Annotated in this window: 97 protein-coding genes, 10 tRNA genes and 1 pseudogene (1 of these 108 running past the window's edge); 42 read left to right on the top strand and 66 right to left on the bottom strand. The window is 70.5% G+C overall.

Going from position 1 to position 115,343, the window contains the following annotated elements:
• On the top strand, window positions 1–3,070 hold the 3' portion of the coding sequence (locus tag Phou_RS25145; RefSeq protein WP_173059605.1) for a caspase, EACC1-associated type. Its footprint begins 1,052 nt before the window's first position; 3,070 of the gene's 4,122 nt are visible here — the last part of the coding sequence; the start codon falls outside the window, past its left edge; its stop codon occupies window positions 3,068–3,070.
• Between the two features lie 97 nt (window positions 3,071–3,167).
• Window positions 3,168–3,548, top strand: coding sequence for a hypothetical protein (locus Phou_RS25140; RefSeq protein ID WP_173059602.1), 381 nt, complete (start codon window positions 3,168–3,170; stop codon window positions 3,546–3,548).
• A gap of 123 nt (window positions 3,549–3,671) precedes the next feature.
• Here the strand turns inward: Phou_RS25140 and Phou_RS25135 are convergent, their stop codons facing one another.
• The 5 genes from Phou_RS25135 to Phou_RS25115 form a co-directional block, all read right to left on the bottom strand.
• Complete coding sequence (locus Phou_RS25135) at window positions 3,672–5,015, bottom strand: glycosyltransferase (protein WP_173059599.1); 1,344 nt, start codon at window positions 5,013–5,015, stop codon at window positions 3,672–3,674.
• Between the two features lie 246 nt (window positions 5,016–5,261).
• Window positions 5,262–6,119, bottom strand: a complete 858-nt coding sequence (locus tag Phou_RS25130; RefSeq protein ID WP_173059597.1) for a hypothetical protein — start codon at window positions 6,117–6,119, stop codon at window positions 5,262–5,264.
• Window positions 6,065–9,364, bottom strand: a complete 3,300-nt coding sequence (locus Phou_RS25125; protein ID WP_173059594.1) for an LGFP repeat-containing protein — start codon at window positions 9,362–9,364, stop codon at window positions 6,065–6,067. Before Phou_RS25125 ends, Phou_RS25130 begins: the two co-directional genes overlap by 55 nt.
• 13 nt (window positions 9,365–9,377) lie before the next feature.
• On the bottom strand, window positions 9,378–10,223 hold the full coding sequence (locus tag Phou_RS25120; protein ID WP_173059591.1) for a hypothetical protein: 846 nt from the start codon (window positions 10,221–10,223) through the stop codon (window positions 9,378–9,380).
• Entirely contained in the window at window positions 10,220–11,485 is a 1,266-nt protein-coding gene (locus Phou_RS25115) for a hypothetical protein (RefSeq protein ID WP_173059590.1), read from the bottom strand. The genes Phou_RS25120 and Phou_RS25115 overlap by 4 nt, the downstream gene beginning before the upstream one ends.
• 131 nt (window positions 11,486–11,616) lie before the next feature.
• Between Phou_RS25115 and Phou_RS25110 the strand changes: the two genes are divergently transcribed.
• Window positions 11,617–11,955, top strand: a complete 339-nt coding sequence (locus Phou_RS25110) for a response regulator transcription factor (RefSeq protein WP_218579193.1) — start codon at window positions 11,617–11,619, stop codon at window positions 11,953–11,955.
• Here Phou_RS25110 and Phou_RS25105 read toward each other — a convergent pair.
• The 4 genes from Phou_RS25105 to Phou_RS25090 form a co-directional block, all read right to left on the bottom strand.
• Window positions 11,930–12,610 (bottom strand): response regulator transcription factor, encoded by a 681-nt coding sequence (locus tag Phou_RS25105; protein ID WP_173059587.1) that lies wholly within the window; start codon window positions 12,608–12,610, stop codon window positions 11,930–11,932. The two genes, Phou_RS25110 and Phou_RS25105, sit on opposite strands and share 26 nt — an antisense overlap.
• A 10-nt stretch (window positions 12,611–12,620) precedes the next feature.
• Window positions 12,621–14,354 carry a sensor histidine kinase gene (locus Phou_RS25100; RefSeq protein ID WP_218579192.1) on the bottom strand — a complete coding sequence of 578 codons (1,734 nt, stop codon included), beginning with the start codon at window positions 14,352–14,354 and terminating at the stop codon, window positions 12,621–12,623.
• A gap of 77 nt (window positions 14,355–14,431) precedes the next feature.
• Entirely contained in the window at window positions 14,432–15,088 is a 657-nt protein-coding gene (locus Phou_RS25095; protein WP_173059584.1) for a response regulator, read from the bottom strand.
• Window positions 15,089–15,101: 13 nt separating this feature from the next.
• Window positions 15,102–16,712 (bottom strand): histidine kinase dimerization/phosphoacceptor domain-containing protein, encoded by a 1,611-nt coding sequence (locus tag Phou_RS25090; protein WP_173059581.1) that lies wholly within the window; start codon window positions 16,710–16,712, stop codon window positions 15,102–15,104.
• A gap of 215 nt (window positions 16,713–16,927) precedes the next feature.
• Between Phou_RS25090 and Phou_RS25085 the strand changes: the two genes are divergently transcribed.
• Window positions 16,928–17,881 carry a peptidoglycan-binding domain-containing protein gene (locus Phou_RS25085; RefSeq protein WP_173059578.1) on the top strand — a complete coding sequence of 318 codons (954 nt, stop codon included), beginning with the start codon at window positions 16,928–16,930 and terminating at the stop codon, window positions 17,879–17,881.
• Here the strand turns inward: Phou_RS25085 and Phou_RS25080 are convergent.
• The 4 genes from Phou_RS25080 to Phou_RS25065 form a co-directional block, all read right to left on the bottom strand.
• Window positions 17,870–19,087 (bottom strand): aminotransferase class I/II-fold pyridoxal phosphate-dependent enzyme, encoded by a 1,218-nt coding sequence (locus tag Phou_RS25080; protein ID WP_173059575.1) that lies wholly within the window; start codon window positions 19,085–19,087, stop codon window positions 17,870–17,872. The genes Phou_RS25085 and Phou_RS25080 overlap by 12 nt on opposite strands.
• 80 nt (window positions 19,088–19,167) lie before the next feature.
• A complete protein-coding gene (locus tag Phou_RS25075; RefSeq protein WP_173059572.1) occupies window positions 19,168–19,779 on the bottom strand; it encodes a DUF6073 family protein in 612 nt (203 codons plus the stop codon).
• A 61-nt stretch (window positions 19,780–19,840) separates the two neighbouring features.
• On the bottom strand, window positions 19,841–20,947 hold the full coding sequence (locus Phou_RS25070; RefSeq protein ID WP_173059569.1) for an aminopeptidase: 1,107 nt from the start codon (window positions 20,945–20,947) through the stop codon (window positions 19,841–19,843).
• A 152-nt stretch (window positions 20,948–21,099) separates the two neighbouring features.
• Window positions 21,100–21,885, bottom strand: coding sequence for an SDR family NAD(P)-dependent oxidoreductase (locus Phou_RS25065; RefSeq protein WP_173059566.1), 786 nt, complete (start codon window positions 21,883–21,885; stop codon window positions 21,100–21,102).
• A gap of 87 nt (window positions 21,886–21,972) precedes the next feature.
• Between Phou_RS25065 and Phou_RS25060 the strand changes: the two genes are divergently transcribed.
• On the top strand, window positions 21,973–22,809 hold the full coding sequence (locus tag Phou_RS25060; RefSeq protein WP_173059563.1) for a helix-turn-helix transcriptional regulator: 837 nt from the start codon (window positions 21,973–21,975) through the stop codon (window positions 22,807–22,809).
• Here the strand turns inward: Phou_RS25060 and Phou_RS25055 are convergent.
• Window positions 22,804–26,265 carry a PQQ-dependent sugar dehydrogenase gene (locus Phou_RS25055; RefSeq protein WP_173059560.1) on the bottom strand — a complete coding sequence of 1,154 codons (3,462 nt, stop codon included), beginning with the start codon at window positions 26,263–26,265 and terminating at the stop codon, window positions 22,804–22,806. The two genes, Phou_RS25060 and Phou_RS25055, sit on opposite strands and share 6 nt — an antisense overlap.
• Before the next feature lie 238 nt (window positions 26,266–26,503).
• Between Phou_RS25055 and Phou_RS25050 the strand changes: the two genes are divergently transcribed.
• On the top strand, window positions 26,504–28,744 hold the full coding sequence (locus Phou_RS25050) for an MMPL family transporter (protein ID WP_246273856.1): 2,241 nt from the start codon (window positions 26,504–26,506) through the stop codon (window positions 28,742–28,744).
• On the opposite strand, the gene Phou_RS25045 is transcribed toward Phou_RS25050, so the two are convergent.
• The 7 genes from Phou_RS25045 to Phou_RS51265 all read right to left on the bottom strand — a co-directional run bounded on the left by Phou_RS25045 (window position 28,741) and on the right by Phou_RS51265 (window position 34,262).
• Complete coding sequence (locus tag Phou_RS25045; protein WP_173059554.1) at window positions 28,741–29,169, bottom strand: hypothetical protein; 429 nt, start codon at window positions 29,167–29,169, stop codon at window positions 28,741–28,743. The two genes, Phou_RS25050 and Phou_RS25045, sit on opposite strands and share 4 nt — an antisense overlap.
• A 43-nt stretch (window positions 29,170–29,212) precedes the next feature.
• A complete protein-coding gene (locus tag Phou_RS25040; protein ID WP_173059551.1) occupies window positions 29,213–29,932 on the bottom strand; it encodes a hypothetical protein in 720 nt (239 codons plus the stop codon).
• Between the two features lie 46 nt (window positions 29,933–29,978).
• A complete protein-coding gene (locus Phou_RS25035; protein ID WP_246273855.1) occupies window positions 29,979–31,232 on the bottom strand; it encodes an epoxide hydrolase family protein in 1,254 nt (417 codons plus the stop codon).
• Window positions 31,233–31,396: 164 nt separating this feature from the next.
• Complete coding sequence (locus Phou_RS25030) at window positions 31,397–32,377, bottom strand: ArsR/SmtB family transcription factor (RefSeq protein ID WP_173059545.1); 981 nt, start codon at window positions 32,375–32,377, stop codon at window positions 31,397–31,399.
• A 9-nt stretch (window positions 32,378–32,386) separates the two neighbouring features.
• Window positions 32,387–32,983 (bottom strand): response regulator, encoded by a 597-nt coding sequence (locus Phou_RS25025; RefSeq protein WP_246274069.1) that lies wholly within the window; start codon window positions 32,981–32,983, stop codon window positions 32,387–32,389.
• 59 nt (window positions 32,984–33,042) lie between these two features.
• Window positions 33,043–33,999 carry a sensor histidine kinase gene (locus Phou_RS25020; RefSeq protein ID WP_218579357.1) on the bottom strand — a complete coding sequence of 319 codons (957 nt, stop codon included), beginning with the start codon at window positions 33,997–33,999 and terminating at the stop codon, window positions 33,043–33,045.
• A complete protein-coding gene (locus Phou_RS51265; RefSeq protein ID WP_218579191.1) occupies window positions 33,990–34,262 on the bottom strand; it encodes a hypothetical protein in 273 nt (90 codons plus the stop codon). Before Phou_RS51265 ends, Phou_RS25020 begins: the two co-directional genes overlap by 10 nt.
• 309 nt (window positions 34,263–34,571) lie before the next feature.
• Between Phou_RS51265 and Phou_RS25015 the strand changes: the two genes are divergently transcribed.
• Both Phou_RS25015 and Phou_RS25010 read left to right on the top strand, forming a co-directional pair.
• Complete coding sequence (locus Phou_RS25015; RefSeq protein ID WP_173059539.1) at window positions 34,572–35,264, top strand: ABC transporter ATP-binding protein; 693 nt, start codon at window positions 34,572–34,574, stop codon at window positions 35,262–35,264.
• Window positions 35,261–37,639, top strand: coding sequence for an ABC transporter permease (locus tag Phou_RS25010; protein ID WP_173059536.1), 2,379 nt, complete (start codon window positions 35,261–35,263; stop codon window positions 37,637–37,639). Before Phou_RS25015 ends, Phou_RS25010 begins: the two co-directional genes overlap by 4 nt.
• Before the next feature lie 54 nt (window positions 37,640–37,693).
• Here the strand turns inward: Phou_RS25010 and Phou_RS25005 are convergent, their stop codons facing one another.
• From Phou_RS25005 to Phou_RS24945, 13 genes are all read right to left on the bottom strand, one after another.
• Window positions 37,694–39,286, bottom strand: coding sequence for a TROVE domain-containing protein (locus Phou_RS25005; protein ID WP_173059533.1), 1,593 nt, complete (start codon window positions 39,284–39,286; stop codon window positions 37,694–37,696).
• A 273-nt stretch (window positions 39,287–39,559) separates the two neighbouring features.
• Window positions 39,560–39,643 (bottom strand) — tRNA-Tyr (locus Phou_RS25000).
• Window positions 39,644–39,656: 13 nt separating this feature from the next.
• Window positions 39,657–40,214: a dihydrofolate reductase family protein gene (locus Phou_RS24995; protein ID WP_173059530.1), complete on the bottom strand. Its 558-nt coding sequence runs from the start codon at window positions 40,212–40,214 to the stop codon at window positions 39,657–39,659.
• 799 nt (window positions 40,215–41,013) lie between these two features.
• Window positions 41,014–41,085 (bottom strand) — tRNA-Val (locus Phou_RS24990).
• A 48-nt stretch (window positions 41,086–41,133) separates the two neighbouring features.
• Window positions 41,134–41,217: transfer RNA gene (locus Phou_RS24985), tRNA-Asn, on the bottom strand.
• A gap of 26 nt (window positions 41,218–41,243) precedes the next feature.
• Window positions 41,244–41,315 (bottom strand) — tRNA-Arg (locus Phou_RS24980).
• Window positions 41,316–41,327: 12 nt separating this feature from the next.
• Window positions 41,328–41,399 (bottom strand) — tRNA-Lys (locus Phou_RS24975).
• Between the two features lies 1 nt (window position 41,400).
• Window positions 41,401–41,487: transfer RNA gene (locus Phou_RS24970), tRNA-OTHER, on the bottom strand.
• Window positions 41,488–41,491: 4 nt separating this feature from the next.
• Window positions 41,492–41,565, bottom strand: a tRNA-Pro gene (locus Phou_RS24965).
• A gap of 5 nt (window positions 41,566–41,570) precedes the next feature.
• Window positions 41,571–41,645 (bottom strand) — tRNA-Arg (locus Phou_RS24960).
• A 1-nt stretch (window position 41,646) separates the two neighbouring features.
• Window positions 41,647–41,724 (bottom strand) — tRNA-Glu (locus tag Phou_RS24955).
• An 8-nt stretch (window positions 41,725–41,732) separates the two neighbouring features.
• Window positions 41,733–41,805 (bottom strand) — tRNA-Pro (locus Phou_RS24950).
• Between the two features lie 424 nt (window positions 41,806–42,229).
• A complete protein-coding gene (locus Phou_RS24945; protein WP_173059527.1) occupies window positions 42,230–45,205 on the bottom strand; it encodes a BTAD domain-containing putative transcriptional regulator in 2,976 nt (991 codons plus the stop codon).
• 151 nt (window positions 45,206–45,356) lie between these two features.
• Here Phou_RS24945 and Phou_RS24940 point away from each other — a divergent pair, with 151 nt between their 5' ends.
• The gene (locus Phou_RS24940; protein ID WP_173059524.1) at window positions 45,357–46,016 is read left to right on the top strand and encodes a hypothetical protein; all 660 of its coding nucleotides are present in this window, start codon (window positions 45,357–45,359) and stop codon (window positions 46,014–46,016) included.
• 159 nt (window positions 46,017–46,175) lie between these two features.
• Entirely contained in the window at window positions 46,176–46,754 is a 579-nt protein-coding gene (locus Phou_RS24935; RefSeq protein ID WP_173059521.1) for a TIGR03086 family metal-binding protein, read from the top strand.
• On the opposite strand, the gene Phou_RS55620 is transcribed toward Phou_RS24935, so the two are convergent.
• Window positions 46,755–47,084, bottom strand: coding sequence for a WD40 repeat domain-containing protein (locus Phou_RS55620; RefSeq protein WP_173059519.1), 330 nt, complete (start codon window positions 47,082–47,084; stop codon window positions 46,755–46,757).
• Here Phou_RS55620 and Phou_RS24925 point away from each other — a divergent pair.
• On the top strand, window positions 47,017–48,498 hold the full coding sequence (locus Phou_RS24925; protein WP_173059516.1) for a gluconokinase: 1,482 nt from the start codon (window positions 47,017–47,019) through the stop codon (window positions 48,496–48,498). The two genes, Phou_RS55620 and Phou_RS24925, sit on opposite strands and share 68 nt — an antisense overlap.
• A 175-nt stretch (window positions 48,499–48,673) precedes the next feature.
• A complete protein-coding gene (locus Phou_RS24920) occupies window positions 48,674–48,976 on the top strand; it encodes a hypothetical protein (RefSeq protein ID WP_173059512.1) in 303 nt (100 codons plus the stop codon).
• Between the two features lie 76 nt (window positions 48,977–49,052).
• Here the strand turns inward: Phou_RS24920 and Phou_RS24915 are convergent, their stop codons facing one another.
• From Phou_RS24915 to Phou_RS24900, 4 genes are all read right to left on the bottom strand, one after another.
• Window positions 49,053–49,367: an antibiotic biosynthesis monooxygenase family protein gene (locus Phou_RS24915; protein WP_173059509.1), complete on the bottom strand. Its 315-nt coding sequence runs from the start codon at window positions 49,365–49,367 to the stop codon at window positions 49,053–49,055.
• Between the two features lie 166 nt (window positions 49,368–49,533).
• On the bottom strand, window positions 49,534–50,187 hold the full coding sequence (locus Phou_RS24910; RefSeq protein ID WP_173059506.1) for a hypothetical protein: 654 nt from the start codon (window positions 50,185–50,187) through the stop codon (window positions 49,534–49,536).
• Between the two features lie 13 nt (window positions 50,188–50,200).
• Window positions 50,201–52,105 carry a M64 family metallopeptidase gene (locus Phou_RS24905; protein ID WP_173059503.1) on the bottom strand — a complete coding sequence of 635 codons (1,905 nt, stop codon included), beginning with the start codon at window positions 52,103–52,105 and terminating at the stop codon, window positions 50,201–50,203.
• On the bottom strand, window positions 52,102–52,323 hold the full coding sequence (locus Phou_RS24900) for a M64 family metallopeptidase (RefSeq protein WP_173059500.1): 222 nt from the start codon (window positions 52,321–52,323) through the stop codon (window positions 52,102–52,104). The genes Phou_RS24905 and Phou_RS24900 overlap by 4 nt, the downstream gene beginning before the upstream one ends.
• Window positions 52,324–53,645: 1,322 nt before the next feature.
• Between Phou_RS24900 and Phou_RS24895 the strand changes: the two genes are divergently transcribed.
• The gene (locus tag Phou_RS24895) at window positions 53,646–58,103 is read left to right on the top strand and encodes a multicopper oxidase domain-containing protein (RefSeq protein ID WP_218579189.1); all 4,458 of its coding nucleotides are present in this window, start codon (window positions 53,646–53,648) and stop codon (window positions 58,101–58,103) included.
• Window positions 58,104–58,289: 186 nt separating this feature from the next.
• Here Phou_RS24895 and Phou_RS24890 read toward each other — a convergent pair whose 3' ends face one another.
• Window positions 58,290–59,159 (bottom strand): universal stress protein, encoded by an 870-nt coding sequence (locus Phou_RS24890; RefSeq protein WP_173059497.1) that lies wholly within the window; start codon window positions 59,157–59,159, stop codon window positions 58,290–58,292.
• Between the two features lie 448 nt (window positions 59,160–59,607).
• On the opposite strand from Phou_RS24890, the gene Phou_RS24885 reads away from it, so the two are divergent.
• Both Phou_RS24885 and Phou_RS24880 read left to right on the top strand, forming a co-directional pair.
• The gene (locus Phou_RS24885; protein ID WP_218579188.1) at window positions 59,608–59,931 is read left to right on the top strand and encodes a YidH family protein; all 324 of its coding nucleotides are present in this window, start codon (window positions 59,608–59,610) and stop codon (window positions 59,929–59,931) included.
• Entirely contained in the window at window positions 59,928–60,263 is a 336-nt protein-coding gene (locus Phou_RS24880) for a DUF202 domain-containing protein (RefSeq protein ID WP_173059491.1), read from the top strand. The genes Phou_RS24885 and Phou_RS24880 overlap by 4 nt, the downstream gene beginning before the upstream one ends.
• 117 nt (window positions 60,264–60,380) lie before the next feature.
• Here the strand turns inward: Phou_RS24880 and Phou_RS24875 are convergent, their stop codons facing one another.
• Entirely contained in the window at window positions 60,381–62,783 is a 2,403-nt protein-coding gene (locus Phou_RS24875) for a glycoside hydrolase family 65 protein (protein WP_218579187.1), read from the bottom strand.
• Between the two features lie 90 nt (window positions 62,784–62,873).
• On the opposite strand from Phou_RS24875, the gene Phou_RS24870 reads away from it, so the two are divergent.
• Window positions 62,874–63,881, top strand: a complete 1,008-nt coding sequence (locus Phou_RS24870; RefSeq protein ID WP_218579186.1) for an Acg family FMN-binding oxidoreductase — start codon at window positions 62,874–62,876, stop codon at window positions 63,879–63,881.
• Window positions 63,882–64,012: 131 nt separating this feature from the next.
• Here the strand turns inward: Phou_RS24870 and Phou_RS24865 are convergent, their stop codons facing one another.
• A complete protein-coding gene (locus tag Phou_RS24865; protein WP_173059485.1) occupies window positions 64,013–64,693 on the bottom strand; it encodes a CBS domain-containing protein in 681 nt (226 codons plus the stop codon).
• A 556-nt stretch (window positions 64,694–65,249) separates the two neighbouring features.
• On the opposite strand from Phou_RS24865, the gene Phou_RS24860 reads away from it, so the two are divergent.
• Both Phou_RS24860 and Phou_RS24855 read left to right on the top strand, forming a co-directional pair.
• Window positions 65,250–66,437, top strand: coding sequence for an ABC transporter ATP-binding protein (locus Phou_RS24860; RefSeq protein ID WP_173059482.1), 1,188 nt, complete (start codon window positions 65,250–65,252; stop codon window positions 66,435–66,437).
• A 376-nt stretch (window positions 66,438–66,813) separates the two neighbouring features.
• On the top strand, window positions 66,814–67,206 hold the full coding sequence (locus Phou_RS24855) for a hypothetical protein (protein ID WP_173059479.1): 393 nt from the start codon (window positions 66,814–66,816) through the stop codon (window positions 67,204–67,206).
• 300 nt (window positions 67,207–67,506) lie between these two features.
• On the opposite strand, the gene Phou_RS24850 is transcribed toward Phou_RS24855, so the two are convergent.
• The 4 genes from Phou_RS24850 to Phou_RS54525 all read right to left on the bottom strand — a co-directional run bounded on the left by Phou_RS24850 (window position 67,507) and on the right by Phou_RS54525 (window position 72,150).
• Window positions 67,507–69,879 carry a phosphoketolase family protein gene (locus tag Phou_RS24850; protein WP_173064466.1) on the bottom strand — a complete coding sequence of 791 codons (2,373 nt, stop codon included), beginning with the start codon at window positions 69,877–69,879 and terminating at the stop codon, window positions 67,507–67,509.
• Between the two features lie 312 nt (window positions 69,880–70,191).
• Complete coding sequence (locus Phou_RS24845) at window positions 70,192–70,716, bottom strand: hypothetical protein (RefSeq protein WP_246274068.1); 525 nt, start codon at window positions 70,714–70,716, stop codon at window positions 70,192–70,194.
• A gap of 314 nt (window positions 70,717–71,030) precedes the next feature.
• Complete coding sequence (locus tag Phou_RS24840) at window positions 71,031–71,384, bottom strand: universal stress protein (RefSeq protein ID WP_371872229.1); 354 nt, start codon at window positions 71,382–71,384, stop codon at window positions 71,031–71,033.
• 76 nt (window positions 71,385–71,460) lie between these two features.
• Window positions 71,461–72,150: a ferritin-like domain-containing protein gene (locus Phou_RS54525; RefSeq protein ID WP_173059470.1), complete on the bottom strand. Its 690-nt coding sequence runs from the start codon at window positions 72,148–72,150 to the stop codon at window positions 71,461–71,463.
• Between the two features lie 264 nt (window positions 72,151–72,414).
• Between Phou_RS54525 and Phou_RS24830 the strand changes: the two genes are divergently transcribed.
• The 7 genes from Phou_RS24830 (at window position 72,415) to Phou_RS24800 (ending at window position 79,551) form a co-directional block, all read left to right on the top strand.
• Window positions 72,415–73,170: a GntR family transcriptional regulator gene (locus tag Phou_RS24830; protein ID WP_218579185.1), complete on the top strand. Its 756-nt coding sequence runs from the start codon at window positions 72,415–72,417 to the stop codon at window positions 73,168–73,170.
• Window positions 73,171–73,197: 27 nt separating this feature from the next.
• Window positions 73,198–73,467 carry a metal-sensitive transcriptional regulator gene (locus Phou_RS24825; protein ID WP_173059467.1) on the top strand — a complete coding sequence of 90 codons (270 nt, stop codon included), beginning with the start codon at window positions 73,198–73,200 and terminating at the stop codon, window positions 73,465–73,467.
• 64 nt (window positions 73,468–73,531) lie between these two features.
• On the top strand, window positions 73,532–74,266 hold the full coding sequence (locus Phou_RS24820) for a response regulator transcription factor (protein ID WP_173059464.1): 735 nt from the start codon (window positions 73,532–73,534) through the stop codon (window positions 74,264–74,266).
• Window positions 74,263–75,639 carry a HAMP domain-containing sensor histidine kinase gene (locus Phou_RS24815; protein WP_173059461.1) on the top strand — a complete coding sequence of 459 codons (1,377 nt, stop codon included), beginning with the start codon at window positions 74,263–74,265 and terminating at the stop codon, window positions 75,637–75,639. The genes Phou_RS24820 and Phou_RS24815 overlap by 4 nt, the downstream gene beginning before the upstream one ends.
• 175 nt (window positions 75,640–75,814) lie before the next feature.
• On the top strand, window positions 75,815–77,146 hold the full coding sequence (locus tag Phou_RS24810; protein ID WP_173059458.1) for a rhodanese-like domain-containing protein: 1,332 nt from the start codon (window positions 75,815–75,817) through the stop codon (window positions 77,144–77,146).
• Window positions 77,147–77,218: 72 nt separating this feature from the next.
• Window positions 77,219–77,806, top strand: coding sequence for a rhodanese-like domain-containing protein (locus Phou_RS24805; RefSeq protein WP_218579184.1), 588 nt, complete (start codon window positions 77,219–77,221; stop codon window positions 77,804–77,806).
• A complete protein-coding gene (locus Phou_RS24800) occupies window positions 77,803–79,551 on the top strand; it encodes a SulP family inorganic anion transporter (protein ID WP_173059455.1) in 1,749 nt (582 codons plus the stop codon). Before Phou_RS24805 ends, Phou_RS24800 begins: the two co-directional genes overlap by 4 nt.
• Window positions 79,552–79,658: 107 nt before the next feature.
• On the opposite strand, the gene Phou_RS24795 is transcribed toward Phou_RS24800, so the two are convergent.
• On the bottom strand, window positions 79,659–80,045 hold the full coding sequence (locus Phou_RS24795; protein WP_173059452.1) for an OsmC family protein: 387 nt from the start codon (window positions 80,043–80,045) through the stop codon (window positions 79,659–79,661).
• 129 nt (window positions 80,046–80,174) lie between these two features.
• On the opposite strand from Phou_RS24795, the gene Phou_RS24790 reads away from it, so the two are divergent.
• The 9 genes from Phou_RS24790 (at window position 80,175) to Phou_RS24750 (ending at window position 88,097) form a co-directional block, all read left to right on the top strand.
• On the top strand, window positions 80,175–80,405 hold the full coding sequence (locus Phou_RS24790) for a phosphate signaling complex PhoU family protein (RefSeq protein ID WP_173059449.1): 231 nt from the start codon (window positions 80,175–80,177) through the stop codon (window positions 80,403–80,405).
• A gap of 283 nt (window positions 80,406–80,688) precedes the next feature.
• Complete coding sequence (locus Phou_RS24785) at window positions 80,689–81,807, top strand: NAD(P) transhydrogenase subunit alpha (RefSeq protein WP_173059446.1); 1,119 nt, start codon at window positions 80,689–80,691, stop codon at window positions 81,805–81,807.
• A complete protein-coding gene (locus tag Phou_RS24780) occupies window positions 81,804–82,097 on the top strand; it encodes an NAD(P) transhydrogenase subunit alpha part 2 (RefSeq protein WP_173059443.1) in 294 nt (97 codons plus the stop codon). The genes Phou_RS24785 and Phou_RS24780 overlap by 4 nt, the downstream gene beginning before the upstream one ends.
• On the top strand, window positions 82,094–83,494 hold the full coding sequence (locus tag Phou_RS24775; protein ID WP_173059440.1) for an NAD(P)(+) transhydrogenase (Re/Si-specific) subunit beta: 1,401 nt from the start codon (window positions 82,094–82,096) through the stop codon (window positions 83,492–83,494). The genes Phou_RS24780 and Phou_RS24775 overlap by 4 nt, the downstream gene beginning before the upstream one ends.
• Window positions 83,495–83,506: 12 nt before the next feature.
• On the top strand, window positions 83,507–84,073 hold the full coding sequence (locus Phou_RS24770) for a 2-oxoacid:acceptor oxidoreductase family protein (protein WP_173059437.1): 567 nt from the start codon (window positions 83,507–83,509) through the stop codon (window positions 84,071–84,073).
• Window positions 84,066–85,244 (top strand): pyruvate ferredoxin oxidoreductase, encoded by a 1,179-nt coding sequence (locus tag Phou_RS24765; RefSeq protein ID WP_173059434.1) that lies wholly within the window; start codon window positions 84,066–84,068, stop codon window positions 85,242–85,244. The genes Phou_RS24770 and Phou_RS24765 overlap by 8 nt, the downstream gene beginning before the upstream one ends.
• A complete protein-coding gene (locus tag Phou_RS24760) occupies window positions 85,241–86,344 on the top strand; it encodes a thiamine pyrophosphate-dependent enzyme (protein WP_218579183.1) in 1,104 nt (367 codons plus the stop codon). The genes Phou_RS24765 and Phou_RS24760 overlap by 4 nt, the downstream gene beginning before the upstream one ends.
• Window positions 86,235–87,860, top strand: a complete 1,626-nt coding sequence (locus tag Phou_RS24755) for an NAD(P)-binding protein (protein WP_173059431.1) — start codon at window positions 86,235–86,237, stop codon at window positions 87,858–87,860. Before Phou_RS24760 ends, Phou_RS24755 begins: the two co-directional genes overlap by 110 nt.
• Window positions 87,861–87,875: 15 nt before the next feature.
• On the top strand, window positions 87,876–88,097 hold the full coding sequence (locus Phou_RS24750; RefSeq protein ID WP_173059428.1) for a three-helix bundle dimerization domain-containing protein: 222 nt from the start codon (window positions 87,876–87,878) through the stop codon (window positions 88,095–88,097).
• Between the two features lie 16 nt (window positions 88,098–88,113).
• Here the strand turns inward: Phou_RS24750 and Phou_RS24745 are convergent, their stop codons facing one another.
• The 8 genes and pseudogenes from Phou_RS24745 to Phou_RS24705 form a co-directional block, all read right to left on the bottom strand.
• Window positions 88,114–88,371 (bottom strand): STAS domain-containing protein, encoded by a 258-nt coding sequence (locus Phou_RS24745; protein ID WP_173059425.1) that lies wholly within the window; start codon window positions 88,369–88,371, stop codon window positions 88,114–88,116.
• 488 nt (window positions 88,372–88,859) lie between these two features.
• Window positions 88,860–89,503 (bottom strand): annotated as a pseudogene (locus Phou_RS24740) (response regulator).
• Window positions 89,504–89,642: 139 nt separating this feature from the next.
• The gene (locus Phou_RS24735) at window positions 89,643–90,158 is read right to left on the bottom strand and encodes a universal stress protein (protein WP_173059422.1); all 516 of its coding nucleotides are present in this window, start codon (window positions 90,156–90,158) and stop codon (window positions 89,643–89,645) included.
• A 208-nt stretch (window positions 90,159–90,366) separates the two neighbouring features.
• Entirely contained in the window at window positions 90,367–90,957 is a 591-nt protein-coding gene (locus Phou_RS24730) for a CueP family metal-binding protein (protein WP_218579182.1), read from the bottom strand.
• Window positions 90,957–91,211 carry an SHOCT domain-containing protein gene (locus tag Phou_RS24725; protein WP_246274067.1) on the bottom strand — a complete coding sequence of 85 codons (255 nt, stop codon included), beginning with the start codon at window positions 91,209–91,211 and terminating at the stop codon, window positions 90,957–90,959. Before Phou_RS24725 ends, Phou_RS24730 begins: the two co-directional genes overlap by 1 nt.
• 5 nt (window positions 91,212–91,216) lie before the next feature.
• On the bottom strand, window positions 91,217–92,473 hold the full coding sequence (locus tag Phou_RS51260; RefSeq protein WP_218579180.1) for an NAD-binding protein: 1,257 nt from the start codon (window positions 92,471–92,473) through the stop codon (window positions 91,217–91,219).
• Window positions 92,470–93,129: a potassium channel family protein gene (locus Phou_RS24710; RefSeq protein WP_173059419.1), complete on the bottom strand. Its 660-nt coding sequence runs from the start codon at window positions 93,127–93,129 to the stop codon at window positions 92,470–92,472. Before Phou_RS24710 ends, Phou_RS51260 begins: the two co-directional genes overlap by 4 nt.
• A complete protein-coding gene (locus tag Phou_RS24705) occupies window positions 93,126–95,921 on the bottom strand; it encodes a cation-translocating P-type ATPase (protein WP_173059416.1) in 2,796 nt (931 codons plus the stop codon). The genes Phou_RS24710 and Phou_RS24705 overlap by 4 nt, the downstream gene beginning before the upstream one ends.
• Window positions 95,922–96,114: 193 nt before the next feature.
• On the opposite strand from Phou_RS24705, the gene Phou_RS24700 reads away from it, so the two are divergent.
• The 5 genes from Phou_RS24700 (at window position 96,115) to Phou_RS24680 (ending at window position 100,364) form a co-directional block, all read left to right on the top strand.
• Window positions 96,115–96,930: a universal stress protein gene (locus tag Phou_RS24700; protein ID WP_173059413.1), complete on the top strand. Its 816-nt coding sequence runs from the start codon at window positions 96,115–96,117 to the stop codon at window positions 96,928–96,930.
• Between the two features lie 98 nt (window positions 96,931–97,028).
• Entirely contained in the window at window positions 97,029–97,502 is a 474-nt protein-coding gene (locus Phou_RS24695) for a hypothetical protein (protein WP_173059410.1), read from the top strand.
• Window positions 97,503–97,727: 225 nt separating this feature from the next.
• Complete coding sequence (locus Phou_RS24690; protein WP_173059407.1) at window positions 97,728–97,940, top strand: hypothetical protein; 213 nt, start codon at window positions 97,728–97,730, stop codon at window positions 97,938–97,940.
• 134 nt (window positions 97,941–98,074) lie between these two features.
• Entirely contained in the window at window positions 98,075–98,683 is a 609-nt protein-coding gene (locus Phou_RS24685; protein ID WP_173059404.1) for a V-type ATP synthase subunit D, read from the top strand.
• Window positions 98,684–99,050: 367 nt separating this feature from the next.
• A complete protein-coding gene (locus Phou_RS24680) occupies window positions 99,051–100,364 on the top strand; it encodes a GerMN domain-containing protein (protein WP_173059401.1) in 1,314 nt (437 codons plus the stop codon).
• 171 nt (window positions 100,365–100,535) lie between these two features.
• On the opposite strand, the gene Phou_RS24675 is transcribed toward Phou_RS24680, so the two are convergent.
• The 8 genes from Phou_RS24675 to Phou_RS24640 form a co-directional block, all read right to left on the bottom strand.
• Window positions 100,536–101,447 (bottom strand): class I fructose-bisphosphate aldolase, encoded by a 912-nt coding sequence (locus Phou_RS24675; RefSeq protein ID WP_246273853.1) that lies wholly within the window; start codon window positions 101,445–101,447, stop codon window positions 100,536–100,538.
• 104 nt (window positions 101,448–101,551) lie between these two features.
• Window positions 101,552–101,752 (bottom strand): hypothetical protein, encoded by a 201-nt coding sequence (locus tag Phou_RS24670; RefSeq protein ID WP_173059398.1) that lies wholly within the window; start codon window positions 101,750–101,752, stop codon window positions 101,552–101,554.
• Window positions 101,753–101,757: 5 nt separating this feature from the next.
• Window positions 101,758–102,270, bottom strand: coding sequence for a pyridoxamine 5'-phosphate oxidase family protein (locus Phou_RS24665; RefSeq protein ID WP_173059396.1), 513 nt, complete (start codon window positions 102,268–102,270; stop codon window positions 101,758–101,760).
• Complete coding sequence (locus tag Phou_RS24660; RefSeq protein ID WP_173059393.1) at window positions 102,270–103,235, bottom strand: hypothetical protein; 966 nt, start codon at window positions 103,233–103,235, stop codon at window positions 102,270–102,272. The genes Phou_RS24665 and Phou_RS24660 overlap by 1 nt, the downstream gene beginning before the upstream one ends.
• A gap of 155 nt (window positions 103,236–103,390) precedes the next feature.
• Window positions 103,391–105,694 carry a heavy metal translocating P-type ATPase gene (locus tag Phou_RS24655; protein WP_246273852.1) on the bottom strand — a complete coding sequence of 768 codons (2,304 nt, stop codon included), beginning with the start codon at window positions 105,692–105,694 and terminating at the stop codon, window positions 103,391–103,393.
• A gap of 107 nt (window positions 105,695–105,801) precedes the next feature.
• Window positions 105,802–106,260, bottom strand: a complete 459-nt coding sequence (locus tag Phou_RS24650) for a hypothetical protein (protein WP_173059390.1) — start codon at window positions 106,258–106,260, stop codon at window positions 105,802–105,804.
• A gap of 108 nt (window positions 106,261–106,368) precedes the next feature.
• On the bottom strand, window positions 106,369–107,523 hold the full coding sequence (locus tag Phou_RS24645; RefSeq protein ID WP_173059387.1) for a lycopene cyclase family protein: 1,155 nt from the start codon (window positions 107,521–107,523) through the stop codon (window positions 106,369–106,371).
• 4 nt (window positions 107,524–107,527) lie between these two features.
• Window positions 107,528–108,415: a phytoene/squalene synthase family protein gene (locus Phou_RS24640; protein WP_173059384.1), complete on the bottom strand. Its 888-nt coding sequence runs from the start codon at window positions 108,413–108,415 to the stop codon at window positions 107,528–107,530.
• A gap of 137 nt (window positions 108,416–108,552) precedes the next feature.
• On the opposite strand from Phou_RS24640, the gene Phou_RS24635 reads away from it, so the two are divergent.
• Window positions 108,553–109,935: an MBL fold metallo-hydrolase RNA specificity domain-containing protein gene (locus Phou_RS24635; protein WP_173059381.1), complete on the top strand. Its 1,383-nt coding sequence runs from the start codon at window positions 108,553–108,555 to the stop codon at window positions 109,933–109,935.
• Between the two features lie 56 nt (window positions 109,936–109,991).
• On the opposite strand, the gene Phou_RS24630 is transcribed toward Phou_RS24635, so the two are convergent.
• Window positions 109,992–111,131, bottom strand: a complete 1,140-nt coding sequence (locus Phou_RS24630; RefSeq protein WP_173059378.1) for a site-2 protease family protein — start codon at window positions 111,129–111,131, stop codon at window positions 109,992–109,994.
• A 354-nt stretch (window positions 111,132–111,485) separates the two neighbouring features.
• Complete coding sequence (locus Phou_RS24625) at window positions 111,486–112,316, bottom strand: phosphatase PAP2 family protein (RefSeq protein WP_218579179.1); 831 nt, start codon at window positions 112,314–112,316, stop codon at window positions 111,486–111,488.
• 438 nt (window positions 112,317–112,754) lie between these two features.
• Here Phou_RS24625 and Phou_RS24620 point away from each other — a divergent pair, with 438 nt between their 5' ends.
• Window positions 112,755–113,036: a hypothetical protein gene (locus tag Phou_RS24620; protein WP_173058951.1), complete on the top strand. Its 282-nt coding sequence runs from the start codon at window positions 112,755–112,757 to the stop codon at window positions 113,034–113,036.
• 185 nt (window positions 113,037–113,221) lie between these two features.
• On the top strand, window positions 113,222–113,629 hold the full coding sequence (locus Phou_RS24615; RefSeq protein WP_173059375.1) for an STAS domain-containing protein: 408 nt from the start codon (window positions 113,222–113,224) through the stop codon (window positions 113,627–113,629).
• 44 nt (window positions 113,630–113,673) lie between these two features.
• Here the strand turns inward: Phou_RS24615 and Phou_RS24610 are convergent, their stop codons facing one another.
• Entirely contained in the window at window positions 113,674–115,233 is a 1,560-nt protein-coding gene (locus tag Phou_RS24610) for a B12-binding domain-containing radical SAM protein (protein WP_281365118.1), read from the bottom strand.
• Window positions 115,234–115,343 lie beyond the last annotated feature (110 nt).

Genomic DNA, 115,343 nt, shown 5'->3' with positions numbered 1-115,343 from the left:
GCCCACCGCCGATCCGATCGGTCAGCTCGCTCAGCAGCTGGCCGGGATCGCCCAGTCCGGCCCAGATCGTGACCGCTTGCGGGCGACATTGCTTGACCGCCCGTCGGAAGCGACCGCGGTGGCCCACGCGGCGTTGCGCGAGACGCTCGGCCCCTCCGGCGACAGTGGGCGGGTCGTTCTGGTCGTCGACCAGTTCGAGGAGACGTTCACGCAGTGCACGGACCCGATGGCGCAGCAGGCGTTCATCGCGGCACTCGGCGCGCTCGCCGGTGATGGCGACGACGTTCCGGCCGCGCTCGTCGTGCTCGGTGTCCGGGCGGACTTTCTGGGCCGGTGCGCCGGCTACCCGGGATTGGCGCGGGCTCTTGAGAACAGCCCGGCGCTGGTCGGCGCGATGAACGGACGGGAGCTGACCGACGCCGTCGAACGCCCGGCCGCCGCGGTCGGGCTGGCGGTGGAGACCGGTCTTGCCGACCTCATGCTGGCGGACCTGGGGGTTCCGCGCGACGGTGGCCCGAACGACCACGCGGGCCGGCTGCCGTTACTGTCACACGCGCTCCTGGCCACCTGGCACAACCGTGAAGACGGCGTCCTGACAATCCCGGCGTACCGGGCGACCGGGGGCATCCACGGAGCACTGGCCAGTACCGCCGACAAGGTTTTGGCGGACCTCGACGAGGCCGAGCGGGCCGCGGCTCGGCAGGTGCTGTGCCGGCTGGTGCGCGTCGGCGACGGCACCGACGACACCCGGCGGCGGGTCGGCTGGACCCAGTTGCTGTCCGAACTCGCCGATCCCGCTTCCGCCGAGACCGCGCTGCGGGCATTCAGCGCCGACCAGGCGCGGTTGGTCACCATCGACGAGGAGACGGTGGAGATCACCCACGAGGCGCTGCTGTCTGCCTGGCCGACCCTGCGCGCTTGGCTCGACAGCGACCGCGAGGGCTTGATCATCCACCAGCGGCTCCTCGACGCGGCCCTTGCCTGGGATCGCGAAGGCCGTGAACCCGCGGCGCTGTACGGAGACAGCCGGCTCGAGGTGGCCCGTGGCTGGGCCGAGAGCCAGGGCCAGCCGGACCGGCTCGGAGAGCTCCCGGCCGCGTTTCTGGCCGAGAGCATCGCCGCGGAGACCGCCCGGCAGAGCGCCGCCAAACGCCGCACCCGCCGACTCGCCGTCCTCTCGCTGGTCCTCACCATCCTGCTCGTAGCCTCCGTCACCGCCGCGGTCGCCGCGGTCACCGCGTTTCGATCGGCCGACGAGCAGCGGCGGATCGCCGCCATCCGGGCGCTTACGGTCCAGGCCGACGCGGTGCAGGCGACGCAGCCAGGCACAGCGACCCAACTCGCCGTCGCCGCCTACCGCCTCGATCCGAGCAGGGACAACCGGGCCAACCTCATCAAGCACATCCAGGCCAGCCGCTACGCGGGGACGGTCGGCGAGTTCGGCAGCCACGTGCGGAGCCTGGCGGTCTCGCCCAAGCTGGACCTCGCCGTGTTGGGCGGCTTCGACAACCTCTTCGCGGAGGACCTGCCGAAGAGCACCGTCTGGGACATCAGGGACCGCCACCGGCCACGGCGGGTGGCCGAGCTGCCGCACGAGGAGGGGTGGAACACCGGGCCAACGTACGAGGCCGCGTTCAGCCCGGACGGCCGGTACCTGATCGAGGGCAACGTCATGTGGGACCTGAAGGATCCGGCGAACCCGCAGGCGCTGTCGGTGCTCACCACCCCCGGCTTGCGGGAGGCAGGCTGGCCGCGGGTGTGGGCCGTCGCCTACAGCCCCGACGGTGACAAGGTCGTCATCAGTTGGGGAAACGATCCGCGCCAGGTCGCGATCTGGGACGTGACAGACCCCGCGAACCCGCGCATCGAGACCGAGCTGCCGCAGCAGCCAGCTCCAGTGTGGTCGGTCGCCTTCAGCCCCGACGGCGAGACGCTGCTGACCGGCTCCGACAACGGCCAGGCCCTGCTGTGGGACATCCGTTACCCCGGTTACACGCCGTCCCTGCGCTCGCGGATCGGCAGCGGGTCCGAGCCGATCTGGACCGTCGGCTTCAGCCGATCCCGCGACCTCGCCGTCGTGGGCACGGGCAGCGGCCGAGCCGAGCTGTGGAACGTGAGCGATCCCATCTACCCCACCTTCTACGCCACGCTCACCGGCATGCAGGGCGCCGTGTGGACCTCGTCGTTCAACACGGAGGGCACGACGGTGACCCTGGCGGGCCGCGACGACACGGGCGCGAGCGTCTGGGACATCACCTCCGCCTACCCGCGGCGGGTGGCCACATTGGAGGGTCACAGCGGTCCCGTGTCGGAGATCCTCGTCGGCGACGACAGGACCATGCTCACCGCCGCGCTCGACGGATCCGCGCGGATCTGGAGCACCGTCGACCCGCTGCGACCAGACCCACACCGCGTCCTGTCACCCTTGTCCCGCCTGACCCTCGGCGACGACGGCGGCACCGTCCTCGTGCACGGCGACGCCGTCCCCGGCCGTCTCGTCACGATGCCCGAGCGCCCCGCCGGCTCCCCGAGCGAGAGCAGCTTCCAGACCGGCAGCGGCGAAACCGTGCAGCAGCTCACCGCTGGCGGCCGCACCGCGCTGATCAGCGCCGGCGACGACTTCCTGCTCCGCGACCTGTCCTCCGGCGCGGAGCTGGCCCGATTCCCGAACGCGCGAGCGGTCCAGCTGGCCGAAGCCGCCCCGCTTGCCGCCGTCATAGGCGGCGAGACCAGCGGAGCTGTCCTCTGGGACCTCGGCGACCCCGCCGATCCCGAGCAGCTGGCCACCCTCCCCGACGCTGATACGGTCGCCCTCAGCCGCGACGGACGGGTGGCCATGGCCTGGTCCGAGGCTCAACAGCGGACCACCGTGTGGAACCTCGACGACCGCCACCACCCCCGGCAGATCTTCACCGCGGACGGGACCGCGCGCACCCTGAGCCCCGACGGCACGGTCGCGATGATCACTGATCCCCCACCGCTTCCGACAGCGACGAGGAGAGCAAACCCACGACCGTCTCCGTCTGGCGGATCGACGGCGCCAGCACCGCCCGGCGCGAACGCCAGCTGACGGCTCCCCGCGGAGGCGAACAACTGGCGGCCGACGCCCGAAGCAAGATCATCGCCGACCGCAGGCTGACGCTCATCAACCTGACCTCGTCCACCCCGTGGGTCCCCTCGGTGCGGGCAGCGTCGCCACCTACAGTGCGGACGGCCGACTGATCTTCACCGGGGACGGCCACCGGGTCGCGATGTGGGACCTGACACACCCGAGCGAGCCGATCCGCGTCGCGACCCTCATCGGCGCCTCGGCCGAGATCGACCAGATCACCGTCAGCGCCGACAGCGGCCTGCTCGTGGCCACGTCCAGCAGGTCCGGCGCCGACAACCCCGAAATCTCGTACGCCATGTGGGACCTGCGGGCACTGACCACAATGGTCACTGACCCGCTCGGATACGCCTGCGGCATCGTCGGTCACGGACTCACCCGGGAGGAATGGGACAACCATGCTCCCGACCTGGCCTTCACCCAGACCTGCGACGCGTAGCCTTCACCGCTCGCGCGCAGCCGTGGGCACCGCGTGGTGCGGGGCTCCGGCGGGCGACCCCTCACCGACCAGGGCGTGCAAGCCCTGCGTCGACGTCGCCCGCCGGCAATCTCGTCGTGCGTCCTACACCGTGACGTCTCCCCGCACGCCGCTGGCCGCGGCGGGTTCCTTTCCGGTGTGCGGCTGGTCGACCACCCGGCGGTAGTCCGCCACGAGTCGTGAGAGGTGGAAGAGGCGCGCCGCCTCGGCCGCCGCCTGCGAGCCGAGCCGGCGGCTCAGCTCGGGATCCTCGAGCAGGCGGCGGATGGCGCCGGCCACGCCGGTGTAGTCGGTCGGGTCGACGAGCAAACCGGTCTTGCCGTCGACGACCTGCAGGGCCAGGCCGCCGACCGCCGACGCCACGATGGGACGGGACTTGTGCATGGCTTCGGTGACGGTCAGGCCGAAGCCCTCCTCAAGGCTCTTCTGCAGCACCACGTCGGCGCGCCGCTGCAGGGCGTTGATCAGCAGGGCGTTCCGGTGGGGATCGCGCATCGACAGGGTCACCAGGTGCGTGCGCCGCCGTTCGCTTTCGGGCAGATCGCGGTACGCGGCGCGGACCTCCTCCAGGATCGCGACTCCCTCCGGATCGTCGGTCACCTCGTGCGGATCCGGTCCGGCCAGGACCAGGTGGGCGTCCTGCGGTATCCCGGGCAGGCAGCGCAGCACTCCGGCCATGTCCTTGAGCGGGTCCCACCGCGACACCTGCAGGACCATCGGCGCGTCCGGGGGCACCGGCCCGACCTGGTCGATCGTGGCGGACGAGTCGCCGCCGGCCGCCGTCCCGAACAGCCCGATCGCGGTGAGCAGCGCGTCGACCTCGGCGGTGGTGAGCGGCTGGTTCTTCGGCGAGTCCGGGTCGATCGCCGGGGGCACGACGTACCTCGTCCGGGTGAAGCCGGGCGGGCCGAACTCGGGCCGCGTGGCCAGCACGACATCCACGTCGTCGAACTCGGGCGCGAGAAAACGCCATACGTGCTCCGGCGTGGTGGCTGACCCGTCGGTCGTTCCGATGTGGCAGTGCCACGCGACGCGGATCCCGCGCGCGGCCAGCATGGGGGCCAGGCCGAGCGTCTGCGGGTCGTGCAGGGCGACGGTGTCACCCTCTCGAAGCTGCGCGGCGAGCCAGTGTCCCTGCGGCTGCAGCACCGAGCGGTACAGCACTCCGGCGTCCGCGCCGTGCAGCGGGGCGGGGTTGCCCTTGCCGTGCAGCAGGTGGTGGATCGTCTTGGTCAGGGCGAAGAACTCCGGCGTGCCGGAGACGACAGCCCACCCGACCGCGAGGCCGCCGTCGCGCTGTGCCGGGATCAGCCGGTGGAGCAGCTCGGCCACCCCGCCGCCGGTCGAGGTGGTGTTGACGTGGACAAGCAGCGGACGGCCGTCCGGCACAGCCTGCCGCACCCAGCGCGGGTTCGGTACGTCGGTCACCGCATACGCCCCTTGCTCATAGCGACTTTTCCTTTCGTCGTTGAATCGGGGTCGCACCCGCGGCCTGCACGAAGGCATGCGGCATCGGTCGCAAAAGCGGAAGGCTTTCGAGCTGACCGTCGACGCGTTCGCGGCTGCTCGGGGCGGGTAGTCCGCGCATCGCTGAACCACCCATCGAGATCAATCGAGGGATCTCAATATGGCGGTAGCATACGCCGCACGGTGACTCACCGCAACGGGCAGCTGTCACGCAGTCAAGCTACGGATCCGGTCCCTGAGCGCGGTGGCGGTGTTGGCGAGGCGCTGCAGCTCCAACGTCTCCGGGTCCGGCGGCGGGGGCGCGCCGAAGACCAGCAAGCTGGCCGTCCGGTCGAGCAGGTCGGCGACGCGCACCATGTCCGCGGCGCTGATCGCCGGGTCCGGCAGCCGCTCGCCCAGCGGCACCAGCACCCGCGCGGCCTCCCGCGCGGCCATGCGTTGGCGGCGCTGCTCGTCGGCCGGGTCGGGGCAGCCGGGCACGAACGACGTCTCGTGGTGGCGCATCGACAGGATCGCCCAACTCTCGGCGACGTCGATGCGGTGGTCGCGGTCGGCGATGTTGGCGTAGACCGACCGGATCGCCTCCGCGGCCCGCTCGCTCGGGGCGGAGTCCGGTGAGCCGAAGGTGAGCAGCCCGATGAGCCCGCGTAGGATCGCGGCGGCCCGCTCCAGGTCCGCGGCCGTCAGCGCCGGGTCCGGCAGGGCCTGGACGATCGGGTCGACGATCGCGAACGCCTCGGCCGCGGCGGTGCGCTGCCGGAGCAGCTCGGCCGGCGGGTCCGGGTTGCGCGGGTTGAATGCCACCTCGTGGTGGAACAGTGCCTGGCCGGACCACGAGCTGGCGATGTCCAGGCGGTGATCGCCGGGCAGCCCCGCGTAGACATGGCGGCCGAGGGCGGCGGCGTTGGACGCCTGCGCCGTGTCCGGTGAGCCGAAGGCGAGGTAGCCGGCCAGGTTCACCAGGGTGGGCGCGAGAAAGCCCCGCCGCTGCTCGGTCGGGTCGTCGTCGGTCAGAAACCGGTACAGCAGCCACGCGTTCTGGGCCGCGCCGAGTTGCACGGGCACGTCGTGCGGGTGGGCCGCCTGCGCGGTCGCGTGCCACTGGCCGGCGATCTCGTACAGCTTGGCGTTGCTGAGGTCGGGTGTGACGGCCCGGATCCGGCCGAACTCCTCCAGGGTCCGGGCGGTGAGCTCCAGCGCGGCCGCGGCGTCGCCGTTGCGGAGGCGGTCCAACGCGCGGGCGAAGTAGGCCGCCCACAGCTCGTCGTACCAGGAGGTGCACGCGAGCGGGCCGGAGCGCGACGGGTGCTCGACATCGGTGAAGTCCAGGACCCGTGGAGTGTCCAGGCAGCCCGGGTAGATGAACTCGAAGCGGCCGGTGTGCCCGACGGACCACAGGAACTCCCCGCCGCCAGCGGCAGCTGCTGCAGGTCCGCCGGCGCGGTCGCGTTGCCGACGCGTCGAATGCGCATCGAGTACCGGTCGCCCTTGGCGAACCGCTCGCCGAACTGGCGGTCCGAGGACGGGGCGATGACGAACTCGATCCGCTTGCCGTCGGGGGCGTTGAAGACGTAGTCGACGCCGGCGCGCAGGCTCGAGGAGTCGCCCGGGATCAGGTCGCGGTTGTCCTCGATCGTGCGCCGCTCGAACTCCTCGAAGGAAGGCATGCTCGTGGCCTCTACGGCGTAGAAGAACGCCCAGTTGGTCGGCCACGCGCTGGACGGCTGGCCTTCGTCGTAGATCTCGGCGGGCGCGGTGACGAGTGCGGCGACGTACAGGCCGAGGTTGCCGTGCTCGGGCCGGTCGGCGTCCAGGTTGAACGTGTACCAGCCCTGCAACGGCGTGGCCGGGTCCTTGAGCCACGCGGGGATGTGCAGGTTGGCGCCGCACGCGAACCCGTGAAACGCCGCGGTGTTGACGCCGCTGCGCACGTCCGGCCACACGTCGAGGCGGATGAGCTGGTCGAAGGTCAGGGCGCCACCGGTGGGCAGCAGCGTGATCGGCTGTGGCATGGCCGCGTTCTTGTACTTGGCGATCCCGTCGTTGGCGTAGCCGCTGTTGAGGAAGATCCCGCCGGAGGTCAGCAGGAACGACGGCGAGCGGTAGTAGCTCTCGACACCGGCGTCGGCCTGTTCGCCGGCCGGGATCGGGGGGCGCAGCCCGAGGTGGAAGGAGTGGGTGCCGGTCCACGTCTCGTCCAGTGCGAGGACGTAGGCGGCTACCGGCGGCCGGTACGGTGCCAGCCCGGCGAGCAGGCACTCGATGAACCACCAGTGCGGGATGTGCTTGCCGGGGCTGCCATCGGCCAGCGGCGGCGGTCCGGTGTAGTGGTGGAAGAAGGCGGTCATCTCGTCGGCGTCCCTGCCGTAGAGATCGTTGAGACCGACCGGGTCCTCGGCGTAGGACTGATCCCGCAGCCTGCGGAACGGCCCGAGCCGCCGCAGCCTGCTGCTGGACACCGCGAACTTCACCGTCAGGTAGTCCAGCAGGAGCTGCGCCGCGGTCGACACCTCGTCGTCGGCGAACTCGGCCAGGTTCAGCAGCGCGTTGAACGTGTACCGCAGGTACGGCCGCGCGTTGAACTCCAGGAAGTCGTGTCGCGCCGCGACCTGCAGGTAGTTGAGCATCCACTGCCGAAAGCCGTTGGCGCCGTTGTCGAAGTCCACGGCCGGGTCCCGCCGGTGCAGGAGCTGGTTGGTGAGGTAGCGACTGCTCTCGATGAGCAGCACATGGTTTTCCGACTCGGGGATCGGGATGCACGGCGGCCCACCCAGGCCCGGCAGCACGATCGGGCCGAGGAAGATCCCGGCAGCCGCGACCGCCGCGGCGCCGAGCTCGGACCAGTTGCAGCACAGCTGCTTGGTCATCACAGCCTCGTCGTGCCGGCCGCGCACCGACAGCAGCCAGTCCAGCAGGTGCGCGCGGACCCGCGGCTGGAGCAGGTCGTCGTAGCGGTAGGCGATCGCGACGAGGTGCTTGAGCAGGGTGTCGTACTCGCCATTGATCTTCCGGCAGTACACCCACTGCAGGTCGCTGAGATCCTTGTCGCTGTCGGTGCCGACCGAGGTCGGCCGCAGGTTGAGGAGCGCCTCGTTGACCATCGTCGCGGTGGGCAGCCAGCCGCCGGGCACCGTGTAGCGGCCGTCGCCGTGGTCGCGCACCGCCTGCAGGTGGGCCACGAGCAGCGCGCCGAGGTCCTCGTTGTGGTACAGCTGCTTCGACGGCAGCACGGTGCCGCTGGCCGCGAAGGCGTCCACCACCGCCCGGATGCGTGCCGCGTCGGTGGCCACGGCCGCCGCCGGTGTGCCACCGAGCGCGGCCGGACCCAGATCCACCCCGCCCGGCCTCGGCTGGAACAGTACCGACGGCACCGGCTGGGCCGGTCCCACCTCGCCGTACGGCGAGTCGGGCAGGCCGGGAAACAGCCGCAGCTCCTGACGGCCGGCCGGCAGGCCGTCCCGCAGCTGGTAGCCGCCGCAGCTGAACTCGACCCACGCGTCGTCGGGCTCCAGGTACGCGACGACGGGCTCGCCCTGCTCCCGGTGCCAGTCGACCCGGTAGTGGGTCGGGCGCATGCCGCCCGCTTCCGGGTAGGAGGCCGGTCCCCAGGTGAAGAAGACGGCCTCCCGGTCGGTGTAGAGGACCGTGGCCAGGTCGCCGAACCGCGGGTCGACGCTGATCTGCCCATTCGTGAACGTCTGCTGCCGCGCGCCTTCCGCGGTCGTGACCGCGGGACCGGTGGGCCGGCCGAGCGGGCCGTCCCAGGCGTCGTAGAGGTGCCATCGGTCCGCGATCAGACCGTCGACGGGCGCGTCGTCGGGAAACGGGTTGCCGTCGCGGTGGCCGACGGTGAACCCGATCCGCTTCGTCCAGCCCTGTTCGCAGCGGTCGCCGTCGGGGTCGTCGCAGCCGCGGATCTCGAACTCGTAGCGGCCCGCGCTCTGGATCCGCATGGGCATGCGACCGCGCCGCTGCCGGTGCGGCACGTCGCCGTCGTACGTGAACAGCGAAGCCGACCGGCCCAGCCGGCGACCGTCGATGAACGCCTCGAACTGCCACCACTCGTAGTGGTAGTGCTCGCTGGCGAGCTGCCACTCGAAGCAGGCGTAGTCGCGCAGCCGGTAACACGTGACGACCATGTCCTGCCTGGGGCACCAGGCGATCTCGCCGCGTTCGAACACCTGGACCCGGTTGCCGGCACCGTCGTCGGCCTCCGGGCCGAGCGGGCAGCCCAGCGGCCCGAGCTCCGCACCGGTCTCCCGCCAGCGGTCGCCGATCAGGCCGACGGCGTCGTGTACGCAGGTGGTCATGGACCTCAACTCCTCATTGCGTCGGATCGGCGGGGCCGGGCTGAACGCGGAGGGTGGCCTCTGCCAGCAGCGTGCCGGAGGTGTCGCGCCATTCCAGGCTCGCGCGGTCGTCGTCCGTGCGGCGCAGCGAGAGCAGGCCGTCGGCCAGGCAGGCCTCCCCCGCCGTGCGGCTGGCGGCGGCCCGGATGCCATCGCCGGCCGGCTGTGCGAGGACGAGCCGATATGTGCAGGCGGCGGCACGCGCCGTGCCGATCGGGGTGCCCGCCGGGACGGGACACCCTGGGCCGCACGTGACGGTGACCGCGAATGTCTCCGCCTGCCAGGTGCCGTTCAGGTCGTCGTCCGGCGGGTCGCCGCGTACCACGGCAAAGACGGCGACCAGGACGGCGGCGAGCAGGCCCGCGGCGGCGAACCCGGCGGCGATCCGGGCCCGGCCCGGCGGCCGCACCGCGGTCGTCGCCGCAAGGGGCGCGACCGGCAGCGCGAACGGCGCCGAGACCTCGGTCTCGAAGCCCGTCTCGTCGGCGAGCAGGCGCCGGTACGTATCGAGCGCCTGGGCGTACGCGGTGGCGAGGCCGGCCTCCTCGGCGGCCGGATGCGGGGCGCCGAGGTGCACGAACCCGTAGCTGATCTCGAGGGGGCGGCCGTGCTCGTCCAGCACGCTCGCGCTACCGATGTCCTGTGGCCGGATCCGGTGGGTACGCGTGACGAGCGTGACCCGGCCGATGGGGGTGTCGGCGGAGCGGTTCTCCTCCAGCAGGCCGGCGAGGCCGTGCTCGGCGAGCACCGCGGGCACGAGGCGGGCCCGGAAACCCTGCCGGCGGCCCCGCGCCACCAGGAAGGCCCAGCCGCTGCTCATCGGGACAGCACCGATGCCGGCAGGTCGTGCTCGAGCCGGTGCAGCATCCGCTGGAAGTCGTCGAGGACGACGGTGCGCGCTTCGAGCAGCGTGTACGCCTGGCGGTGCGACTCGGCGCGGAACGCGGCAAGCTCGGCGGCCTTGTGCTGGCTGGGCCGGGCGATCCAGTCGAGCATCATGCCCACGAGCTCGTTGCTGTACGGGCGGCTCATGACGCTGTCGAGCGTGGCGCGCATGGCGACGCCGGCGGGCCGGAGCAGGAACGCCCCGATCTCGCTGACCAGCTCGTCGGGCGTGTGCCGCCGCCGCACCCGGTACTCGCTCTCGATGGCCCCGACGAGCTGGCTGTCGATGCTCTGCCGCACGCGGGTGAAGAGGTCCGGGATGATCGCGGCAACCGGAATGTCCACATTGTACGGCGCGAACGTGCCGTCGGGACGCTTGGTGACCACGCCGGTCGACTCGTCGAGGCGGGCGAATCCGGAGCCGACCGCGCTGACCGGGATCAGCCGGACGGTGGTGCGCGAGCGGACCAGGTCACTGATGTGCTCGACGGTCATCAGCGCCTTGACCACGGCGTCCAGCCGGGCCCGGTCGTCCGACCCGGCTGGTTCGCCGAAGTCGCGCACCAGGTCCCACTTGGAGATGACGAGGTAGACGGCGCACCGGGCCCTGGCCATCAGCTGGACCATCACCGCGATCTTCGCGATGAGGTAGGCCCGGCCCTGCGCCTGGCCGCGCAGGAACTGCAGCACGCGGCGGCCGTCAAGCACGCCGATCAGGGCGTCCGCCGCCATGACCTTGCCGACCAGGTCGTCCAGGGCGGTGTCGCCGGCGCCGAGCAGCTCGAAGATCTCGCCGGCGTAGTCCAGGTACTCGATCGTGAACGCCGTCGTCGGCTTCTCCTCGACCTGCGTGACGCAGTCGAAGCGGTAGGTGCGGGTGCCGTCGCGCCGGGTGGCGCTCGGCCAGGGCTCGGTCGGGTCGACCACTGTGGACAGCAGGTTGCCGAGCATGACCCGGGTGGAGGCGTCGGTGTCGAGGTAGTACGGGCGGCCGGGGCGCGCCCGGAACTGGTAGAAGAGGCTGGCCAGCAGGACCGTCTTGCCGGAGCCGCTGTTGCCCAGCGCCACCACCTTGAACGTCGGTGTCGGCAGCTCGGGAAAGGCGCGCACCTGCCGGCGCCGGCGCATGTGGCGGCCGGTGAGCGTGACCATGAGGCCGGCCAGGGCCAGCAGCGACAGGACGAGCAGGAAGGCCATGCGTACGATGCTCGGCAGTGGACGGCCGCGATACATCAGGGCGGGCCCTGATGTGTGCGGCCGGCGGATGTGACCAGGCTGGTGTCATCGGACAAGGAGCGCGAGCCGGCGAACCGACCACCGTGGTGGTCGTGGACGACCACGCCGGTTTCCGGACGATGGCCGCGGTGCTCCTGGCCGCCGGCGGGTTCCGCGTCCTGGGCGAGGCGGCCACCGGCGCCGACGCGCTCATCGTGATCGCCGCGCTGGCGCCGGACGTGGTGCTGCTCGACGTGGAGCTTCCGGACACGGACGGGTTCGCGGTGCTCCGGTCGGTACGGGCGGCGGGCCTGACGACCCGGGTGGTGCTCTGCTCGGTACGCGCGGCGGCGGACTACGGCACGAAGCTCGACGGCTGCGGGGCCGCCGGGTTTCTCACCAAGTCGGCGCTGACCGCGCAGGCGCTCAGGAGCCTGCTGCGGGCCGGGTAGGCGCGGCGGGTCGCAGGTAGGCGAGCACCGCGCGCACGCGCCGGTGGCTTTCCGGCTCGGGCGGGAGGTCCAGGCGCAGGAAGATGCTGCGCACGTGCGACTCCACCGTCTTGGGGGTCAGGAAGAGCCGGTCGCCGATCGCCTGGTTGGAGCGTCCCTCCGCCATCAGGGCCAGCACCTCCCGCTCGCGCGCGGTGAGCCGCTGCAGCGGGTCGTCGCTGCGCCGGCCGGCCAGCATCAGCGAGACCACTTCGGGGTCGACCGCGCAGCCGCCGGCCGCCACCCGCCGGACCGCGTCGACGAAGTCGGCCGCGCCGCCGACCCGCTCCTTCAGCAGGTATCCGACGCCGCGGGCGCTGTCGCCGAGCAGCGTGGTCAGGTACCGCGACTCCAGGTACTGCGAGAGCACCAGTACCCCGACCGCGGGATAGGTGGCCCGGATGTCGATAGCCGCCTCGAGCCCTTCGAGGCGGTTCGTGGGCGGCATCCGCACGTCGACCACGGCCACGTCGGGCCGCGCCGAGGCCACCGCGTCCCACAGCGCCGGCCGGTCCCCCACCTCCGCGACCACGTCGAACCCGTGCTGCCGCAGCAGGACGCCGATCGCCGTGCGGACGAGTGCCGCGTCGTCGGCGAGCACGACCCTGGTCGTCACGCGCGCTCCCTCATGCTCCGGCGGGCAGGATCGCGGTAACCGTAGTGCCTTGCCCCGGCAGGCTCCGCACGGACAGGTCGCCGTCGAGCGCGCGTACCCGGTCGGCAAGCCCCAGCAGGCCCGAGCCCGCGGTGACGGCCGCACCACCGATGCCGTCGTCGTCCACCGTCACGCGGATAGCGCCCCGCGCGGGCTCGACGGTGATCCGGATCCGGTCGGCGTGGGCGTGCTTCATCGCGTTGGTCACCGCCTCGGCCACGACGAAGTAGGCGGTGGCCTCGACCGCCAGCGGCAGCCGGGGGATCTCGGCCGCCGCCAGCTCGACCGGCGCGTGCATCCGCTCGACAAGGGACTGGAGGGCGGCGACCAGGCCGTCTTCGCTCAGGATCGCCGGGTGTATGCCTCGGGCCAGCGACCGCAGGTCGGACAGCGCGGTGTCCAGCCCTTCGCCACAGGCCCGCAGCAGCACGCGTGCGCCGTCGCCGGTCTCCGAGCCCAGCTGGCTCTCGACGGCGCGGATGCCGATCGCGGCCGCCACCACGTGCTGCTGCACGCCGTCGTGCAGGTCGCGCTCCATGCGGCGGCGCTCCTCGGTGACCGCGGTGACGATCCGCGCCCTTGACGCCCGGACCTCGCCGAGCTGCGCCCGCACCTCGGCGGTCAGCCGCTGGTTTTCCAGCGTCAGGCCGGCAGCCGCGGTCACCGCCCGCAGCACGTGGCCGTCTTCGCACAGCGCCGCGTCGTGCAGCAGCGCGGCGACCCGCTGGCCCGCGCGGTCCACATAGGTCACTGTCCGGCCGCTGCCCGGTGGCGGCAGCGGCAGCGGCGCGCCCGCCGCGTCGACAAGCTCGGTGGCGTCCGGCCGCCAGTATCCAACCTGGAGGGTGGGGTCGCCGAGGGCAGCGGCGAGGCGGTCGCGCAGCTCCGCCGGCGACAGCGGCCGCTGCAGGTCGACGAGCAGCTCGGCGACCGCGGTCCGGCCCAGCCGCACGCGCAGGACGCCGGCGAGAAAGACCAAAGGCAAGACACAAAAGGCCACTTTGTACACCGTGAGCGCGCCGATGCGCACCGCGTCGAACTGGCTCAACGCGTTGCCGGTCGCGGATGCCGCACCGCCGAGGAGGAACGTGAGCAGCACCGGCCCGACCAGGCGGCGCTGCGGTGGCGTGGCCCGCACCCACCGCCAGACGAGCACTCCAGCCACGGCGCCGGCCACCGACGCACCGATCGCGGCCACCACCGCTGCCACCGCGGCCAGCATCGCCGGCGAGTCGATGAACAGCAGGTTGCGCTGGTAGTCCGGGCCGATGTGGGACACGTCCTGGAAGAGCGCGCCCAGCGGGGTCAGCCCGAAGACCGCCACGTAGGCGGCGGCCACGAGCCACTGCAGCGGCCGCGAGCCCAGCCGGCCGGTCGGAAACGCGAGCACGAGGTGAGCCAGGAACCCGCTCGACGCGGTGCTGAGCATCAGGCCGAGCGTGTGGGTCAGCGCGAACGGAATGAAGCGCACGTCTTCGGCGAACCAGCCGACGCCGACGAGCACCATCAACAGCCCGACCCGGTTGTCCGGCCGGCGGTGGTGCGCCACCGCGCCCGCTCCGAGGAAGAGCAGGCCGCTGAACCCGGTGAAGACGCTCTCCCATACCGAGTGCTCGACGTCGACCGCCTTGCACGGGAGCACGACCGCTGCGAGCAGCACACCCGCAGCGACAAGCGTGTGCACCACGCCCCGCCCGGCCCTCACCCTCACAGGCTGCCCGATCTGCCCCGCGAAGTCCGCGTTGAGTCACATAGAAGACTGTGTGCGCGGGACGGCTTTCCTCAGGAACGGCGGGTCCGGGGTGCGCGGAGGTAGGTGAGGACCGCGAGGACCCGGCGGTGGCCGTCGTCGGACTCGGCCAGGCCGAGCTTGAGGAGGACGTGGCGGACGTGCCCTTCGACAGTTCGCTCGCTGACCACCAGGCGCCGCGCGATCGCCGGGTTGTTGAGCCCTTGGGCCATCAGCTCCAGCACCTCCCGCTCCCGGTCCGACAGTGCGAAGAGCGGGTCGTCGCTGGGACGCGGCCGCACGAGGGCGCCGACGACGTTCGGGTCCAGCGCCGAGCCGCCGTCCGCGACGCGCTGGGCCGCGGCGAGGAAGTCGTGCACGTCGAGGACGCGGTCCTTGAGCAGGTACCCGAAACCGGTTCGGCTCATGAGGACCATCGCGTGCGTGGTGTCGATGTGTTGGGACAGCACAAGCACGCCGATCTCCGGATGTGCCTGCTTGATGTCGCGTGCGGCGCGGGTGCCTTCGTCGGTGAACGTGGGTGGCATCCGCACGTCCACCACGACCAGGTCGGGCCGGTGGCTCTCGACGGTGGGCAGCAGGTTTTCGGCGTCGCCGACGGTGGCCACGACCTGGTGGCCGCGGTCGGCGAACAGCCGCGCCAGACCCTCGCGGAGCAGGACCTGGTCCTCGGCGATCAGCACGCGCACGGCAACTCCGCGATCAATGTGGTGCCCAGGCAGGGTTGGGGATCGCCTCGATGTCGGTCGGGAACCGTTCGCAACCGGCGTACACGTCCACCGGCAGCGGTGTCCGGCCGGCCAGCTCGCGAAGCGACGCGGGCCGCACACCGTTGGCGAGTTCGCGCAGGTCGGCGATGGCGACGGTGATCTGTTCGATGGCGGCGTCGATTGTCCGGACGACCGGGGACTCCCCGAGCTCGAACTGGGCGTGCCGTAGCGCCAGACCCACGCTGACCAACCGCTGCTGCGCACCGTCGTGCAGGTCCCGCTCGATGCGGCGGCGCTCCTGGTAGCTCGCGGCGACGATGCGGGCTCGCGAGGCCTGCACCTCGATGAGCTGGTGGCGTACCTCGGCGCGGAGCCTGGCGATCTCGATCGCCAGTCGCGCGCGTGCCACCACCTCGTGCAGCCGGGGTTCGGCGGCGGCCGCGGTGTGCACGACGACCGCGAGGGGCACGCCGGCCCGCTCGACCAGCAGCTCGACGCGGCCGTCAGGCACGTCCGTCCTGACATCGCGCCCCTGGGCGTCGATCCGCAGCGCCGCCCCGGGAAGGAGGTAGCGCAGTTCGAGGTCCGGCTGCGACATGACCTCCCGCAGCACCTGCTGGAGCGCCTCGGGGTCCGCTCGCCCCACGCGCAGGTCATCGAGAAACGCGTCGACGCGGGCCAGGGCGTCGTAGCGGGCGCGACGGAACCGCCGGTCGACGGCGTCCTGGATCCGCGCCCGCAGTGGGCGGAACGCCGCCGCGACGGCGAGCGTCGCGCCAGCGATCACCCACGGCGAGCGGCCACCGAGGGCGGCGCCCAGCACGAGCGTCGCCGCGAGGTATCCGGCGGCGAGCAGGACCGTCAACGTCGCGTAGACGAGCGTGCCGGTGACGATGACGTCGACGTCGTAGAGCCGGTACCGCAGGATCGCGATACAGATCGCCGACGGCAGCGCGGCCGCGACGACCGCGATCGCGATACGCACCAGGGCGCTGTCGTCGAAGGCCACGATGGCCAGCGGGCCCACGACGGCCAGCACGCCGACCACGTATGCGACCCACTTGAGCTGCTGACGCTCGACTCCGGTCGCACCGCGGAACCGGGCGATGAGCGATCCGATCGCCGCCAGCAGCGCGACGATGAACAGCACCTGCCCGGCGAGGTGGACCGGCTCCAGCCCCGCAACCGCGTACGGGTTTGAACCGGAGTCGAACCTGGGATCCGTGGAATGCCCGAACGCCGCTCCCACCGTCATCAACACGATCGCGACGACGCCGGTCCACACCAACGCACGCCGCCGCGGACCCAGCCCTCGGCCGCCGGGAAACAGCGTCAGGATGACGGCGAGCGTCCCGATGCCCAGCGTGTTTGCCCAGTTCGAAAACCACTCGATCGGTACCACCCACGGCCAGCTCGCGTGGTGCGCATACCCCTCGGCGAAATCCACCAAGGACCCCTCGAAACCCAGTCCTCCGAGCAGCCAGCCGATCGGATTCGAGCGTTGGTTCGAGATGATCAGGGCGCCTGCCAGGCCGAACGCCACCGTGTGCAGCGGGTAGAGGACGACCTCGTAAACCGGTTCGAGGCCCAGGGTGATCACCACTGTGGCCACTGAAACGAGGCAGGTGAGGCCGAAAAACGCCGCAGGCAGTGGCCGCACGCCGATCCTTGGCATCGTGAAATCGTCGCAGTGCTGCTTTGGCCGGTGCAACAGTGCTGGCACCTGCTCGATATCGAGTACTCGCTCGGATGACCCGCGGCCCTGACAGGCGGCAACGTGATGGCGGCTGAACCCACCGACGTCACGAGGAGGGTGTCGTGCGCGCGATCTGGACGGTTGTGGTCGCCGTCGTGCTGCTCGGGTTGTTCGGCGCCGTCGCCGACACCGACGCCGGCGACGTCGGTGACAGCTTCGCCGGCGAGCTGGACGGTCTGCGTGACTGCGGCCCCATGCGGTGGGGCGAGGCCCGCCCGGAATGTGTGCGGCACCTGCAACAGGTGCTTCGGGCTCGCGGGGCACCGATGGACGTGACCGGCAACTACCTGCGCGAGACCACCAGGTACATCAAGGAGTTTCAAGCCGGCCGCGGCCTGCACCAGGACGGCGTGCTGGACAAGCCGACGCTCGACGCCCTCGCCCACCTGCCGGATGGACCGGACCGGTGGGACCTGCGCCGCGACTGCGTCTCGCTTCGGCAACCCACCGGCGAGGCCGCCGGTTCACAGGGCAGCTGCGTGACCACCCTGCGGGCCCGCCTCGCCGTGCACGGCATCGCCGCCGGCCGCGGCGCCACCTTCGACGGCGATGCCGCCGCAGCGGTCCGGACGTTTCAGCAACGCGCCGGGCTTCCGCAGATCGGGATCGTCGGCCCGCAGACCCGGCTCGCCCTCTACCTGCAGCTGCCCAGGCCCAGCCCCGGCCAGGCCGGCTGCACCGTCCGCGGCTGCCTGATCATCATTGGCCGCGCGGACACCCGCGGCATCGCCTCCGCGTTTCCGGACAACGCGTTCGTCCGTGCGCTGCTGGCCGAGGTGATCAGCGCCGCCGTGTGCGCCCGGATCCGGGCAATGCCCGCGGTCCACGTCGCCTGCCAGGCGGTCGGCAGCTACATCATCGACACTGTCGCCGGCGCGCTGAACACCGCCGCCCGGCGTAACGCCTGCCTACGGGTGGCGGTCGGCTACCCACCCGGGCAGCGCGCCTGGTTTCCGCTGCAGGTCACGCCCGACAACGGTCCGAAGTGTGCGGCCGCGTCCGGGTCATCGGGGTGAACCGACGGGGCGTGCGCGCTCTCCCGCCGCCGCGATGGCAGCGGCGAAGGCGGGGATGGAACGCTCGACCATCGCGTCGCTCGCGGTCAGCGAGATGCGGAAGTACCCGGGCAGCTCGACGACGCTGCCCGGCAGGACGAAGACGTCGCGGGCGGCCAGGGCTTCCACGAACGCGTTGTCGTCGGCGATCGGGGCGCGCGGCAGCAGGTAGAAGGCGCCCTCGGGGGCGTGTACTTCGTATCCTTGCGCGCGCAGCGCGTCGACCAGCAGGTCGCGGCGGCGCTGCAGCTGGTCCAGGTCGATGCAGAGGTGTTCGAGCTCGGGCAGCGCGTGCTGCAGTACCGCGTCGGGCATGCCGAACCCGTTGTACTGGGCCGCCAGGACGGCGCCACGCATACGTTCCCGATCGGGCATCGATGGCGCCAGGGCCAGATAGCCCAGGCGCTGGCCGGGTGTCAGCAGCGCCTTGGCGTAGCTGTAGACCAGGAAGGAGTACGGGTAGTAGGCGGTAGGGCTCGGGAAGCGGCGGCCGTCGAACAGGATCCGGTTGTACGCCTCGTCGGAGATCAGGTAGATCGCGCGACCGTACTCTTCGGAGGCCGCGGTGAGCACCTGGGCCAGCCGGCGCAGCGTCTGCGGCGGATAGATGCGGCCGGTCGGGTTGTTGGGCGAGTTGACGATCACCGCGCGGGTGCGTGGTGTGATCACCGCGGCGATCGCGTCGACATCGAGGTCGAACGTCGCCCGGTCGACCGGCGCGCGCACCGGGACACCGCGGGCGAAGGCGATCATGGACTCGTAGAAGAACCACGGCGGGCTCTGGAAGACGACCTCGTCGCCGGGCTCCAGCACCGTGCTGAACGCGAGCACCAGCGCGCTCGAGGCGCCTTTGGTCAGGAAGATGTCCTCGGCCTCGTACGCCACGCCGAGCCGCTCCCGCAGCGAAGCCGCGGCCGCCTCACACGGGACGGTCTCGTTCAGCTTGTACGCGAACCAGCTGGCATCCTGCGGAACGCTCGCCCGCCGGATCGCATCCACATAGGCCGGCAGCGGCATCTCCTGCGGGTTGCCCACGACGAAGTCGCAGCCGTCGCCTTCGGCCCTGCGCGCGGCCCACGTCGAGGTCATCAGGAACCGCACGAAAGGCGCCGACGCGGCACTGACAGCGTTCAGATGCGAGGAGATCGGGGCATCCACCATGGCCATCGCTCCAGTCCTCAAGCTCACCATGGTGCGCGGCCCCCGCCGTCACCGGACGCAGAGGGCCACGCACCACGGGTCGGCTACTACTGCTTCCACGCACCGATGTGGGTCTTGACCTGACGAAGCACCGCCACGGGCGGGCCGTCCGGGTTGTCCCGGGTGAACAGCTCGACACCCACCCGGCCTTCGGTGCCGCCGCCCTGCCCGACCGGCGGGATGTGGGTGATCTTGTGCCTGAGCACCACCGGCTCCTTGTTGAAGACCACCATCGACAGCGCGGACAGCTCGAACTGCATGTACCCCTCCATCGTGCACATCTTCGGAGAGTCCGGCAGCCCCGGATACACGGTGCCCGGGCTGACCCGCCCGCGCGACCGCTTGCCGATCTGGTAGTTCACGCTCGCGTGCACCGGACCGAACTTCTCACTCACGCCGGTCAGGTCCATCTCCAACATCGTGATCTCCACCGAGGCGCTGACCCAGTCAGCCGCCGTCGGATCGGCCCGCTGGATCTGGTAGTGGCCCCGCAGCTCGATGGTGTCCTCACCGAAGCCCGGCACCTCGATCGTGTCCCACGTGACGAAGTTGAGCTTGTCGATGCCGCCCTTCGGCGGGGTGAACAGGCGCAGGTCCGCCAAACTCGTGGGACACGGCGCCAGTGTCTCGGTGCCCTCTGTCTCGAATGCCAATGTCATTGCGGTCTCCCCTCGCTAAGGTCCCCGATTTGTGTATTTGCTTGACGATGCCCCCGCTTGCTCACATCACCGTCGCGAGGAACCGCCCTTTCTCGTAGCACAGCCGCCCGTCGACGTACACCTCGCCGTCACGCAGATCGGTCACCATGTCCCAATGGATTTCCGACCGGTTCGTGCCGCCGGTGTGCGGATAGGACTGGCCGACCGCCAAATGCATGGTCCCGCCGATTTTCTCGTCGAACAGCGTGTTCGCGGTGAACCTGTCGACAGCCTCGTTGAGCCCGAACGCGACCTCTCCGACGTAGCGCGCACCGTCGTCGGTATCGAGCATCGTCTGGAGAAACTCCATGCCGGCACCGGCCGAGGCTTCGACGACACGGCCGTTTTCGAAGCGCAGGGTCACATCGTCCACCCGCGCGCCGCGGTAAACGGCGGGATAGCTGAACCGGATGGTGCCGCGCACCGAATCCTCGATCGGGCCGGTGAACACTTCGCCGTCGGGGAAGTTGTACTGGCCGCTGCCGTTGATCCACGTCCGGCCCGCCACCCGGTACTCCAGGTCGACACCCGGCGCCACGATGTGGACGGTGTCGTGCTTGCCGAGGAAGTCGACGATCCGCTGCTGGGCGTCGTGCAGGTCCTTCCAGGCCGCGATCGGGTCCTCCCTGTCGAGCAGGCCCGCCCGGAAGACGAAGTCCTGGTACTCGTCCAGGGGCATGCCGGCCCGTGCCGCACCTGACTCGGTCGGCACCACCGTACGGCACCAGCGAAGCTCACCTTTCGCGATCCGCGCGATGCACTGTCTCATCAGCGATGCCTGCGCGGCGCGAAGAATTGCCGCCCGCGCCGTCGCGGTGGCGCCGGTTGGCACGTCGGCGTCGGCCGATATCACCAGCCACACGTCAACGCCCTCGATTTCGCGCTGGTCCAGCGCGGTGAGCCGGCGAACCTGCTCGTCGGTGCCTTCCTCGACCGCGATCCGCTCGATACCGTCCAGACCGGCTCGCACCGTCGGATGCGCTCCCGCCCGGATCACCTCGCGATAGACCTCACGCACCAGCGGCGCCGCCGATGCCGGTGCGTGAATCAGGACCCGGTCCCCGTTTTGCGTCGTGAGCGAGTGATGGACCAACACCCTCGCGAGTCGACGCAGACGCGGGTCAGCCATGCTGTTCCGCCTTCCGATCACGACGGGCTTTACCACCCACTCGCCACATTAGCCAGAGACCACGCCCTGACCCTTCTTCCGCCTTGCGCATTTCCATCTTGCGCATTTCCGCGTCGACCGCGACCGATCCCGCCGCGCGGGAAGGTGACGACTCAGGCGCCGGCGCCGCCGTCGACGGGCACGATCGCGCCGGTCACCATCGACGACCTGTCGCTGAGCAGCCAGGCGGCCGCCTCGGCGACCTCGCGCGGCTCGGCCATCCGGCCCATCGGGATCGCGGCCGTCAGTTGCTTGACGATGCCGGGGGTCGCGGCCTCCCAGGCGTCCATCATCTCGGTGGCGGTGCCGCCGGCGGTGATGCCGTTGACCCGCACGCCGTGCGGGGCCCAGGTCACCGCGGCGGTCTCGGTGATGCTGTTGAGCGCGCGCTTCATGGCGCCGTACGCGGGCAGGGCGGTGTTCGCGCGGCGGCTGCCGATGCTGGAGGTGTTGACGATCGCCCCGCCGCCGGTGCGGCGCATGAGCGCGGCCTCGGCCGTCATGGCGGTCCAGTGGGCGCGGAAGTTCACGGCGAACTGCTCGTCGATGTCCTCGTCGCTGGTGGCATCGAGCGGGCCGGGCTGGCTCTGGCCCGTCGCGCCGTTGTTGAAGGCGCCGTCGAGCCGGCCGTGCAGCTGCTCGACCCGGTCGACGGCGGCGCGGATGCTCGCGCTGTCGGCGAGGTCCATCGTGACCGCGTCGGCGACGCCGCCTTCGGCGCGGACCTCGGCCACGACGCGGTTCAAGGCGTCGGTACCGCGGGCGGCGAGCACGACGGCGGCGCCTTCGCGGGCGAAGAGCCGTGCTGCCGCGGCGCCGATGCCGCGGCTGGCGCCGGTGATGAATACGACCTTGCCGGCCAGCAGGCCGGCGGGGGTGGCGTCGAAACGGTTTGTCATGCCGAAAAGCGTCGCCGGGCCCGGGATGCGGATGCAGGCACAGTCGGTACCAGGATCCGCCGTCGTGGAAGGCGCAGACTGGGGCGTATGGACAAGCAAGAGCTCGGGAGGTTTCTGCGCAGCCGGCGCGAGCGGCTCCGCCCGCAGGACGTCGGCCTCCCGTCGGGTCCGCGGCGGCGGACGCCGGGCCTTCGGCGTGAAGAGATCGCGGTCCTCGCGCACATCTCGACCGAGTACTACGTCCGCCTCGAACAGGGCAGGGCGCCGCGCCCGTCCGGTGAGGTGCTCGCCGGCATCGCCACCGCGCTGCGACTGACCGACGCGGAGAGCGACCACCTGCACGTGCTGGCCGGCACCGCGCCCATCCGGACCGGCCTGCACCGGCGCGACGTGCGCCCGAGCATCCTCGCGCTGCTGGAGCGCCTCCCTTTGACCGCCGCGTTCGTCACGTCGGCGGCCTTCGAGGTGCTGGCGTGGAACGACCTCGCGGCGGCGCTCATGGAAGACTTCGGCCGGCTCGCCCCGGCCGACCGCAACCTCGCCCGCCGCGCGTTCCTCGGGCCGCCGCCGTTGTTCGCGATCTCCGACACCGCCCAGTTCCGCCACCACGTCGTCATGGAGCTGCGCGCGACCCTCGCCCGGTACCCGTCGGACCCCGCCGTGACCGGCCTCGTCCAGGAGCTGCGCGACGGCAGCGCCGAGTTCGCCCGGCTCTGGGAGCGGCACGACGTGCAGCCGCTCCCGGTGCTCACAAAGACGTTCCACCATCCAGCCGTCGGACCGATCACCGTCGACTGCGACGGCCTCGCCCTCGTCGACCGCGACCAGCACCTCGTGCTCTACACCGCGCCGCCCGGATCACGTGACGCCGAGGCGCTCGCGCTGCTGAACGTGCTGGGAACCGAAAGCATCGACGCGCTATGAGGCGTAGATCGAGTACTTCGCGGTCCAGCGGGTGGACGTACCGAACGACGACGGCCACGTGCCGAACGGGCGCGGCTGGCTCCAGGCGCCCTGGTTGGCGCTGCCGGCGTCGAAGCTCATGTTGTTGTCGCCGTTGGTGTTGTACATGAGCCAGTACGCCGTGTTCGGCGCCAGCGTCGCGGTGACCGGCCGGCTGTTCCACGAGTTCGCCGTGAGCGTGCCCGACGTGCTCGACGCCACGAGCGTGCCCGGCGAGCCGTTCACGTCGGTGTAGATCGCCACCTGGTACTGGTTGGCCGGCGCGGCCTGCACGCCCCTGAGGTAGACGGAGATCTGGCTGACGGTGAGCGCGGTGGCGCCGTTGACGAACCGCGAGCCGTTCATGTAGTTCATGTCGCCGGAGTCCAGCGAGGCACCCACCTGGTCGTACCCGAACCGCGGTGCGGTGGTCGCGGCCGTGGTGAACGAGAACTGGTGGTTGGCCGCGAGCGCGTTGCCCGCCGCGTCGGTCACGCCCGTCCGGACGGTCACCGTGTACTGGGTCGAGGCGGCCAGCGCCGCGGACGGCGTGATCGTCGCGGCCTCGCTGGCCGCGTCATAGGTGACGGTCCGGTTGACCAGGGTGCCGCCCGGGCCGCGCAGCTCCAGGTTCGCGGGCGTGATGGTGCCCGCCGCCATGCCCTCGCTGAACCGCACGGTGATCGGCGCGTTCACCGCCACTCCGGTGGCGCCGCCGGCCGGGGTCGTGGAGCTCACCGTCGGCGCGCCGGTGTCCGCGCCGGCCGTCGCGTAGATGGAGAACTTCGCGTTCCACCGGCTGGACGCGCCGAACGTCGCCGGCCAGGTGCCGAACAGCGTGGATCCGCTCCACGCGCCCTGGTTGGCGCTGCCGGCGTCGAAGCTCATGTTGTTGTCGCCGTTGGTGTTGTACATGAGCCAGTACGGCGTGTTGGCGGCCAGCGTCGCGGTGACCGGCCGGGTGTTCCACGAGTTGGCCACAAGCGTGCCCGACGTGCTGGTGGCCACCCGCGCGCCGGGCGAGCCGTTCGAGTCGGCGTAGATGGCGAGCTGGTACTGGTTGTTCGGCGCCGCCTGCACGGTCTTCAGGTACACCGACATGGACGTGACCGCCGCCGGTTCGGAGCCGGTGACGAACCGCGAGCCGTTCATGTGGTTCATGTCGCCGCTGTCGAGCGACGCGCCGACCTGGGTGTAGCCGATCCGCTGGGAAGTCGGAGCCGCCGTGTAGGTCGCGGTGTAGGTCGCCGCCGCGGCGGGCGCGGTGATGACGTGGGTCTGCGCCCCGCCGTCGGACCACGACGCGAACACCGAGGAGCCCTGCGGCGACGGCGCGGACACCGAGTTGGTCGAGCCCTGGATCACGGTACGGGAGAACGGTGTGGTGCCCGACGACGAGCCGACGGTGAGCTGGAGTCCGGACGGCACGGTGGCGAACGTCAGGTTGACCGTCTTCGGGTCCAGCCGCCGCGTCACGGCGTGCGAGAGGCCGTCCTGGTCGGTGGCGCGGAGCTTGAGCTCCAAATAGGACGGATACTCGTGGTCCGGTGCCTCGAACGACCCGGACGCCACGCCGGTCCAGCTGCGCACGTTGTGCTCGTGGCAGTTGTCCGGCGTGGAGCAGTGGTGCATCACCAGGTCCCAGTCGAGGCGGGACGCGGGAATCGTGCCCTGCTGCGGGTCGGTGGCGTGTCCGGAGAAGGCGATCGTGTCGCCGACGGCCCAGGTCGTGCTCGCGGCCGGCGTGTCGATCACCGCCGTCGGCGCCTCGTTGCCCGGCGTGATGGTGATCGTGCTGGTGCCCGTCGCGTTCAACGTGTCGGTCACCGTCAGCCGCGCCGTGTACGAGCCCGCCGTGTTGTAGGTGAACGTCGCCGTCGGCGAGGTGGAGTCGGTCACCCCGTCGTTTGTGAAGTCCCACGCGTACCGCAGGCGTCCCTCGTCGGCCGGGTCGGGGTCGGTGGAGCCGGTGCCGTTGAACGTCACCGTCAGCGGCGCCGGACCCTGCGTCGACGACGCCTCGACGACCGCGCTCGGCGGCTGGTTGCCCGGGAAGTAGCGCACCCGGCGGACCGTGCCGCCGCCGAGGTCGGCGTAGTACAGCTCGCCGCCGGGGCCGACCTCCAGGTCGACCGGGCTGGCGGCGTCGGACACGAACGTCTGCAGGTTGGCCGCGTCGGGCAGGCCGCCCGGCGTGGACGGCAGCGACGCCCAGATGCACCGGCGCGAGTAGTCGGCGAAGAAGACCGCGCCGTTGTACGCGGCCGGGTAGGGGCCGCCGGCGGTCGGGTAGAACGCCACGCCGGTCGACGAGGAGCCACCGGTCGGGCAGGCCTCGCCCGCGACGAGCCTGCTGGCGTGGTTCCAGGCCACGAACGGCGGGGCGTGCGTGCCCGCCGGCGCGGTGTAGAGGGTCTCGCAGATCGGCAGGTTGGCGCTGTCGTACCCGGACTGCCGGGCATTGCCCTCCCAGCACGGCCAGCCGAAGTTGGTCACGCCGGCGGTCGGGTTGACCACCCGGTTGACCTCCTCCCAGGTGTTCCATCCGGTGTCGGAGATCCACGCCTCGTTGGTGCCCGGCCGCATGGTGATCCGGAAGGGGTTGCGCAGGCCGTTGGCGACGATCCGCCGGGTGTCCAGGTCGGCCGAGCCGATGTTCGGGTTGCCGGCCGCGGCCGCGCCGGTGGCTGGGTCGAGCCGCAGCAGCGTACCGTCCAGCTGGGTCTCGTCGCCCGCGGTGCGGATGTCCTGCGATCGCAGCGCCCCGCCCTCGTTGGCCGGGTCCGTGCACGGGTTGGTCGGCGCCCCGGCGGGCAGCTGGCCGTAGTCGACCGCGCTGAAGCTCGCGCCGTCGCCGGCGGCCACGTAGAGCATCCCGTCCGCGCCGAAGGCGATGTCACCGATGGAGTGGCTCGGAAACTGCTGGCACCAGTCGTGCAGCAGCACCTGCTCGCTGCCGGTCATCGTGTTGCCGCTGGCCTGCAGGCGGGAGAGCCGGCCGGTGACCACGCAGCGCCCGTCGTTGGCGTTGGCGCACACGTCGTTCCAGACCGGGGCGGTCTGACCGGGCGGCGCGTCGTAGGTGTACAGCACGTACACGTACGGGCTGGCCGGGAAGTTGGGCGCCAGCGCCAGTCCGAGCAGGCCCCGGTCCCACTGGTTGTGCACGTTCGCGGACAGGTCGGCGAACACCGTCGCGGTGGTGTCGGCGAGGTCGTCGAAGACCTTGATCCGGCCGCCCTTCTCGGCGACGAAGACCCGCCCGTCCGGCGCGAACTCCAGATCGGTCGGCGAGCTGAGGCCGCTGAAGACGACCTGCTCCTGGAACCCGCTCGGCAGCGCGACCGCGGACGCGGACTGCGGACCGACGAACGACGAAGCCGCGAACACCGTCGCCAACGCGACGAACCCACCCAGCGCACGCCGAATCACGGGCATTCCCCTCCCCAATCGCGGAACCCCAAGTCATGCGTTTCGAGCGGGACGGACGCCCCTCACGGCAGCAAGATCGGCGAATCGTAACGGGACGCGGAATCGCCAAGTGTCGGCTGTCCGACTCCACCGCCGGCCGATCGGCCAAACCTGTCCGTCGGTCCGGACGATGCACGTCGATCGGCGGCCTCGGCCGCCCGTACGCGGGGTGGCGCCCTCAACGCGAAGGTGTTTGCATGCCCCGGTGAGGTGCGCTGCGCTCGGCCGTTCGTGTGCTCGCTGGCGGTGGCCGGTGCTCGGCGCGTGGCTCGTCCTGATCGCCGCCGGGCTGGTCCTGGGAGGCCAGGTCTTCGACCGGCTCACCACGAGCGGCAGCCTGCGGCCGGACGCCGAGTCGCAGCTCGCGGAGCGGCGGGTCGACCAGTTGCTGCCCGAGGGCCCGCTGGTCCTCGCCGTCGTCGGCGGGCGGGACGTGTTCGACAAGGCGCTGGTCGACGACATCACGGCGGTCACAAGCGAGATCCGCGAGATGGATGGTGTCGCTGAGGTCGACGACCTGTACGGCGCAGCGGGCGGGCGGATCGGCGCCGACAACCGCAGTTCGCTGATCCGGGTCGAGCTGGAGCGGGGCCTGCCGGACGAGCGCCGGGAGCAGGTGGAGGACGCGGTCGCCGGCGCGCTGCATCGCATCGACGCGCCCGAAGTGTTGGTCGGCGGCGAAAAGCTCGCGGAGCGCGCGTTCGCCGAACAGGCCATCGCGGACGCGGCCTTCGGCGAGTCGGTCGCGATCGCCGTCCTGCTTGTCGTGCTGGTGCTGACCCTCGGCGGCTTCGTGGCCGGCGCGATCCCGCTCGCGGCCGCGCTCGCCACGGTGTCGGTGACGCTGCTCGGCCTGTTCGGGCTGACCACGCTCACCGGCGTCAGCGAGTTCACCGTCAACGTGGTCACCCTGCTCGGCATCGGGCTCGCCGTCGACTACGCGCTGCTGGTGATCGCCCGCTTCCGGGACGAGCGCGAGGCCGACCCCGACGCCCCGATCGCGGAGCTGGTCGCCCGCACCGCCGCGACCGCCGGCCGTACCGTGCTGATCTGCGGCCTCGCCGTCGCCACCGCGATGCTCGGCCTGTACGCGTTCGCCGAACCGCTGCTCGGCGCGATGGCGCTGGGCGGCGCGGTCGCGGTGCTGCTGGCCACCCTGGCCGGCCTGACCGCCGTGCCCGCGCTCATCGCCGTGACGCACCGCCGCATCCCCGGCCCCCACGACGCCACCCGGGTGATCGCGCTGCGCCGCGCGGTCGCGGCCAGGCTGCGCCGCCACGGTGGGCCCGGGCCTGGGTTCCGACCCGGCCTGCTCGCGCGGCTCGCGGCGTTCGCGCAGGGCCGGCCGGGGCCCGTCGCGCTCGCCGTCGCGGCCGGCCTTCTCGCGCTGTCGCTGCCGTTCGTCTTCGCGGTCAACCTGGAAAACTCCGACGCCCGCGCGCTGCCCGCCTCGGCCGAGGCCCGCAGGCTGCACGAGGTGGTACAGCGCGACTTCAGCGGCGGCCAGGCAGATCCGATCGTCGTGGTGGTCGACGCCGACCCGGCCGGTGCCCCGGTCCGCGACTTCATGAACGCGCTCCTCACGCTCGACGGCGTGCTGCGGATCGAGCCGCGCCCCGACATCACCGCGCCGGCCGCCGTCATCGACGTGACGCCGGAGGGCGAGACCGCCGGCCCGACCTCCCGCGACGTCGTACGCGCGGTCCGGGCGATGAACCCGCCGTTTCCGGTGCTCGTCGGCGGCGGCGCCGCGGAGCTTGTCGACTACCGCGACTCGGTGGCCGACCGGTTTCCCATCGCGCTGCTGGTCATCCTGCTGTCCACGACGGTGCTGCTGTTCGTGCTGACCGGCTCGCTGGTGCTGCCGCTCAAGGCGCTGCTGATGAACGCGCTCACCCTGCTCGCCACGCTCGGCGTGCTGGTGGTCGTGTTCCAGTGGGGCGTCGGCGACGCGTTGCTCGGCTTCGACTCGTGGGGCGCGATCGACCTCACCACACCCGTCCTGCTGTTCGTGTTCGTGTTCGGGCTCTCGATGGACTACGAGGTGTTCCTGCTCGCCCGGATCAAAGAGGAGTGGGACGGGCGCACCCGCCGCCGCACGCCACGGCGCACGCCGGCCAACGACCACGCCGTCCGCGCCGGCATCGAAAAGTCAGGGCCGGTGGTCACCGCCGCCGCGCTGTGCATCGGCGTGGTGTTCCTCGGCTTCCTGCTCGGCGACCTCGTCGCGGTCAAGGAGATCGGCTTCGCGATGGCGGTCGCGCTGCTGCTGGACGTCACGGTCGTCCGCGGCCTGCTCCTGCCGGCGCTGATGAACCTGCTCGGCGAGTGGAACTGGTGGGCGCCCGCGCCGCTGCGCCGGCTGCACGAGCGCTGGTTTGCCCCGCCAGCCCGCAGCCCGGAGCCGGTGGCCGCGCCGATCCCGGCCGCCCGGGCGCCGGTCTAGTCGAACACCTCGAACCGCTCCACGAGTACTCCCGACTCGCCGGACAGGACAGCGGCCTGCAGCTCGAGCAGCGGTATCGCGTCGTTTCCGTCGCCGTCCTGTTGGACGAACGGCCGGCCCACGTACGGGTTTTTGCTCCGGCCGGTGAGGTCGGGGTGGTAACGCCACTGTGCGTAGCGATGGCGGCAGGCGACCTCGCCGAGGTACCAGATCGCACCCTGCACGAAGTCTGCGTGGGCCGGATCGTGCAGGGCCTGCTTGGTGGGAGTCCGGTGCCGGACGACCTGCTCGAGTGCCAGCAACGACTCCGGGCTGAAGTCGAGGTCGGCGGCGCGGCCGGTGGCGGCGGACCACTCGGGAAACCCTTGCTCACGCGCCGTCAGCCAGTGTGTGAGCCACGCATCGATCGGTGCGGCGTCCTGCATGGCGGTCACCGTAGCAGCGGCGATGAGGGGCGCCCACTGTGGACTACCAGTCCATCCACCCGTCCAGCGGCGGCTTGCGCATGTACGGCGGCTCGTCGAAGTCGATAGCGGTCAGCCACTGCGCGCCCGGCATCACCCGGTAGCGCTGGCTGGTCAGCTCCTGGACGACCGTCGGCATGTGCGCCGCCCCGAAGACGACGGCCACCTCCATGTCCTCGGCGGCGAACTCGCCGTCGATCTCCCGCATCACGTCCAGCAGCAGGCCTTCCCGCTTGCGGTCGTCCTCGCCCTTGCGAAACTCGGTGTTGTCGTAGATGTCGAGCGGGATGCTGCCGAGCCAGTCGCCGTCGCCCGTCAGCGCCATGTGCAGCGCGAGGATCGGCGTCATCACGGTCGCCGTCAGCCGCTCCTCGCGCGACATCCGGCGGTCCGGGTCGGCTTCCGGCGCCAGGTACTCGTCGGGAAAGATGATTGGCACGCCGAGGGCGCCGTAGTCGATGTCCTGCGGCACCAGGTCACGACTGGCTCGCTGGCGGGCAAGGCGCATCGCGTTGGCGTACGCCATCCCGGTCGAGCTGGGCCCGTCCCAGATCTCGGCGATGACGGCCTGGCAGGAGCGCAGCCGCTGCCAGATCGCCCAGTAGTAGTCGGCGTGCCCCATGTGGATGGTCGGGATGATCACCCAGCGCAGCCCACCGGCGGGCCGCCGAAACACCGTGACCGAGGTCCGAAACCCCATGACGCTCATCTCGGTCAGCTGCATGCCCACAGCGTAGGAAGCCGCCACCATCCCCCGCGGCGGCCGCGATTCAGCGCAGCAGGCGGGCGAAGGCGCGCAGCTCGTCGGTGAAGATGGCGGGTTGCTCGAATGCGGCGAAGTGCCCGCCACGGTCCGCTTTGTTGTAGTAGATCAGCTGGGACTTGTAGACGCGTTCGGCCCAGACGCGCGGCGTGGGGATGATTTCGCCAGGGAAGGTGGTGAACCCGACCGGTACCCGGAAGTCGTTGGGCGTGGCGGCGGTGCGCGCGTCCTCCCAGTAGATGCGGGCGGAGGAGGCGCCGGTGCCGGGCAGCCAGTACAGCATGATGTCGTCGAGGATCCGGTCGACGCCGAGCAGCTGCTCGGGGTCGCCGTCGCTGTCTGTCCACTCCAGAAACTTCTCGAAGATCCAGGCGGCCTGCCCGGCCGGCGAGTCCGCGAGCGCGTACCCGATGGTCTGGGGTCGGGTCGACTGCTGGTAGATGAACCCGGCGCCGTCGTCGAAGAACCGCCGCAGCTGGTCCAGCGACGCCTGTTCCTCCGGGGTTGGCGGGTCGCCGGCCGGCGGTTGGAATATCGGGAAGAAGTTGAGGTGGACCCCGGCGAGGCCGGCAGGCCCGAGCTTGGCCAGCTCGTGCGTCACCACGCTGCCGAAGTCGCCGCCCTGTGCCAGCCACCGGCGGTAGCCGAGGCGGGCCATCAGCTGGCCCCACGCGTTGGCGATGCGGGGCACGTTCCAGCCGGTCGCGGCCGGCCGGTCGGAGAAGCCGAAGCCCGGCAGCGACGGCACCACGACGTGGAAGGCGTCCGCCGCACTGCCACCGGACGCGGTGGGATCGGTCAACGCCCCGATCACGTCGAGAAACTCCACCACCGAGCCGGGCCAGCCGTGGGTGAGGACCACCGGCATCGCGTTCGGGTGCCGCGACCGCACGTGCAGGAAGTGGATACCCAACCCGTCGATCCGGGTACGGAACTGGCCGAACCCGTTGAGCCGAGCCTCGACCCGGCGCCAGTCGTACCGGGAGCGCCAGTGCTCGACCAGCGCGCGTACCCGCTGCAGCGGCGCGCCCTGCGACCCGTCCGCGACGGTCTCCCGCTCCGGAAAGCGGGTCGCGGCCAGGCGGCGCCGCAGGTCGCGGAGGGCGTCGTCGGAGACCGCGAGCCGCAGCGGGGTTACCTCCGTCGTGGCCGGCGGCAGCGCCACGCCGGGTTCGGCGGAGGCGGGCGAGGCCCAGGCGAGCGGCACCGCGGCGGCGCCCGCGGCGGCGATGAGACTACGACGGCTGGTTCCGGTCCGCACGATTCCTCCCGAGGGTCGGCCGTTCATGCGGTACCACCGTGGCAAGCCCGCGGCGGGCAGCCAACGATTCGACGGTGGTGGAATCCGGCTCAGTCGTTGGCGGCTTGGTCGGTGCCGGCTTGGTCGTTGGCGGCTTGGTCGGTGCCGGCTCCGTCGCTGGCGGCTCAGTCGCTGGCGGCGACGAGTTCGTCGGCGAGGTGGGTGCGCCGGTACAGCACCCGCCGCCCGGAACGCCATGACGTCACAAGGCCGCTGCGCCGCAGCACCGACAGGTGGAAGCTCACCGAGGGCGGGCTCTGCCCCAGCTCGCCGGCGAGCTCGGTGGTCGACTTCGGCAGCGCCAGGCAGTCAAGGATCGCCGCGCGGCTCTGCCCCAGCAGCGCACCCAACGCCCCGTCGTCGCAGCCGGCGTTGTCGGCGTCGCGTCCCCACAGCCGGCCGACCCCGCGACAGGCGTACACGAGCGTCGCGGCCCGGCCGGGCGCCTTGTCCACCATCAGTCGCGGCCAGGCGAACACCGACGGCACCAGCCTCAGCCCGTCGCCGGCAAGGTCGTGGTCCACCGTGTGCCGCGGCTTGTCGATCCGCAGCACGTCACCGCGCACGCTGACCTCCGGATGCAGGTCGGACAGCAGCGCGTCGACACCGCCGGTGGTCAGCTGCGCCGCGCGGTAGGCGAGGTCGTCTTCCAGCACGGCGCGCAGCCTCGGCCAGTGCGGCTCGATCGCCACCGTCCAGTAGCGCCGCAACACCTCCGCCAGCCGGCGCGCACCGGCGGAGCCCTCCGCGATCAGCTCCCGGGCCGGTCCCGGCAGCGGCTCGCGCCCCCACACCGCCTCCACGTCCGCGCGGATCGCCGCCACGTCGGCCTCGGCCACCAGGCGCAGCTGCTCGTCGATGCCGCCGGGGTGGCTGGCCGCCGCGAACAGGAAGTCGGCCACGAACGCGCCGGCCGGCAACACGGCGCGCAGCAGCGGCATGTCGACGCCGCCCAGGCCGCCGCGCGTCGCCTCCCACCAGGGCCGGTGCAGCGCGGCGACCCGCGGCGACGACAGCTGGTACAGGCTTTGCACCACCTCGGCCAGCGGCGAGTACCCGAACCGCGTTCGGGCCACGTCGGCCACGCCCATCCGCAGCTGGATCACGCCGCGATCCTAAGGGGCGACCAGGCCGGTGCGGTACGCGACGACGACCGCCTGGACGCGGTCGCGCAGGCCGAGCTTGGCCAGGATCCGGGCGACGTGTGTCTTCACGGTCGCCTCGGACAGGTGCAGGCGGCCGGCGAGCTCGGCGTTGCTCAGGCCCTCGGCCAGCAGGCCGAGCACCTCCAGCTCGCGCGGGGTCAGCGCGGCCAGGTCCCGGTGGATGGTCGGCGGTTCGGGGTCCTGCTGGGCAAACCGTTGCACCAGGCGGCGGGTGATCGCCGGCGCCAGCAGCGCGTCGCCGTTGCGGACCAGCCGGACCGCGCCCACGAGCTGCTCCGGAGTGACGTCCTTGAGCAGGAAGCCGCTGGCCCCGGCACTCAGCGCCGCGTACACGTACTGGTCGAGGTCGAAGGTCGTGAGCATGATGATGCGGGGTGCCTCGCCGGCGCCGGTCAGGATCTGTCGGGTGGCCGCGAGGCCGTCCATCTGGGGCATCCGGATGTCCATCAGCACCACGTCGGGCCGGTGCCGCTGCACGGCGTCCACGGCCTCGAGCCCGGTCGTCGCCTCGGCGACCACCTCGATACCGTCGGCGGTCAAGATCATCCGGAACCCGGCCCGGACCAGCGCCTGGTCGTCGGCGACCACCACCCGCAGCGCCGCGGTCACGCTGTGCCCACCTCCACCGGAATCCGAGCCTGGACACGGTACCCACCGGTCAGCCGCGGGCCCGCCTGCAGAGTGCCACCGTAGACCGACAGCCGCTCCCGCAGCCCGATCAGCCCCCGCCCGGTGCCGGTACCGGCGGTCGCGCCCGGCCGGCCGCCGGTGTCGGTGACCTCGACCCGCACGTGGTCCGCGGCGTACTCGACGAGCACGCGCACGGACGCGCCGGCCGCGTGTTTCACGGTGTTCGTCAGCGCCTCCTGCACCAGCCGGTACACGGTCAGCTCGACGCCGGACGGCAGCGGCGCGCGCTGCCCGCGCATTTCGAAGTCGACCGCGACCCCGGAGTCGCGCATCCGCACCACCAGCGCGTCCAGCCCGTCGAGCGTCGGCTGCGGCGCCAGGTCGGCCTCGCCCCGCCGGCCGGCGTCGCCGTCCATCGTCAGCAGCCCCATCACCTGCCGCAGCTCCGTCATCGCCGCCCGGCCGCTGGCCTCGACCGCGAGCAGCGCCGCCCGCGCCTCCTCGGGGGTGGCCTCCATGACCTTCCGGGCGGCGCCGGCCTGGATCACCATCACGCTGACGTTGTGGGTCACCACGTCGTGCAGCTCCCGCGCGATCCGGGCACGCTCCAGCTCGGTCGCCCGGCGCAGCGCCTCGATCTGCTCGTGTTCCATCGCCGACATCCGCGCCCGGCCGTCGTCCGCGTGCTGTTTCCACCGCCGCAGGCCCTCGGCCGCCACCGCGATCGGCAGCAGGATCAGGAACGGCACGGCGCTGCCCGACACCGAGCTGGCATCCGACTGCAGCCCGGCGTGCATGACCGCCGCCAGCGGCAGGCTGGCCAGGGCCGGCACCTTGTACGGGCTGAAGACGGCCGCACTGTAGCCGGCGATCACACAGGCGAAGAACGACAACCGCAGCGCGGCCGGGTTGTCGCTGACGATCACGGCCATCGCCAGCAAGGACCAGAGCACACCGAGGGGTACCGGCGGCGCAGCACCAGCGGCAACGCGACCAACAGCAGCAGCACCGCCGTCCAGCCACTCCCGTCGTCTTCGACCGGCAGGAACGGCGGCCACACCGGCTCGGCACGCTCCGGCAGCAGGCGCATGCGCTCCGCCGACTGGATCTCCATGTGGGTGATCGACCGCCGGTCGCCGGATCCGGTGTCGCCCGCCTGGATCGCGAGCAGACCCAGCCCCAGCGCCAGGAGCACGTCGAACGCCTGCCCCGCCGCGACAACGGCGGCAGCGGGCCGACCGGACGCGTCAGCGACCGGATGCCAGCCCGCAGCCGCATGGCCACCGCACGCCCCGTCATCTGCTCATTCTCTCCACCGGGCCGGCCCGGCGGCATCCGCTGCGCGAGCGGCGGCCGTACATCGCACGCCTACATCGCAAGGATGACGCCACGACCGCTCATCCCGATGGGGTACCGAATATGCCTCCCGCTGGCGATGTGCGCGATTCGTCCCCGGCCATAGCGTCAGCGCCGCCGAACCACGAGCGAGTGAGGAGACGGGGAGATGACCGCACCGCTGATCGAACTGCACGAGGTGACACGCAAGTACGACGAAGGACCGCCGGCACTCCGTGAGGTGTCGTTGAGCGTCGCGCCCGGCGAGGCTGTGGCGGTCCTCGGCCCGTCCGGCAGCGGCAAGTCGACGCTGCTCAACCTGGTGGCCGGGCTGGACCGGCCGAGCACCGGCACGGTCACCGTCGACGGGATCCGGGTCGACAAGCTCGGCGAGGCGGCCTCGGCCCGGTACCGCAGCACCCGCATCGGGCTGGTGTTCCAGTTCTTCAACCTGCTCGACGACCTGACCGTCGCCGACAACGTCATGCTCCCGGCGCAGCTGGCCGGGACGAGCCGCGGCACCGCCCACCGCATGGCCACCGAGCTGCTCGGCCGGCTCGGCGTCGGCCGGCACGCCTCCGCGTACCCGGGAAGGCTCTCCGGCGGTGAACGGCAGCGGGTCGCGGTCGCCCGCGCACTGATGAACCGGCCGGCGCTGCTGCTGGCCGACGAGCCGACCGGCGCCCTGGACACCGCCTCCGGCGAGGATGTCATGCGGCTGCTGTCCGAGCTGCACGCCGACGGCCAGACCATCATCCTGGTCACCCACGACCTGGTGCTCGCCGAAAGATGCGCCACCCGGACCGTCCAGCTGCTCGACGGGCGGATCGCCGCCGACTCCGCGATGGAGCCGGTCCGATGAGTGCGCTGACGCGGGTGGTCCGGTCCGGGGTGGGCCGGCGGCGGGTCCAGACGGTCGTGATCGGCCTGGTCGTGATGATCGCGGTGACCTCGGCCGTCCTGGGCGGTTCGCTGATGGTGGCCTCGCACGGGCCCTTCGACCGGGCGTTCAAGCAGCAACGGGGTGCGCACCTCACCGCCCAGTTCAACGCGGATGCGGCCACCGAGGCGCAGCTCGCCGACTCCGCGAGCGCCGCGGGGGTCGCCGCGTCGGCGGGGCCGTTCGCGAGCGCGCAGTTTTCACTGACCAGCCAGGCGGGCAACCGGCTCCCGCCGCTGAACGTCGTCGGGCGGGCCGACCCGGGCGGCACGGTCGACCAGGTCAACCTCATCGAAGGCCGGTGGGCGACCGCCCCCGGGGAGATCGTGCTGGCCACGGGGGGTGGCCTGCGGTTGCCGCCGAAGGCCACCGGCCGGCAGTGGACGGTCACCGAGGCGCCGGGCAGCCCTTCGGTGACCGTCGTCGGGATCGCCCGGTCGGTCAGCCTGACCGCCGACGCCTGGACCACGCCGGCGCAGCTCGCCGCCTGGACCGGACCTGAGGGTCCCCGCACGTACCAGATGCTCTACCGCTTCACCACGGCCGACACGGCCGCGCAGGTACAGACCGGCCGGACCGCCGTGGAGGCGACCCTGCCCGCCGGCGCGGTCGCCAGCGCCCAGTCATGGCTGGACGTCCGCCGCGAGGCGACCGGCGACACCATCCTGCTGGTGCCGTTCCTGATCGCGTTCGGAGTGCTGGGCGTGGTCATGGCGGTGCTGATCATCGGCAACGTGGTGGCGGGCGCCGTCTCGACCGCCACCCGCCGGATCGGCATCCTCAAGGCGCTCGGTTTCACCCCGGCGAAGGTGGTCCGGGCGTACATGAGCCAGGCACTCATCCCGGCCACCGTCGGTGCGGCGCTCGGCGTCGTCGCCGGCAACCTGCTCACCGTGCCGATCCTCGCGCAGACCAACCGCATCTACGGCACGAACGACAGCGGCGTCGAGCCGTGGGTCGACGCGGTGGTGGTCGGCGGCGCGCTCGCCATGGTCGCCGTGACCGCCTTCGCCGCCTCCATCCGGGCCGGCCGGCTGCGCAGCGTCGACGCGCTCGCCGTCGGCCGTACCCCCCGACCCGGCCGCGGCCAGTGGGCGGCCCGGCTGACCGGCCGGTTGCCGATCCCCCGGCCGGTGACGCTCGGCCTCGCCCACCCCTTCGCCCGGCCGGTACGAGCGGTCAGCATCGTCGCCGCGATCGCGTTCGGCGCCGCGGCTGTCACGTTCGCCGTCGGACTCGGTACCTCGCTGAACCGGGTCCAGGAGGTCGAGGACATCGCCGACGTCGAGGTCGGCATGGCGCGCGAGTTCAGGCAAGGTGGACCGCCACCGGGTCCGGAAGGGCCGCAGCCGGGGCCGCGGGGACCGCAGCCGCTCGACGACCCGGCGGCGATCGAGAAGGCGATCGCCGCCCAGACGGGCACCGGTGGGTACATGGGCACGGCGCGCAGCGAGCTCACCGCTGTGGGGGTCACCGGGAGCCTCGACGCGGTCGGCGTCACCGGACCGGATTCGGCCCGCTACTACCGGATGGTCTCCGGCTCGTGGCTGAGCGGGCCGGGACAGATCGTCGTATCGACGCCGTTCCTGACCGCGGCCGGCAAGGAGGTGGGTGACAGCATCGTGCTGACCGTCAACAGCGTCGACCTCACCGTCAAGATCGTGGGCGAGGTGTTCAACACCGACAACGACGGCATGCAGGTGGTCACCGACCTCGCCACGCTTCGCCAGGCCGAGCCGGAGCTGGCACCGATGACGTACTACGTCAGCGTGCGGTCCGGCACCGACACCGGGGCGTATGTCCAGGGCCTGTCGGCGGCGCTGGAGCCGCTCGGCGCGCAGGCCGACCGCATCAGCCACGAGCCCGACGAAATGATCATTATCGTCAACACGCTGACCGGGCTGCTCAGCCTCATGCTGATGGTCGTCGCCGGCCTGGGCGTCATGAACACGGTCGTCCTGGAAACCCGCGAACGCGTCCACGACCTCGGGGTGCACAAGGCGCTCGGGATGGGCCCGCGGCAGGTCACGGCGATGGTCATCGCCTCGGTCGTGGTCACCGGCCTCGTCGGAGGCGCGCTCGGTACGGCGCTCGGCGTGCTCCTGCAACGCACGGTCATCACCGAGATGGCCAGCAGCGTCGGCTTCCGCCTGCCCGACGCGGTCCTCGACGTGTACAGCCCGGTGGCGCTGCTTGTATTCGGCCTCGCCGGACTGCTCATCGCGGTGGTCGGCGCACTGATGCCGGCCGGGTGGGCGGCAAAGACACGGGTCGCGGTGGCGCTGCGCACCGAATGACGAGAAGAGCCCGCCGCTCACGGAAATCGCCCGTGAGCGGCGGGCCGGTGGCTGTCACCCTTGTGGCGCCAACCACGGCCAGGAAGCGTCGCCGCCCGCCTCGACCAGCGGGACGATCCTGAACATGGCGTCGGTGAGGCCACCGAACTCGATCCGGTTCGGCGAGCCGGCATCGAACGCCGCCGGCCGGTAACCGCCCAGGTTGACGCCGTACAGCGGCACCGACCGCGGCACGGCCTGCATGACGCCGCCGGCGTGGTGGCCGGTCATCGTCTGCATGTCCGAGATGACGAACACCCGGTCGTGGCCCGCAAACGTGGCCCGGATCGACTGGGCGACCTGGGTGCCGTGGCCCACCTCGCCGATCCGCTTGCAGAACGCCGCCACCTCCTTGATCACCGACGCGCCCTTGCCGACCCGGTGGCGGAACACACCGTCGGCGAACCCGTGCAGGTCCACGCGCTCCCCCTTCGCCGCCAGCGCGACGCCGAACACGGCGGCCGCCTTCACCGGCGTCATCTTCGAGTGCTTCGAGAAGCCGCCCGAGGACATCGACGCCGAGGTGTCCACCAGCACCAAGGTGCGGCCCGGCATGGCCGGCAGGTGCGACAGGGACGCCTGCAGCGCCTTGTCCAGGGCGTGGCCCCACCGCGGCGACGGCGCCTGCTCGTACGCCGCGAGCCAGCGGAACGGGAACATCCGGGACTTGGCGACCTCGGCCGGGTCGGCGAACCGCGCCGCCACGGTCGCGGCGACCTGGTCGCTGACGCCCGCCTCGTCGAAGTTTCGCAGGTTTCGCGCCAGCGCCATGATGCCCATCGAGGGAATCATCGCCTCCCACGCCGCCTTGTCCATCGGCCCGTCCAGCCACCCGGACAGCGCCTCCCACGTCATGCCGGCTCGGGCCAGCCGCGCGGGGTCGGCCAGGACCGCGCGCCGCTCGCCCACCGGCAGCGCCGCCAGCTCGCCGCGGGTACGCAGCATCGACAGCACCGCGGGAACGTCGTCGGCGCGGTGGTGCCGCCGGTCGAGCGCGTGCCGGAACAGTGCCGACTGGCGCTCGTCCTTCGGCGCCGGCCGGTACAGGTCGATCAGGTCCGCGAACCGGTAGCCTCGCGCGCCGGTGTCGTACTTGAGCAGGCTCCGCTCCGAGTACAGCCGCACGACGGCGTCGCGCAGGCCGTTCTTGACCGGCAGCGGAACGGTGCGGCCGAACCGCGAACGCCAGTACGCCAGGAACTCGCCCGGCTCGTCCGCACGCGCCATGACCGCGGTGACAAGCTGACGGTTGCCGCCGTGCACACCGGCGTCGAGCCGCGCCTTGACGGCCTCCGCGGCAGCCACGATCGGCGCGGACCGCAGGTTGGCGTCCGTGCGCAGCCACCGCAGGAAGGCGGTCAGCCAGTCGACGTCGGCGTACGCCACCTGCCGGACCAGGCCGGCGAACCGGCCGTCCCGCGAACCGGCCTTCTCGTAGAACGTGTCCTCGCCGACGAAGTTGGCGACGGCCAGCAGGAACAGCTCGGACTTCACGTCCCGGGCGAAGCCCGGCGCACCCTCGTACGTGCGCAGGCTCGGCGTCTTCTCGGCGGCCAGCGGGCCGTTGCCCGCAGCAGCGCGCGTCCTGGTGGTGTTGAACTTGGCCATGGAAAACGCCTCTTCCCTTCATGCGTTGGGGAGAGGCGTTTGCACGGGCACGCTGGAGGCCAGCCGAGAACCAGTCGGACGAGGAACGTTAGCGCTCTTCCATTTGAGCTACGTCCCCAGGCTGGTGGGGACGGCGGGACTCGAACCCGCACCCTCTCGATCCAGAGTCGAAGTAGCCCCGTCCTTCACACAGGCTGGCCGCCAGCGTGCCCGTACACACCCCTCCGAGAACCAACCCCGGACGGCAGTCCACAGTGGATGGCATTCGCACCGTGCGGGCGGAGAGACTCGAACTCCCTGAGCACAAAGGCAACCGGGTTACAGCCGGCCCCACCTCACCATCGGTGGCGCGCCCGCTCGGACGTGTGACTCAGCGCGCGCGGCGGTAGTGCATGGACACCACACCGTTGCTGAGCGGCTCCGCCGAGAGCAGCTCGAGCTGGCGCGTGCTGGGCAGCCCGTCCTGGTACAGCGTCGGGCCATGGCCGGCAATCCTGGGATGGACCAGCAGTTTGTACTCGTCGATCAGGTCCAGCCGGTCGAGCTCGGTCGCGAGCTTGCCGCTTCCGAGCAGGACCCCGGCCGGGGTCGCGTCCTTGAGCTTCTGCACGCCCTCACGCAGATCGCCGCCGATGTGGTGGCTGTTGGTCCACGGAAAGTCCTCGCGCGTCGACGACACCACATACTTCTGTTTGGCCTCCAGCTTGACCGCCCACTCACGCAAGGACGGCGGCGCTTCCACATCGCCCCGGGCGACGGCCGGCCAGTAGCCCTCCATCATCTCGTAAGTGACACGACCCCACAGCATCGCTCCGCGCTCGTCCAGGAGTCTGGTGAAGAACGCGTGTGTCTCGTCGTCGGCAATCCCCTCCTGGTGGTCGACGCAACCATCCAGGGTGACGTTGATGCTGAACGTGAGGATTCCCATTGCCGGCGAGTCTAAGGACCTGTCGCGGTCAGGGTGAGCCCTTCTGGAAAGTTCAAAGCGAACGAGATGTGAGCTGCCGCGATGTCCGCGGTGGTCCGGACCGTTGTGCGGGGCCCCCGGGGAAACGCTCCGCTGCGCTCCACGTTTCCCCGGGGGTGCGTTCCCGCGGCCTCACCCTGCGCGGTCCCCAGGCTCAACCCCGAGGGCCTGCTCCGAATCAACAGTCACGGACCGCGGCGCCGAGTCCGCCCACGATGCAGCGCCGTCCTGGAGGGCTCTACTACCGTCAGCAACCATCCGTCGCACGCAAGCGGCGCCGCAGCCGAGACCTTGGTGAGTTGGCGCGTTATTTCGACGCTAACTTGCCAAGATCTGCCGGATCAGGGCTCCTGGGTTGAGCTGGGCGACCGCGGAGGGTGAGTCGGTACCCGCGGGCACAGCGGCAGCTCACAGCTAACTCGGGTCGGACTCTGCGAAGGCTCACCCTGACCGCGAAAGGTCTCTAGCGCCACACGGCGCCGCGCCAGGCTTCATCCGGCAGGTCGAAGTGGTCGACCAGCGACAAGACGCTCTCCTGAACGAACGGCACGATCTTCCCAGGTCAGGGGTACTCTCCTATTCGGACACACCAAGCCGGTCGCTATTGATCGGTGGATCCAGGCTGAAGACAAAGGCAACCGGGTTACGGCCGGCCCACCTCACCACCGGTGGCGTCCTCGCGTGGGGTGACTGCCCGGGGACGATCCGGGACCTGCAGGGCCACAGCCTGCCGTGCACTGCCGGTACACCACAGTCACCGTGCCTGAGGAGGGTGTCGAACCCCCGGCCTCCGCTTTGTAAGAGCGGCGCTCTTCCGTTGAGCTACACAGGCGTTGCGCGGCGCGCCGGCCCTTCCGCAGCCAGGCCGGCTCCACCAACGCTCCCGCGGCTGGACTCGAACCAGCAGAGGCTTCCGCCACCGGATTAACAGTCCGGCCCGCTTCCGTTTACGGTCTACACGGGAAGGGTCGCGCGCGCGGGAATCGAACGTCTCCCACCCAGGAGTCGAACCCGGATCCGCCGCTTAGGACGCGGGCGCTCTATCCGTTGAGCTAGTGAGAGAAGTGGTTCTCGTGCCCCCGGGGAATGTCGAAATCCCGACCCACCGCTTAAGAGGCGGTTGCTCTTCCTCTGAGCTACGGAGGCGTGGCGGAAGGCACAGGAGTCGAACCCGCCGGCTCGCACCGGGCTCCGGCTTTCGAGGCCGGCTGCAGCCCACGCCGCGCTGCCTTCCACAGTCGGGACGGCCGGATTCGAACCGACGACCCCTGCACCCCCAGTGCAGTGCGCTACCAAGCTACGCCACGTCCCGATGCGTACCCCTGGCAGGACTCGAACCTGCCACCTTCGACTTCGTAGGCCGACGCTCTTCTCCAGATGAGCTACAGGGGCATGGTAGGCTGTACGGGACTCGAACCCGTGATCTCCTCGTTGAGAGCGAGGTGAGCGTAACCAGCTGCTCCGACGGCCCAAGCGTCGTCGGGAACCGGGGAGTCGAACCCCGCGCTTCCTGATCCCAAATCAGGTCCGGTCACCGTGCCGGTCGTTCCCGAAGCGCCCTGCCGGCGGCTTTTTCGCCGCCGGGCCGGGCGTTCACGCATGCCATCCACTGTGGAGTTTTCAACAGTCGAAGCCAACCGGCCGAAGCCGGGGCTGAAGTGGCGCAACAACGGAAACGCCGCCCGGTCCCTGGTCTGGGTGGGCGGCGTAGACGCTGTCGTAAGCGTTACGGTCGCCACCTCTGGCCCGGGTGGGCCGGCTTGCTGGCGGTCGTCTCCACGGGTCGCCCGACATAGGGCATGCCCACGAAACCGCACAGCGGCTGGCGCTGCGGTTTGGATGAGGCGTGCCACAACATGTCGTTCGCTCCCCGGAGTCGGTGTCGGCGTTGAGATCAACGGTAAGCCCGGCAATACACGAGGGTCAACGGGTTTATCGTCCACAGTCTGGAATCAGCGGCGCGCCACCAGGAACCTTCAGCCGGCCGCTACGGCGGGGCGGCCCAGTTCGCGCATCGCCGCCTCGTACCGTGCCCTGGCGCGCTTTGCCTCGCCGTGGCGGCCCGCCAGCTCGAGCAGCTCGGTCACCTCACGGTGGCAGGACTCGTCGTACGGGTCGCGGGCCAGGATCTTCAGCAGGTAGCCGAGGGCCTCGTCGGTGGCGTTGCGCTCGGCGGCCAGGCGGGCCAGCATGCGGGTCACCCGCAGGTACGTGGCTCGCGCCTCCTCCCGCACCGGCACGGCCCAGTCGTCGTACGGCTCGTCCTCGAAGACGTCGCCCGCGTACCGCCGCTCGGCCGCCGCCAGCACCTCGCGTGCCTCGGCCGGCTGGCCCTGCTCGTGCAGCCGGTGCCCCACCTCGGCCTCGCCGAGGAAGGTGTCGAGGTCGATGTCCAGGTGTGCGGTGTCGGCGGCGAGCGCAGCCGGCGCGGCGAACACATAGTGGTCAGCGGGGAGGTGCCGCTCCGGGTCGAGTACGGAGCGCAATGTGGACAGTGCCACCGACAGCCGGTGGGCGACGCGCAGGTCGTCGTCGTCATCGGGCCACAGCAGCGCGGCCAGCTCCTCGCGCGCCACCCGGCGACCGCGCCGCGCGACAAGGATCCGCAGCAGGTCCCGGGCCTTGCGCGACCGCCACGCCGAGGACGGCACCGGCACCTCGTTGAGGATCACCTCGAACCGCCCGAGTACCCGGATCGCCAGGTTCGCCGGCGGCACCGCGACATCCCCCGTCCCGAGCGCCACGCCGGCGGCCTCCAGCGCACCGCGGGCCACGCGCGCGGCGAGCCGTTCCTCCGCGCTCGCGCCGGGCAGCAGGCCGAGCTGGTGCGCCACGCGGTCGGCGTCCAGCCGGGCACCTGTCGTACGCCACGTGCGGGCCGCCTCGACGAGCGCACTCCGCCTGGCGGACGGCCGATCGGTGGCGCCCGCGCGCAGTTCCAACGCCTCGGCGAGGCCGGCGCGGTCGCGGTGCAGCCGGGCGGAGTGCTCGGCCCGGTCGGCGGCCTCGGTGGCGGCGGCGCGGTCGCCGGCGGCCACGGCGACCCACCCGACCGCCAGCAGCGCGCGGGTGGCCAGCGGACCGCTGCCATGTGAGACCGCCTTCTCGGCATGGACGCGTGCGGCGGCCGGGTCGTCGGCCGCGACGAGGCGGGCCAGCCCCGCCAGCGCCGGTACGAAGCACTGCCGCACCCCGTCCGCGTCGGCGGCCCGCACCGCTTCCTCGTACGCGGCGCGTGCCATGCTGCGCTGCCCCCTGCGGGCGCGGACGTCGCCCAGGACAGTGAGCGCGTACGCCGCCTTGCCCGAGCCGGCGCGCTGGCTGATGGCGAGTGCCCGCTCGCCGCAGCGCTCGGCCTCGTCGAGCCGGCCCAGCCGGGCCAGCGCCTCGGCGCGGTTGACGAGTGCGACGGACAGGGCGGTGGCGTTGCCGGCAGCCTCGGCCGCGGCCACCGCCTCGGCGGACCCGGCCAGAGCCTCCGGGTAGCGCGCCTCCTCCAGCAGCTGGGAGACCAGGTTGGCGCGGATCCGCGCGGCCTGTACCGCGTCCCGGGCCGCCTCGGCGTGCGCGAGCGCCTTGGTGTACTGCTCGACGTTCCCGGCGCGGTCACCGGCGAGTGCGGCGCGCAGCGCGAGCGCGACGTGCGCGGCGGCCAGCGCGCGGGGGTCCCCGGCCGCGGACGCGGCGTGCAGCGCGCGGTGCGCGTGCTCCTGGCAGGCCTCGCCGTTGCCTACGCTCCAGTGCACGGTGGCGGTCCAGGCCAGCAGGAACGCCTCGTCGGCCGTATCGGCACCGTCGATCCGCCCGCGTTCCAGGGCCTCGAAGGCGGCGCGGTGCTCCGCGCGCGCGTAGTAGACCATGCCCAGGCGCCAGGCCAGTCCCGCTTCCACTGTGGACCTGCCGGCCAGGAGCGGGGTCAGCTCGGCCAGCGCCTCGTCGAGGCGCCCGGTGACCGCGAGCGCTTCGCCGCACAGCAGCCTCAGCTCGCGGTCGGTGTCCGCCAGGCCGGTGTACGCCTCGATGACCTGCTCCGCGCCGCCGGCGGCGACGATCGCGGTGCCGTGTTCGCGCAGCAGGGCCGAGGTGCCCGCCCGGTCGCCCGCCGACCATCGTGACCGCGCCGCCGGACCCCAGGCCCGCCTTTCGGTGTACCAATGTGCGGTGTCGGTGTGGAGCCGCAGGTGGGTCGGCTCGGACAGCGGCTCCCGGCGGGTGACCACCGCGGCGAGGGCCGGCACAGGGCGCAGCCAGTGCGGCATCGGCGCCATCCCGTAGGTGCCAGCCGGCGCGGCGGCCGGCACCACCACGCCGGTGTGCGCCAGCAGCCGCAGCGTGCGGTGGGCGCGCGGGCCGGCGAGATCCTCACAGGCGGTACCGAGCTCGGCGAGCCGGCGCAGAAGCCGCCGCGACGGCACCGGCAGATGCTCGACCACCTGCTCGGCGACGAACGCGTCCAGCGCGGTACCGGGGGCACACAGGCTGGCCAGGTCACCCCCGCGCAGGTGCCGGCCGGCGAGGTGGACCAGCGACGGCCAGCCGGCGGTGAGCCGGTGCACAGCGCCGGCCACGTCGGGATCGTCCACCCCGTACTCGGCCGACAGCAGCCGGAGCACCGCGGGCTCGGTCAGCGCCAGGTCGTGCGCGTCGAGCGCCGCGCTGTCGGCCGGCAGCCGCCCCGGCCACGGCGCCCGGGAAACCAGGATCACCCGTACCGCCGGTGGGAGCGCGTCGATCCGGCCGGCCAGCGTCCGCGCGGCCGCGACGTCGAGGGCCGGCAGGTCGTCGACCACGAGCCAGTCCTCGACCGCCTCGGGGTCGAACCCCGCTCCGGCCCAGGTCACCCGCTGGTCGGCGAGCCAGGACCGGACAAGCCAGGACTTTCCGAAACCCGGCGCGGCCGCCACGAACAGGCGGCGGCGCTCGCCCAACACCGGAGGGGTCGCTAGAGCCATGCGCATATTCAGGCAGAGCCCGGGGCCCCGGGAATCGGACCGTCGACATCGTGACAGTTCAATTTTGATCCGGGTTTGACGCCTGCCGAATCCCGATCCGGAGCCTAGGGGCACCCGGCCGTCTGGCCGCCGCCACTAGGAAGGGACATCAATGGAACCGACCACGGCCACCGCAACACGACGCCTCGACTGGCGGCGCCGGATGGCGCTGCTGCTGGCGGCCCTCGTGGCCTGCCTCGGCTCGGTCACCGTCGCCGCACCGAGCCCCGCGCAAGCCAGCAGCACCTCGCTCACGTTCTGCTTCCCGATCTACCACCACGTGTGGGGCGGCTGGTACATCGTCAAGTGGTACTGCATGGACATCCCGGTCGAGTACGACCCGAACCCCTGCTGCCTCACGGACTTCGCGATCGACTTCGCCGTCAACCCGGCACTGCCCGAGGATCTCCAGCACGGCTACCTGGAGCAGACCGGCCGCGGGATCAGCCTGCTCGTACAGGCAGCCGGGGCGGATCCCCGGACGGCGGCGGCGCTGCGGGCCCAGGCGCAGGAGTCGTTCCTGGCGGCAGCGCGCGTGCTCGGCGACGCGAAGGTGACGCTGCGCCAGGTCGGCATCGCCGACCGCCAGAACAACCGGGTCGAGCCAATGCCGTATCCATGGTTGGAGGCCGCGGGCGTGGACATCGCCGACGGGCTGGGCCTGATGCAGAGGGCGCTGACCGAACGCGCGCCGCTGCCGTGGATCAAGGAGGGCATGGCCGAGTTCGAGAAGGCCGCCGCCGGGCTGACGGCGCCACCGGCACGAGGCTGACCCCGTAGGTCTCGTCCAGAGCCGGCCCAGGCGACGCACGCGCCACCTGGGCCGGCAACGGGTACCCGTCTCGGGTAAGACCGCTCTGGCGAGCCCGGACGCCGCCGCTACGCTGGCCGGGACAGACCGTCACGAGCATCCGCTGGAAGGAAGCCGACAGTGGCCTTCGCCGTCCTCGACACCGCGCTCGAGATGTTGCGCCGCACCGCAGGCGCTGTTCCGGACGAGCGGCTTGACGACCCGACGCCATGCTCGGTGTGGACGGTGGCGCAGGTGCTCTACCACGCCGCTGGCGACCAGCACGGGTGGGCATCGCTGGTGGGATCTGGCGCGCTGCCGACCTACGACCCGTTCGCACCGCCGCGCAGGCTCGACCGCGGGGTTGTCGAGGTCGTCACCGAGGCGGTCGAGGCGGCCACCGCCGCGTGGGAGAAGGTCGATCCAGCGGCCGAGTCGGTGCGCACCCCGCTGCCTCCGGTACCGACGCTGGCACCGTCGCTGGCGGCGGCCGCCTGCGCCCTGGACGCCGCGGTGCACGCCTGGGATGTCGCCGTCGCCACCGGCCAGGGTTCGCCGCTGACCGGTGACCTGGCCGAGCAGCTGATGCCGGCCGCCCGCGCGACCGCCGAGCCACTGCGCGGGTTCGCCTACGGCCCGGCGCTGCCCGGCGAGGCGGCCGACGACCCGGCGGCAGCGCTGCTGCGTTACCTCGGCCGCGATCCACACTGGAGTCGCTAACTAGTCCAGCTGCCACAACCGCACGGTCGAGTCGGCGCTTCCACTTGCGAGGGTCTTCCCGTCCGGGCTGAACGCGACGCTTCTCACCACCCCGGCGTGGCCCTCGAATGCTTGACCAATTTGTTTGCGCGTGGTGATGTCCCACAGCCTGACCGTCTGGTCGGCCCGCCATCGAGGTCGGTGCCGGGCAAGGCGGACGCCCGGAGGTCGGGATTGGGTTAGGGTCGGCGAGAGAGCCGCGCCGCCGACGACGAGGACTGCGATGACCCGGACCGACGACGAGGTCGCCCTCCGCGCGGCGCTGGACCCGCTGGTCCTCGCACTGGACATCGGGTCCACGGCGACCCGCGGCGGCGTGCACGACGCGGCCGGCCGGCAGGTCCACGGCCTGCAGCACAAGGTGCCGCACGCCTTCACCGTGGCGCCCGACGGCACCTCGGTCATCGACCCCGAGCAGGTGACCGCGGAGGTCGAGCAGGTCATCGACGCGGTGACCGGCGAACGGCGGCTGGGCACCCGTATCACCGGCGTCGCGATGGACACCTTCGCCGCCTCGCTGATCGCGGTCGACGCGGCCGGACGCGCGCTGACCCCATGCCTGACGTACGCCGACTCCCGCAGCGCCGACGCACTCAAGGCGCTGCGCGAGCAGCTCGACGAGCACGCGGTGCAGCAGCGCACCGGCACGCGCCTGCACACCAGCTACCACGCACCGCGCCTGCGCTGGCTCGCGGCCGCGCAGCCGCGCGTCTTCGACGGCGCCGCGCACTGGTGGTCCCTGGGCGAGTACATCCTGGCTCGGCTGGTCGGCCAGCCACTCGCCGGGACGTCCACGGTGGCGTGGACCGGCCTGCTCGACCGTCGCACCGGCCACCTCGACGCCGAGCTGCTGGCCGCCGCGGGCGCTGCCCCCGAACAGTTCTCCCCCGCACAGGACGGGACGGAGCCGGCATCCTCGGCGGCCCCGTCGCGGTGGCGCGCCCTCGCCCGAGCCGCGTGGTTCCCGGTCATCACCGACGGCTTCGCCAGCAACGTCGGGTCCGGAGCGACCGACGCCACGGTCCTCGCCGCGTCGACAGCCACCAGCGGTGCGCTGCGGGTCCTGCTCGACGGCGCGGCCGACCCCCTACCGTTCGGGCTCTGGAACTACCGGGTCGACGCGCGACGCACGCTGCTCGGCGGGGCGATCAACGATGTCGGCCGCGCCGTCAGCTGGGCGCAGAGCACGCTGAGCCTCAGCCCGGAGCTCGCGCCCGTCCTCACCGCGCCGCCGAGCGACGCCACACCGCTCGTGCTGCCGTACCTCACCGGTGAACGCGCGCCGGGCTGGGTCGGCGGGGCACGCGCCATATTCGGCGGAGTGTCGGCGGCCACGGACGCCGACACCCTGTTCCGCGGGATCGTCGAGGGCGTGGCCATGACCTACGCGCGCGTCGCCGACGAGCTGCACCCGGCAGCCTCGCAGGTCGTACAGGTCGCGGCGTCCGGCCGGGTCAGCAACGACCAGCCCGAGTGGCTCCAGGTCCTCGCCGACGTGCTCGGGCGCCCCGTCACCCACGTGACGCGGCGGCGCACCACGCAGCACGGCACAGCGCTGCTCGCGCTCGACGTGCTGGCACCCGACATCCCGCGCGCGCTCCGGACCACCGGTGCGACCTACGAACCCCACCCCGGGCACGTCGAGCACTACGCGCAGCGGCGCACGCGGTTCGCCGAGGTGTACGACGCGCTCATCCGCGGCTGAGGCGCTCGCTGTCTGGCGCTGTCCAGCGCTGTCTAACCCACGCCGTTCGCCGGCGGTTTCGTCTCCACAATGACCAGCACTGGATTCCGGCGCTGGTCCTAACGGGGCCGGCGGAACGATGAGGGGAAGACCTATGAAAATGGTTCGGCGTATGGCCCTCGCTGGAGCGTCATTGATGCTGGCAACGGCCGGCGCACTCGCGCTTTCGGCGTCGCCGGCACAGGCGGCACCCGCCTGCCCGGCCACCGATTCCGGCTTTCTCATCGGCGCGAGTCAGGCCGGTGCCGAGGGCGTGAACACCGGGACGCTGACTGGGACCACGGACGGCGGGCAGTACCACGTGACCTGTCACTACCGGGGCCGGCACTGGGTGGCGCCGACCGGCGGCAGCCTCACCTACGTCGGCGACTGCTACTGGAACAAGGAGTGGTACCTGATCGGCGGTTGGACCGGCCGAAGGAACCTGAGCTGTCCCTGACCCGCACGCGCGACCGGCCGGCGTCCGCCGCTCCCACGGGGCGGCGGACGCCTCCGCGCCGGTCTTGTCGACGGGCCTATGGCCACGCCACGTCGACAGCGACCTCGTGGTGAACGACTCGCTCATCCCAACGCGTCAACGCGCGTCGGGCCGCTTCTTCCACCACCGCGAGCTCGGGATCATCGCCGGCGAAGGCGCGCAGATCGTCCATGCTGGCGAAGTAGGTGATCGAGGTGAACAGCACTTCGCCACCGTCATCACGGCGCAGCAGCCGGGCACCGCGGAAACCAGGCACCTGCCGCAAGTGCTCGGCGACATCGGTTTCGTAGTGGCGCTGGTACTCCTCGTCCCTCCCCGCCACCGCCCATCCTCGCCATACCCGCGCGATCATCTCTACTCCTCCCCAGCACCGGACTACCGGCAGCGCAAGCCACGATGGCGGGCCGGCTCCGCAGCCTAACTCCATCGACCGCTACCTCTCGATCGTCCGGGTCGGGAGTGGCTTCAGACCCGGCCGGTCGGGCCCCCGGGGACCCGGCCGGCTAGTCGAAATCGGATCAGGAACTCAGCGCCCGGCGTACCTCAGTGTCGTACTCGGCGGGGAGGCCGGCGAGGATACCCGCTCCGGCACGGGCCACCAGCTCGCCGTCCTCGCGCGGAAGTGCGGACAGCGTCACAGCTGGGGTGGATGGGCCTGGCTCGCGGGTTGGCAGGACGTCCGGGGTAGGGCGGCCCGGAACGGCGGCGCCCGCCGCCGCCTCCGCGGGCAGTCTGGTCAGTCGGTACAGCGCCACTTCGACCTGCGAGATGTCCGTTGTGCTGAAGGCGCTGGCCGGTACACGTGCTTCGAACCGGGGATTCGGGTCCTGGATCACGTGGTGAGTCTGCTGTGCCGGCAGGCCTTGCGGGTTGGGGAACGAGCGGCGCACGCCGAAGTCGGCCAGGTTCGCCGACCAGATTCGGTGTCCCTGTGCGGAAAACTCGTAGGCATAGCCAGGACGCAAGGGCTCCGCGACCACCTGGCCGGTGTCCACGAAGCGCGCCGAGTGCACGATCAGCGTGCCGTCCTCGACACCCATCCGGACCCGCAGGAAGCCGGCACCGGGTGCCGGCGGGCGCGGCTGGACCTCGCGGACGTCGCCTGTCGGAGCCTGGGTCCCGGTGAGCTCCTCGGGCCGTGGCATCCGGTCGCCGGATTGCTTGTCAGGCATCATTTCTGTCCTCTCACCAGTTCCGTCCGTGGTGGTAGTCGTGGATCCAGCGGTAGTACAACCGGTCCAGCCCCATCGGCGTGGTGCGGCCGATGCCAAGCCAGTCGGCGTTGTGAAGCACGAAGGTCCTGGGGAAGCCGTCGCCTTCCAGGTCGCCCACGACCACGAGGTCTTCGGCGCCGAGGTCCCATTCACCGAGCCAACCCTGCACCTGGTAGCCACTGAGCGCGGTTCCGGTCGAGGCCAGCGAACCGAGGTACTGGGTTTCCGTGTCGCTCCAGTTGTGGACGAGCAGACCCGCCCGCGCGTCCGCCTGGACGTGCGCGACACTGAACCGGTCGTTCGGCCGCAGCGTCCAGCCGGGCACCGTCCCTTCGTAACGATGCACCTGTTGCAGGCCGGATCCGGTGGACCGGAGCATCCCGAGCCTGGGCACAGGCCAGTCGGTGCCGTTGAAGATGTACAGGTCGGACCGGCCGTCGCCGTCGAAGTCGGCCATCAGCAACTGGTCCTTGGGGCGCAAAGTCCAGCCGGACACGGACTTCTCGTACCCGGCGAGGCGGGTGAAGCCCGTGCCGGTCGACCGGAGCAGGCTCAGCCGCGGCGTGGTCCCGTCCACGGCGTTGAAAGCGATCAGGTCGGTGCGCCCGTCCTTGTCGACGTCGCCCAGGATGAACGTGTCGTGCCGGCGCATCGTCCAGCCCGGCAACGTGCCGTCGTACCGGGCGACCAACGCCAGCTCTCCGCTGGTGCCGGCTGCTCCCTCCCAGCGGAACACGCCGAGGCAGGGAACGGCCCAGTCCTCGGCGTTGAACACGACCAGATCGCCGTGGCCGTCGCCGCTGACGTCACCGGTCAGCCACTGGTCGTGTGGCCGGCACCGCCAGCCGGGGAGGTCGCCGTCATATCGCCGGTCGACCCGCAGCCGCCCGCCGGAGTCGGTGTGCAGCACGCCTAGCCGCGGCACGGGTTCGGCGCTGGCATTCACTGCGACGAGCTCGTCGAGACCGTCGCCGTCGAGGTCCACGGGCAGGTAGCGGTCCATGTCGGCGATGGGCCAGACGCCGAGCCCCGCGGCGTCCGGCACGGCACCAACGGCGTGCGAGAGGAAGCGGGCCCCGGTGCCGCATCCGACAAAGCCGGTGGCCTCGTAGAGGGTCAGCGACCCCGGGTTGTGCACGACGAGGTCGTCACGCCCGTCACCGGTGACGTCAGCGAGAACCACCTTGTGGAAGGCGCGCTCGGTGTACGGGTCGTACCGGCCCTTGACATGCGTGTAGCACACCGGGCAGAACGGCGGCTGGTTGCCGCGCATGCGGCAGTTCTCGACCGGGCGGTACACGCCCGTGTCGCGGTAGCCGGCACCTTCGAACAGGCCCGCGTCCTCGCACGAGCTCCAGTCCGCCGGTCGCGGTCCCTCGGTCCATTCGGTGCACCAGCCGTTGCCCGGCGACGGGTTGACACCGGTCGGTATCGGCGTGCTCGGCGCGACGAACCGGCCCCACTTCAACGTGTTCCGGTCCGTGTTCGTGGTGATGTTGACCGACCAGGACGGCTCACCGGAGGTCCACGTGCCGCACGCGGCGTACTCGTCGTCGAGGCCACCCGCGCCGTGGCCGAACTCGTGGGCCATCACCGGCCAGTCGACGCCCAGCGGGACGATCTGGCAACCGCCCCCGCCGCATCCGCCGTAGTTCGGGTTGTTGAGGATGATCACCACAAGCTGGTAGTCCGGTACCCAGCGATCGAGTGCGGCGTAGATCCGCGTCCAGCTGTCCTCTCCCGCCTCGAGCCAGCAGTGCGCCCACGAGCCGTTGAAGATGTATCCCAGCGCGGTGTCGCGCAACGTCGTGCTGACGATGGTGTCGTCGCTGGCGTCCTCGTACGTGCCGTGCTCGTCGTAAACCCTTTCGCTCACGCCGGACTCCCGGACATGAGATTGACCCGGACGACGCGGAACGCGCTGGCATCCTCGGCGAAACAGTCGTGGCCGAACACCCCGTGCAGCAGGAGAGCGTCGACGGCGTCGTTGTAGATCTTCTGGTCGGCCTCGGTGAACCCGTCGCCGAGTACGGCGACGGTCACCTTCGGTCCGGACGTCCCGGACCAGAGAACGGTGGTGGCGGAATCGGGCATTGCCCAAACCTCCTTCAGACGCTGTCCCGGTCGTGGCTTCGCCACGGCCCGGTGCCGCGCGCGGCTACGACCCCGGATTTCGTGGGTCACTCAACGCGTCCGTTGATCGCCGCCGGCCACCGGCATTCCCGGTGGCCGCGTTGTCGCGGCACACAGCCACACTCCCGAGCAGGGCACCACCAAAGGTGGATCCCAAAGTCACAAAGTGCCGGGACCTTCGGCCTGCCACATGTCTGAACGCCAACGAGATCACATCTCGCCGGTCCGCGCCCGGGGCCTGCCTCGTCTCCAGCGTGGCACCCGGGCCATCACCGGAGGAACGTTCCACGCTAATGCCACACCTTGAATTCCACGTGTGGTGCACCCGGACCACTGTCGTAAAGCACGATGTAACGGGCGTTGTCTGGAATGTTGCGCGCCAGCACTGTCCGGCGTCCGGCACACGCTTCAACTGGGTCGGTATAGGTCAGGGAGCCGTTGACCAACGGCCAGAGGCCGACCAGGAAGGAGATGCATTGCCTCGGGGGTTGGCCGGATCGCGAATGTCCGAGACGCTGATCGTCGTGCAGTTGGAGCGCGGGGTTGTCAGCTCTTTCGTACCGACCCGGCCGGCCTCGTAGAAGCCGAATTTGGGCCGGACCGCGACGCACCCGCCGCCGGTCGTCGTGGTGCTGGTCGGTGCCGAAGTGGGTGCCTAGGTCGGTGCTGGTGTTGGGCTCGTCGTGGCGGCCGGTGCCGATGTGGTCGGGATAGGACGGGGTGTCGAGTCGGCCGAACTCGACCCCGACCCGGAACCACAAGCGCCCGCCAGCAGCGCCCAAGCCAGCACAAACACGGCGCTACGCCGCGAAGTGGTATACATGGCAAGCTCCTTAGCATTTGATGGCTGTCATTGCCGAAAAGAGATCGCGCACGCCCGTTGGGAGCGCAGTTCCCTCGTGTCTCTGATCCCAACAAGACGTCGGGCCGGGGCGACTAGACAGGGCCGAAAGACCCAATCGTCCACAAGATTCAACGCGCTACTGGTTGCGCCGCGCGTCGTATCCCGGGCGATCAGTTCGATACCGGCCTGAACCCGACCGGCGGATCTGCGCAATGTCGCATTAAGGAAGAAACAAAATACACCGCTCAAGTCGACGAAACGTCCTGGCAGCCATTTCGCCGCAAGGCGGGCACCATTCATCCCCAGCAGGTCTTTGGTCCCGCGTTAACGGGACCGGACGTCTCTGTCACTTCGATGTCCCGCTCGGCGTACTGGGGAGCAAGAATCCCGAGCTTCCGACGCCCGAAGGGTGTCGGACAAAGAGACGAGGGGGAATGCGATGAACAGACGTACCAGGGCGTTGTGGTCGTTGCTCGCATTGATTCCGGCGGTCGCCGGGCTGAATGTGGCCGGGTCCGCCGAGATGGCGGCGGCCGCACAGGTGCCGCCCGCCGACGTGGTGAGCGCGGCTTGGTCCAAGCCGGATCCACCTGACCCGGGAACGAAGCCCGGCAAGGACCGTAAGAAGCGCGTCACGCAGGCTGAGCGGGAGGCGGCAGCCGCTCGTGCGGCCAAGCGCGGCTCGTCGTTGCCGGCACCGTCGGCTGTCCGGCCTGGGCTGAGCGCGGCGGGAACCGTCCCGCACTACTACGGGCCGTACCCCAACTACGCCAACAGTCCGCTGCCGACGGTGACCGGTGCACTGATCTCGGTCGGCAATCCGTTGGTCGAGCGGGCGTACGCCACCGACTACGCCACCCCACCGGGCGAACAGGCGCCGGTGCTGGTGGTGGTGCCCAAGGCCCTGCCCGATGGGCTGGTGCAGGCATTCCAGACCTTCAACCAGGCCGCATCCGGCGCGAGCCCAAACCCGTCGGCCGGCAACGTATTCCACGCGTACGTGCTGCGTCCTACCGGTACCGCCGACGAGTACCGCGTGATATTCGACAGCGGCGCCCTGACCGTGCCGGCCGCGACCGACCCCGCCGGCGAGGTGGAGACCTTCCCCGTCCCGCCAGTTGCGGTACAGGCCGGTGATGTCGCCGCCTTCTACGGGGAGGGCGTCCCGCTTGACACTGGCACGGGAGCCGACACGCTCAGCTACCCCGCGCCGAACGCGCCGCTTGCCGACACCACGATCACGCTGGGCAGCGCCGGCTATCCGATCCATCCGCAGGCTCGGACGTATTCGTTCGCAACCAGCGTGGTGGACCTGTCCGGTAACAACCCGGTCGTCACCGGCGGCATCCGCAAATTCGTCGACGGCTTGCCTTCGCTCGGCGCGGCCGGTGCCAACAACCTCGGCCAGTACATCCCGGTCGGCGTTCCGGACACGACGACCTACCCAGGCTCGGACTACTACGAGATCGGGCTGGTCCAGTACCGGGAGCGGCTCCACTCGGACCTACCGCCGACGCTGCTGCGCGGTTATGTCCAGCTGTCCACAGAGGTCGTTCCGGGCGCCCGCGTGGCGCTGGCGACTGCGAACCTCGACGGATCCTCGACACCGGTCACCGATGAGAAGGGGCCGGTCTACGCGGTGGACCGGCCGCATCAGCTGGGACCGCTGATCTCGGCCACGAAGGATCGGCCGGTGCGGATCAAGTTCCGTAACCTGCTGCCGACCGGTGCGGGCGGCAACCTGTTCATCCCGGTGGACACCACGGTGATGGGGTCGGGCATGGGCCCGGAAATGGGCGGCATGGAAGAACCGGATCCGCAGAACCCGATGTGCGGCCAGACGCCCAAACCGGCCGGGTGCTTCCCCGAAAACCGCGGGACGCTCCACCTGCACGGCGGCGTCACACCGTGGATCAGCGACGGCACGCCACACCAGTGGATCACCCCGGCCGGCGAGAACACGCCGTACCCCAAAGGCGTCAGCGTGCGGAACGTGCCCGACATGCCGGACCCCGGGCCCGGCGCGCAGACCTTCTTCTACACCAACCAGCAGTCCGCGCGGATGATGTTCTACCACGACCACGCCTGGGGCATCACCCGGCTGAACGTCTACGCCGGCGAGGCCGCGGGGTACGTCATCGCGGACCGGGCCGAGCAAGCACTTGTGGAGGCCGGCATCCTTCCCGGCGCGGCGGAGACGCTGCCGCTGATCATCCAGGACAAGACCTTCGTACCCAACCCCACCCAACTCGCCGGGCAGGACCCGACGTGGGATACCGCCCGCTGGGGCGGTGAGGGCAGCCTCTGGGTGCCGCACGTCTACATGCCGGCTCAGAACCCCGGCGACACCTCCGGGATCAACCAGTTCGGCAGATGGGCGTACGGGCCGTGGTTCTGGCCACCCACTGGCGGTGTCAAACACGGGCCGGCTCCCAACCCGTACTTCGACCCGAACTGCGACACCGATACCGGCGCGTGGTGCGAGCCACCGCTGATCCCTGGCACCCCAAACGTCTCGATGGGTATGGAGTCGTTCAACGACACGCCGCTGGTCAACGGCACCGCCTACCCGACAGTGACGATCGATCCGAAGGCGTACCGGCTGCGTGTACTCAACGCGGCCAACGACAGGTTCTGGAACCTGCAGTTCTACCAGGCCGACGCGACTGGTACCGAGGTCGCCTTGAAACCGGCCGAGGTAGAGGCCGCCCAGACCGATCCCACCGTGTTCCCGACGCCGGACCTGAGCCGCAGCCCGGCCGGCCCGGACTGGATCCAGATCGGCACTGAAGGCGGCTTCCTGCCCGCGCCCGTGGTGGTGCCCAACCAGCCCATCACCTGGGTGACCGATCCGACGGTTTTCAACGCCGGCAACGTCGACAAGCACTCGCTGCTGCTGGCACCCGCCGAACGGGCCGACACTGTGGTCGACTTCTCGCAGTACGCCGGCAAGACGCTGATCCTGTACAACGACGCACCCGCCGCCTTCCCGGCGCGGGACCCCCGCTACGACTACTACACCGGCGGCCCCAGCTTGGTCGACACCGGCGGTGCGCCGTCGACCCTGCCTGGCTACGGGCCCAACACCCGCACCATCATGCAGATCAAGGTAGCCGACAAGCCTGCCGCACCCGTATACGATCTGGCGCGGCTGCAGGCCGCGTTCGCACACAACGCCAACGGCACCGGCGTGTTCGAGTCGTCCCAGGATCCGATCATCGTCGGCCAGGGCGCGTACAACTCCGCCTACGGCAGCACCTTCCGCAACACGGCACCCCGCGACGGGTTCGTCCGGATCACCGACACGTCCCTGACCTTCAACACGCTGCTCGGGCAGGGCGCCGGCCAGACGATGGCGATTCCCCTACAACCCAAGGCGATCCAGGATGAGATGGGCGAGGCATTCGACCCCGAATACGGCCGGATGAGCGGAAACCTCGGTCTGGAAGCGCCCAACGCCCAAGCCGGCCAGCAGAACCTCATCCTCTATCCGTTCGTCAACCCGTCCAGTGAAAACCTCAAAGGAGTCGAGCTGCCACCCGGCGCCTCGGTGACGCCAATCGCCCAAGCCGACGACGGCACCCAGCTATGGAAGATCACCCACAACGGCGTGGACACCCACCCTATCCACTTCCACCTGTTCCACGTTCAGCTCGTCAACCGGGTCGGCTGGGACGGCATCATCCGCAAACCCGATCCGACCGAGCTCGGCTGGAAGGACACCCTGCGGATCAGCCCTCTCGAGGACACCATCGTGGCGATCCGTCCGATCATCCCGAAGACTCCCTTCGGTATCGAGGAGAGCGTCCGCCCGCTCAACCCTGCCACGCCGATCGGCTCACCGATCGGGTTCAACAGCGTGGACGCCAACGGCAACCCGATCACTCCGCCGATCACCAACCAGATGGTCAGCTTCGGCTGGGAGTACGTCTGGCACTGCCACATCCTCAGCCACGAGGAAATGGACATGATGCGGCCAATGACCGTCAGCGTGTCCAAGGCGCTGCCGCAACCACCCGTCGTCACCTACACCAGAAATGGCGGGACGGTGTTGACCTGGACGGATGGCACACCGGTCACCCCCGACGTGGGTGCGAGCTGGGGTGATCCCGCCAACGAGGTGGGCTACCGCATCGAACGCGCACCCGTCGACCTGGCCGGCACAGTCGGTGCCTACACCCAGATCGGTACAGCACTGGCCAACGCCACCACGTTCACCGACCGGGAAGCGGGTGCCACGACGCAGTACAGCTACCGGGTCATCGCATTCAACGCAGCCGGCGGCTCCACCTCCACACCCATCCTGACCGGACCGGCCGGCACCGCGGCGCCAACAGCACCGACCGGCCTCGCCGCAACGCTCACCACCGGCGTCCGGCTGGTATGGCGTGACAATTCCACTACAGAGACCGGCTTCGTCGTCGAACGGGCCACCGGCACCGGCGACTTCACGCCGATCGCCACCCCCGCGGCGCAAGCGACGGGCGGCAACGTCGTCTACCTCGACACCGCCGTCCGAGCCGCCACCACCTACCAGTACCGCGTCAAGGCGGTCAACGGCGGCGGGAGCTCCGCCTACACCGGCCCGGTCTCGGTGAGCGTGCCACCGCCGCCTGCCGCACCCGGCAACCTCGCAGGCAGCGCGACCGCCGCCAATGGCACCGCGACTGTCAGTCTCACGTGGACGGACAACTCGACCAACGAGTTCAGGTTCACCATCCAACGCAGCGCCACGCCTACGTTCGCCACCGCAGTCACATTCAACGTGCCGGCGAACACACCCACCTGGGAACAGACCGGCGTGCTCCGCAACCGGACCTTCTACTACCGCGTCCGCGCGATGAACGCGGGCGGCTCGTCCGACTGGTCCAACGTGATCACCGTGACAACCCCATAAGAAACCATCTCCGTTGTTGCTGGCCCTGGGACACCGGGAGCGCCACAAGGCGCAGCCCGCCCGGGGCCAGCACGTGAACAGATCAGAAAGGTGCAAGCGCGCGGTGCGACGGACCGGGGTGACGGGCCAAGGCAGGACCGATCCAGGACCGGGCTCTGGCTGGCTGAATGCGCTATTTGCCATCCCTCACGGCGACGGCAGCTCCCGGACGACGGCGACCGGGCAGTGGGCGTGGTGCAGCAGTTGCTGGCTGACCGAGCCCAGCAGCATCCCGCGCAGGCCGCCACGTCCCCGGGTGCCCACCACGACGAGCTGGGCGGTATGACTCGCCTCGACCAGTACGCGGCCGGCGTGCCCCGCGATCACGTGGATGCTCGACGAGACCTGGGGATACTTCTCCCGCAGTGTCACGATCGTCTCCTGAGCTTCCGTCTGCTCGGCGACAGCCAGTTCCTCCGGGTCGAGGTCTGGCGGGCTCCACCGTGGTGCCGGTGGTGTCCAGGCGCGGACGACGCGAACGCCGGCCCCGCGGGTGACGGCCTCGGCGAAGGCGAACTCGGCGGCGAGCATGGCGCACTGCGAGCCGTCGACACCAACCACGACGGACGCGTCGCTGGCGGGCTCGGCTTCGCGGACGACAACGACTGGGCAGTGCGCGTGCGCCGAAACGGTCAGGCTGGTCGACCCGATCATCAGGCCGGTGAAGCCGCCGTGCCCCCGGCTGCCAAGGACCACCAGGCAGGCCTGCCGGGACTGGTCCATGAGCACCACGGTGGCGGCGCCGCCGATGACCGTGCCGGTGACCGGCACGGCCGGGTGCGTCTCTCCGGCCCGGGCAACCGCGGCGGCCATCATCTGCTGCGCGTCCTGCCGGGCGCCGTCGTTGACCCAGCTCGACTCGGCCAGGTGGATCGGACCGCCCGCCGCCGGCCATTCGAAGGCGTAGATCAGGGAGACGGGTGCGCCAGTGCGCCCTCCCTCGTCCAGTGCCCACTCGAACGCGGCATGGGCACCCTTGGACGCGTCGTATCCGACGACGATGGGGTGTGTGGCCATGATGTCCTCCTCGGCCTCCTCAAACATTCCGGTGCACCGCCTCGATGCCCGCGTCGCACCGTCCGTGGCGCTCGACGACCACCTCACCGTTGCACTCGCGAACCTGCAGCCACATCGGGTGCACAGCCTCACGATGGCGGGGACTTGGTCCTGAGTTTCCCGGGCACTGCGGCCCTATCCCGTATTTGGGCCGGCAGGTTAGCTTCGTGCTTGCACCAGCCGCAGGGTGTGCAGCCCGGCGGGGCGTAGGCTGGGTCGATCGCCGGCATCTGCCCGCCCGCGCAGGTGGGGCGATGTCGGTGCGGCCGCCACCCGGACGTAGCGCACGCGATGAGGTCCGGGACGTGCGCGGTCTGGCTGCTGACCGAAAGGGTTTGGTATCCCAGTGGTGTCGCGCGATACGCCAGAGGCCGGCGTTCAGCGTGGCCGGCGCCGGTGGCCGTCCTGGGTGTACCGGTCCGGGCAGGAGCCGGATGCGCGGTTCACGCTGGCCAACGAGCGGACCTTTCTGGCTTGGATCCGCACCGCGCTCGGCCTGGTCGCCGCGGGGGTGGCGGTCAAGGCCCTGCTGGACGGTGGGCTGGCACAGCTGGCGGCAACGGTTCTGGTCGCCTTGGGAGCGCTCGTACCGACGTATGCGTTCCTGCGGTGGGCGGTCAGCGAGCGGGCGCTACGGTCCGGCCGGCCCTTGCCGGCGATGGTCTTCGGTCCGGCGATCGCGGTTGGGCTGACCGTGGCCGGTGTGGTTCTACTCGTGGCGGTCATCACGTGAATCGCCGATCGCACGCCCAGTTGTGGAGCTTTGGAGCTCAACCGGAGCGCACTGCACTTGCCTGGTCGCGTACCGCGCTGGCCGGCGCCACCCTGCTGGGTGTGCTGGTCCGGCAGCTGTTGCCCACGCATCCGGTGGCCGGCGTCGCGCTCGCGGTGGTGGCTGTCCCCGTAGTGGTCGCGGTGGTTGCCGCTGCCCGCGCCCGCTACCGCACTGGACGCCGTGCCCTGCGTACCGATCGTGCACTGCCTGACGCCAGACTCGCCGCCGGGTGCGTCCTGCTGACCACCCTGGTCGCCCTGGCCGCCGGCCTGTACGTCGCCGCCGGGTAACCAGCGCAGGCAACGCTTTCCTGACCGCCGCCCTCGGGTCGGGGAGACAGCCCTCAAGGTGGTTGGAACCGAAACACAGCTGGCGGTCCGAGACCACGCCAACGGCGGCGACCTCGGTCAGAGCGCTGGCTCCGGGAACTCGACCGCCTGCCCGGGATGAAGCAGCACCGATTGGCCGCGGCAGCACACCCGCACCGGTGGCTGCTGTCCGGCGCCGGCCGTGACCTGGATGCCGGCACCACTGATCCGCAGCGTCAGCGGATGCTCGCGGTAGCGCATGTCGAAGTCGAACGTGCCCAACGTCGGTGGCCAGTACGGGTTGAGCCACAGCGCGTCGTCGCGGGTCTCGATACCCGCGAAGCAGCGCTGCAGCACGTCTACCGAGCCGGCCATTGCGGCCAGGTGCACCCCTTCGGCGGTGGTGCCGCCCTGGACATCGGCGACGTCGCTGCGCAACGCCTCGAGGAAGTACTTCAGCGCCTGCTCGCGGTGGTTACGGGCCAGCACCCAGGCGTGCACGACGGCGCTAAGCGTGGAGCCGTGCGTCGTCCGGCGCACGTAGTACTCGACCGTCCGGTCGATGGTGTGCGGTTCGAGCCGGTAGCCGAGCCGCGCGAACAGCTCGGCGAGCTCGTCCGCCGAAAAGAGGTAGAGCAGCATCAGGACATCCGCCTGCTTGGACAACTGGTAGCGGTTTGGGCTGTCCCCTTCGGACTCCAGGATTCGGTCCAGCCGCCGGATGTCGCTGTATCTGCTCCGGTAGCCATCCCAGTCGAACTCGGCCAAGCGCTCGTACCCCTCGAACTGGCTGATGACCGAGTCGTGCATGGGCACGTACATCCGGCGGGAGATCTCCTCCCACCGCTCCGGTTCCTCGGTGCGCAACCCGAGCGACTCGGCGAGCTCGATGCGCCGCCCGTCGGGCAGCAGCTGCAACGTGTCGAGCGCGCGCCGCATCACCCAGGCGGTCAATACGTTCGTGTAGGCGTTGTTGTCGACACCCCGGTCCGGCGCGTCCGGGTAGCCGGTGTGAAACTCGTCGGGACCCATCACGCCCCGGATGATGTACCGGTCCTTGACACGGTCGAACGTCGCCAGGTCGGCGAAGAACCGGGCGACCTCGATGATCATTTCTGCCCCGTACTCGTCGAGAAACACGCGGTCACCGGTCACCTGGTAGTACTGCCAGACGTTGTACGCCACGGCGAGCCCGACGTGGCGCTGCAGATGCGTGGGGTCGGCGACCCATCGGCCGGACATCGGGTTGAGATGCAGCCGCTGGCTTTCCTCCCGGCCGTCGCTGCCCGACTGCCACGGGTACATCGCGCCCGCGTAACCGGCCTCCCGTGCCGCACGCCGGGCCTCCGGCAGGCGCCGGTAGCGGTATCTCAGCAACGCCCGGCTGAGGTGGGGCGTGCGCAGGTTGAGGATGGGGAACACGAACAGCTCGTCCCACAGCACATGCCCTCGGTACGCCTCACCGTGCAGGCCGCGGGCCGGCACGCCGGCATCGAGATCGGCGCTGTGCGGTGACATCGTCTGCAGCAGGTGAAAAAGGTGCAGGCGGACAGTGCCCAGCGCGCCGTGGTCGGTGCCCCGCAGCGATACCCGGAACCGGCGCCACAGCTGGCGCCAGGCCAGCACATGCTCGGCCAGCAAGTCGTCGAAGTCACCCGCCCAGGCCAACCGGTCCAGCGCTGCCGTCGCCGGATCGGAGATGGCACGGTCGCGGGACGTGTACACCGCCACCAGCTTCTCGACCGTAACCGGCTCGCCGGCCGTCACGTCGACGATAAGCTCGTGTCCCAGCCGCCCCGCCTCCCGCACCACCTCGCGCGGGACGTCGAGCTGCGCGCCCGAGCGCAACACACTGGTGCGCAGGGCCTCGGCCATCCGGATGTGCGACTGGGTGGTCGCGACGACGACCAGGAGGCGCTGTGCGTCCACGGGCTCCGCGGACAGCGACCGCAAGTGCGCGTCGGCCAGACCGCGATAGCGGACCACGCCGAGGTTTCGGGCCGTGATGTCCAGCGACGACCGCACCCGCAACCGGCCGGACCAGTTTTCCGGAGTGAACGTGGTTTGCAGGCCACAGAGGTGCTCGTGTCGCATGTGGACAAAACGGCGCTGGGTCACGGTGGTCGTGCGGCCCGCCGCGTCCCGCACCCGCCACCGCCGGGTCAGCACCCCGCGTCGCAGATCGAGTTCCAGCCACTGATCCAGGCCTTCGGCATCCGCGCACCATTCGCCGCCGACGGCCGCGAATGTGAGCGGCAGCCAGTCCGGCAGGTTCACGAGGCTCTCGTTCTCGACCGTCCGGCCGTCAACCGTGTCGGCCAGCCGGTTGTAGACGCCGGCCGCGTACGTTCCAGGATAGTGGACGCCATCGGCCCTCGACTCCGGGGCCGAGCCGCGGGTGGCGAGATAGCCGTTGCCCAAGGTGCACAGCGCCTCCCGCAGCCCCTCCTCGGCGGGATCGAAGCCGTCATAGGACAATGTCCAGGCGTTCACGGTCCGCACACCCTCATCATCACGCGCCCGCGTACTGCTCACCACCGCCTTTTCTCGGGTTTCGCCGCTACAGACAATCGCTGCCGGTACGTTGGCGCTATGCCAGACGGTCCCGGTGCGGTACCGGATGGCGCCACAGCGCTCCGGGCGGCCGCCGCGGAGGCTGGGCGTGCGCCGTCGATTCTCAACAGCCAGCCATGGCGGTGGCGGATCCATGGCGACGTGCTGGACCTGTACGCCGACCGGTCGCGACGGATCACGTCGATCGACCCGGACGGCCGGCTTATGACGCTGAGCTGCGGCGCCGCCCTGCATCACGCGCGCGTCGTGCTCGCCGCGGCAGGATACGAGCCGGCGGTGACCAGGTGTCCCGACCACGGCGGCGCCGACCTGCTCGCGCGCGTGCGGGTGGCCGGACCGCACGAGGTGCGGCGGGAGGACGCCACCAACGAGCGCAGCATCGGCCGGCGGCGGTCGGACCGGCGCCCGTTCCCGGCCACCGAGCCCGTGCCCGCGGAGACGCTCATGGCGCTACACTCGGCCGCTGCGGCCGAACACGCGTGGCTGCACCGGATCGCCCCGGAGCAAGTCGGCTTCCTGGCGACCGCCGAAGAGAGCGCGGCGAGTATCCAGGACCGGGACGAGAGGTACTGGACGGATCTGCACGCCTGGACCCGACGTAGCCACGGCAGCGGCGAAGGCGTACCCCCGGAGACCGTGGTGTCGCCCGCGGAGCGGCGGGTGCCGCTACGCGACTTCACGCTGGACGGCGAGTCCCTGCTGGACCCCGGGTACGGCGACGACCGGTACGCCGAGTACCTCATCGTCGCCACCGACGGCGATCAGCGGGTCGACTGGCTGCGCGCCGGCGAGGCGGTCAGCGCGGTCTGGCTCGCCGCCACGTCTCGCGACCTGGCCGGTTCGGCGATGAGCGACGTCGTCGAGGTGCCCGGTGCCCGTGCCCTCCTGGCCGCTCTGCTGCCCCGGCGCGGATACCCCCAACTGGTACTGCGGTTCGGCCTGGACATGCAGCAACGCCGCCCGCCGGCGAGCCCACGACTTTCCGCGGGCAGCCTGATCGACATCAAGTCCGGATCGCGACCTTAAGGCCTTCGGATAGCGGTGGTGCAACTACAGCACCCCAGGAACCGCGATCACCCGGATGTGATGAGCCGAGATCTGGTGCGGATCGGTGCCAGCCCGCGGCGCTCGACTCCCACCCGCGCCCGATCGAGCGGTCAGGAGACCCCAACGATCGGCACGGCGGCGTCGTCGTAGAGGAAGGTCAGCCGGTCCTCCACGGCGACCACGCCTGCCACGGATTGGGCCAGGCGTGAGGCGGTGATGACGGCGCTGTGCCGGTCGAGTTCGCCGATCAGCGTGACCACACCGTCGTGCACCTTCACCCGCACGATTCCGTCGCGGATGGCGAGCACCCGGTGTAGGACGCCTTCGACGACGTCGCGGCGGATGTCGGCGTCCGGACGCAGGTGGACCTTGAGCAGGTCGCTGCGGGTGACGATGCCGACCAGGCGGCCCAGGTCGTCGGTGACCGGCAGCCGCTTGACGTGCTCGGCGTCCATCAGCCGGGCCGCAGCTGGGATCAAGGTGTGCGGCATGGTCGTGACCGCGGGAACGGTCATCAGTTCCCCGGCCGTCACGGCGGTGGCCTTGGTCCGGCGGGTACGGCGCCGACGGCCCTCGAACACCCGGCGGGTCTCCGGGTGTCCTTCAGTTTCGATCTTGTGTAGGAGGTCCGCCTCCGACACCACGCCGAGTACGCGGTCGAACCCATCGATCACTGGTACGGCGCTGATCTGCCGAGTGTTCAGAATGTCGACGATCTCCCGGTAGGGCGTCTCTTCGCTCACCGTGGCGACGTTCGTGGTCATGACGTCGGCCACCGTCCACAGCTTCATCGTCCGCCTCGCTTTCCGGCCGTTGCTCTGTCTCGCCTCGACTGTATGGCCGGGTCCCGCACGGGCGTCAGTGCCGATCTGCCGCGCTTCGCGGGACCAAGGACCGGTTTGGACGGGACCGGCAGCCCTGGCACAGCGACGGCTCCGGTCACGGTGGTCGCACAGACAATGTGTCCGGTGTGGACATTCGACTATCGGCGACCGCGGCGGCGTTAACCGAGCAGTCCCGCTCTCTGCCGTACCGTCGCTCCAAGGCCTCCTGCCGCGGGGCTTGGGACCTCCGGCGAACACCACGACGTCGGCGATGGCGCCTCGTCCTGGAAGTCACACACGTCGACAGGGTGACCGTCGGACCGGCCGCCGGCCTCGGCGATCATGCTGACCCACGCGCGCGGCGTCAGGCCGGCGACCATTGGACGAGGTCTTGGTCGCCCCGTACGGGTCCAAGGTCCCGGACCGACCAGCACGCCGGCCCTGTCCGCCCAGCGACCGCGCCAACACGCTGGAGGCATGGTGACGTCCGGCTCGCGGGGAGGAAAGAGAAGAGGCACCCCAAATGGCTGAAGTGATCATGACCGGAGTGACGAAGGTCTTTCCCGGGGGCACCGTCGCGGTCGACCACGTAGATCTGAGCGTCGCGGACGGTGAGTTCATCGTGCTGGTCGGGCCGTCCGGCTGCGGAAAGTCCACGCTGCTGCGAATGGTCGCCGGTCTGGAGGACATGACCGAGGGCACCATCGCGATCGGTGGCCGCATCGTCAACGATCTACCGCCAAAGGAACGCGACATCGCGATGGTCTTCCAAAACTACGCGCTCTACCCGCACATGACGGTGTCCCAAAACCTGGGTTTCAGCCTACGCATCCGCGGTACCCGCAAGCCGCAGATCGAGGAACAGGTCGGCGAGACGGCGCGCGTGCTCGGGCTGACCACACTGCTGGATCGCAAGCCCGCCGCCCTCTCCGGTGGGCAGCGCCAGCGAGTGGCCATGGGGCGGGCAATCGTCCGGCGTCCACAGGTCTTCTTGATGGATGAGCCGCTGTCCAACCTGGACGCCAAACTGCGCGTGGCGATGCGCGGCGAGCTGAGCCGGCTGCACCAGCAGTACGGCACCACGACGATCTACGTCACACACGACCAGGTCGAGGCGATGACCCTGGGCAACCGCATCGCCGTCCTGGACCACGGCAAGTTACAGCAGGTTGGCCCGCCCGACGAGTTGTACGCCGCGCCGCGCAACGTCTTCGTGGCGGGCTTCATCGGCTCGCCGGCAATGAACCTCGCGGCCTGCCGCATCGAGGACGGCGACGGCGGGATTTCCCTACAGCTTGGCGAGCACCGGTGGCCGGTACCGGAGAACCAGCTCGCGCTGCGTCCCAGCCTGCGCTCGTACGCGGGACGCGAGATCGTACTCGGGCTCCGCCCCAGCGCGATCGGGCTCGCCGAGTCCGACGGCACCGCTCCCCGGGTGCGCGTGACAGCCGTGACCGTCGAGTCGCTGGGCGGCGAGAAGAACCTGCTCTTCGTGCCGCCGGCCGTCGACCGACAGGTGCCCACGGCGGTAGCCGAGGACGACGGTTCACCCACCTTGTGGACAGCACGACTTCCCGCTCTAGCCCCCGTGCGGGCCGGCGATACCGTGACGGTGTCGGTGGATCTGAGCCGGGCCCACTTCTTCGATCCGGACAGCACTGAGGCGCTTGCGGTCACCGACGCGACTGCCCTCCTGGTCGCCGCGAACTGAGCGTCCATCGACGGCGACATATGGGCCTAAGGTCTCCGGAAGAACGGTCCGATGGCCCTATCTTCGCAGTCCCGCAACCACGCTACCGAATGAATGTCGGCTCGACTACAAAATCCTATCTTTGTCGATTATTGCCCCCGTCGACAGTCGTCAACCAAGCATTATCCGCTCAATCCTGGACTTGACATTGGTGAGGTGGAAGCATTTTTGGTGGCCGCTGCAGCGAGCCCCATTGGCTGTCGTTTCCGGCGCCGCCGACAGCCGTCACATCCCACATGTCCGCCGGGCCACGACCGTCGCGACGATTTGTCACTTCGCCGTATGTGGTGTCAATACGTCGGCAGCGTGTGTCCGGACGGGAGGAGGTTGAGGAACAATGGCCGGCAACTATGACGCGATCATCAAGCTCATACGTGCGGTCGATCCGGGCACGGACTACACCGTCGACACGCTGAGCCCGCAGAGTGCCTTCGACGTCGTCGCGGGTGTCGAAGTCGGGAAGGCGCTCATGGCGGTCGCCGACCGCTACGATCTGTGGATCGTCATCCGTAACCTCAGCCAGTCCACCACGGAGATCAGGAAACAGCACGGAGATCTGCTCAAGCCGACGGACGCGCCGTTCCAGAAGGAGATCCGACTGGACTTCCCGTCCGGCTTGCCGGCCGCCGTGGAAGGTGACGTCATCGAGATCTTCGCGACCCTGAAGATCACGGCCGGGATCCACGTCGATCACTCGGTGGCGCGCAGCGAGACGTACCTGGTCGTCTGACCGGCGTCGCGCGGAGTGGCACGACTGTAGGTGGCGTCGGTGCCCAGTGCCGTCGGAAGGCCAGGGTTCCCCTCTCTGGCCACCGCCGGAACCTGGCCCGGCGCCGCCGCGTACGCAGTGGCCTTCTTTCCACACGGCGGTCCGACCGGTCAGTGCCGTCCGTTCATCCGCGACAAGACCACGACCGGCCACAGCAACGCGCCCAGGCGGCCAAGCACCCCGATGCGAGCGGCCGCCCGCGGCCGTCCTGGCCGAGGCGGCCGCAGCCGCGGACTACGCGCCGTCCATCACAAGCGCGACTCAGCCGCGTTTGGCCCAGTCGCCCAATGACCAGTCGCGGACGTCGGGCATGTCTTCGAGGTGCTCTACGACGTACGCGGCGTGCTCGGCGAGTTTCTGCTCGCACCACGCCAGGAGCTCGGTGGCCCCGCGGGGCAGCCGCCTGGCGTTGTTGATGGCATCCATGACCAGGTGGTAGCGGGACGCCCGGTTGCGTACGGTCATGTCGAAAGGCGTTGTGGTCGTGCCTTCCTCGACGAACCCCCGCACGCGGAACCGGTCGGCGTCGGGCCTGCCGTGCACGAGCTGGTGAATCGCGCCCGGGTAGCCATGGAACGCGAACACCACATCGACGGTGTCGGTGAACAGCTCGGTGAACATGGTCGAGCTCATGCCGTGCGGATGGTCCTTCGGCCGGGGCAGCGTCATCAGGTCGACGACGTTCACCACGCGGACCCGCATACCGGGCAGCCGCTCGCGGAGGATCTGCGCGGCGGCGACGGTCTCCATCGTGACGACGTCGCCAGCGCAGGCCAGCACGATGTCCGGGTCTGTGGTGCCGTCGTCGGTGCCGGCCCACTCCCAGATCCCCGCCCCTCGGGCGCTGTGCTCGATGGCTTCGTCCATGGTCAGCCACTGCAGCTGCGGCTGCTTGTCAATCACAATCAGGTTGATGTACGAGCGGGAGCGCAGGCAGTGATCGGCGACCGACAGCAGACAGTTGGCGTCCGGAGGCAGGTAGACCCGCGCGATGTCGCCACGTTGGGTGAGCACCACCTGGATCAGGCCGGGGCCCTGGTGCGAGAAGCCGTTGTGGTCGTTGCGCCACGCGGTCGAGGTCAGCAGCACATTGAGGCTGGGCACCTTTGCCCGCCACGGCAGCCGGGTTGCCTCTTGCAGCCACTTGCCGTGCTGCACGGTCTGGGAGGCGCTGACCATCGCGAACGCCTCGTAGGTGGCGAACATGCCGTGCCGACCGGTCAGTGTGTACCCCTCCAGCCAGCCGTGACAGTTGTGCTCGGACAGCACCTCCATCACCCGCCCATCCCGGCCGATCGCCACATCGTCCGGAGTGACCGCCTCCATGAACGCGCGGTCGGAGACCTCGAACACCGCGCCGAGCCGGTTGCTGTTCGTCTCGTCCGGGCAGAACAGCCGGAACCGATCGGGGTTGCTGCTGTAGACGTCCCGCAACATCTCCCCCAGCCGGCGGGTCGACTCTGCCCGCAGCTGCGCCGGCGCCGGCACGTCCACCGCGTAGTCGCGGAAGTCGGGCAGGTCGAGGTCTTCGGTAAGTAGACCGCCGTTGGCGTGCGGGCTCGCGCTCATTCGCAACTGTCCATCCGGCGTAAGCCCTCGGACAGACGCTGCCGGCGCGCCGGTGTCGTCGAACAGTTCCTGCGGCCGGTAGGACCGCAGCCACTGCTCCAAGATCGCGAGATGGTCGGGGTTGTCCCGCACCCCGGACAGCGGCACCTGATGCGAGCGCCACGTGCCGGTGACCTTGATCCCGTCGACTTCCTCCGGACCGGTCCACCCTTTCGGCGAGCGCAGCACGATCAGCGGCCACCGCGGCCGGCTGCCGTCCCACTCGCCGCCGCGGGCCGCCTGCTGGATCGCCCGGATCCGCGCCCACGCCTGCGCCAGGACGGCCGCGAAGCGGTAGTGCATGCCGGGCAGGTCAGCCCCCTCGACCTCGAGGATCTCGTACCCGTGTCCCTCCAGCAGCGCTCGTACCTCAGCCGGATCCTTGCGGGCCAACACCGTCGGCCCGGCGATCTTCGCACCGTTCAGGTGCAGGATCGGCAGCACCGCCCCGTCCCGGGCCGGGTTGAGGAACGACACGCCCTTCCATGAACCTTCCAGCGGCGCCGTCTCCGCTTCACCGTCTCCGACGACCGCCACCGCGAGCAGGTCCGGGTTGTCCATCACCGCGCCGAACGCGTGCACCAGCACATACCCCAGCTCGCCGCCTTCGTGGATCGAGCCCGGGGTGGTCACTGATACGTGGCTCGGGATTCCACCCGGACTCGAGAACTGCCGAAACAACCGCAGCATCCCCGCCTCGTCCTGCGACACCTCCGGGTAGATCTCGCTGTACGTGCCCTCCAGATATCCCGCCGCGACCAATGCCGGCCCGCCATGCCCTGGCCCGGCCAGGTAGATCGCCTGCTGTCCGGTCATGCGGATCAGCCGCGACACGTGCGCGTAGATCAACGACAGACCCGGGCTGGTACCCCAATGCCCCAGCAGCCGCGGCTTGATGTGCTCCGGCCGCAACGGCTCACGCAGCAACGGATTGCCCTGCAGGTAGATCTGCCCCACCGTCAGGTAGTTGTTCGCCCGCCACCACGCATCGAGATGCGCGATCTCCTCTTCGGACGGCTCCGCCAATCCTGCCGACCCCTCCGCGCCACCGGCCTGCCGGGCCTTCACCGACGTGCTCACGACCGAGCCTCCTCCCGCACGAGTGCACCAAATTCCTGATCCTACGGAGCTTTCCTTACTCCACAGGCAAAACGAGTGCCGGTGCGGCCCTCCGGCTGAATCACCGCTGAGTGGTGTCTCCCGCGAAGCACGAGCCGCGCGAGCACCACCGAGGCACGAACCCGATGCCGCTCTGAACCCCTTCGGCGTCACCGGAGAAAGCCCCGACACGTGTGCCGGGCCGCCTGCGGCGACCCGGCACGGCCTCCCGGAGGGGAGTCAGATCATCCAGCGGTTCTTCTGGACGAAGGGCAGGCGGGCCCAGAGCCGGCCCAGGCCCCAGGTGTGCCCGGCGTAGGTGAGCGCCAGCACCACCAGGACGATCGCGTAGATCAGGTGGTAGTCCATGAACGGGTTGGTCGAGCCCGACGCCTCACCAGCAGCGGTGAACCGGTCCGGCGGGAACTCCGCCGCCCACATCATCACCATGATCAAGGAACCGGCGGCCGCCGCGACGCGCAGGCCCACACCGGCGATCAGGGCCAGACCGACAGCACCCATACCGATCATGAACAGGGCGTCGACCCACCACAGACCGGCCATGTCGTGGGAGATCGACTGGAACGGGCCGACCTCCACGCGGGACAAGAAGCCCTTCGTGGGGGAGCCACCGTTGATCCACGCCCGCTCGTCCGGCGTGGCGAAGCCGAATCCGAACGTCTTGTCCAGGAACGCCCACAGGAACACGATGCCGGTGCTGATCCGCAACACCGCCAAAGCCCGGGCGGCAGCAGTAGTAAGCATGTGGCCGGGAGCCTCGGCCTTCTCCAGCGCGTGCGCCGGGACCTTGACCTGGCCGGTGTTGGTGGTCATCGTTGCCTCCGGGAGTGGAAGTCTCACTTTTTCTTTGACACCCACAGCCTCGCGGGCGCCGGCCGCTCACACCCGAGGCGTAGCTCCCGACCTCGACGGGACCAAAGTCCCGTAAAAGGCCGACCCGTGGCCATCGCCACCAGGCTTCTCCAGCCCATGGTGCCCGGCGCATATGCCAACTTCGGTCGCCGCCCGGTGTGGCCGCACCCGGGTCCACGGCCTCCGAGCATGACGGGCAGTTGAGCTCAGCGGTGGACTATCGCGACCGGGCAGCGGCCATGGTGGAGCACCGCGTGACTGACCGAGCCGAGCAGCAGGCCGGTGAATCCACCACGCCCGCGGGCCCCGACGACCGACCCCAGGACCAGAGCACCGAAGCCACCGAGCCCTCGATCACCCAGCACAATCAGGTGCGCGTCACGCGCCTCGCGCAGCATTACCGCTGCGGGCGCACCGACCACGACCTCGGATGTCACCGTCAGACCCGGCGCGGCCTCCTCGGCCACGCCGGCCGCCGCCACGGCCAGACGTTCGGCCTCGTTGGCAAGCCCGCCCTCCGGTGGGCCGAGCGGGTCAGGACCGAGCGGCACACGCATCAGGGGCCAGATGAACGCGTGTACCAGATGCAGTCGACGGCAGCTTCACCAGGGTGCTTCTGGCTACCAGTGCTGGTGGTCACCGGGTGAACGCGGCCAAGTGATGCTGGGAGGCCATCAGCAAGTGCTGGTACACCAGTTCCACATCCGCCGCGGCGAGCCCATCCTGGGCCTTCTCCAGAGCGGCGATGTCAGCGCGTTCCACCTTCTCCCCGACGCCGAGCGCTGCGCTGAGCGACGCGTTGCCGTCACGGAGGTAGGCCTCGTAGGTGGCCTGGACGTCTGCGGCGGCAAACTGGCCCAGTGCCAGGCCGACGGTGGGGTCGTTGATGCCGTACCGGTCGAGCAACATTCGCACGGTGGCCAGGTGCCGGGTCTCGGCGGCGGCGATCCGCTCGAAAACCACCGCGTCGTACTGGTCTGCGAAGACCTGATACAGATCGTGGGCGAGCTTCTCCTCCTCGGCCATTGCCGCCAGTGTGGTTCTCTGCGCCGCGGTGAGCGTGCCGGACGCAACGTCGGCCCCGAGCGGGCAAGCACCGCCACCGGCACCCATACCCGCCCGCATGCCGGCTCCAGGGCCGTTGCCGTCCCACCCGGGACCCATACCGGCGCCCGGGCCGCCCGGTCCATATCCGGGGGTGGGAGTGGTCACGGCGGCACCAGCCGGCCCGGGGGCGGCCCACACCGGCGACAGCGTTGACAACGCGCCGGCGCCGAGTACACCAGCGGCCAGCGCTGCGGTAGCTGCGTACGTGATCTTCTTCATGGCCGTCTCCTCCATTGAAGATGTTCACCTTTAGGGTTCCTCCCCCGGATGCAGACGCCGTGGTGTTGGTGTGGAGACCGCATGGAGACGATGGGTCTTCGGCCTGTCAGAGTGGGCACCCCATGCCGCCCGCCCAGCTGCCGCGCCCACCCCCATGCCGCGGTCCCACCGATATGCTTGTACGGACAATCGAACAACTCGGACCAGGTGACTGGAGCAAGTGTGGCCAAACGGGCGGCGGTTGACCGGACAGCGGCGCGCGGCGTGGATCGCGCAAGCCCTCTTCCACTGTGGGCGCAGCTTTACAACGACCTGGTCCGGCGTCTGGAAGGCGGCGCCTTCGGCGAGGAGTTTCCCGGGGAGCATCAGCTGACCGACGAGTACCAGGTGAGCCGCCACACCGTCCGGGAGGCACTGCGCCGCCTGCGCCAGGCCGGTGTGCTCGAATCGGCCCGTGGCCGGCGTACAGCCGTCCGTCGGGCCCGGATCGAGCAGCCGCTGGGCGCGCTCTACTCGCTGTTCAGCGAGGTGCAGGCCCGCGGCATGCAGCAGCGCAGTGAGGTGCTCGACCGCGGCCTGCGGCGGGATCCGGCGGTAGCCGCGCGGCTCGGTCTCGATCCGGACACCGATCTGGTTTGGCTGGAGCGGATCCGGTATGCCGACGACGAGCCGCTCGCCTTGGACCGCACCTGGCTGCCCGCATCCTTGGCCCGATCCCTACTCAAGGCGGATCTGAGCGCCACCGGCGTCTACGCCGAGCTGGCCAGAAGTGGCGTACGGATCACCGGCGGGCACGAACGCATCCACGCGGTTACCCCGACCACCGCCCAACGCACCCAATTGCGGCTGCCCCGGGGAGTGGCACTCCTGGCCATCGAGCGCATCGGCACCGCCGGCGCCGATCCTGTCGAATGGCGCAAAACCCTGGTGCGCGGCGACCGGTTCAGCGTGGTTGCCACCTGGGCACCGCACCAGGCGTACCAGATGCAGGTCGCCGCTGGTTCGCCAGCCCAGCCCTAGATACCCCCCGGGGTGTACCCTCGGATCATGCGGATCGAGCAGGATGCCACGGCGGACGTGGTCAAGCGGCTGCGGCGTGCCGAGGGCCAGATTCGTGGCGTCATCGCGATGCTCGAGGACGGCCGCGACTGCGCCGAGGTGGTGACTCAGCTCGCCGCGGTGTCCAAAGCCCTCGACCGCGCCGGCTTCAAGATCGTAGCCAGTGGGCTGCAGCAGTGCTTGGCCGCTGATCCGGACGGTGAGGAGCGCAAGGTCAGCCTCGACCAGATGGAGAAGCTCTTCCTTTCCCTTGCCTGAAGACTCCAAACTCGGGTCGTTCGCCTCTGGATGGTGAGCGGGACGGCCCCGTACAGCTGTAGGTGTGACCGGCACCGTTCTGGTCGTCGAGGACGACCGTGAGATCCGTGAGTTGCTACGCCGTTACCTTGAGCGGGACGGCTACATCGTCCGTACGACGTCTTCTGGCGCGCAGGCGTTGCGGCTGCTGGGCGACGGCGGTGTCGACCTGGTGGTGCTCGACCTGGGGCTGCCGGACGTGGGTGGCTTCGAGGTGCTGGCGGCCGCGCGGCGAGACGACCCGGCGGGCCGGCACTCTGGGGTGCCGGTGGTGGTGCTGACCGCGCGGGCCGGTGTGGAGGACCGCATCCGCGGCCTGCAGCGCGGCGCCGACGACTATGTAACCAAGCCGTTCAGCCCCACCGAGTTGGTGCTGCGGGTGCGGGCGGTGCTCGATCGCGTGTCCGGCGGGGCGGGCGAGTCCGGTGCCCGCTGCTACGGCGGTGGCCGGCTGTGTATCGATGAGGCCCGGCACGAGGCGCGAGTCGGCGGGCGGGTGGTGGACCTCACACCGACGGAGTGGGGCCTGTTGATCGCGATGTCCACCACTGCGGGTCGGGTGTTCTCGCGATATGAGCTTGTCAACCGGGTCCGTGGTTATGAGTTCGCCGGTTACGAGCGGACGATCGACTCGCATGTGAAGAACCTGCGCCGCAAGCTCAGCGACAGCTCCGGCGAGATGATCCAGACAGTGCTCGGAGTTGGCTACCGGATGGCGCTGCGTCCCGACCAGGACTCCGGACGGAGGACAGTCCGGTGACCGGCGCCGCCCGCCAGGGCATCGGGCCGCTGGGCAGGCGGCTGCTGGCCGCATTCGTCCTGGTCGCCCTCTCGTCGGTCGTGGTGCTCACCGCGGCCGCGCTGATCGGCACCGACCGCGGGCTGGATGCCGCGAAGCAGGACGACCGGCAGCGGGTGGCGGACCGGGTGGCCCGGGTGGCGGCGCAGGCGTACGCGGACGCTGGCGGCTGGGCCGGCGCGGACCTCGTCGCGGCGCAGGCTGTCGCCGACGGTGCCAGCGCGCATCTGGTGGTCCACGATGCCGCGGGCGCCATGGTATGGCCGGGAAGGGGTATGGGCCCAGGGGGCCAAGGGATGCACGCCGCAGCCGGGGCACAGGTCGCCCGGGCAGCCGTGACGGTGAATGGCGCAAGCGCCGGCACCGTCCAGCTCAGTTTCGCCGCCGCCGGCACCGCTGGGCGAACGGTCGCCTGGTGGTGGGTCGCCGGCGCCGCAGCCGGCGCGTTGCTGGTCGCGGTGGCGGTCAGCTGGTACGTCTCGCGCCGCCTGACCGCTCCGCTGGTCCGGCTCGCTGGCTCGGCGCGGGCCTTCGCCGGTGGCGACCGAACTGCCCGTGCCGGAATCCGAGCACCGGGTGAACTCGGGGAACTGGCCCGCGCGTTTGACGGCATGGCCGATCAGGTGGTCCACGCCGAGCAGACCCGCCGGCGGCTCGCGGCCGACGTCGCGCACGAGCTGCGTACTCCACTGGGCGCCCTGCAGGCAGGGCTGGAGGAGCTGCGCGACGGCCTGAGCGAGCCCGACCCGGCCCGGCTGGCGAGCCTGCACGACCAGGCCTTACGGCTGGGCCGGGTGGTGCAGGACATGGCCGAGCTGTCCGCCGCCGAGGCCGCCACGCTTTCCCTGCGGCACTCCGATGTGGACGTCGCGCGGGTGGTCACCGCGGCGGTCGACGCTCAGGAACCGTCGCTGCGCGCCGCCGGACTCGAGGTGATCCGGGAGATCCACGGACCGGTCCCGGTGCGCGGCGACGCCGACCGCCTCCACCAAGCGGCGGGAAACCTGCTGGCGAACACCGCCCGCTACTGCCGCCCGGGCGACCAGGTGACCGTGCTGGTGGCTGCCACCGGCGAAGGGGCGATGATCCAGGTTGCCGACACCGGGCCGGGCATCGACCCCGAATCGCTGCCACACGTCTTCGAGAGGCTGTGGCGCGGCCCGCAGAGCCGATCGGTCACCGGCTCCGGGATCGGGCTCGCCGTTGTCCGCGAACTCGTCACGGCACACGGCGGCACCGTCGCAGCGAAGTCAACGCCCGGCCGCGGCGCGGTGTTCACCATCCGGCTTCCACTCGCGGATGGGGACGGCCACGCGGGCCGAACCGTCAGATAGAACGGCGGCCCGACACCCTCGGACTCCGCCGGGTCCCCCTCCTGACTGGCGGCCGCAGAACCCTCGTGCGTCCAACCTGGCCCGTGAGCTGGTGATTTGCAGATGTACGGTCATCTGCACATACTTGCGTTATACCCCGGGGGTATCCTTGGGGAGTAAGGAGGACCACCACAACATGGATCTCTTGTCATTTCGTACGCCAGGTCTCGGCGACCAGACCTACCTGTTCGTCCACGAGGGCCGGGGCATCCTGGTCGACCCCCAGCGGGACATCGAGCGGTTTCTGGCCGCGGCCGCTGAGCGGGACGTGGAGCTACGTTTCGTGCTGGAGACCCATCTGCACAACGACTACGTCTCCGGCGGTGAGCAAGCGGCGTTACGCACCGGCGCCGAGCTCGTCCTGCCTGCCGCGGCCGCGGTGGCGTACCGGCACACGCCAGCATTCCACCTGGAAGACATCAAGGCCGACGGGTTGGTCCTGCGCCCGATCCACACCCCTGGCCACACGCCGGAGCACACCAGCTACCTCGTGCTGGTAGACGAGGAACCGGTCGCGGTCTTCTCCGGCGGCAGCCTGCTGGTCGCCTCCGCTGGCCGACCCGACCTGCTCGGCACCGCTCGTGCGCGCACCCTCGCACGGCTGCAGTACGGCTCGCTGCACCGGCTGGCCGGGCTGCCCCGCGACGTGGCGCTGTACCCGACGCATGGGGAGGGGTCGTTCTGCACCGCTACCGGCGCCGGCCGGTTCGTCTCTACGATCGGCGACGAGGTGGACACCAACCCGCTGCTCGCCGCTGGTGACGTGGAGGAGTTCGCCGACCGGCTGCTCGCCGCGCCGATGCCGATCCCGGCGTTTTACCAGTACATGGGGCCGGCCAACACGCTCGGCGTGCCGCCGATGCCGCCCCTCGCCGCGCCGGACCTGACCGTAGCCGATCTGGCTGACCAGCCGGAAGGCACGCAGGTGCTCGACATACGACCGCGAGCCGTACAGGCCCGTGGCCTGCTGCCGGGCTCAGTCGGCGTCGAGCTCGGCGACGACTTCGGCAGCTGGGCCGGCTGGCTCCTGCCGTACCAGGCACCCATCGTGCTGGTCGCCGAATCCTCGCAGGACGTGATCGAGGCTGTAACCCAGCTGGCGCAAATCGGTATCGACACTGTCCGCGGCGTGATTCGCGACCTCGACGGTGCCGCCACTGCCACGTTCGGGCTGCTCGACCTGGCCGCGTTCCGTCTACGGCTTGCTGACCCCACAGTCCAGGTCCTGGACGTGCGCATGCCGCACGAGCGCGACACGGTCCGGCTGCCAGGCGCGGTGGAACGGTTCCTGCCCGATCTGGTCACCCACGGCGTGCCGACCGACCTCGACCCGGAACGCCCTGTGCTCATCGCGTGCGGCAGCGGCCGCCGCGCCGCGGTCGCCGCCACTTTGCTGGCCCGCGATGGCTACCAAAGCGCGATTCTCACCGGCGCTGGCATCGCCGAGCTTGCCGCCACACGTTCCTGAACCACCCCAGCGCCCGGCGAGGTCGCCCCCGGCCCCGCCGAGCCCTTCTAGTCAACATTGGAGAGCATCGACGTGTCCGCCAACGACTCCGCGAGCCTCGACGTTCCCACCGCGCGGGCCCTGATCGCTGACAACCCCGACACCCTCATCGTCGACGTCCGCACGCCGGCCGAGTTCGAGACCGCCCATATCGCCGGCGCCATCAACCTGCCCCTGGACCAGGTCGACGCCCACCTCTCGCGCATCGTCGCGGACGCAGGCGGCCGCCTTCTGCTGGTCTGCCAGTCGGGCAATCGCGCCACCCAGGCCTGCACAAAGCTGGTCGGTGCGGGCCTCACCGACGCCGCCGTGATGACCGGCGGCATGGGCGCTTGGAATGCCGCAGGGGCGCCGGTCGAGCACGGCCGGCAGCGGTGGAGCCTGGAACGTCAGGTCCGCCTCGTCACGGGCCTGATGGTCCTGCTTGCCGTCCTGGCCGCCATCTGGCTGCCCGGCGCCCAGTACCTGGCCGGCGCGATCGGCGCCGGGCTCACGCTCGCCGCCGTGACGAACACCTGTGCGATGGGGATGTTGCTGGCCCGCCTGCCCTACAACCGGAGCGGCGGCTGCGACGTCGACGCCGCCATCGCCCGACTCCGCCGTGAAGGCGCCCCGGCATGAGCATCAGCGCCTACCCCCAGCAGCGCCGCACGGGGCCGGCACGGATTCTCCCGCTGCTGGGCTGGCTGCCCGGATACCGGCGCCAGACACTGCGCCACGACCTCGTCGCCGGGCTGACCGTCGCGGTCATGCTGGTCCCGCAGAGCATGGCATACGCCGCCCTCGCCGGCATGCCGCCGGTCACCGGTCTGTACGCTGCGATCGTCCCGCTGGTCGTGTACGCACTGCTGGGCACATCAGGCTCCCTCGCCGTCGGTCCGGTCGCCATCACCGCGCTCATGACCAGCGCGGCACTCGCCCCGCTCGCTGGCGGGGACCCGGCCCGCTACGCCGCCCTCGCCGGGCTACTGGCCCTGTTCGTCGGCGTCATCCAGGCCCTCATGGGCGTGCTGCGCCTCGGAGTCCTTGTCAACTTCATGTCCCACTCGGTGCTGACCGGGTTCACCTCGGCCGCCGCCATCGTCATCGCCGCCAGCCAGATCAAAGATCTCTTCGGACTCAGGGCCGAGCGCGCCGAGACCTTCCCCGAGATCGCCCGGTCGGTGTGGCACGCGGCGGCCACCGCGCATGGCCTGACCATCCTCGTCTCGGCCGTCAGCGTCGCCGGGCTGCTCGCGCTGCGCCGCTGCACCCCAAAGCTGCCAGGCCCCCTGCTGGTCGTAGCGGGCATCACTGTGACGAGCGCCTTCCTGGGCTTCGGAAACCACGGCGTGAGCATCCTCACCGAGGTACCCGGCGGCCTGCCGACGCCCGCCCTGCCCACACTGTCCATCTCGGACCTCACCGCCCTGGCACCGGCGGCCACCGCGATCGCCTTGGTCTCCTACATGGAGGGCATCGCCGTCGCCAAGGCCCTGGCCGCCAAGTCCCGCCAGCGCGTGAACCCAAACACCGAACTGGTCGCGGTCGGCACCGCCAACGTCTCCGCCGGCCTGTTCCAGGCCTTCCCGGTCGCTGGTGGCTTCTCCCGCAGCGCCGTCAACTTCACCGCCGGCGCCCGCACACCGATCGCAACCCTCATCACCGCCACAGTTGTCGCGCTCACCGCACTCGCGCTCACCCCAGCCTTCTACCACCTGCCCAAGGCCGTGCTGGCCGGGATCGTCGTCGTCGCCGTCGTCGGCCTGATCGACCGCCGCGCAGCCGTGGCCGCCTGGCGCGCCCGCCGCTCCGACGGCCTCACCGTCGCACTGACCTTTACCGTGACCCTGTTGTTCGGCGTTGAGCCCGGCTTGGCCGCCGGCGTCGCGTTCAGCCTCGGCGTCTTCCTGTGGCGCTCAGCCCGCCCGCACATCGCCGAGCTCGGCCAAGTGCCCGGCACCGACACCTACCGCAACCTCGCCCGCTACACCGGCCTGGTCACCGATCCCACGGTCGCCATCGTCCGGGTCGACGGACCCCTCTACTTCGCCAACGCCCAACAGCTCGAAGACCGGCTGATCGCCCTCGCCCAAACCCGCGAGGGCCTGCATGCCATCGTCATCGACGCCGGCGCCATCAGCGACACCGACGCCGACGGCGCGCACACTCTCACCGAACTACACCACCGCCTCACTGACCAGAACATCGCCCTCCACCTGGCCACCGTCCGCGGACCCGTCCGCGACCTGCTCGACCGCGCCGGCGCCTGGCAACCAATGCGCGATGCCGGCCGGATCCACCGCGACGTCACGTCGGCGGTCACCGCGGAGGCCAACGACCATCCGCCGTCAGAACGCCAACTCGCCAGCAACGAGGTGCTCTGAGACGCCAGACCGGTTCGCCACGGTACTGACCGCATGGACGGCCGCATCCCCCGCCCGCTCTACGACCGGGCGCGCGGACACCTCTGACGAGGTCCATCAGGGCTGGCTCACCGCACGTCGATGGTGACCGACGGCGGGCTGACAAGGGTGTTGTGCACCGTGCAATGCGACGCCACCGCGACCAACGCCTCCCGCCGCTCCGGTGGAAGGTCGGCCGGTACACGCAACGCCAGATGCACCGCCGCGACGCGGGCAGGCCGGTCCGTCGCCATCTGGTACTCCGCCGACACGCCCAAGCCGTCGCGGACAAACCCGTGCCGCGACAAGTACCGGCCGGCGTAGAAGGCGACACAGGTCGCCAATGACACGACGAACAGTTCGGTGGGCGTCGGCGCCGCGTCCTGGCCACCGACGTCGACCGGCTGGTCAACGACCACCCGGTGCTCCCGCACCATCACCTCATAGGACTCGCCGGCGACAAACCTCACGTCCATCCGCTGGGTGTCGCCAGGGCCGGCCAACGTCAACCTGGGCGCCTTTACCCGCCGCATAACTCCCCCATTCTCGCTGGATCCGTTCCCTCCCTCAATGACATGTCCGGCGGCGCGTCAGCGGTATGGCCAATGGTCCCGCCGCCTACCGACGAGATCCCCGGATCGCAGATGGCCGCGAAGATGGCGCGAGTGCTGTCCGAGCCGGACGTGCACCGAGCCGTCGAACTGGACAAGGATGACAACGCGATGGACGGACTGCACCGTGACCTGCTGGCTCGGCTGCTGGACGCCAGCCGGTCGCACGACACGCAGACCGCGATCGACGCCGCGCTGCTGGGTCGTTCCAGCAGGCGGCGATGAGGTCGGACAGCGCGTCCCGCCTGTCGACGCTTGGGTGACCCAGGGCCGAACGTCCCGCCGACACATTGCACAGGACCCTGCCGGCTGGCGGCCGCGCGGAGCAGCGTGAAGGTGTGACGCCCGCCGGAAAGGGGGCGGCTCCGCCGGCACCGGAGCGGCACGCCGTGGTTCCTGAACCACAAGACCCACCGTCGCCAAGACGGAACATCCGGTGTCGACGGGCCTCAACGCAGGGCCCGGCGGGCGTCGCCGATCGATGCACCCCCGACGAAGGAGGATGGCGATGGGCTGCCTGACCGTGGCGGTTCCGCGCGAGGCGGCGGCGGGCGAGCGCCGGGTGGCGCTGGTCCCCGACGGCATCCGCGAACTTCGGGCCGCCGGCTTCGCGGTACTGGTGGAATCGGGAGCGGGCGCCGCAGCCTTCTTCACCGACGACGCCTACGCGGCGGCTGGCGCGGAGATCGTTGGCGCTGCCGAGGTGTACGGCCGGGCGGAGATCGTGGTCACGGTCGGGCGGCCTAGCGGCCAGTTCCACAGTGGGCAGGCGATACTCGGCATGCTGAGCGCGGTCGGCGACCCACCGTACCTGCGGAGGCTCGCTGAGCTTGGCGTCACCGCCGTCTCGTTCGAAGGGCTGCCGAGGCGGCTGAGCCGGGCCCAGCCGATGGACGCGCTCACGTCGCAGGCGAACGTGGCCGGCTACAAGAGCGTTCTGGTGGCGGCCAACGCCTACGGCGGCTACTTTCCGATGCTCGTCACGGCGGCCGGTACGGTGCGGCCGGCCCGGGTCCTCGTTCTCGGTGCCGGGGTCGCCGGCCTGCAGGCGATGGCGACCGCGCGCCGGCTGGGCGCCGTGGTGTCGGCGTACGACATCCGGCCCGAGTCACGTGACGAGGTCGCGTCAGTCGGCGCCGTGTTCCTGGACGTGGCATCGCCGTCCGGTGCGGGCGAGGGCGGCTACGCCCGAGCTCTGGCAGGCGGCGAGGAACACGCGGAACGGACCGCCCTCGCAGTACATCTGGGGCGGCACGACGCGGTCATTACGACCGCCCTGGTGCCCGGGCACCGGCCGCCGGTGCTGATCGACGAGGAGTCGGTCAAGGCAATGGTGCCGGGCTCGGTCGTCGTCGACGCGGCCTGTGGCCCGCTCGGCGGCAACGTGTCGGTCGCCCGCCCGGACACCACGCTGGTCACCGACGAGGGTGTCACCGTCATCGGCGCGGGAAACCTCGCCGCGACCGTGCCTACGGCGGCGTCGATGGCCTATTCACGCAACGCCACCGCCTTGCTTCGGTATCTGAGCCGCGACGGCGCGCTGGCCATCGACCTGACCGATGAGATCCAGGCCGGAGTGGTGCTGACCCATGGCGGCCGCGTCATCCACGAAGGAGTGTCGTCGTGAGCGCCGAACTGCTCGCCACCTTGAGCATCTTCCTGCTGGCCCTGCTGGTCGGCTTCGAGGTGATCGGCAAGGTGCCGGCCACCCTGCATACCCCGCTGATGTCCGCCACCAACGCCATCCACGGCGTCATCCTGGTCGGTGCGATGCTCGTCGCCTCCGTCGCCGAGACGACGGCCGACTACGCGCTCGGCTTCGTGGTGACGGCGTTCGCGGCGATGAACGTGGTGGGCGGCTACGTCGTCACCGACCGCATGCTGGGCATGTTCCGGGCGCCGGAGGCTTCGCGATGAGCACGGTCGAGACCGTCGTCCGGCTGGCGTACCTGGCCGCCGCGACCTGCTTCGTGCTCGGCCTGCACCTGATGAACACCCCGGCGACCGCCCGGCGCGGCAACCGGCTGTCAATCGCCGGCATGCTGCTCGCGGTCGCGGCGACGCTCGTGCTGCTCGTCGACTCCGGCGACACCAGCCCGGCCGGATGGATCGTTCTGGCCGCCGGCGCGGTCGTCGGCTCGGTGGCCGGGCTGTGGGCCGCGCGGGCTGTCCCGATGACCGCGATGCCGCAGCTGGTCAGCCTGTTCAACGCTGTCGGCGGCGGCGCGGCCGCGCTGGTCGCGATACCGGAGCTGGCACCGCCCGCGGACGCGGCATCGGTGCGGGTGCCGGCCGCCCTGGACGTCGTCATCGGCGCCCTCACGTTCGCCGGCTCGCTGGTGGCGGCCGGCAAGCTTCAGGGGCTCGTGCCAGGCCGTCCGGTGCTCTTCCCCGGCGCCCGCGTGGTCGGCGGCGCTCTGGCGGTGATCGGCGCGGTGGCCGCCGGTGTTCTGGTCCGCGGGTACGGCGGCGGAGCGGCCGTAGCGGTCCTGGCGGCGGCGGCACTCGCCCTGGGCGTCGCGCTGGTGCTGCCGATCGGCGGCGCCGACATGCCCGTGGTGATATCCCTGCTCAACGCCTGCACGGGCACCGCCGTCGCGATGGCCGGGTTCGTGACCGACAACAGCGTCCTCGTGGTGGCCGGCGCACTCGTCGGCGCGTCGGGTGCGATCCTGACCGCGCTCATGGCCGCGGCGATGAACCGGTCGCTGGCCGCGATCCTGCTCGGCGGGTACGGCACCGGCGACGGCGCCAGCGGGCCGTCGGGATCGGGCGGGGCACCGGTCCGGGCGGTGACCGCGGACGACGCTGCGATCCAGCTCGCCTACGCCCGCCGGGTCGTGGTAGTGCCCGGCTACGGACTGGCCGCCGCGCAGGCCCAGCACGCGCTACACGAGTTGGCCACCGTGCTGTCCGCACGAGGCACAGAGGTGACCTATGCGATACATCCGGTCGCCGGGCGCATGCCAGGGCACATGAACGTGCTGCTGGCAGAGGCGAACATACCGTACTCCGACATGCAGGAGCTGGACGCCGCCAACGCCGCACTGCCGCTGGCCGACGTGGCGCTCGTAGTGGGTGCCAACGACGTGACGAACCCGGCCGCCCGGCGGCCCGGGAACGCCATCTCCGGCATGCCGATCCTCGACGTGGACCGCGCCGCAGCCGTCATCGTCGTCAAACGGTCGATGGGCCACGGCTACGCCGGCATCGACAACGAGCTGTACACCGACCCGAAGACCGGCATGCTCTTCGCCGATGCCCGAGCCGGGCTCGCCGCGCTCACCGCCGCCGTCAAGACGCTGGTCGGCTGAAAGGGAGTCGCCATGTTCGAGGTGCGTATTCACGGCCGCGGCGGCCAAGGCGTGGTCACCGCGGCGGAACTGCTGGCCGCCGCCGCCTTCGCCGACGGCCGCAGGGCGCAGGCGTTTCCCAGCTTCGGCTCCGAGCGGACCGGCGCACCCGTCGTCGCGTTCTGCCGGATCGCCGAGCGGCCGATCCGGCTACGCGAGCCGATCCTGCGGCCGGACGCGCTGATCGTGCAGGACGCCACTCTCCTGCGCCAGACCGACGTCCTGGCCGGGCTGGCCGACGACGGACTCGTGCTGGTCAACTCGACCCGGCAGCTTACCGAGCTCGGGCTGCCCGGCCGCGGCGGCCGGGTCGTGGTGGTCCCAGCGTCCCGCCTGGCCCGCGAACATCTTGGCCGCCCGCTGCCCAACGCGGCGCTGCTGGGTGGCTTCGCCGCGCTCTGCGGCCTGATCCGGCTCGAGGCGGTCACCGCCGCGATCCGGGCACGGTTCGCCGGGCGGCTGGGCGAGGCTAACGCCGCCGCGGCCACGGCCGCATACGACCTCGTCCACGCGCAGCGGAAGGAGCCGACCCGTGCTTAGCCCCATCGAAGGTTCGCGGGCGGTCGCCGAGACGGTCGCACGGTGCCGGCCGCAGGTGGTCTGCGCGTACCCGATCTCCCCGCAGACACACATCGTCGAAAACCTGTCCGCTCTGGTGAAGTCCGGACGACTCGCACCGTGCGAGTTCGTCAACGTGGAAAGCGAGTTCGCCGCGATGTCCGTCGCCATCGGCGCGAGCGCGACCGGCGCGCGAGCATACACGGCGACCGCCAGCCAGGGCCTGCTGTACATGGCCGAGGCGCTCTACAACGCAGCCGGACTCGGACTGCCCATCGTGATGACCGTGGCCAACCGGGCCATCGGCGCGCCGATCAACATCTGGAACGACCACAGCGACGCGATGAGCCAGCGCGACTGCGGCTGGATCCAGCTCTACGCCGAGGACAACCAGGCCGCGGCCGACCTGCATGTAATCGGCTTCCGGCTGGCCGAAGAGCTGTCCACGCCGGTCATGGTGTGCATGGACGGCTTCGTGCTCACCCACGCGGTCGAGGCAGTCGACGTGCCCGACCAGACGACGGTCGACCGGTTCCTGCCGGCGTACCAGCCACGCCAGGTCCTCGACCCGGACGCGCCGGTCACCATCGGCGCGATGGTCGGACCGGAGGCGTTCACCGAAGTCCGCTACCTGGCGCATGCCAACCAGCTACGCGTACTGGACCGCATGCCAGAACTCGCCCACCAGTTCGCCACGACATTCGACCGGGACATTGACGTCCTGGTGTCGCCGTACCGGTGCGACGACGCGGACACCGTTGTGGTGGCGCTGGGGTCGGTGCTCGGAACGCTCAAAGACACGGTGGACGGCCTGCGTGCCGACGGCATGCCGGTCGGCGTTCTCGGGCTGACCATGTTCCGGCCGTTCCCCGTCGCGGCGATCCGCACGGCGGTCGGTCCCGCCAAGCGGATTGTGGTGCTGGAGCGCGCCTTCGCCGCCGGTGTCGGTGGCATCGTCTCCGCCGATCTGGCCGGCGTTCTGCCCGCTGGGGAGCGGGAGATGTACACGGTCGTCGCCGGGCTCGGCGGCCGCCCGGTCACGCGTGACTCACTGCGCGAGATGCTCGCGGCGGCGTTCAGCGGCCGGCTGGCTCCGCTGACATTTCTCGACCTGGACGAGCGACTCCTACGCGCCGAGGAGGTGCGATCGTGAGCCAGCATGTGCGGTTCTACCAGACCGGCAGCTTCGCGGTCGGCAACCGGCTGCTGCCTATCCAAGCCCGCACGGTGCAGTCCGATCCCACCCGCAGCAACTCGCTCACTTCCGGGCACCGGGCGTGCCGGGGCTGCGGCGAGGCGCTCGGGGCCCGATATGTACTGGACGCGGCCATGCGTGCGACCGGCGGCCGGCTGGTCACGGTCAACGCCACCGGGTGTCTGGAGGTGTTCTCCACCCCGTATCCCGAGACGTCGTGGCGGGTGCCCTGGCTGCATTCACTCTTCGGCAACGCGCCGGCGGTCGCCAGCGGCGTCGCCGCCGCGTTGAAGGTGCGCGACCGCGGCGACATCCGGGTGCTGGGGCAGGGCGGCGACGGCGGCACGGTCGACATCGGCTTCGGCGCACTATCCGGTATGTTCGAACGCGGCGACGACGTGCTTTTCGTCTGCTACGACAACCAGGGATACATGAACACCGGAGTGCAACGGTCCGGTGCGACCCCGCCGGCCGCCCGGACATCGACGACTCAGGCGGTGGGATCGGCGCCGGGCAACGTCTTCGGGCAAGGCAAGAGCGCCCCGCTCATCGCCATGGCGCACGAGATTCCCTACGTTGCCACGGCAACCATCGCCGACCTGCACGACCTTGAGTCCAAAGTAGAGCGTGCTATGGGGCTACACGGGGCACGCTATCTGCATGTACTTGTGCCCTGTCCGCTGGGCTGGGGCAGCGAGGCCGCGCAGACCATCCGTGTCGCTCGGCTGGCTGTACAAAGTGGACTGTTTCCGGTCTTCGAGGCCGAGCGGGGCAACGTGACAGCCGTGTCGCCGATCCGGCACCGGGTACACGTCGAGGAGTACCTGCGGCCGCAGATCCGCTTCCGGCACCTGTTCGAGCCGACCCGCCGCGCTGACGTCATCGATGGCCTGCAGGCCATCGCCGACCGCAACATCCGCCGCTTCGGGCTGCTACCGGGGAGGAGACATGAAGCCACCGTTTGCTATCACGCTGCAGGTCGGCAGCAGCCTGGCCAACAAGACCGGGGCCTGGCGAACCGAACGCCCGGTGTACGTGGACCGGCTCCCGCCATGTAATGACGCCTGCCCCGCGGGCGAGAACGTGCAGGGCTGGCTCTACCACGCCGAGTCCGGCGACTACGAAACCGCCTGGCGCACGCTGATGCGGGACAACCCGTTCCCGGCCATCATGGGCCGCGTCTGCTACCACCCCTGCCAGACCGCATGCAACCGCGGGCAACTGGACGAGCCGGTGGGGATCAACGCGGTCGAACGGTTCCTCGGCGACGAAGCCATCCGCCGCGGCTGGACCGTACCGGTCGCCGCGCCGCCATCCGGCAAGCGGGTGCTCGTCGTCGGTGCCGGCCCGTCCGGGCTCGCCGCCGCCTATCACCTGCGGCTGCTTGGGCACGCCGTAACCGTCCGCGACGCGGCACCCCATGCGGGCGGAATGATGCGATACGGCATACCCGCGTACCGGCTTGCTCGGGACGTACTGGACGCCGAGGTCGATCGGATCGCCGCGATGGGCGTCACCATGGAGTTGTCCTGTCCGGTGCCAGACGCCGCCGCGGCCATGCGAAACGGCGGCTTCGACGCCGTCTTTCTCGCCGTCGGTGCGCAGCTGAGCCGGCGTACCGAGATTCCGGCCGGCGACTCGGCCCGGATCCTCGACGCGCTGCGCGTGCTGCGCGACGTCGCCGAGGGCGACCCGCCACTGCTCGGCCGGCGGGTGGTCGTGTACGGCGGCGGCAACACCGCGATGGACGTGGCCCGCACCGCCCGCCGGCTCGGCGCCACCGACGCGGTCGTCGTCTACCGGCGCACCCGCGAGCGGATGCCCGCGCAGCCTTTCGAGGTGACTGAGGCCGAGCAGGAGGGCGTGCGTATGCGCTGGCTGTCCACAATCGCCGCGGCAGGCGGCGGGACCGTCATCGTGGAGAAAATGCGGCTCGACGAGACCGGTTTCCCACAGCCTACCGGCGAGTTCGAAGAGCTCGCTGCGGATTCCGTCGTGCTGGCCATCGGGCAGGACGTGGACCGCGCGGTGGTTGCCAGCCTCCCCGGAGTCTGTGTCGCCGACGGCGTGGTGCAGGTCGGCGACGACATGATGACCGGGCAGCCTGGCATTTTCGCCGGTGGCGACATGGTGCCGTCTCCACGCACCGTCACGGCCGCGGTCGGGCACGGTAGGCGGGCGGCACGGCACATCGACGGCTGGCTGCGGGGGCAGCCGTACGCACCGCCTTCCGGCCAGCCGCTGGCCACGTTCGACCGCCTCAACACCTGGTACTACAGCGACGCACCGGCCACGGTGCGCCCCACACTGGATGCGGCCCGACGCGTCTCCACTTTCGACGAGGTTGTCGGCGGCCTGGACGAGGGCTCCGCGCTGTTCGAGGCCCGACGCTGCCTGTCCTGTGGCAATTGTTTTGAATGTGACAACTGCTTCGGCGTCTGCCCCGACAACGCGGTGGTGAAGCTGGGACCGGGCGAGCGCTACGCCATCGACCTCGACTTCTGTAAGGGCTGCGGCATCTGCGTCACCGAATGCCCGTGCGGCGCCATCGACCTGGTCCCGGAGGATACCTGAGCGAAAGGATCGGCCATGCCAGCGGCGCTTCTGATGAGCCAGGAGCGGGAGCGTCTGCTCGCCCGCTTGACCGCAAGGTACGCGGGCATACGCAGCCCGGAACGGGTCAGAGAGGTCGTCGACGAGGTGTACGCCCGGTTCGCCGGCGCCCGGATACAGACCTACGTGCCGGTACTCGCCGAACACGCGGCCCGCGAACTGCTCGACGACCATGGCAGGGACGGCGGTATTCCGTGACCTGTTCGGTGCCCGTCTAGAACCGGACTGTCAGATCCCGTCCGGCGTGGGCGGCGTCTCGCGCGGCTTGGGCCACGTAGACCATCGCCGCTGGCGCGAGGCGACCGGCACCGCTCAGGTCGACGACGATCGGCCCGCGCCCGCGCACCGACTGTGCCGCCTCCAGGCTGTCGGCGAGCAGCCTGCAGGCCTCGCTGTCCAGCTGGCCCTGCACGGTCACAACGGTCGTGTTTCCGTGGATCGTGTAGCCCACTGTGAGGTCCTCTGGAGTCATGCCGTTCACCCGCCCAGGTTGGAAAAGGTCGCGCCTGATAGACCGGTGGCCGCCCTCGTCGTTATGCACCGCGTGTGTGGCAACCGGCAGCCGCTGGCGTGCACGGAGGCGTCCGGCGTATGTGACATCACTCCGCCCTCCCTCGCTCGGGTCCGCCTTACCAGTTCATGTCCCTGCACGCGGGCGCGGTAGAGACCATCGGCCCACGTCTCGAGTGACCTCCGACCCTTGGAGCGCCCAGCGCCTCGCCGAGGGCCAGGGCCGGCCCACGGGTGGCGGGAGCGCCTGGCAGGACGGCGCCCGCGCCAATCCAGGTCCCGGCCCAAGCCACGGCAGACCTCAAGCTCGGCCTGCTCCGCACGGAGCTGCTGTCTCGACGGCGTCACTCATCGCCGACAACAGCAAGTCCTGTCGCCAGGCAGCGAACCGATCCCAGTCGGCGCGACCGTGGTGTCGGCGGTTTCAGCGACCTCCTGGCCCGCAGTCGTTCACTGTGGCTTGTGCTCGCCGAGCAGGCGGGTGGCCAGCACCGCGGCCTGGGTGCGGCGCTCCAGGCCGAGCTTGGCCAGCAGGCTGGAGACGTAATTTTTGACCGTCTTCTCGGCCAGGAACATCCTCGCCGCGATCTCGCGGTTGGTCAGACCCTCCGCGATGTACTCCAAAATCCGCCGCTCCTGCTCCGTCAACGACTTCAGCTCACGCGGCTCCTCCACACCATGCCGGATCCGCTCCAGCACCCGCGCCGTCACCGCCGGATCCAACAACGACTGCCCCGCCGCCACCCGCCGCACCGCATCCACCAGATCCGTGCCACGAATCTGCTTCAACACATACCCGGCCGCACCCGCCATGATCGCCGCGAACAACGCCTCGTCGTCCTCGTACGACGTCAGAATCAAACCCTTGATCGACGAGTCCACCGCCCGCACATCCCGGCACACATCAATGCCACTACCATCCGGCAACCGACCGTCGAGAATCGCCACATCCGGCCGCAACGCCGGAATACGCCGAGCGGCCTCCTGCGCCGACCCGGACTCCCCACCACCTCGATATCGCCCTCAGCCTGCAACAGATCAGCCAGACCACGGCGGACGACCTCATGGTCGTCGAGGAGGAAGACCTTAATCACCCCACCTTTGTACCCATTCTTGGACCCGTTGTCACAGAGCCGGGCCGGTGGGGTCCCAGGCCTAGGGTCCCGTGGGTGCTGAACGGGTGCGACCGGTGCCACTGAGAGCTGGACAGATCCGTGTCATCCAACTCGTATGTCAGGTGGTCATCGACCGCGATGAGAGCTCGCGGATGATGGCCCGGGTCTGCCGGCGGCCGGCGGCGCTGCGTACGAAGGACTCGGCCGGAACAACGACGACGGGGCAGGACGCGTGGGCGGCGCAGTACCGTGCGGTCGACGGCCGGAACAGCCGCCGCCACCAGTGCCGCTGGGACGTGCCGACGTACAGCAGGTCGTTGTCGCGGTAGGCGTAGTCGACCAGTGCACTCCACGGTCGCCCGACGACGGGCGTGATGACCACTCGCACGTCGTGTGGGATGCCGCCCATGGCGGCATCGAACGCGGCCACCGCCTCAGCCCGCGCTTGCTCGCCGATCTCCTCAGTGCAGCCGGCGGCGTCGTCCTGCCAGGAGGAGTCGCAGTTCCACACCCGAACCGCGTGCACCGCGACGCCGCGGCGGCCGGCCTCCGCGACCGCGAGGCGCAGCGCCCGCAAGCCGGCGAGCGAGAGATCGACTCCGACGACGACCCGGCCGGCGATCTGGCGAGGCATGGCATCCTCCTTCATGTGGTGACCGCGTCTCGACGCTATTTCGAGAGCCAGAGCCGGTCACAGAGGCGGAGGGCCCACGGGCGAGGGACGACCGTCCGTCGCGGCGCCCGAAGGTCCCGTAACCACCTTTCGCCGGTCCCCGCGCCCGCGCGGCTCACGGCGCGCCCGCGGTGACCGACACCGTAGCCAATACCCTGTGCCGGACGCTCTACGCGGTCAGGTGGAGCGTTGTGACGCAGGTGGGTTCGCCGGGTCCGGTCGACACGTCGGCGGCGGCGGTCCGCCCCTCGAAGTCGACCCGCACGGTGACGTCGATGCCGCTGGGCAGCCAGAAGCCGACGAAGCCGTTGTCGAATGTCGTCGTGCTCTCATCGACCAGGAGCCGCCCCGTGGTTCGGTTGCTGATCGACACGTGAACCTGTTTCCGCGCGAGCTCACCTCGGCAGGTGGTGAGGCTGTGGAAGAAGCAATCGTGGGTGGTGCTGAGGTAGGGAGCCAGCGACAGGTAGAACTGACCTGCGGGCAGGTCCAGCGCCATCGACGCGCCGGAGCCGGAGTCGGATAGCAGAAGCTGCCCCGGACGTACAGAGGCCCGCAGATCCTGTGGACGCGCGTCGACCGGCGTACGGTCGAGCCGGTCGATCACCTGGCGTGCGTCGAGGCCGTCCAAGCCGTGCGCGGCCAGAATCTTGTCGCTGCTTGGGAGCGGTTCCGACTCGTGTGGCGAGGTGGCCGAGCATCCGGCGACGGCCAGCGCCGCAGCGGCGGCGATGATGATGACGCCTCGCATGGCCTTCATCAGTGGCTGCCGAGTGTGGTCAGGCGTCGGCGGTACTCCTCATCGTCGATCTCGCCGCGGGCGTACCGCTCGGCCAGCAGGCGCCGGGCGGTGAACGTGACGAGGCGCGGCTGGCTTTCGCCAACCGGCTGATCGCGGTGCAGCCAGCGGTACAGCAGGACGCCGCCAGCAATCAGAACGCCCCAGAAGAGCACCATGTTGAGGGCCATGGCTGCGTATCCCCAGCCATCCATGCCGTGGTCATACCAGTACATCAGCGTCACACCTTCTGTAGTTCCTGGACGATACGGCTAGCCCAGGCGTCGATGGCGGCCCAGTCGCGGAAGTCCCCGCTCGGTGCCCGCAACGCCGTCGCGACCACGCGTTCGGCGAAGCGCAGATGATGCCGTTCCAGCTTCCCGGCGAACACGGCGTGTTGGCGGGCGCCGGTAGCCACGACGAGCGGCGCCGCGTCGACCGGATCCTCGTCGGGTTTGGGCGGGTCGCCGACTGGCCCGCTGGAGAACAGCCACACTGGTACGCGCGCCAATTCGGCGCTGTGCTTGACCGCGAGGTTGCGGGCGGAGTCCAGCCATCGTCCCGCGTACACGGCGCTGCCCAGCACGACCGCGTCGTACCGCTCCAGGGTGGTGACCTTGCTGGGGACCTGGACGTCCACCTCGGCGGCGGGCAGCGCGGAGCGGAGTGCGGCGGCAATGCGCTCGGCGATCTCCGCGGTGGCGCCGTGCTTACTGGCCGCGGTCACCAGCACCCGCAAGGCCAGTTGGCCGCCAACCGGTGCGCTCATCGCTTCACGCAGCGCAGGCGCCAAGCCGGGTGGCGGGACGCACGCTGGTGCCGCGGCGCGGCCGCCGGACGACATGCTGGTGCGGTTGGCTGGTCCCCATACGGCATGGCAGGCCGTTCGAGGGTCAGCGTGGCCACCCGCCGCGGTTCTGGCGTGGTCTGGAGTCTCATGGCGGCCTCCCGGTTCGGCGGATCTGTCACCACCAGCCTGCGCCGCCTGGCTTCCGCCCCCAAGGGCCGCCCGGACGCTACCGCACGGGTCCAACGGCGTCTCCCGGACGGGCCTTTGGCCCTGTTGGGCCGCAGCCGCCGGACGCATCCGGCCCTCAGCGGTGCCACTGGCCTCGATGAGTGAAATGAGCGGCGCCGCGACGGGCATGGCGATATCGACCCCCCAGCGATCGTCGAACAGCCACGCGTTGTCCGGGTCATTGACCCGGGCGGCGACCCGCGACACACCGAACTGCCGCTTGGCGAGCAGGCTGATGACCAGGTTGTCCTCGTCCTCGCCGGTCGTGGCGACGAGGAGGTCTGTGACCCGCGCTCCTGCGTCCTCCAACACCGCGGGCTCGCAGGCGTCGCCGGATACCAGACGGCCGGGGAGCCGGCGCTCCAACTCGGCGATCCGCTCGTCGTCCCGCTCCACAATGGTCAGTTCGTAACCGCTGCCGCCGAGCGCGTCGGCGATCTGGAGGCCCAGCCGGCCGGCTCCCGCGATTAGCGCTCTCATCGGGACCACTCCTTGTCCAGCAGCGCCTGCAGCCGCCGCATCCCGGCCGCGGACGCGATGAAGGAGATCCGGTCGCCGGGGTTCGCCGGTTCGACGGCCGTGGGAATGAACGACCGGCTGCCCCGGGTGACCTCGACGAGGCGAACCTCCCCATCGACCTCGAGCTCGGTGAGTTGCCGGCCGGCGAACCAGGCCGGCAGTTCGGAGCGGACCAACATCGTTTCCCCGCTGCCGAAGGTCAGTTCCGGGCTCAGGTCGCGGTGCGCCAACATCCGGTGGATGCGCTGGACTGTCCACCGCACGCTGGCCACGGTGGGGATGCCCAGGTCGCGATAGATGTCCGCCCGGCGCGGGTCGTAGATGCGGGCGATGACGATCGGCACGCGGTAGTACTCCTTGGCGGTGCGGGCCGCGACGATATTGCTGTTGTCGCCGGAGGTCACCGCGATGAACGCGTCCGCGTGCTCGATGCCCGCCGCACACAGCACCGCCCGGCTGTAACCATTGCCGGTGCGGAACTCGCCGGAGAAGTTGGCTGGCAGCAGCCGCCGGGCCTTGGGCTCGCGGTCCACGACGTGGACGTCGTGGCCCTCGACCCGCAGCCACGTAGCCAATGCGGCGCCCACGCGGCCGCATCCTACGACGATCACCTTCATGACGTCCTCGCCTCCTTTCTGCTTTGCCGGCGGCGCAGCCACCACTTCCGCAACTCCTCCAGCACCAGTAACAACAGGCCGAACGCGGCCGCGAGCGCCCAGTCCGCGGCGTCCAGCGCAGCGGTGTGGAAGATGCTCTGTAGCGGCGGGAGGTAGCTGATCCCGGCCATCAACGCCAGCCCGAGCCCTCCGGCAGCCAGCAGGCCCGGGTTGGACAGCAGACCGACACGGAGCACGCTCTGCCGGTCCGTGCGCACGGCGAGCGCGACGAAAAACTGGCTGAGCACGATGCCTGCCTGCGTAATGGTGAGCGCCTCACGGTAGACCGGGTGGTCCTCGCTGAGGGCGTCGAAGGGAACACCCGAGTTGTGTATGTGCCAGAAGAACGCGAACGTGACGCCGGCCGCTTGGATGCCGCCAAGGAAGAGGATCCGGCGCGCGACCGCGAGTGACATCAGCCGCTCTCTGCGGGAGCGGGGTGGCTGGTCCATCACGTCCGGCTCCGGGGGCTCGGCACCGAGTGCGAGCGCCGGCAGGACGTCCGAGCCGAGGTCGATGGCGAGGACCTGAACCGCGAGCAGCGGCACCAGTGGGAAGCCGGCGAACGTGACGACAAGCAGCGGAACCAGTTCGCCGACGTTACTGCTGAAGACGTACACAAGGAACTTGCGAATGTTGTGGTACACCGACCGGCCCAACCGCACCGCGGCGGCGATCGACGCGAACGAGTCGTCCAGCAGCACCATGACCGCCGCCTCGCGGGCGACGTCGGTACCGGAGGCGCCCATCGCGACGCCGATGTCGGCATGCTTGAGCGCGGGCGCGTCGTTGGCGCCGTCGCCGGTGACCGCCACGACCTCGCCTCGGCGCTGCAGCCCGTTGACCACCCGCATCTTGTGTTCGGGATTGACGCGGCAAAAAAGCAGGTCACCCGAGACGGCCAGTAACGCGTCCAACGCCGTCTCGTCCATCCTGTCCAGCCGCGCCCCCGTCACCACCGTCGGTACACCGCCACGCACGATCCCGACCCGCCGCGCGATCGCCTCTGCGGTCAGCGGGTGGTCACCGCTGACCATGACGATGCGGATGCCGGCCCGTCTGCAGTCGGCCACGGCACCGGCGACATCGGGACGTGGCGGGTCAGTCATGGCGGTCAGACCCAGCAGCGTCAGTTCGGACTCGGCGACGTCCCGGGACGGGCGTGGGTCGTCGAGAGTACGCTCGGCGACGGCCAGTACCCGGGAGCCGTCGGCGGCCATCGCATCCCCCGCGTCGGCGACCGCCCGCCGGAGCGCGCCGGTGAGAGGCTGCCGTTCTCCCCGCCAGTCCACATGGGTGCAGCGCCCGAGTACCTCGCCCGGCGCCCCCTTGACGTAGGCGGCGTACCCGCCGCCCACGCGGTGCACTGTGGACATCAGCTTGCGGGTCGAGTCGAAGGGGAACTCACTCACCCGAGGGGTCGCGGCCTCCGCCGCCTCCAGGTCGAGACCGCCCTTGGCCGCCGCGGCGAGCAACGCGCCCTCGGTGGTATCGCCGAGCACCCGCCAGCCCACCGGGCCTGCCGGAGGCACCAGCCGCGCATCGCAGCACAACGCCGCCACCCGCAACATCTCGCGCACTGGGGTTGGGTCGGTCACAGTCCCGGTCGGCGCGTAGCCGACACCGGAGACGGCGTGCGTCTGGCCACCCGCCCACAGCCGGGTGACAGTCATCTCCGCTTTGGTGAGGGTGCCGGTCTTGTCCGTGCAGATCACCGTGGTCGAACCTAGGGTTTCGACGGCGAGCAGCCGTTTTACCAGGGCCTGCCGGTGGGCCATCCGCCGAACTGCGATCGCGAGCGACACCGACAGCGTCGCCGGCAGCCCTTCCGGCACGAGCGCCACCATCACGCCGAGCGCGAACACGAACGAGGCCACCGTGGGCTGGCCCGACGGTAGCCGGACCACAAACATCGAGGCGCCGACGACCAGGGCGACCAGTGAGACCCAACGAGCCATGGTGGCGATCTGGCGTTGCAGCGGGCTGGTGGCGTACGGGGCCGCCGAGGTGAGCCTGAAGATTCGGCCGAACTCGGTCGCCGCGCCGATTGCCAGCACCACCCCGCGCCCGTTTCCCGCGGCGATGGAGGTACCCATGAACAATCGGTTGGCGGCCTCCAGTGCCGGTGTTCTCTCCGGCACTGGTTGCGCCGTACGCGGGACAGGCCGGCTCTCGCCGGTCAGTGCGGAGTTGTCCACAGCGAGATCGCGCGCCTCGACCAGGCGACAGTCGGCTGGCACCGCGTCACCGGCCTCCAGCAGGACGACATCGCCGAACACCACGTCGCGTACCGCTATCTCGCGGCGGACGCCGTCGCGCAAGACCCGGCAGGTGTGCGGCACCATCGCGCGGAGCGCCTCCGCGGTACGCTCCGCCGAGTACTCCTGTGTGAACCCGATGATCGCGTTCAGGACCACCACGCCGAGGATTGCCACGGCCAGTTGGAAGGTGCCTCTGTCTCGCGGCTCCCCCAGGATGTATGCCAGGAAGGTGATCCCGGCCGCCACCTCGAGAACGACCGCGAAAAGGTCGGTGAACTGGCGGGCGAAACGGCGCCAGAGCCGGCGGCGCCCCGGATGAGGCAGTTCGTTGGCGCCGGCGGTCACCTGGCGCTGGGCCACCTCGGCGGAGGACAGGCCGTGCGGTGCTGAGCCCGTCGCCCCGTACACGTCCGGCGTCGCCAGCGCCTGTACGGAAATACCACCGGCTGGCAACTCCTGACCGACCGGGAGCGGGGTGGTCACCGATGCCATACCGCCAGGCTGTGCCGGTCCAGCCGCCCTCGCCAGGGTCCAAAGACCCCGCCACAGGGACATCCGTCACGCCATGACGCGCGGACGGCCGGGGGTCCGCGCGGTCAGCAGGCTCATCGGCCACCACCAAGGGCCGACCGCCCCTGCCCGTCGCCCGCGCGTCGACGCAGGCTACGAGGTAAGGAGGTGGGCCATGCGAGACACACTAGGGCAGCGGGTCGTCGTCGCCGTGGACGGCTCCGCCGCAAGCTGGGCGACGGCCAGCCTTGCCGCCGAGGAGGCGCGCCTGCGACACCGTCCGCTGCAGCTGATCAGCGCTGCCAGCGAGATGTCGGGAGGCCTTGGCCCTTATCTGACCGCCGTCGTCGGCCGGCTGAGCGCCCGTTGGCCCGAGGTCGCCATAACCACTCGCGTGCTCGACGGCGACATCACCGAGCGGTTGATCGACGAGTCTCGGTGGGCCACGCTGGTGGTCGTCGGCCGAGACGCGGCCAACGGACGGCACTATCAGGTGGCGGCGCACACGTTCTGCCCTGCCATGGTGGTGCCCGCGGCGGTGGGCCAGACTGCGGGAGGCCCGGTGCTGCTGGGCGTCGACATGTCCCCATACGACGAACAGGCGATCGGGTTCGCCTTCGAGCAGGCCGCGCTCCGGGGCGTACCGCTCGTGGCCGTCCATGTCTGGTCCGGTATCCCCGGCACCGCCCTCAGCGACATCAACCCGTTCGCGTACAACCTCTGCCAGGCACGCACGACCGCCGACCGTTTGCTGGCCGAGACACTGGCCGGCTGGACGGAAAAATATCCGAATGTGCCGGTGCAGCGGATGGCGTTGTACGACGTGAACCCCGCGCGGACGCTCCTGCAGGCCGCCGCCGACGCCGGACTCGTCGTGGTGGGCGCGAACAGGTTCGGCACAACCTCACCCCAGCTGCTCGGCCCAGTAGCCCGCGTCCTACTCGACCACGCTCCCTGCGCGGTGTGCGTCGTGCGCCAGACGAGCCGCTGAGCGTGGGACGAATGCCCAGCCGGTCCGGGCCGACACGCCTGGTACCGGAACGCGGCTCGGACAAGCGTGTATTCGGAACTGACAAGGAGGTCAGGACGATGTCCATGCCTATCTGGGAGGCCGCGCCGGCGGCGCCCAGCACGACCACACGGCGGGCACGGAGGCCCCGCCAACCGCGCCGCCTCGCGACGCTCATCCACCCGGTGCTACTGGCCCATGTGCTCCACCGGCTGATCGACGGTTCCGTGTGCGAGCTGCGTTTCGCCGATCCGGCCACGGCGCGCCGCTTCAGCGTGCCGCTGCGGTACGCCCACGCCGGCAACGAACTGGTCACACTGATCACAATGGCCGACACCGGACGTTGGTGGTTCGCGTTCCAGCGCCCACAGCCGGTCCAGGTGCTGCTGCATCGCCGGTGGTACCGCGGTCGCGGACGCCTGCTCGCACTGGGACAGCCTGACTGGCGGAGGGCTCGACGGATCCACGCCGACCGGTTCCCGCACATACCTTTGGAGGACGCCGACCTGTTCCTCGCGGTGACCGTCGACGACCCGAGCTACCCCGCCGGATGAACCGGAGGTCACACGGCGGCGGGGCCGGACCACCGCGACCGCGCACTCCCTGTGATGCAGCAGGGGCGGCCGCGTACCACCGTGCCACCAGCTGGGCCGGTTGGTCCTGGCTTTCCGGGACCGATGGCACATGCCAGCGCCAGCCCCCGGAGGCACGCTGGAGTGTGTGGGCGGCGAACCCCTCCGGTTCCCGCCCCATGGTGTTCTGCACCGAGGAGGTGCGCCGTGGACGAGAAAGAGCGTTTCGACACCAACCGTGAGGCACAGCACGACGCGGCCGCCCAGCGCGACCGGCCGTCGCAGCGGCAGGCGAACGCGATCGCCCGCTTTGTCGGTGCCGCGTTGTACGACGACGTGCGGCGAGCCGAGCGGAAGCGCGAAAGGCGAGACGGAAAGGCTCCATCGCAGGAGGACAACGGCACGAGCTCGGTGGCCTAGCGGACACCGCCGGGCCGAAGGTCCCGCGGACCCACGCTGGCCGGCCCTGTCGTTGGCGCTGGCCGTGCTGCCACGCCATGAGCTGACGATGCTGCCGGCCGCGCTGCTGGACACCAGGTTGGCAGGCGACGAGGATGCCTAACCTGAGGATCCCGCCCGGCCGGGCCGGCCGCCTGTGGCTCCTTCGGCGGCTGGAGTCCGCCCGTCTCGCCGCCGATCTCCTCGACCGCAAGCTGCGGATCCTGCACCGCGAGCAGGAACGGCTCCGCGCACGGACACAGGGCACCGAAGCGGCATGGCAGACCGCGTGGCGTACCGCCGACACCTGGGGCCTGCGCGCCGCGCTGTTGGGCGGCCGCCGGGAGCTCCAGACGGCCGCCCGGCCACCGTCCGAAGTAGACATAAGCTGGACCACTGTGATGGGCTTGCGCTATCCGGCCACGGCCACTTGCCGTGCCGTGCCCGATCCGGCGGGTGTCCGCTGGTCCGGCACCGCCGCCACCGTGGCGGCCGCGGCGGCGTACCAGAAAGCCGTGGACGCCGCGGTGGCTCACGCGGCTGCGAAAGCGGCGTACCAGGCGGTCCGCGTGGAGGTGACGGCCACCCAGCGCCGACGCAGGGCCATCACGCAGCGCTGGATACCGCGGCTTGAGGAAGCGCTCCGAGTCCTGATCCAGCGCTTGGAGGAGGCCGAACGCGCCGAAGCGGTGCGGATGCGCTGGGCGGACGCGTCTCGCGGCTGACGTTCGTCGCTTTGACGGTGCCCGATGGTCCCCGCACGTCGGGTCCTCCGACCGTGCTCGCCTGTGGCTCGTGCGGCGCACGGTGTCAAGTGGGGAGGTGTCGTACCCGGGCCGCCCGCGCCCGATCAGGCAGCGGTGCGCCCGCTCCGCCTCTCCGGAGCAGGAGGAGACAAGCCATGAACATCCTCACCCGGCACCGGCGCCACTTCGCGGTGGCCGGTGCGTTCCTGGCCGTGCTGCTCGCCGCAGGCGGCATTTGGCTTTTCGTCGGCGACGGCGGGCCCGAAGGCGCGACGCCACCGCCGGCGTCCCCACCACGACACCCAATCCCTCGGATAGCCCGACGCCGACCACCAGGCCTGCCAGCATGACCGTCAAGGTCTTCTTCCACCTCGGTCAGGACACCGACCCGGACACTGTGGTGGCGGTCAACCGCACAGTCCCGCGTACCACCAAAGTGGCCACAGCGGCACTGACCGCGCTGCTGGCCGGACCCACCCGCGCCGAGCAGGACAGCGGCTACTGGTCGCACTTCTCCCCCGCGACCGCCGGGATGCTGCGCAGTGTCCGCATCGCCAACGGCGCGGCACACGCCGACTTTCGCGACCTGCGAAAGGTGATCCCCAACGCGAGTTCCAGTGCTGGCAGCGCCGCGCTACTGGCAGAGCTGAACGCGACACTGAAACAGTTCGACACGGTGCGCACCACCGTGTACTCGCTCAACGGTGACGTGGCCGCGTTCTATGAATGGCTGCAGATGGTGCCGCCCGTGGGCCAGCGCGCCGGGCTCACCGACGCGCGGCGGGCGGCTGCGGACTTTCTCACCGGGGTCGTCGGCATGCGAAACCTTGCGCCGGGGTCGACGCGGTGGCGTAGCGACTTTATCGTCACCTCCGACTTCCGCACCCGGATCGCCGGGACCGAAACAGCGACCAGCGGCCCGATCACCCGGGTGACCCTCGGCGGCTCCGCGACCGGCTTCACCGTTCTGGGGGTCAATACCGACACCATCAAGGTGGATTCGCCGAAGAGCGCCGTCAACCCGGACTATTACCCGGTCGCGCGGTCACCGCTTACCATCAGCGGTTCCGCGTGGGCTTTCGAGGGCCACGTCAACGTCCGCGTGGTGCAGGACCGGTACGGGACGGTCCGGCGCCTCGGCGAGGGTTACGTGATCGGCGGCGGCGACGAGCTGCGACCGTACACCGGCCAGGTCCGCTTTACCGCGCCCAGCGCGCCGGTAGGCTGGGTGGTCGCCGCGGAGCTTTCCGCCGTCAACGGCCAGGTCGCCAAGGCCACGGCCGTGAAGGTCCGCTTCGCTGGCGTCCCCGCCGACCCGTCGGTGCTCAGCGTGCGGGCGACGGCTCGACCGGCCCTTCGGGACCTGGACGTCGAACCGCCGGACACCGTGGCGCGCAACGGGTGGGTTATGCCGACCGGCCGCGGCACGATCACCTTCGTGGTGCAGGCCAAGAACACCACCCGGGTGCACTTCAACCTGACCCCGCTCACTCCTGGCAGCCCGCCCACCCGACTGCTAGGCACGGCAAGCCGGTCCGGTGGCGAGTTCGTCTTCACCTGGCGCTACGCCGACGAACCGCTACTAGCGCGGATGAGCCTGACCGCCATCAACGCCACCGGCCACACCGACCGTGTGGTGGTCAACGTCTTCCACCCGTGACGCGACGGTCACGCCTCCAAGGCGGATCGGCTGTTCGCCGTTCCGCCCATGGACCGGCTGTGGTCGCAACTCCGGATCGGGATGCCGGTGCACGTCTACCGCTGACCTTCGACAGCCGTGCGGCGCCCGTCCCGATCCGGACGCCGCACGAGTGTCGGCCAGAGCGCTCCCTCAGACCGGGTACTTGGCGAGGGTCTCGCGAAGGCGGGTCACGAATCGCAGCGACTCGACGTGCTCGCGCTGCCAGACGTTGCGGCCGAAAATCAGGCCTGTCGCGCCGGCTTCCATCGACTGCCGAGCCTTTTCCAGCATCGCCTCATCGCCGGCCCTCTCGCCACCAGAGACCAGCAGCATGCTCCGGTTAGCGGAGCGAACCACCGCATTGATCGCATCCTGCGCCGAGTACTCGCCTTCGTACGGCGCGGGAACTCCGGTGCGCTTGAGCGGATTGGGAAAGTTCACCTTCACCATGTCGGCACCCAGCTCGCTCGCGGTCCGCGCGGCGTAGTCGACGGCGTAGAACGAATTCTTGCCACCCTTGGCCGCGATCGCCGAACCGCGCGGGTACGCCCAAACGATCAACGGCATGCCCCACCGCTCGGCGTCCCGGCGCACCGCCTGGAACTGCGCAAAGTCCCGCTCCTGCACCGGCGTGCCCACGTAAAGGGTGTAGCCGACGGCATCCGCGCCCAGCCGCACGGCGTCCTCCACGCTCGCGTTCAGAGGGGAAAGGGCCGACGCGTCCGGCGGAATCTCGGTCTTCCCGTTGAGCTTGAGGATGAGCGGGACCTCGCCGGCGAAGTCCCAGTAGAACTTTTCCGCCAGCCTGATCTGAATGGCGATGCCGTTGAACCCACCCTCTACCGCCAACTTGGCGATGTACCGCGGATCGCTGGCCGCCGGGTTGGTGAAGAAGTCTCGCGGCCCGTGCTCGAGCCCTTGGTCGTACGGCAGGAACAGCGCCGTACCGTTGGCCAACCCGAATGTGTGCAGGATCCGATGCAGCCGGGCCTTCTTGCCGGTGGCCAGGCCCAGCGCGCGTAGTGGCTGTCGAGACATTCCGGTGTACCTCCTCTGCGGCACGCGCCGCGGATATATGACCGGTGGCCGTGAAGGCCGGACCTCCGGCCCGGGCGGCAACGATGGGCCTGCCGGCCGAGAGCACGCCGACCGGCAGGACCCCCCGTTCACGCCGACAGGAACTTCAGCAGGTGGTAGGCGAGGAACGCTGGCCACACCAGTGACTTCAGGATTCCCAGGATGAGCGACCAGAAGCCGTCAGCGTCCTGGATGTAGTAGACGAGGGCGCCGATCAAGCCGAGTCCATACACGGCGTCGCCGGCGCCGCCGCGGCGGCCGCGGCACCTGTTCCGGTCCGTCTCCTCCATGCCAATCACTCCCTTCCGGACACCGGCACCCGTGCGCGGGCCAGATCCGGTATCCGCATCTGCATCAGCGGCAAACCGACGCCGTAGGTGACGAAGTCCCCGCGTGGCACGATCTCGATGAGGCAGCAGCTGGCTAGCCGCTGCGGCGGCAGCAGCGGGCGGAGCTGGTCCGCGACGGGACCGGCCGGCAGCGGACCCGCCGGATGCACAACCGCCGCCCCCGCGAAGCTGATCGTCGCCGGCGGGATGGGCAGCAGCAGCGACATGATCCCGCCGCGCCGTACCGGCACGGTCACCGCCACCCGCCCGTTGGCAGCGATGTGCCGGGCCTTCCAGCTGTCCTCGGCGACTGCCACGTACATTCGCCGGTCGACGACGCGAAAGACCACGCCGCTCGAACGGGGCTCGCCTGCGGGCGTGACATGGCTGAGGACGGCGAACGAGGCCTTGGCGAGCGCACGCCAGATCATCTCGCTCGCATCCTGGCGTTCAATGGCTTTCAACACGGTTGCCTCCATTAGCAGGAGTTGAGTTGCACCTGCCAGCCCGAGCCGGCGGCGAACGTCGCTGCGAACGGCACGCCGCCCACGGTTCCGTCGAGCCCGCCCTGCCGTTTCCAGACCACGGGCACCAGGCGGGTGAGAACGCCGCCGCCGCAGGTGTCGCAGCCGCCGTTGAGCGCGTCGATGTACCGCGCGCGGACCGCGACCTCCGCGGTGGCGAGCGAGTCGCGCGGAGCCACCGCGATCGGCTCGCTGGAGGACGCCAGCGCCCGGACCTGGGCCAGATCGCCGGCGAACCGCCGCGCCGCCGGCGCGCCGTTGCCCAAACAGTCGATCAGTTCTTGGGCATCGGTACCGGCGCGGGGCAGCGGCGCGGACGCGGCGAAGCTGACAACCCGGTTCATCGCCAGTCGGCGGGAGACGATCTCGCTGTACAGCAGCATGACCGATCGCAGCAGCTCCCGCTCCATCCCGCCGGGGATGGTGCCGACGAGCGCTTGGGGCCGGATGGCGCGTACCGCCGCGACGGTCGCCGGATCCAGCGCGACGACATCACGGCGCACACCGCCATTGATCCGCTTCGCGGCGTCTCGCAAGTCGGCGTCGAGCCGCGTCGCGGCGACGAAGAAGTCCGCGAGCTGATCGGCCGCCGACTGCCGGCCGGGCACCGCTCCGCCGGCCTTCCCGCTCTGGGTGGGCGATGCCGGGACCGTAGCGAGCGGGACGGACGTGGTGACGCCCGGTTCGGCCTGCTCGGGCGGCGACGGCGAGCCGGAGCAGGCCGCCACCGGCGCGACGAGGATCGCCAGAAGGGTGACCACCCCCGCGAGACGTGCTGGGCGATACGGCCGGGACCGGCCCGGCGACACATTGGATTCCATGGCAACCTCCACTGCCGAGGTGGCCGACCCACTCAGACACCGCACACGCCCGTCCCGCCGGTCAGGTCCAATACGGCAGGCAGAGACCGGCGCATCCACATAGGACCCGCCTCATTGGTCGTGGGCGAGGGCCGGTGACATCCGCTGGACGCCCTACCCATCTCGCACTGTGTGCCTACCGCGACGCCAACCGCGAGGGCCATTGGTCCCGTCGAGCGGTCCGCTCGTCCCGGCTCGGGTCGGGCACCATGCCGTCAGCGACGAGGTGCCTTCGCAACCGGCTCCGGTACGAGGCTGAAGGCAGCTTCCTCCTCCTGAGCGTTGTGCAGACGCAGGATCGCGTACAGGCCGTAGAGCAGGCGGCGCAGGTCGGTGACCTCGGCCGTGCCGGCGCCGTCGAGGGCTCGGCGAAGTCGGCGCACGTAGTGCTCGATCTCAGCGTGGGTGCGGCTGATGGCACCGGTGGGGTCCGCACCGCCAAGCGTCTTGGCCAAGATCGGTACCAGCTCCGCTTCCTCGGCGCGCTCATGTGCCAGCAGGTCGGACTCTAGCCGGCCCAGCAGCTCCCGGACGGGTTCAGCGTCCCGATGGGTCGGGCTCAAATCATCGGCGACGGCGCGGATCTGCTCCACGAGCGGCCGCACCGACTCGTGCTGGGCATAGAGTCGCCGGGCCGTGGCCACGTCCGCCGGCGTCATGGCGGCCGTGTAGGCGCGCGCCGGTAGCAGAGCGGTCAGGGCGATGCCGATGGCGGCGACATCGATAATCTCCTGGAGTGTGGCGCCGGCGGCAGGTGGCAACAAGCCTGCCGCGGCGGCGACCATCGCGGCCAGCGCGAGGCCCATGCCAGCAAAGACCGCCTGCCAGGCGATGCGACGAGCCCGCCGGGAGATGAGGATCGCGTCGGCCAGGGCGTCGACCCGGTCGACAGTGAGCACGACGTCGGCTGCCTCGGCGGAAGCGGTCGCGCCCCGAGCGGCCAGCGCGACTCCCGCTCCGGCGGCGGCCAGTGCCGGTGCGTCGTTGATACCGTCGCCGACCATGATCGTCGGGGCAGCGGCTTGTTCGGCCTTCACGATGGCGAGCTTCTCGGCCGGGTCCCGATCGGCCTCCACGGCATCGACGCCGACGATGCGCCCCACCGTTTCGGCAATCTCGGCGCGGTCGCCGGTGACCAGCACGATCCGCTTGATGCCCGCGGCACGTAGCGCTCTGACCATGCGCGGCGCGTCCGCCCGCACGGGATCCTCGAACAGCAGCGCGCCAGCGAGCTCACCGTCGACAGCGACGTACACCGCGAGTGAGCCGTCGAGGTCGGCGCGGTGTCGCACGCGCTGGGCCCAGGCCGGTGCCGGTTCAGGCACCAGCCAGGAGGCCTTGCCCAGCCTCACCTCGCGACCGTCCACGACGCCGCGTAAGCCGTATCCGTGCTCCTCACGTACCTCGTCCGGCGCCTGCAGCATCAGGCCGCGGCCGCGGGCGGCAGAAACGATCGCAGCCGCCAGCACATGGGCCGATGCCTGGTCCAGCGACCCGGCCAGGCGCAGCAGCTCGTCGGCGTCAAGCCGACCAGCCGTGACAACATCAGCAAGCGTCGGCCGGCCGTGCGTCAAGGTGCCGGTCTTGTCGAAGAGCAGTACGCGGCCGGCGGCGAGGCGCTCAAGCGACGCGCCACCTTTGATCACGACGCCGACACGCGCGGCCCGGGACAGACCCGACATGATCGCGATGGGTGCGGCCAGAAGTAGCGGGCACGGCGTGGCCACTACGAGGACCGCCACCGCCCGCACCGCCTCGCCGGTGGCTGCCCAGGCCACACCGGCCAGGATCAGGGTGAGTGGGACGAACGCCACGGCCACCCGGTCAGCGGTGCGCACGAACGGGGCGCTGTCCGCCTGAGCCTGCTCGACCAGGCGCACTACTCCCGCGTACGTGGACGCCGCGGCCGGAACGGTGGCGACCAGGTCGACGGGGTGGCCCGCGTTGATCACGCCACTGCGCACATCTTCGCCGGCCCGGCGCTCGACCGGCAGCCCTTCGCCAGACAGCGCGGACTCGTCGAATGTCGCCGCGCCCAGCAGGCGGCCATCCACCGGAACGATCTCACCCGAGCCGACCAGCAGGCGGTCGCCGGGGACGACCTCACCCACCGCGACCTCGACCAAGCCGTCCGGCCCGTATCGCCGGGCGGTCCTCGGCGCTCGGGCCGCTAGCAGGCTCAACTCCCGTCGGGCTCGGGCCGCCGCCCTGGCCTCCAGCAGCGCGCCGCTGGCCAGCATCACCGCGATAACCGCTCCGGCGAACGCCTCTCCGACCACGAGCGCGCCAGCCAGCGCCAACCAGGCGATCACATCAACGCTCGGCTGGCGGCGGCGGGCGGCGGCGACCAGCGTCACCGTGGAGTGGGCCAGGCCGATCAGCGTGGCGGCAACCCATACCGCGGTCGCCGCGGTGCGAGCGTCCATGAGCCACAGCAGGCCGCCGATCGCCAGCAGCAGCGCGGCCGCCGCGAACAGGACCACCTCGCGCCTTTGCCACACCAAATGCGGAAGCCTCACCTGGTGCCTCCTTCGGTCACTCACATACCTACCTGCTTCCCACAGCCAGGCCGCGGCTGTCAGGGCAAATTGCCACCATCGGGGGGTCTAAGGGCCTGAAATCGTGCTCAACGGCTCGTTCGTTGGTACTGGGCGAACGCCAGGTACATCTGCATCCAGCCGACGTAGCGCTCCTCACGTCGGGCCAGCACCTGCGCCAGTCCCGACTCCGACCACCGCAGTCGCCCGACCATATCGATCTGTGCGGCGGTCAACCGCCGGTACCGGCGGTCGCCGCGGTTCGCCCGCTCGGCCACATATGCGATCTCGCGGGCCCTGCCGGCGAACCAGCGGCGCCGGAACTGCTCGGCCATCGTCCGGCAATACATGGCCCGCTCATAGTCGTCAGCCAGATGCGCCAGCACATCTTCCGGAATGCCCCCTGGGTCCGCTGCGAGGCGATGTCTGGTCCGCGCGGCAACGGGGACCCGCCCCACAGCAACCGAACGCCGTCGTTGCGTTTCGGTGTGATAACCGCGATCGAGCGTTTCGTGCTCAGTTCGAGGTCTAACCGCCTCTGTATCCATGACCGCCTCCTACCTCTACTACCCGTATGGCGGTCCGGGTCCGGTCGCGGTCAGGGCCGTTGGACCTGTTACCACCGCCTGCGGTCCCGTTCGGGAGCGGCGCCGCGGCTACCGTCCGGACGCGTGCGCGAGCAGAAGCGTCGAAGCCGCACGCAGGTACGGCCTCGGCGCAAGCGTCGCGGCCAGCCTGACCTCGTCCAGCGGCCGTGTGTCCTCGTCCAGGAAGCGCAGCACGCGCTCGGCCGGGTTGGCCAGGAACAGCTGGCCAAAAGCAAGCTCCAGTTGTGCCGGCTCGCGGTCCAGCACTTCCAGCAGAATCGCGTCGAACAGGCGGTACCGCCGCCGGGACCGCAGCAGTCCGAACGGATGACCGTACTGTGCCAGCGACGCGGCGATGGCCGCGCTGTCGCGCTGGATGCGCTGGTACCCGTACCCGGTGCTGGCTTTGAGCAACCCGCCGCGGGCGCCGATCCGCAACACCCGCCCGGACCGCCGCGCTGCCGGCGCCACCCGCAGTGGCAACACTGCGGACTCGGTGCGCAGCACTTCATAGCGCCCGAACCGGTCCATGTGATCGGCGAGCGCGGCGCCTAGTTCGTCCGCAGTGGATGAGATGGCGTGCCGGCCGGCGAACTCGGTCACCTCCACCAGCGCGCGGTGCCGGTCCTTCGGCAGGACGTAGACGAATCGGGACCGGCCGGCCTGTGGTATGCGGAAGTCGAACAGCACCGGCGTCTGGGCGTCGAAGCACGGCACCGCGCACTCGACCTCCCAGCCCACGAATGCCAGACGTGCGTCGGCGGAGCGTCCCGGCGATTCCGGGCTGACGCTGTCGAACGCCCAGCAGGCCCGGTAGGTGTGTCCATCGACCACGACCTCCGCCGCGTCGGCCCCGTTGGTCACGCTCTCTACCCGGCCCTGCCGCAACGCGAAGCGCGGGCAACAGCCGATGACCGACCGGACGACCCGCTCCAGATCACTACGGCGCACCACCTGGTACCGGTAACGGCCCAGCGCCACCACGTCGTCAGCGCCTGCCGCCTGCACCCGGACCCGCGCGTAGGAGCGGTAGGCCACGCCGTCGAGCAGCCCGATGCCGGCGGTCCAGTACCCCCAACTGGCCGCGGGTCGCCTGGCGGGGGTGCAGTCGTCGATGACCAGAACCGACCTGTCGCGCCACGGTCCGGCGCCCAGGTGCGCGGCTAGTGACAGGCCGCTCAGCCCGCCGCCTGCGATGACCGCGTCGAACACTGGATCGGCCATCGTGTCACCACACCGGCGCCGGGCGTCCCGGCCGGGCGAGCAGGCTCCGCACGGCGACCGCGAGACGGCGCCGCCGCGGTACCGTCGCCCGCCGGCGGAACACGTCGTATCCGGCCCGCTCGACCTCGGTGAGGATGCCACCGTACAGCAGGTGGGCGGTACGGATGCAGGCGCGGGAGGTCGGTGTGAGCAGCGGAATTCCGGTGCCGGCCACCGCGTAGTGCCGCCGGGCCCGTTCGATCTCGAAGGCGAGCAGGTCGCGCACGGCGGGCGACACCCGTCGGGCGTGAAGATCGTCGCGAGTGACCCCGAATCGCGCCAGATCTTTGCGCGGAAGATAGATCCGGCCGCGGTCGAGGTCCTCGCCCACGTCTCGGATGAAGTTGGTCAGCTGGAACGCCAGCCCTAGCTGGCGCGCCGGCTCGCGGGCTGCGGCGGGGTCGGCGGCACCGAGGATCGGCAGCATCATCGAGCCGATCGCCGCGGCGGAACCTTCCATGTACTCCAGCAGGTCGTCATATGTGTCGTACCCGGTCACCGTCAGGTCCATCGTCATGGAGCGCAGGAACGCCACGAAGTCCTCGCGCTCCAAGCCGAAGACGCCGATCGTGTGCAGCACCGCGGGCAGCACCGGGTCGTCCCCGGTTCTGCCGCCGTCGAGCGCCGCGGTGAACCGCTCGGACCAGCGGCGCAGTCGCAACGCGCGGTCCACCCGGCTTTCCTCGCCGAGGTGATCGACGATGTCGTCGGTATGCCGGGTGAAGCCGTACAGGGCGCTGACGTGCCGCCGCTTCCAGGCTGGCAGCAGCATGGTGGCCAGGTAGTAGGTGCGGCCGTGCACGCGATGCAGCATCCGGCAATGCCGGTAGGACCGCTCCAGATCACCGGTCATGGCAGGCCTCCCGTCGCACCGATCGCCTCGACCGCATCGTCCTGGTGGCCGGTCGTCCGCGTGCAGGGCCACAAGGCCCGTTCATGACGGCCGTGTGCATCTACGCCGGAGGGCTGGCGCCGCCGTGGAATGAGGATATGAGTGATGGACTCAGCCTGCGTTTCCTCGGCGCCACCGGCACCGTCACCGGTAGCAAGTTCCTGATATCGGCTGGGCACAGCCGGCTGCTAGTCGACAGCGGCCTGTACCAGGGCGACCGGGAGCTGCGGCGGCGCAACTGGGCGCCGGTACCCGGGCTCACGCCGGACGTGGACGCGGTCGTGCTGAGCCATGCCCACCTGGACCACTGCGGCTACCTGCCGCGCCTGGTCCGCGATGGGTTCTCTGGGCCGGTGTACTGCTCGCCCTGGACGGCGCACGTCGTGCCGATCGTGCTTCGGGACGCGGCGCACCTGCAGGAGGAGGACGCGCAGTACGCGGCCCGCCGCGGCTCCAGCCGGCACGACCCGCCACTGCCGCTGTTCGACACCGGCGATGCGGAGAAGGCGATTGCGCTCCTGCGGCCGCTACCCTACGGACGGAACCAGCCGGTCAGCGGCATGACGGTGCGGCTCCAGCGTGCGGGTCACATCCTCGGGTCATCCACAGTGGAGGTACAAGCCGCCGGTGGGTCGGTGGCGTTCAGCGGTGACCTCGGCCGTTGCACGCACCCGCTGCTCGCACCGCCGGACCCGGCACCGGCAGTGGACGCCCTCGTGGTGGAATCCACGTACGGCGACCGCCGCCACCCGCCGCGCAGCCTGCACGCGCTGGCTGAGCCGATCGGCCGAGCCCTCGCCCGCGGTGGCGTGGTGCTGATCCCGGCGTTCGCGGTCGATCGCACGCCGGTGCTGCTCATGGCACTGCGGGAGCTGATGACCTCGGGTGCGCTGCCGGTGGTGCCGGTCTACGTGGACAGCCCGATGGCACTGGCCGCGCTGGAGGTATACCGCGAGGCGGTGCGCGAGGGAAGCCTCGAGATCCGCGCCGAAGTGCGTCGGGCTGCCACCGACCCGTTCGATCCGGGCGAACTGCGCCTTGCACACACGGTGGAGGAGTCACGGCGGCTCAATTCCCCGCCGGCGCCGTGCGTCATCATCTCGGCCTCGGGTATGGCTACCGGCGGCCGGGTCGTGCATCATCTGGAACACTTGGCACCGCACCCGCGCAACCTGATCCTGCTGCCGGGCTTCCAGGTGGCCGGCACCCGTGGCCGGGCGCTGCTGGACGGCGCGTCGACGCTGAAGATGTTCGGCCGGTACGTGCCGGTCCGAGCGGAAGTCGCTGGCGTCGACGAACTGTCCGCGCACGCGGACGCCGACGGGCTGCTGGCCTGGCTGCGATCGGCGGTCTCGCCACCGGATACCTGCTATGTGGTGCACGGGGAACCAGGACCGTCCTCGGTCCTGGCGGCGCGCATCGGCACCGAGCTCGGGTGGTCCGCCGTCCTGCCGCGCTACGCCGAACGCGTGCTGCTGTGAGTGCTGCTGGCGCAGCCGCCGGTCGGTTCGGCGGCCGCCGCTGAGCAGTTGGCGGGTTAGTCGGCGGCGGCTCCTGCCTGCCGTACCCGAACAAGCGCGAGCTGCACCGCGCGCTCGACATCACCTGGGCTGAGTACACCGATGACGCGGCCCTGCGCCACCACGAGCGCCAAGGGCGGCAACGCCGACATGGCGACCTCCGCGAGCGGCGTGTCAGCGGCGACGATCCGCGTCCTGGCCAGAGGAACCAGTACGTCACGGAGGCGGACGACCGGCTGGCGCCGGGCCGGCACGCGGGCGAGTTCGCTGAGGCCGACGGTCCCCATAGGCCTGCCGTCCAGGTCCACCACCGGGAACCTACGGTGCGGAACCCGGCTGGCGACCGCTTCGACGAACGAGGCGACGCTCTGCCACTCGCCGCCGCAAACCGCAGGAGCGGTCATCACGTCGTCGACCCGCGTCCCGCCAAGGAGGGCGGCCAGGTCGTCACCGGCCTGCTCGGCGCGGGCCGCGGTGGCGAGAAATGCGCCGATGAGCATCAGCCACAGCCCGCCAAGGTCCGCGACGAGCAGCACCTCGGCGGCACCAATCGCCAGGACCAGCACGCCAAGGACGAATCCGACCCGGCCGGCGGTACGCTGGGCCGCCGCACGGTCGCCGCGCACGCGCCAGAGGATGGCGCGCAGAATCCGGCCACCGTCCAACGGGGCGCCGGGCAGAAGGTTGAAGACGGCCAGCATGCCGTTGACGAGTGCCAACCAGCCCAGCGACGCCTCCGCCAGTGGCGAGCTGCCGAACCTGTGTGCCTCGACCGCCGCGGCGCCGAAGAGGACGGCGCAGCCTGCGCTGACCGCCGGTCCCGCGAGAGCGATAAGCAGGTCTGCACGGGGGTGCGGCGGCTGGCTGTCCAACTCGGCCACGCCGCCGAGCAACCAGAGCGTGATGCGGCGGACCCGCACGCCGTAATGCCGAGCCACCAAGGCATGCGCTGCCTCGTGCGCGAGCACCGAGCCGAGGAAGACCCCCGCCACGGCCAGCGCCACCAGCCAGTATGCGCCGGTCTCGCGTCCCGGCGCGTTGGCCGGCAGCACGACTCCCGCGAGGCCCTGCGCCAAAAGCAGCGCGATCACGAGCACCGTCCAGTGGACAGCGACGGGGATGCCAGCTATCCGACCCAGCGGAACCGTCTGTCGCATGTGACCGCCTGCCCTGCCTCGTTCAGCTTCACCATGCGCCGCCGGAAGGCGTGCGGCCACGGCCGTGCGACCCCCTTGAGCGGCCATCCGGCCCGGCTCCGGGACAGCCACGGTCGTGAACGAGCCGCCGGGTCCAAGGGCCCCAAGGCACAGGGCGGCTGGCCCTGACCGGCGGGCAGAGCACGCGTTACCGTCCCACCTACCAGCTGAGGGGATGAGTACGCCGTGAATGTACGGCGCCGGCGGTTCGCCGACGCCGGTGAATTGACGGGTACGCACGGCAGGTGACGTCGCCGCCCGGGTGAAGGGCGACCGGCGTCTTTCGGGGCTGAGGCGAGGGGACAGCCCATCGCCTCAGCGCCCACACGCGGGAACCGTCGCCCCGCCCGGGCCGCCGCCATCCGGATCGCCCTTCGGGCGCCGGCCAACCTGCCACAGGACCGCTGGCCGGCGCGAACGGCGGCACACCAGGAGCCAGGCACCGCCGGCAAGCGCGAGCCCGGCCACGACGTCCAGCAGGTAGTGGTTGGCGGTCAGCACGACGGCCGCGTCCATCGACAAGGTCACAGCCACGGCGAGGACCCGCAGCCAGAGGCGACGGGTCGCCAGAACGACCGCCAGGCTGACGACCAGGTTCCAGCCGACGTGCAGGCTGGGCATCGCCGCGTACTGGTTCGTGAACGCGGCCGGCTGCAGCACCCGGTAGGAGTTCGATTGCTCGGTCACCGTGTCGACAAGCCCGATCCCGGCCAGCCTCGGTGGGGCCACCGGCAGCGCGGCAAAGATGAAGATGCCGATACCACCCGACACGAGCATCGCGTTGCGCACCCGCAAGAACACCGGCCGGTGCCGGGTCGCCAGCCAGCACAGCACCACGGTGATCAGCGGCCAGTGCCCGTAGATGTAGACCCAGTTGAAGAACGTTGTCGCGAACGGCACGTCGAGGACGGCCTGTTGCAGCCAGGTCTCCCGGTCGAGGGCGAGCAGCCGTTCCACGGCCATCACCCGCTCGGCGTTGCGGACGGCGGCCGTCACGTCGCCTTCGGTGAGGCCGCGCACACCGAAGTAGGCGACCACCGCGCCAATCACGATCAAGATCTGTTGGAGGAACCGGAGAACAGGGCCGGCGGCGCCGACGAGGCGGGGCACCGCGCCGCTCGCGGGGTACGCATGCCGTCGCCACACCTCGTCCTCCCTTCGCCCTTCCAGGATGGGATGGGCGAGGGCTGGGACTCAGGGTCGTTCGAACCCCATCGCACGGTCGACAGTCCCGAGGAGGCGGTACGGACGATGCCCCGACCCAGGATGCGATCACGTACACCGCCGCCGTGACCACACCGCTGGTGCGGCTACCCGTACTCCAGCGAAGTGGACGCCCTCGACGACGTTTTGTGGGAGGCGGGACTTTGGTCCCGCGACAAAAGGGAACTCCGGCACACGCGCGTTTGGGGCTACATCGGCGAGACTGTGAGTGTCAGCAAGTCATGTTCACCACCTACGCCCTGGCTGCGGGGCTGCCGGACAAGGCACCCGGCGGAGTTTCACCCCGGGTTAGCAGTCACGAGGGCGTTGTGTATGCGTGCCCGCGTTCCCTGGTCGTGGTGCCCTACACGCGCTGCAGGCTTGGACCAGGATTTCGTTGGTCGTCGCTTGGCCGGCATGCGTCGCCTAGCTGCGGACGAAGCCAACCGAGTGTCGGGTATTGGCGTCGAGCGGCCCGACCAACTGCTCCCGTGGGAGGTTGTCATGCTCATTCTCTTCGTTGTGCTGATGGTGTTGTGGTTGATTCTGGCGATTGTTGGGATCGCCATCGATGGCTTGCTGTGGCTCGGCATCGTCGGGATCATTCTGTTCCTCGGGACAGCCGCGGTCGGCGGACTCCGGCGTCGAGCGCTGAGGCATTAGCGGCTCGGCGGATCGGCAGCCGCAGTGCGGCCGGTAGACACACGGCGTCCAGTGATGTAAACAGCCGGTCGAACCGGCGTCGCCGCCGCGACATATCGGGCTGGTTGCGGCCGCCCGAGCACGGGCCCAGTCCTCGCCCGCTCAACACTCGCATCTTCGTAGGCGTTTGGGGCTGGAGGAACACCATGTCCACACCGTTGTACCCGCTGGCCCCGGTGGCACCGCTGAACATCGAAAGCAGCGTGTCGTCGCCGGCCACGTTGCGGGTCGCCGTCACTGGAGAGATCGACCTGGCAAACGCGGCCGCGCTGCGTGAGCGGTTGCTACGCGTGCTGTACCAGCACCGGCCCGACCTGCTCGATGTAAACCTCGCCGGGGTGACTTTCATGGACTGCACCGGAGTCGCTGTGCTCGTCGGTGTGCGTAACGCTGCCATCCAGGCCGGATGCCGGATGCATATCACCGATCCGCAGCCCATTGTCAGCCGGGTTCTCCAGTTGACCGGATTACTTCGGGTCCTCACCGATCCGGTCGAGCTGCAGCGAGGTGCCGCAGGGTCTGCGTATCCGCCGGGAGGCCGAACCTGTCCCTGAGTCCACTGAGGTCTGTGGTTGGCACCGGATGCCGCCCTGCTCGCTCATGGCAGCGTGGCCAGCAGGTCGAGGTGGGTCCTGGTGTGGTCCTGTGACTGCCATTCGGTGATCTGTTCGCGTCCGTACGCACGGAGCACCGGAACGGCGAGTGCGTCTTCGATGACACGTCGATCCGTCTTTGGCAGCCCCGTGGTGAGCGTGTCGAGCAAGTCGTGCCAGCGGTGGCGGAGGGCGAGTGCGGCGAGGGTGGGCAGCTGCGCCGGTACGTGGTTGCGTAAGGCGATCCGGGCGAAGGAGGGGGCGTGCCGGAGCAGGGTCCGCGCGGCGGGGATCGCGATGTTCGGTTGAGAGTAGAAGCGCCGCATCGCGTCGAGCATGGCCCGCTGCAGGTCGAGCGGGTGCATCCGAGCTGGCCGCATTACCGCGTGGTGCCCGTCGTAAAGAGCCCAGTCGGTGGTGATGATCCGGCCTTCGGCCTGTGCTCTGCGGTACAGGCGGGTCCCGGGCAGCGGTGTCTCGATCATGAGCTGGATGGTGTCGATAGCGACCCGCTTGGCGAATTGGACGGTGTGGTCGGCCTGTTCGGCGGTGTCGGTGTCGGTGCCGATGACGAACATGCCGTGCACCTTGATCCCGTACCGGTGGAACAGATCTACGGCGTCGACGATGTCGCGGACGGTCTGTTTCTTGTTCATCTGCTTGAGAGCATCGTCCGAGATGCTCTCGAATCCCACCATCACCATCCAGCATCCGGCGTCTCTCATCAGGCGCAGCAGTTCCAAGTCAGGCTGGCGGGATGCCTTTGAAAGCAGCACGGTCTCGGCGGCGCGTACCTGCGCCAGCCATTGCGGCGTGAGGTCACGGGCAAGCATCTGACGGAGTAGGTCTCGGGTGCGGTTCTTGTTGACCACGAACAGATCGTCGTGGAAGAAGACCCGTTCGGCGTCGAGACCGGCAAGTTCGGTGAGGATCTGGTCAGTGCGCCGGTAGCGGACCGACCGGGAGAACATGGCGGTGACCGCGCAGAACTCGCAGTCGTACGGGCAGCCCCACTGGGTCATCAGCGGTTTGGTGGTCATACGTTCGTGGCCGTGGATGAGCGACAAGTCCGGGATCGGCAGCGCCTGGAACTGCTGCTGCGAGCAGGGCCCGCGCGGCGGGTTGTGGTGTGCGCGCCGATCGGTGTCGCGCCATGACAGGCCGGCGATGTTCGCTGGCGACTCTTCCCGATCAACGGCCTGTACAAGCTGGCATATGGTGTGCTCACCCTCGCCGCGTACGACGTAGCTGGCGTGTTCGAGTCCTTCGTCAGCCATGAACGTGACGTGCGGACCGCCCAGGACGACCGGGACGCCAGCTGTTTCGAGTTCGTCGGCGAGGCGGTAGGCGTAGGGCTGTGTCGAGGTAGTGGCCGAGATTCCGACCAGGTCCGCCCGTAGGCAGTCATCGACGTCCACCGAGGCCAGCACGTCGCAGTAGCAGTACGCGTCGTGGCCCCGCTCGCGCAGCATGGTGGCCATCAGTGGGCAGCCGAGCCGGGGCAGCAGGGCTCGGTCGTAGACGTGGTGGCCTGGCGGCCTCGGCTCGATGAACCGAACTCGCATTTCGTACCTCCGGCGGGAACTGTGTTGCAGGTCCACGTTGGCCAGCGGGCCAGGTCGTGCCGGGTTCAGCGCCGCGGCGGCGGACGCTCAGCCTCACCAGCAGCGCGCCC

The organism is Phytohabitans houttuyneae, assembly GCF_011764425.1.
Classification (GTDB): domain Bacteria; phylum Actinomycetota; class Actinomycetes; order Mycobacteriales; family Micromonosporaceae; genus Phytohabitans; species Phytohabitans houttuyneae.
Note: the sequence above shows the minus strand (reverse complement) of the source record. Positions and strands in the feature narration are given on the sequence as shown.

What these genes read in the sequence shown, in the direction of transcription:
- Phou_RS24710 (WP_173059419.1), bottom strand. Translation starts at nt 93,129, where the DNA reads ATGAAGGTGATCGTCGTAGGATGCGGCCGCGTGGGCGCCGCATTGGCT.
- Phou_RS24855 (WP_173059479.1), top strand. Translation starts at nt 66,814, where the DNA reads ATGGCCGGCAACTATGACGCGATCATCAAGCTCATACGTGCGGTCGAT.
- Phou_RS25045 (WP_173059554.1), bottom strand. Translation starts at nt 29,169, where the DNA reads ATGCAGGACGCCGCACCGATCGATGCGTGGCTCACACACTGGCTGACG.
- Phou_RS24860 (WP_173059482.1), top strand. Translation starts at nt 65,250, where the DNA reads ATGGCTGAAGTGATCATGACCGGAGTGACGAAGGTCTTTCCCGGGGGC.
- Phou_RS24705 (WP_173059416.1), bottom strand. Translation starts at nt 95,921, where the DNA reads ATGGCATCGGTGACCACCCCGCTCCCGGTCGGTCAGGAGTTGCCAGCC.
- Phou_RS24995 (WP_173059530.1), bottom strand. Translation starts at nt 40,214, where the DNA reads ATGGGAATCCTCACGTTCAGCATCAACGTCACCCTGGATGGTTGCGTC.
- Phou_RS25025 (WP_246274069.1), bottom strand. Translation starts at nt 32,983, where the DNA reads ATGATCTTGACCGCCGACGGTATCGAGGTGGTCGCCGAGGCGACGACC.
- Phou_RS25075 (WP_173059572.1), bottom strand. Translation starts at nt 19,779, where the DNA reads ATGACATTGGCATTCGAGACAGAGGGCACCGAGACACTGGCGCCGTGT.
- Phou_RS25125 (WP_173059594.1), bottom strand. Translation starts at nt 9,364, where the DNA reads ATGACCACCTGCGTACACGACGCCGTCGGCCTGATCGGCGACCGCTGG.
- Phou_RS25055 (WP_173059560.1), bottom strand. Translation starts at nt 26,265, where the DNA reads ATGCCCGTGATTCGGCGTGCGCTGGGTGGGTTCGTCGCGTTGGCGACG.
- Phou_RS24755 (WP_173059431.1), top strand. Translation starts at nt 86,235, where the DNA reads ATGAAGCCACCGTTTGCTATCACGCTGCAGGTCGGCAGCAGCCTGGCC.
- Phou_RS24610 (WP_281365118.1), bottom strand. Translation starts at nt 115,233, where the DNA reads ATGCGAGTTCGGTTCATCGAGCCGAGGCCGCCAGGCCACCACGTCTAC.
- Phou_RS24730 (WP_218579182.1), bottom strand. Translation starts at nt 90,957, where the DNA reads ATGAAGGCCATGCGAGGCGTCATCATCATCGCCGCCGCTGCGGCGCTG.
- Phou_RS25070 (WP_173059569.1), bottom strand. Translation starts at nt 20,947, where the DNA reads ATGGCTGACCCGCGTCTGCGTCGACTCGCGAGGGTGTTGGTCCATCAC.
- Phou_RS24645 (WP_173059387.1), bottom strand. Translation starts at nt 107,523, where the DNA reads ATGGCCGATCCAGTGTTCGACGCGGTCATCGCAGGCGGCGGGCTGAGC.
- Phou_RS24785 (WP_173059446.1), top strand. Translation starts at nt 80,689, where the DNA reads ATGGGCTGCCTGACCGTGGCGGTTCCGCGCGAGGCGGCGGCGGGCGAG.
- Phou_RS24915 (WP_173059509.1), bottom strand. Translation starts at nt 49,367, where the DNA reads ATGATCGCGCGGGTATGGCGAGGATGGGCGGTGGCGGGGAGGGACGAG.
- Phou_RS24945 (WP_173059527.1), bottom strand. Translation starts at nt 45,205, where the DNA reads ATGGCTCTAGCGACCCCTCCGGTGTTGGGCGAGCGCCGCCGCCTGTTC.
- Phou_RS24700 (WP_173059413.1), top strand. Translation starts at nt 96,115, where the DNA reads ATGCGAGACACACTAGGGCAGCGGGTCGTCGTCGCCGTGGACGGCTCC.
- Phou_RS24920 (WP_173059512.1), top strand. Translation starts at nt 48,674, where the DNA reads ATGCTGGCAACGGCCGGCGCACTCGCGCTTTCGGCGTCGCCGGCACAG.
- Phou_RS24665 (WP_173059396.1), bottom strand. Translation starts at nt 102,270, where the DNA reads ATGGAGGCAACCGTGTTGAAAGCCATTGAACGCCAGGATGCGAGCGAG.
- Phou_RS24630 (WP_173059378.1), bottom strand. Translation starts at nt 111,131, where the DNA reads ATGCGACAGACGGTTCCGCTGGGTCGGATAGCTGGCATCCCCGTCGCT.
- Phou_RS24750 (WP_173059428.1), top strand. Translation starts at nt 87,876, where the DNA reads ATGCCAGCGGCGCTTCTGATGAGCCAGGAGCGGGAGCGTCTGCTCGCC.
- Phou_RS24940 (WP_173059524.1), top strand. Translation starts at nt 45,357, where the DNA reads ATGGAACCGACCACGGCCACCGCAACACGACGCCTCGACTGGCGGCGC.
- Phou_RS25065 (WP_173059566.1), bottom strand. Translation starts at nt 21,885, where the DNA reads ATGACAAACCGTTTCGACGCCACCCCCGCCGGCCTGCTGGCCGGCAAG.
- Phou_RS24790 (WP_173059449.1), top strand. Translation starts at nt 80,175, where the DNA reads ATGGTCCCGCCGCCTACCGACGAGATCCCCGGATCGCAGATGGCCGCG.
- Phou_RS24795 (WP_173059452.1), bottom strand. Translation starts at nt 80,045, where the DNA reads ATGGACGTGAGGTTTGTCGCCGGCGAGTCCTATGAGGTGATGGTGCGG.
- Phou_RS25080 (WP_173059575.1), bottom strand. Translation starts at nt 19,087, where the DNA reads ATGGCCATGGTGGATGCCCCGATCTCCTCGCATCTGAACGCTGTCAGT.
- Phou_RS51260 (WP_218579180.1), bottom strand. Translation starts at nt 92,473, where the DNA reads ATGAGAGCGCTAATCGCGGGAGCCGGCCGGCTGGGCCTCCAGATCGCC.
- Phou_RS25020 (WP_218579357.1), bottom strand. Translation starts at nt 33,999, where the DNA reads ATGGCCGTGATCGTCAGCGACAACCCGGCCGCGCTGCGGTTGTCGTTC.
- Phou_RS24865 (WP_173059485.1), bottom strand. Translation starts at nt 64,693, where the DNA reads ATGAAGCTGTGGACGGTGGCCGACGTCATGACCACGAACGTCGCCACG.
- Phou_RS24870 (WP_218579186.1), top strand. Translation starts at nt 62,874, where the DNA reads ATGCCAGACGGTCCCGGTGCGGTACCGGATGGCGCCACAGCGCTCCGG.
- Phou_RS24695 (WP_173059410.1), top strand. Translation starts at nt 97,029, where the DNA reads ATGTCCATGCCTATCTGGGAGGCCGCGCCGGCGGCGCCCAGCACGACC.
- Phou_RS24845 (WP_246274068.1), bottom strand. Translation starts at nt 70,716, where the DNA reads ATGCTTACTACTGCTGCCGCCCGGGCTTTGGCGGTGTTGCGGATCAGC.
- Phou_RS24635 (WP_173059381.1), top strand. Translation starts at nt 108,553, where the DNA reads ATGAGTGATGGACTCAGCCTGCGTTTCCTCGGCGCCACCGGCACCGTC.
- Phou_RS24925 (WP_173059516.1), top strand. Translation starts at nt 47,017, where the DNA reads ATGACCCGGACCGACGACGAGGTCGCCCTCCGCGCGGCGCTGGACCCG.
- Phou_RS55620 (WP_173059519.1), bottom strand. Translation starts at nt 47,084, where the DNA reads ATGTCCAGTGCGAGGACCAGCGGGTCCAGCGCCGCGCGGAGGGCGACC.
- Phou_RS24640 (WP_173059384.1), bottom strand. Translation starts at nt 108,415, where the DNA reads ATGACCGGTGATCTGGAGCGGTCCTACCGGCATTGCCGGATGCTGCAT.
- Phou_RS24825 (WP_173059467.1), top strand. Translation starts at nt 73,198, where the DNA reads ATGCGGATCGAGCAGGATGCCACGGCGGACGTGGTCAAGCGGCTGCGG.
- Phou_RS24775 (WP_173059440.1), top strand. Translation starts at nt 82,094, where the DNA reads ATGAGCACGGTCGAGACCGTCGTCCGGCTGGCGTACCTGGCCGCCGCG.
- Phou_RS24685 (WP_173059404.1), top strand. Translation starts at nt 98,075, where the DNA reads ATGCCTAACCTGAGGATCCCGCCCGGCCGGGCCGGCCGCCTGTGGCTC.
- Phou_RS24725 (WP_246274067.1), bottom strand. Translation starts at nt 91,211, where the DNA reads ATGTACTGGTATGACCACGGCATGGATGGCTGGGGATACGCAGCCATG.
- Phou_RS25005 (WP_173059533.1), bottom strand. Translation starts at nt 39,286, where the DNA reads ATGGCCAAGTTCAACACCACCAGGACGCGCGCTGCTGCGGGCAACGGC.
- Phou_RS24670 (WP_173059398.1), bottom strand. Translation starts at nt 101,752, where the DNA reads ATGGAGGAGACGGACCGGAACAGGTGCCGCGGCCGCCGCGGCGGCGCC.
- Phou_RS25060 (WP_173059563.1), top strand. Translation starts at nt 21,973, where the DNA reads ATGGACAAGCAAGAGCTCGGGAGGTTTCTGCGCAGCCGGCGCGAGCGG.
- Phou_RS24895 (WP_218579189.1), top strand. Translation starts at nt 53,646, where the DNA reads ATGAACAGACGTACCAGGGCGTTGTGGTCGTTGCTCGCATTGATTCCG.
- Phou_RS25040 (WP_173059551.1), bottom strand. Translation starts at nt 29,932, where the DNA reads ATGCAGCTGACCGAGATGAGCGTCATGGGGTTTCGGACCTCGGTCACG.
- Phou_RS24650 (WP_173059390.1), bottom strand. Translation starts at nt 106,260, where the DNA reads ATGGATACAGAGGCGGTTAGACCTCGAACTGAGCACGAAACGCTCGAT.
- Phou_RS25015 (WP_173059539.1), top strand. Translation starts at nt 34,572, where the DNA reads ATGACCGCACCGCTGATCGAACTGCACGAGGTGACACGCAAGTACGAC.
- Phou_RS24735 (WP_173059422.1), bottom strand. Translation starts at nt 90,158, where the DNA reads ATGCCTCGCCAGATCGCCGGCCGGGTCGTCGTCGGAGTCGATCTCTCG.
- Phou_RS25115 (WP_173059590.1), bottom strand. Translation starts at nt 11,485, where the DNA reads ATGGCCTTCCTGCTCGTCCTGTCGCTGCTGGCCCTGGCCGGCCTCATG.
- Phou_RS24770 (WP_173059437.1), top strand. Translation starts at nt 83,507, where the DNA reads ATGTTCGAGGTGCGTATTCACGGCCGCGGCGGCCAAGGCGTGGTCACC.
- Phou_RS25120 (WP_173059591.1), bottom strand. Translation starts at nt 10,223, where the DNA reads ATGAGCAGCGGCTGGGCCTTCCTGGTGGCGCGGGGCCGCCGGCAGGGT.
- Phou_RS24810 (WP_173059458.1), top strand. Translation starts at nt 75,815, where the DNA reads ATGGATCTCTTGTCATTTCGTACGCCAGGTCTCGGCGACCAGACCTAC.
- Phou_RS24680 (WP_173059401.1), top strand. Translation starts at nt 99,051, where the DNA reads ATGACCGTCAAGGTCTTCTTCCACCTCGGTCAGGACACCGACCCGGAC.
- Phou_RS25010 (WP_173059536.1), top strand. Translation starts at nt 35,261, where the DNA reads ATGAGTGCGCTGACGCGGGTGGTCCGGTCCGGGGTGGGCCGGCGGCGG.
- Phou_RS24900 (WP_173059500.1), bottom strand. Translation starts at nt 52,323, where the DNA reads ATGCCCGATTCCGCCACCACCGTTCTCTGGTCCGGGACGTCCGGACCG.
- Phou_RS24615 (WP_173059375.1), top strand. Translation starts at nt 113,222, where the DNA reads ATGTCCACACCGTTGTACCCGCTGGCCCCGGTGGCACCGCTGAACATC.
- Phou_RS24800 (WP_173059455.1), top strand. Translation starts at nt 77,803, where the DNA reads ATGAGCATCAGCGCCTACCCCCAGCAGCGCCGCACGGGGCCGGCACGG.
- Phou_RS24745 (WP_173059425.1), bottom strand. Translation starts at nt 88,371, where the DNA reads ATGACTCCAGAGGACCTCACAGTGGGCTACACGATCCACGGAAACACG.
- Phou_RS54525 (WP_173059470.1), bottom strand. Translation starts at nt 72,150, where the DNA reads ATGAAGAAGATCACGTACGCAGCTACCGCAGCGCTGGCCGCTGGTGTA.
- Phou_RS24890 (WP_173059497.1), bottom strand. Translation starts at nt 59,159, where the DNA reads ATGGCCACACACCCCATCGTCGTCGGATACGACGCGTCCAAGGGTGCC.
- Phou_RS24910 (WP_173059506.1), bottom strand. Translation starts at nt 50,187, where the DNA reads ATGCCTGACAAGCAATCCGGCGACCGGATGCCACGGCCCGAGGAGCTC.